The 115,343-nt window shown below is 34.1% G+C and carries 109 protein-coding genes, 2 tRNA genes, 1 other RNA gene and 1 pseudogene (2 of these 113 running past the window's edge); 58 read left to right on the top strand and 55 right to left on the bottom strand.

The genetic code is table 11. The features are described from left to right. The 10 genes from GQR94_RS15010 to GQR94_RS14965 all read left to right on the top strand — a co-directional run. A protein-coding gene (locus GQR94_RS15010; RefSeq protein WP_158976474.1) for a DsbA family protein crosses the window boundary here: on the top strand, window positions 1–425 show its 3' portion. It extends 91 nt beyond the left edge of the window; the window shows 425 of its 516 coding nt (coding positions 92–516); its start codon lies beyond the left edge, outside the window; its stop codon occupies window positions 423–425. A gap of 25 nt (window positions 426–450) precedes the next feature. Continuing rightward, window positions 451–2,187: a thiamine pyrophosphate-dependent enzyme gene (locus GQR94_RS15005; protein ID WP_158976472.1), complete on the top strand. Its 1,737-nt coding sequence runs from the start codon at window positions 451–453 to the stop codon at window positions 2,185–2,187. 47 nt (window positions 2,188–2,234) lie between these two features. After that, entirely contained in the window at window positions 2,235–2,870 is a 636-nt protein-coding gene (locus GQR94_RS15000) for a DUF2238 domain-containing protein (protein ID WP_158976470.1), read from the top strand. A 152-nt stretch (window positions 2,871–3,022) separates the two neighbouring features. After that, on the top strand, window positions 3,023–3,499 hold the full coding sequence (locus tag GQR94_RS14995) for a Dps family protein (RefSeq protein ID WP_158976468.1): 477 nt from the start codon (window positions 3,023–3,025) through the stop codon (window positions 3,497–3,499). 21 nt (window positions 3,500–3,520) lie between these two features. Next, complete coding sequence (locus tag GQR94_RS14990; RefSeq protein ID WP_158976466.1) at window positions 3,521–4,804, top strand: DUF1566 domain-containing protein; 1,284 nt, start codon at window positions 3,521–3,523, stop codon at window positions 4,802–4,804. A 183-nt stretch (window positions 4,805–4,987) separates the two neighbouring features. After that, a complete protein-coding gene (locus GQR94_RS14985) occupies window positions 4,988–6,592 on the top strand; it encodes a carbohydrate-binding domain-containing protein (protein WP_158976464.1) in 1,605 nt (534 codons plus the stop codon). A gap of 15 nt (window positions 6,593–6,607) precedes the next feature. Further along, complete coding sequence (locus GQR94_RS14980) at window positions 6,608–7,921, top strand: DUF1566 domain-containing protein (RefSeq protein WP_158976462.1); 1,314 nt, start codon at window positions 6,608–6,610, stop codon at window positions 7,919–7,921. A 39-nt stretch (window positions 7,922–7,960) separates the two neighbouring features. Continuing rightward, the gene (locus GQR94_RS14975; RefSeq protein ID WP_158976459.1) at window positions 7,961–8,170 is read left to right on the top strand and encodes a hypothetical protein; all 210 of its coding nucleotides are present in this window, start codon (window positions 7,961–7,963) and stop codon (window positions 8,168–8,170) included. Window positions 8,171–8,181: 11 nt separating this feature from the next. Beyond that, complete coding sequence (locus tag GQR94_RS14970; RefSeq protein ID WP_158976457.1) at window positions 8,182–8,319, top strand: hypothetical protein; 138 nt, start codon at window positions 8,182–8,184, stop codon at window positions 8,317–8,319. Between the two features lie 376 nt (window positions 8,320–8,695). Beyond that, window positions 8,696–9,259 carry a carboxymuconolactone decarboxylase family protein gene (locus tag GQR94_RS14965; RefSeq protein ID WP_158976453.1) on the top strand — a complete coding sequence of 188 codons (564 nt, stop codon included), beginning with the start codon at window positions 8,696–8,698 and terminating at the stop codon, window positions 9,257–9,259. Window positions 9,260–9,390: 131 nt separating this feature from the next. On the opposite strand, the gene gap is transcribed toward GQR94_RS14965, so the two are convergent. The 5 genes from gap to GQR94_RS14940 all read right to left on the bottom strand — a co-directional run bounded on the left by gap (window position 9,391) and on the right by GQR94_RS14940 (window position 13,099). Further along, window positions 9,391–10,380, bottom strand: a complete 990-nt coding sequence (gene gap, locus GQR94_RS14960; RefSeq protein ID WP_158976451.1) for a type I glyceraldehyde-3-phosphate dehydrogenase — start codon at window positions 10,378–10,380, stop codon at window positions 9,391–9,393. Between the two features lie 321 nt (window positions 10,381–10,701). Continuing rightward, on the bottom strand, window positions 10,702–11,064 hold the full coding sequence (locus tag GQR94_RS14955) for a hypothetical protein (RefSeq protein ID WP_158976449.1): 363 nt from the start codon (window positions 11,062–11,064) through the stop codon (window positions 10,702–10,704). Between the two features lie 167 nt (window positions 11,065–11,231). Continuing rightward, window positions 11,232–11,651, bottom strand: coding sequence for a hypothetical protein (locus GQR94_RS14950; RefSeq protein ID WP_158976447.1), 420 nt, complete (start codon window positions 11,649–11,651; stop codon window positions 11,232–11,234). 103 nt (window positions 11,652–11,754) lie between these two features. Next, window positions 11,755–12,522: a sigma-70 family RNA polymerase sigma factor gene (locus GQR94_RS14945; RefSeq protein WP_158976445.1), complete on the bottom strand. Its 768-nt coding sequence runs from the start codon at window positions 12,520–12,522 to the stop codon at window positions 11,755–11,757. 91 nt (window positions 12,523–12,613) lie between these two features. Beyond that, the gene (locus tag GQR94_RS14940; RefSeq protein WP_158976443.1) at window positions 12,614–13,099 is read right to left on the bottom strand and encodes a hypothetical protein; all 486 of its coding nucleotides are present in this window, start codon (window positions 13,097–13,099) and stop codon (window positions 12,614–12,616) included. A gap of 157 nt (window positions 13,100–13,256) precedes the next feature. Between GQR94_RS14940 and GQR94_RS14935 the strand changes: the two genes are divergently transcribed. From GQR94_RS14935 to GQR94_RS14925, 3 genes are read left to right on the top strand one after another with little or no spacing between them, the layout of a single operon-like run. Beyond that, complete coding sequence (locus tag GQR94_RS14935) at window positions 13,257–13,586, top strand: YtxH domain-containing protein (protein WP_158976441.1); 330 nt, start codon at window positions 13,257–13,259, stop codon at window positions 13,584–13,586. A gap of 6 nt (window positions 13,587–13,592) precedes the next feature. Then, window positions 13,593–13,943, top strand: coding sequence for a hypothetical protein (locus tag GQR94_RS14930; protein ID WP_158976438.1), 351 nt, complete (start codon window positions 13,593–13,595; stop codon window positions 13,941–13,943). After that, window positions 13,940–14,170 (top strand): DUF6327 family protein, encoded by a 231-nt coding sequence (locus tag GQR94_RS14925; RefSeq protein WP_158976436.1) that lies wholly within the window; start codon window positions 13,940–13,942, stop codon window positions 14,168–14,170. The genes GQR94_RS14930 and GQR94_RS14925 overlap by 4 nt, the downstream gene beginning before the upstream one ends. A gap of 18 nt (window positions 14,171–14,188) precedes the next feature. Here the strand turns inward: GQR94_RS14925 and GQR94_RS14920 are convergent, their stop codons facing one another. The 7 genes from GQR94_RS14920 to GQR94_RS14890 all read right to left on the bottom strand — a co-directional run bounded on the left by GQR94_RS14920 (window position 14,189) and on the right by GQR94_RS14890 (window position 25,715). Continuing rightward, entirely contained in the window at window positions 14,189–15,256 is a 1,068-nt protein-coding gene (locus GQR94_RS14920; RefSeq protein WP_158976434.1) for a response regulator, read from the bottom strand. Further along, window positions 15,234–18,512 (bottom strand): PAS domain S-box protein, encoded by a 3,279-nt coding sequence (locus tag GQR94_RS14915; protein WP_158976432.1) that lies wholly within the window; start codon window positions 18,510–18,512, stop codon window positions 15,234–15,236. The genes GQR94_RS14920 and GQR94_RS14915 overlap by 23 nt, the downstream gene beginning before the upstream one ends. A gap of 319 nt (window positions 18,513–18,831) precedes the next feature. Beyond that, window positions 18,832–21,498, bottom strand: coding sequence for a cation-translocating P-type ATPase (locus tag GQR94_RS14910; RefSeq protein ID WP_158976430.1), 2,667 nt, complete (start codon window positions 21,496–21,498; stop codon window positions 18,832–18,834). Between the two features lie 12 nt (window positions 21,499–21,510). Next, a complete protein-coding gene (locus GQR94_RS14905) occupies window positions 21,511–22,971 on the bottom strand; it encodes a pyruvate kinase (RefSeq protein ID WP_158976428.1) in 1,461 nt (486 codons plus the stop codon). Window positions 22,972–23,358: 387 nt separating this feature from the next. Then, window positions 23,359–23,436: transfer RNA gene (locus GQR94_RS14900), tRNA-Pro, on the bottom strand. A gap of 42 nt (window positions 23,437–23,478) precedes the next feature. Beyond that, a tRNA-Ser gene (locus GQR94_RS14895) sits at window positions 23,479–23,566 on the bottom strand. 100 nt (window positions 23,567–23,666) lie between these two features. Next, entirely contained in the window at window positions 23,667–25,715 is a 2,049-nt protein-coding gene (locus tag GQR94_RS14890) for an HD family phosphohydrolase (RefSeq protein WP_158976426.1), read from the bottom strand. Between the two features lie 203 nt (window positions 25,716–25,918). Here GQR94_RS14890 and GQR94_RS14885 point away from each other — a divergent pair, with 203 nt between their 5' ends. Both GQR94_RS14885 and GQR94_RS14880 read left to right on the top strand, forming a co-directional pair. Further along, window positions 25,919–27,094 carry an acetyl-CoA C-acyltransferase gene (locus GQR94_RS14885; RefSeq protein ID WP_158976424.1) on the top strand — a complete coding sequence of 392 codons (1,176 nt, stop codon included), beginning with the start codon at window positions 25,919–25,921 and terminating at the stop codon, window positions 27,092–27,094. Window positions 27,095–27,112: 18 nt separating this feature from the next. After that, the gene (locus GQR94_RS14880; RefSeq protein WP_158976422.1) at window positions 27,113–27,865 is read left to right on the top strand and encodes a C40 family peptidase; all 753 of its coding nucleotides are present in this window, start codon (window positions 27,113–27,115) and stop codon (window positions 27,863–27,865) included. Window positions 27,866–27,954: 89 nt separating this feature from the next. Here GQR94_RS14880 and GQR94_RS14875 read toward each other — a convergent pair whose 3' ends face one another. Both GQR94_RS14875 and gyrA read right to left on the bottom strand, forming a co-directional pair. Then, the gene (locus GQR94_RS14875) at window positions 27,955–29,217 is read right to left on the bottom strand and encodes a tetratricopeptide repeat protein (protein ID WP_158976420.1); all 1,263 of its coding nucleotides are present in this window, start codon (window positions 29,215–29,217) and stop codon (window positions 27,955–27,957) included. A gap of 25 nt (window positions 29,218–29,242) precedes the next feature. Then, window positions 29,243–31,777, bottom strand: a complete 2,535-nt coding sequence (gene gyrA / locus GQR94_RS14870; RefSeq protein ID WP_158976418.1) for a DNA gyrase subunit A — start codon at window positions 31,775–31,777, stop codon at window positions 29,243–29,245. 255 nt (window positions 31,778–32,032) lie between these two features. Here gyrA and GQR94_RS14865 point away from each other — a divergent pair, with 255 nt between their 5' ends. Together GQR94_RS14865 and GQR94_RS14860 are read left to right on the top strand one after the other, a co-directional pair. Then, window positions 32,033–34,582, top strand: a complete 2,550-nt coding sequence (locus GQR94_RS14865) for an ATP-dependent Clp protease ATP-binding subunit (RefSeq protein WP_158976416.1) — start codon at window positions 32,033–32,035, stop codon at window positions 34,580–34,582. A gap of 297 nt (window positions 34,583–34,879) precedes the next feature. After that, complete coding sequence (locus tag GQR94_RS14860; RefSeq protein ID WP_158976414.1) at window positions 34,880–35,281, top strand: STAS/SEC14 domain-containing protein; 402 nt, start codon at window positions 34,880–34,882, stop codon at window positions 35,279–35,281. Window positions 35,282–35,395: 114 nt separating this feature from the next. Here GQR94_RS14860 and GQR94_RS14855 read toward each other — a convergent pair whose 3' ends face one another. From GQR94_RS14855 to GQR94_RS14840, 4 genes are all read right to left on the bottom strand, one after another. After that, window positions 35,396–35,575 (bottom strand): hypothetical protein, encoded by a 180-nt coding sequence (locus GQR94_RS14855; RefSeq protein WP_158976412.1) that lies wholly within the window; start codon window positions 35,573–35,575, stop codon window positions 35,396–35,398. A 27-nt stretch (window positions 35,576–35,602) separates the two neighbouring features. Next, window positions 35,603–36,013, bottom strand: a complete 411-nt coding sequence (locus GQR94_RS14850) for a hypothetical protein (protein WP_158976410.1) — start codon at window positions 36,011–36,013, stop codon at window positions 35,603–35,605. Continuing rightward, entirely contained in the window at window positions 36,006–37,031 is a 1,026-nt protein-coding gene (locus GQR94_RS14845) for a hypothetical protein (RefSeq protein ID WP_158976408.1), read from the bottom strand. The genes GQR94_RS14850 and GQR94_RS14845 overlap by 8 nt, the downstream gene beginning before the upstream one ends. Window positions 37,032–37,199: 168 nt before the next feature. Further along, window positions 37,200–38,747: an NAD(P)H-hydrate dehydratase gene (locus tag GQR94_RS14840; RefSeq protein ID WP_158976406.1), complete on the bottom strand. Its 1,548-nt coding sequence runs from the start codon at window positions 38,745–38,747 to the stop codon at window positions 37,200–37,202. 272 nt (window positions 38,748–39,019) lie between these two features. Here GQR94_RS14840 and thrA point away from each other — a divergent pair, with 272 nt between their 5' ends. Genes thrA through thrC form a run of 5 tightly spaced genes read left to right on the top strand, consistent with a single transcriptional unit; the run spans window position 39,020 to window position 45,270 of the window. Then, window positions 39,020–41,464, top strand: coding sequence for a bifunctional aspartate kinase/homoserine dehydrogenase I (gene thrA / locus GQR94_RS14835; protein ID WP_158976404.1), 2,445 nt, complete (start codon window positions 39,020–39,022; stop codon window positions 41,462–41,464). Between the two features lie 10 nt (window positions 41,465–41,474). After that, complete coding sequence (locus GQR94_RS14830; protein WP_158976402.1) at window positions 41,475–42,401, top strand: homoserine kinase; 927 nt, start codon at window positions 41,475–41,477, stop codon at window positions 42,399–42,401. A gap of 34 nt (window positions 42,402–42,435) precedes the next feature. Beyond that, window positions 42,436–43,473 carry an acyltransferase gene (locus GQR94_RS14825; protein WP_158976400.1) on the top strand — a complete coding sequence of 346 codons (1,038 nt, stop codon included), beginning with the start codon at window positions 42,436–42,438 and terminating at the stop codon, window positions 43,471–43,473. Window positions 43,474–43,475: 2 nt separating this feature from the next. Continuing rightward, window positions 43,476–43,925, top strand: a complete 450-nt coding sequence (locus GQR94_RS14820) for a hypothetical protein (protein WP_158976398.1) — start codon at window positions 43,476–43,478, stop codon at window positions 43,923–43,925. Between the two features lie 52 nt (window positions 43,926–43,977). Continuing rightward, a complete protein-coding gene (thrC, locus tag GQR94_RS14815) occupies window positions 43,978–45,270 on the top strand; it encodes a threonine synthase (RefSeq protein WP_158976396.1) in 1,293 nt (430 codons plus the stop codon). A gap of 88 nt (window positions 45,271–45,358) precedes the next feature. On the opposite strand, the gene GQR94_RS14810 is transcribed toward thrC, so the two are convergent. Together GQR94_RS14810 and GQR94_RS22870 are read right to left on the bottom strand one after the other, a co-directional pair. Next, complete coding sequence (locus GQR94_RS14810; RefSeq protein ID WP_158976394.1) at window positions 45,359–46,306, bottom strand: polysaccharide lyase family 7 protein; 948 nt, start codon at window positions 46,304–46,306, stop codon at window positions 45,359–45,361. Window positions 46,307–46,517: 211 nt separating this feature from the next. Continuing rightward, window positions 46,518–48,254 (bottom strand): polysaccharide lyase family 7 protein, encoded by a 1,737-nt coding sequence (locus GQR94_RS22870; protein ID WP_158976392.1) that lies wholly within the window; start codon window positions 48,252–48,254, stop codon window positions 46,518–46,520. A 256-nt stretch (window positions 48,255–48,510) separates the two neighbouring features. Here GQR94_RS22870 and gcvT point away from each other — a divergent pair, with 256 nt between their 5' ends. The 5 genes from gcvT (at window position 48,511) to GQR94_RS14780 (ending at window position 52,435) form a co-directional block, all read left to right on the top strand. Continuing rightward, on the top strand, window positions 48,511–49,596 hold the full coding sequence (gene gcvT, locus GQR94_RS14800; RefSeq protein ID WP_158976390.1) for a glycine cleavage system aminomethyltransferase GcvT: 1,086 nt from the start codon (window positions 48,511–48,513) through the stop codon (window positions 49,594–49,596). Further along, entirely contained in the window at window positions 49,596–50,510 is a 915-nt protein-coding gene (locus GQR94_RS14795) for a glutaminase (protein ID WP_158976388.1), read from the top strand. The genes gcvT and GQR94_RS14795 overlap by 1 nt, the downstream gene beginning before the upstream one ends. Window positions 50,511–50,513: 3 nt before the next feature. After that, window positions 50,514–51,335: a sugar nucleotide-binding protein gene (locus tag GQR94_RS14790; RefSeq protein WP_158976386.1), complete on the top strand. Its 822-nt coding sequence runs from the start codon at window positions 50,514–50,516 to the stop codon at window positions 51,333–51,335. 24 nt (window positions 51,336–51,359) lie between these two features. After that, window positions 51,360–51,647, top strand: a complete 288-nt coding sequence (locus GQR94_RS14785) for a 4a-hydroxytetrahydrobiopterin dehydratase (protein ID WP_158976384.1) — start codon at window positions 51,360–51,362, stop codon at window positions 51,645–51,647. Window positions 51,648–51,724: 77 nt separating this feature from the next. After that, on the top strand, window positions 51,725–52,435 hold the full coding sequence (locus GQR94_RS14780; protein WP_158976382.1) for a YebC/PmpR family DNA-binding transcriptional regulator: 711 nt from the start codon (window positions 51,725–51,727) through the stop codon (window positions 52,433–52,435). 213 nt (window positions 52,436–52,648) lie between these two features. Here GQR94_RS14780 and GQR94_RS14775 read toward each other — a convergent pair whose 3' ends face one another. Genes GQR94_RS14775 through GQR94_RS14745 form a run of 7 tightly spaced genes read right to left on the bottom strand, consistent with a single transcriptional unit; the run spans window position 52,649 to window position 58,405 of the window. Further along, on the bottom strand, window positions 52,649–53,197 hold the full coding sequence (locus tag GQR94_RS14775) for a 1-acyl-sn-glycerol-3-phosphate acyltransferase (RefSeq protein ID WP_158979631.1): 549 nt from the start codon (window positions 53,195–53,197) through the stop codon (window positions 52,649–52,651). A gap of 22 nt (window positions 53,198–53,219) precedes the next feature. Then, a complete protein-coding gene (locus tag GQR94_RS14770; protein ID WP_158976380.1) occupies window positions 53,220–54,296 on the bottom strand; it encodes an iron-containing alcohol dehydrogenase family protein in 1,077 nt (358 codons plus the stop codon). Between the two features lie 3 nt (window positions 54,297–54,299). Further along, entirely contained in the window at window positions 54,300–54,926 is a 627-nt protein-coding gene (locus tag GQR94_RS14765; RefSeq protein WP_158976378.1) for a CatA-like O-acetyltransferase, read from the bottom strand. 2 nt (window positions 54,927–54,928) lie between these two features. Next, a complete protein-coding gene (locus tag GQR94_RS14760; protein WP_158976376.1) occupies window positions 54,929–55,630 on the bottom strand; it encodes an HAD family hydrolase in 702 nt (233 codons plus the stop codon). Continuing rightward, window positions 55,621–56,349, bottom strand: a complete 729-nt coding sequence (kdsB, locus tag GQR94_RS14755; RefSeq protein WP_158976374.1) for a 3-deoxy-manno-octulosonate cytidylyltransferase — start codon at window positions 56,347–56,349, stop codon at window positions 55,621–55,623. Before kdsB ends, GQR94_RS14760 begins: the two co-directional genes overlap by 10 nt. A 22-nt stretch (window positions 56,350–56,371) precedes the next feature. Further along, entirely contained in the window at window positions 56,372–56,938 is a 567-nt protein-coding gene (locus GQR94_RS14750) for a DUF4126 domain-containing protein (RefSeq protein ID WP_158976372.1), read from the bottom strand. Between the two features lie 27 nt (window positions 56,939–56,965). Continuing rightward, complete coding sequence (locus tag GQR94_RS14745) at window positions 56,966–58,405, bottom strand: ATP-dependent RecD-like DNA helicase (RefSeq protein WP_158976370.1); 1,440 nt, start codon at window positions 58,403–58,405, stop codon at window positions 56,966–56,968. 103 nt (window positions 58,406–58,508) lie between these two features. Here GQR94_RS14745 and GQR94_RS14740 point away from each other — a divergent pair, with 103 nt between their 5' ends. The 4 genes from GQR94_RS14740 (at window position 58,509) to GQR94_RS14725 (ending at window position 61,169) form a co-directional block, all read left to right on the top strand. Continuing rightward, window positions 58,509–59,159 carry a hypothetical protein gene (locus GQR94_RS14740; protein WP_158976368.1) on the top strand — a complete coding sequence of 217 codons (651 nt, stop codon included), beginning with the start codon at window positions 58,509–58,511 and terminating at the stop codon, window positions 59,157–59,159. Continuing rightward, a complete protein-coding gene (locus tag GQR94_RS14735) occupies window positions 59,137–59,967 on the top strand; it encodes a DUF3822 family protein (protein WP_233268332.1) in 831 nt (276 codons plus the stop codon). Before GQR94_RS14740 ends, GQR94_RS14735 begins: the two co-directional genes overlap by 23 nt. After that, window positions 59,967–60,509 carry an RsmD family RNA methyltransferase gene (locus GQR94_RS14730; RefSeq protein WP_158976364.1) on the top strand — a complete coding sequence of 181 codons (543 nt, stop codon included), beginning with the start codon at window positions 59,967–59,969 and terminating at the stop codon, window positions 60,507–60,509. The genes GQR94_RS14735 and GQR94_RS14730 overlap by 1 nt, the downstream gene beginning before the upstream one ends. Before the next feature lie 63 nt (window positions 60,510–60,572). Then, the gene (locus GQR94_RS14725) at window positions 60,573–61,169 is read left to right on the top strand and encodes a hypothetical protein (RefSeq protein WP_158976362.1); all 597 of its coding nucleotides are present in this window, start codon (window positions 60,573–60,575) and stop codon (window positions 61,167–61,169) included. Between the two features lie 10 nt (window positions 61,170–61,179). Here the strand turns inward: GQR94_RS14725 and GQR94_RS14720 are convergent, their stop codons facing one another. Together GQR94_RS14720 and rnpB are read right to left on the bottom strand one after the other, a co-directional pair. Next, complete coding sequence (locus GQR94_RS14720; RefSeq protein ID WP_158976360.1) at window positions 61,180–62,481, bottom strand: aryl-sulfate sulfotransferase; 1,302 nt, start codon at window positions 62,479–62,481, stop codon at window positions 61,180–61,182. A gap of 44 nt (window positions 62,482–62,525) precedes the next feature. Beyond that, window positions 62,526–62,847: RNase P RNA component class A (gene rnpB / locus GQR94_RS14715), an RNA gene on the bottom strand. A gap of 131 nt (window positions 62,848–62,978) precedes the next feature. Between rnpB and GQR94_RS22670 the strand changes: the two are divergent. Together GQR94_RS22670 and GQR94_RS14700 are read left to right on the top strand one after the other, a co-directional pair. Further along, window positions 62,979–64,843 (top strand): annotated as a pseudogene (locus GQR94_RS22670) (DNA polymerase III subunit gamma/tau). An 83-nt stretch (window positions 64,844–64,926) separates the two neighbouring features. After that, window positions 64,927–65,508: a tRNA-(ms[2]io[6]A)-hydroxylase gene (locus GQR94_RS14700; protein WP_158976354.1), complete on the top strand. Its 582-nt coding sequence runs from the start codon at window positions 64,927–64,929 to the stop codon at window positions 65,506–65,508. Here GQR94_RS14700 and GQR94_RS14695 read toward each other — a convergent pair. From GQR94_RS14695 to rpsA, 10 genes are all read right to left on the bottom strand, one after another. Continuing rightward, window positions 65,505–66,404 (bottom strand): Ppx/GppA phosphatase family protein, encoded by a 900-nt coding sequence (locus tag GQR94_RS14695; RefSeq protein WP_158976352.1) that lies wholly within the window; start codon window positions 66,402–66,404, stop codon window positions 65,505–65,507. The genes GQR94_RS14700 and GQR94_RS14695 overlap by 4 nt on opposite strands. Window positions 66,405–66,417: 13 nt before the next feature. After that, window positions 66,418–68,490 carry a polyphosphate kinase 1 gene (gene ppk1 / locus GQR94_RS14690; RefSeq protein WP_158976350.1) on the bottom strand — a complete coding sequence of 691 codons (2,073 nt, stop codon included), beginning with the start codon at window positions 68,488–68,490 and terminating at the stop codon, window positions 66,418–66,420. Then, window positions 68,487–68,975 (bottom strand): histidine phosphatase family protein, encoded by a 489-nt coding sequence (locus GQR94_RS14685; protein WP_158976348.1) that lies wholly within the window; start codon window positions 68,973–68,975, stop codon window positions 68,487–68,489. Before GQR94_RS14685 ends, ppk1 begins: the two co-directional genes overlap by 4 nt. 34 nt (window positions 68,976–69,009) lie before the next feature. Then, complete coding sequence (pdxH, locus tag GQR94_RS14680; RefSeq protein WP_158976346.1) at window positions 69,010–69,654, bottom strand: pyridoxamine 5'-phosphate oxidase; 645 nt, start codon at window positions 69,652–69,654, stop codon at window positions 69,010–69,012. Between the two features lie 95 nt (window positions 69,655–69,749). Beyond that, entirely contained in the window at window positions 69,750–70,655 is a 906-nt protein-coding gene (locus tag GQR94_RS14675) for a ribonuclease Z (RefSeq protein ID WP_158976343.1), read from the bottom strand. 15 nt (window positions 70,656–70,670) lie between these two features. After that, a complete protein-coding gene (locus tag GQR94_RS14670) occupies window positions 70,671–71,132 on the bottom strand; it encodes a DUF3291 domain-containing protein (RefSeq protein WP_158976341.1) in 462 nt (153 codons plus the stop codon). Beyond that, window positions 71,129–71,461 (bottom strand): ribonuclease Z, encoded by a 333-nt coding sequence (locus GQR94_RS14665; protein WP_158976339.1) that lies wholly within the window; start codon window positions 71,459–71,461, stop codon window positions 71,129–71,131. The genes GQR94_RS14670 and GQR94_RS14665 overlap by 4 nt, the downstream gene beginning before the upstream one ends. 5 nt (window positions 71,462–71,466) lie before the next feature. After that, window positions 71,467–72,393, bottom strand: coding sequence for an aspartate carbamoyltransferase catalytic subunit (locus GQR94_RS14660; RefSeq protein WP_158976337.1), 927 nt, complete (start codon window positions 72,391–72,393; stop codon window positions 71,467–71,469). A gap of 30 nt (window positions 72,394–72,423) precedes the next feature. Continuing rightward, complete coding sequence (gene pyrR, locus GQR94_RS14655) at window positions 72,424–72,969, bottom strand: bifunctional pyr operon transcriptional regulator/uracil phosphoribosyltransferase PyrR (RefSeq protein ID WP_158976335.1); 546 nt, start codon at window positions 72,967–72,969, stop codon at window positions 72,424–72,426. A 164-nt stretch (window positions 72,970–73,133) separates the two neighbouring features. Beyond that, entirely contained in the window at window positions 73,134–74,954 is a 1,821-nt protein-coding gene (rpsA, locus tag GQR94_RS14650) for a 30S ribosomal protein S1 (RefSeq protein WP_158976333.1), read from the bottom strand. 278 nt (window positions 74,955–75,232) lie between these two features. Between rpsA and GQR94_RS14645 the strand changes: the two genes are divergently transcribed. Next, window positions 75,233–75,613, top strand: a complete 381-nt coding sequence (locus tag GQR94_RS14645) for a LysM peptidoglycan-binding domain-containing protein (RefSeq protein WP_158976331.1) — start codon at window positions 75,233–75,235, stop codon at window positions 75,611–75,613. 46 nt (window positions 75,614–75,659) lie between these two features. Here the strand turns inward: GQR94_RS14645 and cmk are convergent, their stop codons facing one another. Both cmk and lon read right to left on the bottom strand, forming a co-directional pair. Then, window positions 75,660–76,352 carry a (d)CMP kinase gene (gene cmk / locus GQR94_RS14640; RefSeq protein ID WP_158976329.1) on the bottom strand — a complete coding sequence of 231 codons (693 nt, stop codon included), beginning with the start codon at window positions 76,350–76,352 and terminating at the stop codon, window positions 75,660–75,662. A 118-nt stretch (window positions 76,353–76,470) separates the two neighbouring features. Beyond that, a complete protein-coding gene (gene lon / locus GQR94_RS14635; protein WP_158976327.1) occupies window positions 76,471–78,921 on the bottom strand; it encodes an endopeptidase La in 2,451 nt (816 codons plus the stop codon). Window positions 78,922–79,138: 217 nt separating this feature from the next. Here lon and GQR94_RS14630 point away from each other — a divergent pair, with 217 nt between their 5' ends. From GQR94_RS14630 to GQR94_RS14615, 4 genes are read left to right on the top strand one after another with little or no spacing between them, the layout of a single operon-like run. Next, complete coding sequence (locus tag GQR94_RS14630; RefSeq protein WP_158976325.1) at window positions 79,139–79,690, top strand: RNA polymerase sigma factor; 552 nt, start codon at window positions 79,139–79,141, stop codon at window positions 79,688–79,690. Window position 79,691: 1 nt separating this feature from the next. Then, window positions 79,692–80,252 (top strand): hypothetical protein, encoded by a 561-nt coding sequence (locus GQR94_RS14625; protein ID WP_158976323.1) that lies wholly within the window; start codon window positions 79,692–79,694, stop codon window positions 80,250–80,252. Further along, a complete protein-coding gene (locus tag GQR94_RS14620) occupies window positions 80,233–81,321 on the top strand; it encodes a hypothetical protein (protein WP_158976321.1) in 1,089 nt (362 codons plus the stop codon). The genes GQR94_RS14625 and GQR94_RS14620 overlap by 20 nt, the downstream gene beginning before the upstream one ends. A 32-nt stretch (window positions 81,322–81,353) precedes the next feature. Continuing rightward, window positions 81,354–82,079, top strand: a complete 726-nt coding sequence (locus GQR94_RS14615) for a head GIN domain-containing protein (protein WP_158976319.1) — start codon at window positions 81,354–81,356, stop codon at window positions 82,077–82,079. Window positions 82,080–82,262: 183 nt separating this feature from the next. Here GQR94_RS14615 and GQR94_RS14610 read toward each other — a convergent pair whose 3' ends face one another. The 4 genes from GQR94_RS14610 to glgB all read right to left on the bottom strand — a co-directional run bounded on the left by GQR94_RS14610 (window position 82,263) and on the right by glgB (window position 88,999). Beyond that, window positions 82,263–83,591 carry an MFS transporter gene (locus tag GQR94_RS14610; RefSeq protein ID WP_158976317.1) on the bottom strand — a complete coding sequence of 443 codons (1,329 nt, stop codon included), beginning with the start codon at window positions 83,589–83,591 and terminating at the stop codon, window positions 82,263–82,265. A 98-nt stretch (window positions 83,592–83,689) separates the two neighbouring features. Beyond that, complete coding sequence (locus tag GQR94_RS14605) at window positions 83,690–84,499, bottom strand: M48 family metallopeptidase (protein WP_158976315.1); 810 nt, start codon at window positions 84,497–84,499, stop codon at window positions 83,690–83,692. Window positions 84,500–84,600: 101 nt separating this feature from the next. Beyond that, window positions 84,601–87,000, bottom strand: coding sequence for a glycoside hydrolase family 31 protein (locus GQR94_RS14600; protein ID WP_158976313.1), 2,400 nt, complete (start codon window positions 86,998–87,000; stop codon window positions 84,601–84,603). A 103-nt stretch (window positions 87,001–87,103) separates the two neighbouring features. Beyond that, on the bottom strand, window positions 87,104–88,999 hold the full coding sequence (glgB, locus tag GQR94_RS14595; RefSeq protein WP_158976311.1) for a 1,4-alpha-glucan branching protein GlgB: 1,896 nt from the start codon (window positions 88,997–88,999) through the stop codon (window positions 87,104–87,106). A 169-nt stretch (window positions 89,000–89,168) separates the two neighbouring features. On the opposite strand from glgB, the gene GQR94_RS14590 reads away from it, so the two are divergent. The 5 genes from GQR94_RS14590 (at window position 89,169) to GQR94_RS14570 (ending at window position 93,120) form a co-directional block, all read left to right on the top strand. Beyond that, window positions 89,169–89,741 (top strand): collagen-like protein, encoded by a 573-nt coding sequence (locus GQR94_RS14590; protein WP_158976309.1) that lies wholly within the window; start codon window positions 89,169–89,171, stop codon window positions 89,739–89,741. Between the two features lie 153 nt (window positions 89,742–89,894). Next, window positions 89,895–90,398 carry a peptide-methionine (R)-S-oxide reductase MsrB gene (gene msrB, locus GQR94_RS14585; RefSeq protein ID WP_158976307.1) on the top strand — a complete coding sequence of 168 codons (504 nt, stop codon included), beginning with the start codon at window positions 89,895–89,897 and terminating at the stop codon, window positions 90,396–90,398. Between the two features lie 178 nt (window positions 90,399–90,576). Continuing rightward, entirely contained in the window at window positions 90,577–91,968 is a 1,392-nt protein-coding gene (gene lpdA / locus GQR94_RS14580) for a dihydrolipoyl dehydrogenase (protein ID WP_158976305.1), read from the top strand. 73 nt (window positions 91,969–92,041) lie between these two features. Continuing rightward, a complete protein-coding gene (locus GQR94_RS14575) occupies window positions 92,042–92,326 on the top strand; it encodes a DUF3817 domain-containing protein (protein ID WP_158976303.1) in 285 nt (94 codons plus the stop codon). A gap of 110 nt (window positions 92,327–92,436) precedes the next feature. Then, the gene (locus GQR94_RS14570; RefSeq protein WP_158976301.1) at window positions 92,437–93,120 is read left to right on the top strand and encodes a hypothetical protein; all 684 of its coding nucleotides are present in this window, start codon (window positions 92,437–92,439) and stop codon (window positions 93,118–93,120) included. A 304-nt stretch (window positions 93,121–93,424) separates the two neighbouring features. Here the strand turns inward: GQR94_RS14570 and aroQ are convergent, their stop codons facing one another. Further along, window positions 93,425–93,838, bottom strand: coding sequence for a type II 3-dehydroquinate dehydratase (gene aroQ, locus GQR94_RS14565; RefSeq protein WP_158976299.1), 414 nt, complete (start codon window positions 93,836–93,838; stop codon window positions 93,425–93,427). A 172-nt stretch (window positions 93,839–94,010) separates the two neighbouring features. Continuing rightward, window positions 94,011–94,886 (bottom strand): hypothetical protein, encoded by an 876-nt coding sequence (locus tag GQR94_RS14560; RefSeq protein ID WP_158976297.1) that lies wholly within the window; start codon window positions 94,884–94,886, stop codon window positions 94,011–94,013. Between the two features lie 44 nt (window positions 94,887–94,930). Here GQR94_RS14560 and GQR94_RS14555 point away from each other — a divergent pair, with 44 nt between their 5' ends. Beyond that, the gene (locus tag GQR94_RS14555; RefSeq protein WP_158976295.1) at window positions 94,931–95,263 is read left to right on the top strand and encodes a TM2 domain-containing protein; all 333 of its coding nucleotides are present in this window, start codon (window positions 94,931–94,933) and stop codon (window positions 95,261–95,263) included. Window positions 95,264–95,328: 65 nt separating this feature from the next. On the opposite strand, the gene GQR94_RS14550 is transcribed toward GQR94_RS14555, so the two are convergent. Both GQR94_RS14550 and GQR94_RS14545 read right to left on the bottom strand, forming a co-directional pair. Further along, a complete protein-coding gene (locus tag GQR94_RS14550) occupies window positions 95,329–95,793 on the bottom strand; it encodes a hypothetical protein (RefSeq protein WP_158976293.1) in 465 nt (154 codons plus the stop codon). A gap of 127 nt (window positions 95,794–95,920) precedes the next feature. After that, on the bottom strand, window positions 95,921–96,451 hold the full coding sequence (locus tag GQR94_RS14545; RefSeq protein ID WP_158976291.1) for a hypothetical protein: 531 nt from the start codon (window positions 96,449–96,451) through the stop codon (window positions 95,921–95,923). Window positions 96,452–96,635: 184 nt separating this feature from the next. Here GQR94_RS14545 and xerD point away from each other — a divergent pair, with 184 nt between their 5' ends. Further along, window positions 96,636–97,532, top strand: a complete 897-nt coding sequence (gene xerD / locus GQR94_RS14540) for a site-specific tyrosine recombinase XerD (RefSeq protein ID WP_158976289.1) — start codon at window positions 96,636–96,638, stop codon at window positions 97,530–97,532. A gap of 2 nt (window positions 97,533–97,534) precedes the next feature. Here xerD and GQR94_RS14535 read toward each other — a convergent pair whose 3' ends face one another. Together GQR94_RS14535 and GQR94_RS14530 are read right to left on the bottom strand one after the other, a co-directional pair. Further along, a complete protein-coding gene (locus GQR94_RS14535; RefSeq protein WP_158976287.1) occupies window positions 97,535–98,020 on the bottom strand; it encodes a hypothetical protein in 486 nt (161 codons plus the stop codon). Between the two features lie 118 nt (window positions 98,021–98,138). Next, a complete protein-coding gene (locus tag GQR94_RS14530) occupies window positions 98,139–99,431 on the bottom strand; it encodes an NAD(P)/FAD-dependent oxidoreductase (protein WP_158979628.1) in 1,293 nt (430 codons plus the stop codon). Window positions 99,432–99,529: 98 nt separating this feature from the next. On the opposite strand from GQR94_RS14530, the gene GQR94_RS14525 reads away from it, so the two are divergent. The 3 genes from GQR94_RS14525 to GQR94_RS14515 all read left to right on the top strand — a co-directional run bounded on the left by GQR94_RS14525 (window position 99,530) and on the right by GQR94_RS14515 (window position 102,229). Beyond that, complete coding sequence (locus tag GQR94_RS14525) at window positions 99,530–100,954, top strand: amidohydrolase (RefSeq protein ID WP_158979626.1); 1,425 nt, start codon at window positions 99,530–99,532, stop codon at window positions 100,952–100,954. A 119-nt stretch (window positions 100,955–101,073) separates the two neighbouring features. Continuing rightward, window positions 101,074–101,568 (top strand): RNA polymerase sigma factor, encoded by a 495-nt coding sequence (locus tag GQR94_RS14520; protein ID WP_158976285.1) that lies wholly within the window; start codon window positions 101,074–101,076, stop codon window positions 101,566–101,568. A gap of 13 nt (window positions 101,569–101,581) precedes the next feature. After that, a complete protein-coding gene (locus GQR94_RS14515; RefSeq protein WP_158979624.1) occupies window positions 101,582–102,229 on the top strand; it encodes a hypothetical protein in 648 nt (215 codons plus the stop codon). On the opposite strand, the gene GQR94_RS14510 is transcribed toward GQR94_RS14515, so the two are convergent. Both GQR94_RS14510 and GQR94_RS14505 read right to left on the bottom strand, forming a co-directional pair. After that, entirely contained in the window at window positions 102,226–103,029 is an 804-nt protein-coding gene (locus GQR94_RS14510) for a 1-acyl-sn-glycerol-3-phosphate acyltransferase (protein WP_158976284.1), read from the bottom strand. The genes GQR94_RS14515 and GQR94_RS14510 overlap by 4 nt on opposite strands. Before the next feature lie 39 nt (window positions 103,030–103,068). Continuing rightward, window positions 103,069–103,707 carry a CoA pyrophosphatase gene (locus GQR94_RS14505; protein ID WP_158976282.1) on the bottom strand — a complete coding sequence of 213 codons (639 nt, stop codon included), beginning with the start codon at window positions 103,705–103,707 and terminating at the stop codon, window positions 103,069–103,071. On the opposite strand from GQR94_RS14505, the gene GQR94_RS14500 reads away from it, so the two are divergent. Beyond that, window positions 103,706–104,410: a peptidylprolyl isomerase gene (locus GQR94_RS14500; protein ID WP_233268324.1), complete on the top strand. Its 705-nt coding sequence runs from the start codon at window positions 103,706–103,708 to the stop codon at window positions 104,408–104,410. The two genes, GQR94_RS14505 and GQR94_RS14500, sit on opposite strands and share 2 nt — an antisense overlap. A 199-nt stretch (window positions 104,411–104,609) precedes the next feature. Here the strand turns inward: GQR94_RS14500 and GQR94_RS14495 are convergent, their stop codons facing one another. Continuing rightward, complete coding sequence (locus GQR94_RS14495; protein ID WP_158976280.1) at window positions 104,610–105,227, bottom strand: trimeric intracellular cation channel family protein; 618 nt, start codon at window positions 105,225–105,227, stop codon at window positions 104,610–104,612. A 3-nt stretch (window positions 105,228–105,230) separates the two neighbouring features. Then, the gene (locus GQR94_RS14490) at window positions 105,231–105,944 is read right to left on the bottom strand and encodes an RDD family protein (RefSeq protein ID WP_158976278.1); all 714 of its coding nucleotides are present in this window, start codon (window positions 105,942–105,944) and stop codon (window positions 105,231–105,233) included. A 33-nt stretch (window positions 105,945–105,977) separates the two neighbouring features. Here GQR94_RS14490 and GQR94_RS14485 point away from each other — a divergent pair, with 33 nt between their 5' ends. The 9 genes from GQR94_RS14485 to GQR94_RS14445 all read left to right on the top strand — a co-directional run. After that, the gene (locus GQR94_RS14485) at window positions 105,978–106,943 is read left to right on the top strand and encodes a stage II sporulation protein M (protein WP_158979620.1); all 966 of its coding nucleotides are present in this window, start codon (window positions 105,978–105,980) and stop codon (window positions 106,941–106,943) included. Then, window positions 106,936–107,832 carry a hypothetical protein gene (locus GQR94_RS14480; RefSeq protein ID WP_158976276.1) on the top strand — a complete coding sequence of 299 codons (897 nt, stop codon included), beginning with the start codon at window positions 106,936–106,938 and terminating at the stop codon, window positions 107,830–107,832. The genes GQR94_RS14485 and GQR94_RS14480 overlap by 8 nt, the downstream gene beginning before the upstream one ends. Before the next feature lie 5 nt (window positions 107,833–107,837). After that, entirely contained in the window at window positions 107,838–108,578 is a 741-nt protein-coding gene (locus tag GQR94_RS14475) for a DUF4129 domain-containing protein (RefSeq protein ID WP_158976274.1), read from the top strand. Beyond that, window positions 108,565–109,788, top strand: coding sequence for a DUF4350 domain-containing protein (locus tag GQR94_RS14470; protein ID WP_158976272.1), 1,224 nt, complete (start codon window positions 108,565–108,567; stop codon window positions 109,786–109,788). Before GQR94_RS14475 ends, GQR94_RS14470 begins: the two co-directional genes overlap by 14 nt. Further along, window positions 109,778–110,776 carry a MoxR family ATPase gene (locus GQR94_RS14465; protein WP_158976270.1) on the top strand — a complete coding sequence of 333 codons (999 nt, stop codon included), beginning with the start codon at window positions 109,778–109,780 and terminating at the stop codon, window positions 110,774–110,776. The genes GQR94_RS14470 and GQR94_RS14465 overlap by 11 nt, the downstream gene beginning before the upstream one ends. Before the next feature lie 167 nt (window positions 110,777–110,943). Then, window positions 110,944–112,275, top strand: a complete 1,332-nt coding sequence (locus GQR94_RS14460) for a DUF58 domain-containing protein (RefSeq protein WP_158976268.1) — start codon at window positions 110,944–110,946, stop codon at window positions 112,273–112,275. Window positions 112,276–112,419: 144 nt separating this feature from the next. Then, a complete protein-coding gene (locus GQR94_RS14455; RefSeq protein WP_158976266.1) occupies window positions 112,420–113,523 on the top strand; it encodes a toxin-antitoxin system YwqK family antitoxin in 1,104 nt (367 codons plus the stop codon). Between the two features lie 104 nt (window positions 113,524–113,627). Next, on the top strand, window positions 113,628–114,521 hold the full coding sequence (locus GQR94_RS14450; protein WP_158976264.1) for a hypothetical protein: 894 nt from the start codon (window positions 113,628–113,630) through the stop codon (window positions 114,519–114,521). Between the two features lie 62 nt (window positions 114,522–114,583). Next, window positions 114,584–115,343: the 5' portion of a hypothetical protein gene (locus GQR94_RS14445; protein WP_158976263.1), read on the top strand. 53 nt of this gene lie beyond the right edge of the window; 760 of the gene's 813 nt are visible here — the first part of the coding sequence; its start codon is at window positions 114,584–114,586; the stop codon falls past the right edge of the window.

Raw genomic sequence — 115,343 nt, 5'->3', positions numbered from 1 at the left:
GTGGCTACTGTGGTGCTGCACACCTAATTATAGAAACAATAATGAAAGAATTTGGTCACCAAATTAAATTTGTTTTTCGTAATTTCCCTTTATCAGAAATACACACAAACGCTCGTGAGGCTGCTAAAGCTACAGAAGCTGCTGCTTTACAAGGAAAATATTGGGAAATGCACAACAGTATTTTTGAAAATCAAGAATATTTACAACCCAACGATTTTGTCCAACGTGCAGAAAACTTAGGGTTGGATATTCAAAAGTTCAAAATGGATATGCGACAAAATAATATTGCAGAAAAAATTGATATTGATTTTGAAAGTGGCATTCGCAGCGGTGTTAATGGTACGCCTTCTTTTTTCGTAAACGGAAATAAATTTGACGGAGATGCCTCTAAATTACTAGAATTGATTCAGGAACGTGTAGCTTAACATCTTTCAACATAAAAAAACAATCATGGGAAAAAAAGTAGCAGACCAAATCGTAGAGATGCTGGTAAATAATAACGTAAAAAGAATTTATGCTGTAACGGGTGATAGTCTAAACGAACTGAATGATGCGGTAAGAAGAAGTGGAAAAATTAAATGGATTCATGTTCGCCATGAAGAAGTGGGTGCTTATGCTGCTGCTGCGGAAGCAGAATTGGACGGTCTAGCATGTTGTGCCGGAAGTAGCGGACCTGGTCATGTGCATTTAATAAATGGTCTGTACGATGCCAACCGTTCCGGAGTTCCCATTATCGCTATTGCCTCTACTATTAATACGCCAGAATTTGGTGTTGATTATTTTCAAGCTACAAATACCTATAAATTATTTGATGATTGTAGCGTTTACAATGAAGTGGCCAGTACTCCCAAACAAGTACCACGCATGTTGCAAGCTGCTATCCAAAATGCGGTTCATAAAAAAGGAGTTGCTGTATTTGGTTTGCCTGGTGATGTATCTGCCATGCCTGCTGAAGAAAGTGCAACGTCTATGTATAATTATCATAGCGAAACTATTTTACGCCCTGCAGATAATGAGATGCAAAAATTAGCCGACTTGGTGAATAAGCATCCAAAAATTTCTATTTACTGTGGTATTGGAGCAAGGGAAGCTCATGACGACATTATAAAATTAGCAGGATTACTAAAAGCACCCATTGGATATTCTTTCCGCGGCAAAATGGGGATGCAGCACAACAATCCATACGAAGTAGGAATGACAGGTTTACTCGGTGTTCCATCTGCTTTTCATGCCATGCACGAATCGGATGTCGTGATATTATTAGGAACTGATTTTCCTTACGAACATTTTATGCCCGTAAAAAATAAAATAATTCAGGTAGATGAAAAACCAGAACGCTTAGGGAGACGGGCAAAATTAGAAATGGGATTGACCGGAAGAATAACAGATACCATTGCGGCTCTCTTGCCATTAATCAACGAAAAAGAAGATGCCAGTTTCTTAGATGCTCAATTAGACTTTTATGAAAAAGTGAAAGAAAACTTGAATGTCTATGTAAAAGATGAGGGGTTTGAACATCATATTAGTCCCGAATATGTGGCATCTACCATTGATAAAATGGCTGATGATGATACCGTTTTCACAGTAGACACAGGTATGTGTTGTGTTTGGGGGGCAAGATATATTCACGGTACTGGAAAACGAATCATGTTAGGTTCTTTCAATCATGGTTCTATGGCAAATGCCATGCCTATGGCTATAGGAGCACAATTAGCCTATCCTGAAAGACAAGTTGTTGCATTTTGTGGTGATGGTGGTCTCTCTATGTTATTAGGAGACTTAGCAACGATCAAGCAATACAACCTTCCTATAAAACTAATTGTTTTTAACAACCGTTCTTTGGGAATGGTACAATTGGAAATGCAAGTAGAAGGTTTACCTAATAATGAAACGGAGATGGTGAACCCTAATTTTGAAATGATAGCACAAGCCATGGGATTCAAAGGAATTTCGGTTACAAAACCTGAAGATGTAAAACAATCTTTGGAAGAAGCGTTTGCACATGATGGTCCTGTTTTGGTGAGTGTATTTACCAACCCACAGGCATTAGCGATGCCACCAAAAATGGAATTTGACCAAATGAAAGGTTATGCCCTATCTATGAGTAAAATGATCTTGAGCGGAAGAATGGATGAGGTTTTAGAAATGGTAAAAACAAACTACAAACACATGAAAGAAGTGTTGTAAGTGCTATTTTTTATATTTCAAATAATATAGCACCAACGAGAGAATAAATGAATAAACGAACCGCTAGTCCTGCTAAAAGAAATAAGTTGATTGTTCTTTTTTGCCTTTTTTTTGTCATTGTATGGCTAAATTCTTTAATTGGAACAACAGATCTCTCTAATTGGTATATTGAAAATACCTTAACGGTGATTTCATTACTTTTTTTAATTTTCACTTTCAAAAGATACAGATTCAGCAACTTTAGTTATTTGCTCATCTGTATCTTTTTATGTCTACATGTCTATGGTTCTAAATACACCTATGCAGATAATACCTTCGGATATTGGTTGCAAGATCTCTTTCATTCTCCAAGAAATCAGTATGATAGGTTGGTACATTTTAGTTTTGGCTTTTTGCTCTATTATCCTATGCAGGAATGCTTTTCACAATGGTTAAAATATCCTAAGAGAATTGCATTGTTGTTCCCCATAATGACAACGCTTTCTGTCAGTTGCCTTTATGAAATTATTGAATGGTTGGTAGCCGATGTTTTCTTTGTGGAACAAGGCGTTTCCTATTTGGGCATACAAGGCGATGTTTGGGATCCCCAAAAAGATATGGCTCTTGCTTTTTTGGGTGCAGGTATCGCATTTTTATTTTTCTATGGATATCGCAAAAGCAAGAGTATGAATACTAAAATTTAAATGTAATAAAAGGAGGTTTTATAGTACTGTTTCCTTTTTTATTGGTCTTTTATTTTACGCTCATAATTAAAAGTAGCAACATGATTTAAATCAGCCTAATCACTACGCAATCATGATACCTTTGAGCTATAATTAATTGTAAAATACAAAACATGAAAACACCAAACATAGGTATTTCAGCAGAAAACAGACAAGCTATCGCTGACCAGTTATCAAAAATATTAGCAGATGAATTTGTGCTTTATTCAAAAACGTTGAATTTCCATTGGAATATTGAAGGTCCAGATTTTCATTCAGTACACCTATATCTAGAAACATTGTACGAAGAGCAGCAAGAGGTTGTTGATACGGTAGCTGAAAAAATACGTGCAATAGGTCATTATGTACCTGCAACTTTAGAACACTATTCAAAAATGACACATCTTACCGAAAAAATAAAAGGTAAAAATGATAGTCAAAGTATATTTTCAGAATTGTTGGAAGACCATGAAAGTATTATTATTTTTCTTAGAGAAGAAATAAAACCAATTTCAGACAAATGGCAGGCTGAAGGTATCAGCGACTATATTACTGGCTTAATGGAACAACACGAGAAAACTGCTTGGATGCTACGTTCACATTTAGCATAAGTTAAATTAAACAGAACCATTATGAAACGGATTGTAAAACCTAAAAAAAAGACATCAATCGTATTCGGGTTTTGTTGTGTTCTCATAGTCATTGTTTTGTTATTGAGCTCTGGTAAAAACTCAAGGCTTAATAGTATTGTACAAAATGACAAGAGTAATTTAGATTACCCTATTATTGGTACAAATCAGACTAAATTCTACGACAACAGTACTGAAATTAAAGCACCAGCTATTGGTGATGATTTTTATGGGCAAAATGCAAATTACCCTGGTAACACCCCTCAATACAAAGATAATGACGATGGTACGGTAACTGATCTAGTTACGGGTTTAATGTGGCAGCAGAGCCCCGACACAAATGGCGATGGAAAAATTACGGCAAGTGATAAAATGACTTATAAAGAGGCAGCAGCTGGTGCTGCTTCTTTCAAATTAGGTGGCTATACAGATTGGCGATTGCCTACCATTAAAGAACAATTTTCTTTGATAATTTTTAGTGGTGTTGACCCTAGCGGTTATAATTCAAAATCATTAGACGGATTAATTCCTTTTATAGATACCGATTATTTCAAATTCGCTTACGGAGACACTAATGCTAGAGAACGTATTATAGATTCTCAATACGCTAGCTCAACCATGTATGTAGCTGGAGAACTATTATTTGGTGTTAATTTTGCCGATGGTCGTATAAAAGGTTACGGATTAAAGATGCCATTTGGTCCTGGTGATAAAACGTTTTTTGTAACCTATGTAAGAGGGAACAAGAATTACGGTATCAATAATTTTGAAGATAACGGCGATGGCACCATCTCAGATATGGCCACAGGTCTTATGTGGATGCAAAACGACAACCAGAAAGGCGTATTATGGCAAGAAGCATTAAACTATGCCGAAAACTATGAATTTGCAGGGTATTCTGATTGGCGGTTGCCCGACGTAAAAGAGCTACAGAGTATCGTTGACTATTCCCGTTCCCCTAACACTTCAGAATCCGCCGCAATACACCCACTTTTTAATTGTTCTGAAATTGAAAATGAAGCTGATCAGAAAGACTATCCTTTTTATTGGTCTAGTACAACACATTCTAACTGGTCTACTGAGGCAAAAGGTAGAAACGCATCTTATGTTTCTTTTGGTAGGGCCATGGGATATATGGATGGTAAATGGATGGATGTACACGGAGCAGGTGCGCAGCGTAGTGACCCAAAAATTGGTGACCCTAAAGATTGGCCCAAAGGCCACGGCCCTCAAGGTGATGCGCAAAGAATCAATAATTATGTACGGTTGGTTAGAGATTTATACTAGCAACTCAACTAATGCAAGACATGATTATTCTATGTAATACATACCGGGACACAGTTTTCTAAAATTAATAAAAACAAAAATAGATTATAACATCTAGTTTACAGAGAACTAAAGGTCATTTATTGAAAACTAAAATTTACAGTTGAATTATTACTAATATTTATACTATAAAGATTAAGAACCATGAAAAATATAATAATTAAAAAGAATATCAATTTACTCCTTATTGCATTAGCATTTAGCGCTTCTATATTAACTTTTAGTTCATGTAGTGATGATGATGAAGATACTGTAACGGTAGCTGATGATGACACCGCTATTGCCATCACAAACATAAACACCTCTGGAACGGCTGAAGGAGATACCGATAATACAGGTGCGGATGAAGATGATTTAGTAGAAAATGCAACTTTTGAAAATACCGTACAAATTGTATTTTCCAATACATCGGCTACAATTACAAACCCAGTTCCTGATGATGTAGTCATTACGCAAGATGGTGCCGATATTACTATTAATTCCACTATTTCAGAAGTGGCTTACGAAATATCGGGCACAACAACAGATGGGATGCTAAAAATTTATAGTGAAAAGAAATTAAAATTATCGTTAAGTGATTTAAGTATCGCGAATACTGATGGTCCCGCGATTAACATCCAATCTTCTAAAACCATTTTTGTGATATTAGAGGGTACGAATAACTTGACCGATGCATCAACTTACAGTACTATTCCTGATGATGAAGATGCAAAAGCAACATTTTTTAGCGAAGGGCAATTGGTTTTTAGTGGTTCAGGAGCACTTAACGTTGCAGGAAACTACAAGCACGGTATCGCCAGTGATGATTATATTAGGATAATTAGTGGAACAATCACAGTTACCGAGGCAGCATCTGATGCCATACACACCAACGATTACATTATTGTAGACGGAGGTACACTTAATTTAACAGCAGATAGCGATGCAATGGATTGTGAAGAAGGCTATATTATTATCAACGACGGAACCTTTACTATTAATGCAATTGATGATGGAATTGCAGCGTCGTATGACATTGACGACGAGGAAGAACCAGATGATTCCATTACGCCTTATGTAACTATCAATGGAGGTAATTTTGAAATAACTACTTCAGAAGGCGAAGGCATAGAAGCAAAAGGAACAATGACCATTAATGACGGTACAATTAACATCAATTCATACGATGACGGTCTTAATGCGGGTGATAATATATATATTAATGGGGGAAATATTTATGTTTACGCCACGCTTAATGATGCCATTGATAGTAACGGAGGTATTACCATTACAGGTGGTATGACCATTGCCATAGCAGTTCGTACCGATGAACCCGATGGTAGTTTTGATTGTGATGATAATACATTTAAAATAACTGGAGGAACAATTTTAGGGTTAGCACTAAATACTTCATTCCCTACAGAGAGCGAAAGCACACAAAACTCAGTAATCTTTGATGGTGTAAATGCAAATCAGTTATTAAACATACAATCGGAAGATGGTACGGAAGCCCTTACTTATGAAGTACCCTATAACGTAAATACAATTATTTATTCCACTGCGAAATTAGAAACAGATCAAACGTATACTATCTATACCGGAGGAAGTGTAAGCAATGGCACTGAGGTTAATGGATTATACACCTCTGGAACTTATAGTGGAGGAACAGATTCAGGTGAATCGTTCACCATAAACAGCACTGTTACACAAATAGGAGGAGAATTGGGACCAACAGGAGAACCAGGTACTGGCGGTCCAGGAGGTAATTAACTTTAAAAAATAATCATGAAAAATTTAGCATCAATAAAAACGGCAAATTTGCTAAGTATGTTCATCCTATTGTTTTTAGCAATGGCATTTGTTTCTGGTTGTAAAAATAAGGAGACAAAAAAATCTGAAATCGCTATTTCTAAGGATAGTTTAAAAACTAACAACTATGTACAGATTGCAACAGGACAGTACACTTTGTATGACACCCAAGGAAAAATTCTTAAGGCAATCTCCAGAGAAGCTTCCCTTTACGGTCAAGATGCAAATTATTTGAAAGGCAAAAAAATGTCCTTCACCAAAAACGGGAATGGTACTATTACAGATAATAACTCAGGGCTTATATGGCAAGAAATCCCTAGTTCAGAAGGCTTTGATTGGCAAGATGCCAAAGATTATTGTGAAAATTTAGAACTTGGTGGTTATGATGATTGGCGAATGCCATCTGCAAAAGAATTATTTTCAATTAGTAATTTTGATTCTGGATGGCCGTATTTAGATACCAATTATTTTTCCCTTGTTAACAATGAAGAGGTAGACAAAAGTGAACAATACTGGTCTAGCAATACATATGTTGGTCACACAGAAGAAGGTGGTTACAATGCTGCTTTTGGTGTAAACCATGCGACAGGACATATAAAGGCCTACCCGGCAGCTGCGCCAGATAAGGAGAAAGACCATAAAGGTCCGCCACCAAATCGCCAACCTCCTCCAGGACAAGGGGCACCTCCTGAAAATGGAAGACCTCCCCAAAATGGAGAAAGACCCACAGGCAACCCACTACTGAAGCATGTGCGTGCAGTTAGAGGTACTGTTTATGGAATAAATAATTTTACCGATAATAAAGACGGAACTATTTCTGATATCGCTACAGGACTTATGTGGACACAAGGAGATAGCGGTAAAGGTCTAAATTGGAAAGATGCTTTGGTTTATGCCAAAAATACTAACATAGCTGACTATACCGATTGGCGTTTGCCCAATGTAAAAGAATTACAAGGTATTGTAGACTACTCTTTTGCACCTAATGCCAAAGACAGTAAAAATAAAGGTCCAGCTATTGACCCTATATTCACTTGTACACCGATTTCTAATGAAGCCGGCACTGATGATTTTGGTTATTATTGGACCGGCACTTCTGCGCATTTTAGAAGTGGAGAACCCTATTTTTACGCCTGGTATGTTGCTTTTGGTATGGCGGTCAACAACGAAGGAAAAGATTTTCATGGTGCCGGTGCCGTACGATTCGACACCAAATACGAAGGCGGCAATCTAGGTGAAGGCGGTGAACGTACATACAATTATGTACGTCTTGTTAGAGATATAAACTAGTATTTAAAATTAAAGCGTTCTTAAATAAAAAAGAACTGCATGAAAAAAGTAATTTTCATAATCATCCTTATTGGTTGTAGAAAGAAGGAGACCAAAAAATTGAAAATCGCTATTTCTAAGGATAGTTTGACAACTAACAACTATGTAAAGATTGCAACAGGACAGTACACGTTGTATGATACTGATATAATTTTTTTTCTGCAATCCTTAAAGATGATTCCCTTTGCGGTCAAGGCGCAAATTATCTGAAAGGCAAAAAAATGTCCTTTACCAAAAACGAGAATGGTACTATTACAGATAACAACTTAGGGCTTATGTGGCAAGAAACTTCTGATTTCGAACGTCACGATTATTATGATGTATTGAATTATATTGATGAGTTGGAAATAGGCCGTTAAACAGATTGATAATTATTTACTATAAGGAAGAGTATTCGTTAGTTATTTTAGCGGTATTGTCCCAAGTGGTTGCGAATCTACCACAGATGATCGTTTAGTTTCTTTTTATAAATACCAACTATTTCAAATTTGCATACGGTGACATAATGCTAGAGAGCGAATTATAGATTCTCAATACGCTAGCTCAACCATGTATATAGCTGGAGAACTATTGTTTGGAGTCACTTTTGCTGATGGCCGTGGCAAAGGCTAAGTTTTGTTCAAAAGCAAATTGATACTGCACGGAAGAATGGACAAGGTTTTAGAAAGGGTAGAAACTAATTATAAACACACGAAAGAGATCTTGTAAGATTTGATTTCACATAAAAAATTAAACATGAAAAAATTCACGAAACATACTATCGAAACGGCGCCTAAGGCATCCAAGGAAATACTTTCCAAAGTGAAGGAACAAAATGGAGCTATTTCCAATTTATTTAAATATATGGCAGGTTCTCCTGCTGCATTGGAAGGATATAGCAATCTAAGTAAAACCTTTTTCGCCAAAACATCATTCACTACGGGCGAACAAAATTTAATTTTATTGTCTTCAAGTGTGGTCAACCAATGTCAGTATTGTATAGCAGCACATACAAGAGGAGCAAAACAAAATGGAATATCCTCTAAAACCATCAATGAAATTCGTAAACAATTGCCAGTTACGGATACAAAGTTGAATGCGCTGGTAACACTTACAGAAAAAATTACGGTAAACAGAGGACATCTTGAAGCATCAGATTTAGATGCATTTTACAATGCAGGTTTTTCACCTGAGCAGGTAATGGATGTTATTGTTGGTATTTCTCTTAAAGTAATGAGCAATTACATAAACCACGTTACAGAAAATATTATTTCAGAAGATATGGAGCCGTTTGCAATGGGAAAAGAAATTGAAGACTAAATAACAACACGTGCGCACGTAATAATGGAGACCAAAAAGAAAAATGAGCGTAAAATAAAAACAGGTCAAACTATAAAAGCCTGACCTGTTTTTTTAAAATAAATATGCGTAATCCATCCGTTTTAAACGAGTTATAAACTTTGAATTTGACGGATCATTTGATTAGTGAATCCCCATTCGTTATCATACCATGCCAGCACCTTTAAAAGGTCTCCGTCTACAACTTTGGTTAATGAAAGATCAGCAATAGACCCGTAAGGGCTTTTTATAATGTCACTAGAAACTAGCGGAGCATAGGTAGTTTGCAATACCTTTTTATAACGATCCGTTTGTGCTTCTTCCTCTAGTATTTTATTTATTTCTTCTGCGGTTACCGTTTTTTCGGTTACAATAGTGATGTCTGAAATGGATCCAACCGCAACCGGAACACGTACAGCCATTCCGTCAAATTTACCCACATATTGAGGTAATGCCTTGGTGGTAGCTACTGCAGCCCCGGTTGTGGTAGGAATAAGGTTGTTTATACCAGAACGCCCCATTCTAAAGTTTCCTTTGTTGGGCGAATCTACCATAGCATTAGAACTTGTGTCCGCATGTATGGTGGTCATAATAGCCTTTTTGATTCCAACACGACGGCCGATAATTTCTATAATCGGGCTGATGTTGTTCGTGGTACAGCTTGCACAAGAGAAAATACTTGTTTTACCATCTTCGGAATTTACCCCGTGTACAACGGTAGGAATTTCTGGACTCTTAGCTGGTCCCGAAAGAACTACGGTTTTAGCTCCCGCTTTAATATGTCTGTCCGCATCATCATATTTGGTAAAAATACCAGTACTTTCAATGACAACGTCTATATCCAACGCTTTCCAAGGAAGGTCTTCTGGATTTCTTTCGTTAAAAAATTTTATGGTCTTACCGTCTACAATTAGTTTACCGTCTTCAAATTCAACCGTTTTCTCAAATTTTCCGTGAACACTGTCAAACTCCAATAAATAAGCAATGTTTTCGATACTTGCAATATCGTTCACTGCTACTACTTCTAATTCTGGTGTATCTAGTATTACTTTTAATGCGGTTCGGCCAATTCGGCCCATTCCGTTTATAGCTATTTTCTTCATAATATTAAGTATAAATTGTTTTTAAGTTTTAGAAAGCACTTTGCTTTTAATATTGTTTTCACACTAGCTTTGTCGAAAACACTACCACTAACGAACACATACATGAGTTAAAACATTGTTAAGTTCATTGTAATTAGTTAGGCTTCAATAGTACACAACTCATAGGTTCTTCTTTTGTGCTAAAGCAAAAGATATGAACGTTATCAAAATTATTTCAAAAAGTTTTTCTTATTTCGAAATAGGCAAATCATTAATACAGGGAACCTTTTTATTAGCCATCTATTTTTAGAAGATGTGAATAAATTAAAAAAGAGAATTACCTTAAGAAATTTTTCCTAAGAAATGCTCCAATACTTTAAGTTGCCACTCTCCCACCACTGAAAGTTTCGTTTCTGCATTTAATAGCACAAGGCCATATCCTAGACGAGATAACTTACAATCGCTAATAACCTCATTAGCCATACTACTAAATACAGGTCTAAAATGTTCTCGTAAATTCAGTTTAGAAGATTTGGCTATACTCATTGCCTTTGTTACCGCATCACTAATTTGCTTAGGTGATAGGCCTTGATATAATAGGTCACTTGCAAAAAAATGCATGCGCAAACCATAATAGAATTCCATAAAATTGTCAATGGTATCAGCGGTTCTGTTTTCTTGTTGATAAATAGAGATTTGCATCATAGAATTAGTTTTTAATGTGGTGAATGTTACAGCATATATAAATAAGTCTAAAAGATTTTTAAGCGCTCCTTTTTGTCCATGGCAAACTCAACTTCTTCGGCTAAATACTGTAGTATACCAACCTTGTAGTAGTGTTTATATACAAAATATTGATAACGCTAACTGGTCTAGTTTGAAGAATTAGCATTTTTTACATAGTTAAACACCAACATTTTAAACTGGCGAAAAGTGCTAATAAAACTTTCCATTCTGTTGTTTAGTTGTCTGTGTTTTTCTCTATAGTCCGCATCTGACAAACCACGTTCACCCAATTCCAAACGAGAGAGCAATCTTTCATGATTCGCAATATCATTTGATAAGGAATCAAACAATTCTTCATGTACTGCATCTAAATCTTTTAGAATCTGACTATAGGCTTCTTGGGCAGCATCAGTTGTCTTCGTTTTCTTCAGAAGATCTGCAAAAAAAGCAGTCTCTTCTTTATAAAAAGCAATGTTGCTTAACCATTCCTCACTTTCAAAATGAAGAACGTCTAACCCTGCTCCAATTAATATTTCGGATTTTGGGTTTACTGTTTTTGTTCTCATATCGCTATAATTTAAATAAACTTGTTTGTGTTATAGATTTCTCATAATCAGTGTGCTACGTTTAAATAGATTTTCATTATGATGACCCCTATAATTTTTGTCGCTACGCCAAATCGTATCTATTAAAAAGGCTAGCTTCAAGATTCTTACGTGCCTTTTCTAAAAGCGCTTTTACCTCTGCTATACTTTGATTTCGAATTATGGCTATTTCACGGATAGAAAATTGATATTCAGTAGCAAGTTCAAAAACATTTCGCATTGCCAGTGGCAGATAATGCAAGACCATATCGGTATGTCTTTTGAGGGCCTCTTCTCCCAATTCCTTATCAAGGGCATCCATGAGTTCTTTTTTATTATCTTCAACAAAAACATGATTTAACACATAATCATTCTTTGGATAAGAGATATCATCTAATTCATCAATCATCACATAATCTCCACCTCCATCGGTACTAAATTTCTCTTCCATTTCATCCCATTCTGGACGAGAATAATCATCAATATTCTTTATAAAATAATCTTCAAATTCTTCTTCAATAATGGTTTCCGTCAAAAGTTCATTCACTTTATTAAACAACCAGGAATGAAGATCTTCTTTGTTTTTTACCTCATCAAAATTATCATAGACCACTATAAAGAGCTGATCCATAAAATCATCTACCTTGTATTTCCCTTTTGGCAGACTCCCTTTGGTAAGTGCAGTTGCCAATCTTTTCGTGATATAGCGCTTAACTTGATACAGATCTTTTAGTAATAAGTTATTAAATAAGACTTGATTGTTTTGTTTTCTAAACTGGGTTAAGTCTAAAAATGTACTTGCAACAAATACATTAAATCCTTTTTTACTCCCATAATATTCTAGTGTGTCCATACTTTCTTTTATTTAATTAGAATACAGATTAAAAGAACTCCTAAATTGCCCTTGAAAATAGTATTGAGCATAATACAAGCCCCATTTTTTCTTAATTTCTTAATTTATTTTTCAACTTTTCAATATCCAAACGGTCTCCCCTAGCCACTATAAAATAAGTACCCTCATTTAACTTTTTAACACTAGCTCCTGCTTCTTCCTCACTTACCCCAAGCCCTCTTAATATTCCATAAGGTCCTCCAGACAAGACGCCAATAGCTCTTTTACCTACAGGGTTAAGGAATGTTGAAACTAAAAATCCGGCGACAAACAAACGCCCCATTTCGGGATTGTAAAAAGTATCAAAGTCAGTATTTTGTCCTAATAATTCTTTAAAAAAAAGACGTAGCTTATTCTCTATAAACTCTAAACCTTTAGGATCGTCTATATAGTTATCTCCTAAATTACCAATAACCGATAGGGTCATTTTATCAAATCCCATTTCACGAATCAATTTAAGAGCGTTTTCTAATTCTGAAATTTGAATGTATGCGTTTAGGAAAACTTGTTTATGTTCTGGTTTTGGGATGTTCATCATACAAAAAATTTAGAGATTTTGCGGCTGTAGGTCGGTGCATTCTCTTCCGCTAAGTTATAAGAAGATATTTTCAATATGCCTGACCTAAGTCATGATGTAAAAAAAATAACTAGGTTAACTTTGTTGTAGACATTTAATTCAATTAAAAATAAAAATCATGGCAAACGACAATGGAAATGTACTTCTAGCATTATTAACAGGAGCTGCAATTGGTGCAGGTATTGGAATATTATATGCACCTGAAAAAGGTATTGACACAAGACACAAAATTAAAGACAAAGCTTTGAATGCAAAACACGATTTAACGGATCGCGTATCACATGCCAAGGAAGAGCTTAACAAAACAGCAAACGAAAAGAAAGTAGAATTTGAACAAAAATTAGAGGAAGTTATTAGTTCTATGAGCTATAAGGCAGATGATATTATTGCTACTTTAGAGCACAAACTAGAAGATCTTAGAAAGAAAAACGCACAACTACAGAAATAATGTACTATGGCATTTGAAGCATTAAAAAAAGACCACGTTGATATAGAAATTGATATGAGGTCTTACATTGAAACCAGTGAAGAGTTTTACAAACTCAAAATTTTTAAAATCTTAATGGGCTCAGTTACTATGATAAGCCAATCCTTGGTTTTAGGCGCTATAGTTTTTCTTGCTCTGCTCATGGTATCCTTTGGAATTGCATTTGCGATTAACGAAGCAATGGGTAATTTCTATGCTGGATTTTTAATTTTAGGTGCTTTTTATATGTTAGTTGCTCTTGCATGCTATATTTTTAGAACCATACTCAACAGACCCATATTACGAAAATTCTCAAAATATTATTTCGATAGAACATGAAAAAAAAGTATAACTCGTTTTCTGAAATAGATGATGAATTAAAAATTTTGCGCCTTCGAAAAGAAATTGCAAAAGAAAGCTTAACATATAATTTAAAAAGCACCAGAAAAAACCTCAACCTAAAACAAATAATGGAAACCACCCGTTTTAATACGAAACAATTTGTAATAGATTTTGCGCTGAACAAAGGGCTAAACTGGCTCCATAAATTACGCCGAAAACCATAATACGCCCCTATCTATATCTTATCCAAAATCGGCAACCTGCTGTAGCAATTTTTTATCTTTAAGAATAATTCTACGAGATTGTCCCAATTGAATTAAACTTTGATCTTTAAAGCTAGAAAGTACCCGTATAGCCGTTTCTGTAGCAGTACCTATTAATCCTGCAAAATCTTCTCTAGAAATATTAATCCCTAAGTCATCATCTTTTATAAGCCCTTTATCATACAGTTCTAACAATGCAGTTGCCGCCCTTTTCCGAACGGAATCGAAAGCCATGCCCATTAATTGATTTTGCATATGTAAAACATTGTTGGATACCATCTCAATAAACTTGTTTGACACCTCTTTATTGTTAAACAAAAGTTGCGTAAAATCTTTCTTTGGAATACAACATACCTCACAATCATTAAGTGCTACGGCTGTTTCTGTATACACTCCTGAATTACCTAAGACACAAAGCTGCCCTATAAAATCACCAGCTTTAAACATCCCCGTCACATATTCTTTACCATTTTCATTGTGTTTATATGTTTTAACTTCTCCGCTCTGAATAAAATATAGATTTTGAGCAATTGCTCCTTCTGAATAAATTTCTTCTTTCACATGGTATACAACTAAATCTCTTTCTTCAGGTAGATCTTTTAGATTTTGATACTTTGAAGCTTCTTTGATAAATTCAGTAATGCCTTGAACATTTCTTGAAAATTCTTTACGTAAAAAAGAAGTTTTTTTAAGTCTTGCTTCTATAGCCTCAATTAGATCTTGCGCCTCAAAAGGTTTGGTTAAATAATCATCTGCCCCCATAGTCATTCCTCTACGAAAGTCTGATTTTTCAGATTTAGCTGTTAAGAAAATAAATGGAATACTAGCCGTCGTATGATCTTCACTGAGTTGCTTAAAGACTTCATAACCATCCATTATGGGCATCATGATATCACATAATATAAGATCTGGTGCAAATGATTTTGCTTCTTCTATACCAATCTTACCGTTTTCTGCAGTAGCCACATTATAATTCTCAAGTTCAAGAATTTCTGCGGTCATTTCGCGAACATCAAGATTGTCTTCAATAAGTAGTATTTTTTTCATATTTCGATAGATTTAAAGGGAGTTCTACAATAAAAGTTGTGCCATGATTAAGTTTACTTTGAAAGCTAATATCCCCCTCCATTAAGAGGACGTATTGTTTTACGATATTCAATCCTAAGCCAGTACCTTGAAAATTGGTCGCATTTTTTGCGCGATAAAAACGTTGAAATAAATAGCCTTGATCTTCATCAGGTATTCCGATACCCTGATCGGTAACTTCAATTAAAAGTTTTGTATCCTTAGTACTTATTTTTAGGAGTATTTTTGTATTCTCTTCAGAATATTTAATCGCGTTGGTTAATAAATTATAGACAATGTGTCTTAATAGTTTAGGGTCTAGCTGCACTTGTATACTATATGAACTATAGACAATGGCTATTTCCTGACCTATTTTCTTAATGCCTTGAAGTTCTTCTACTAAAGCATCTGAGAATTCAACAAAATCAAATAAAATAGGCTCCGCTATGACTTTTCCTTCTTCTAATTTACTCAGCGACAGAAAATCATTGAGTATACCCACTAAGTTTTTTATACTAGACTTTATCTTACTTATATATTTTATTCTTTTTTCTTCTTGACCTGCTTCATTTTGGCGTTCAATAAGATTCGTAGCAGAAAGTACAGTACTTAATGGCGTTCTAAATTCATGAGAGGCCATGGAAATAAAACGAGATTTGAGTTCGTTGAGCTCTTTTTCTTTTTGCAATGTATTACGGATTTCGACTTCTATTCTTTTTTGATCAGAAATATTATTGTAAACCAATAATGCCTGTATCACCTCACTTTTTTCATTAAACAAAGGCGTCGTGTTTACTAAATAAGAAATACCACGAACTTTAACATCAAAAGAACAATGTTCTCCATTCAATGTTTTCAGTACATTTTTTTTGACATTTTTCTTTAGCTCAATTGGGACCTTTCTTAATTCATCAATTTTGATCCCTACTTGAATCGCATCTCTAAAACCAACTACATCTAAATCTTCCCCTTCAATAAACACCACAGATAAGTCTAGATCTACCACACCAACAAACCCTCTTGGAAAATTTTTAAAAATCGTATCCAATAACTTTTGACTAGCAATGGCATTATTTTCAGCGGTCTTTGTAATCTGAATTTGATCTTCAAAATTTAAATTAGACTCTACCAATTTCTGAACGATATCCTTCAATTCTACAGTACGTTCTGCTACCTTATTTTCTAAAGCTGCAGCATAAATCGTTAATTCATCCCTACTATTTTTTAAAGCAACACCTTCATTATGTTGGTCAATAGCCACACTTATCGCCTGTGTTATGTTGTATATAATTTCTTTTTCAGTAGCAAGTGGGCTTCTACTAATAGGTAAATAAATAGCAAAGGTTCCCAATAATTCTTTATTTGATGAAAATATTGGAAAGGACCAACAAGCCTTAATATTATCTTTTAATGCCAATTCTCTAAAGGCATCCCATAAAGGATTATTAAGCGTATCTGAAATTATAAGCTCTTCTTTTAAATATGCTGTGGTGCCACTAGATCCACATTTAGGTCCAATAAACATCTTTTCTATAGCATGTGTATACGTTTCTGAGAGGCTTGGTGCTGCTAATTTCTGCAATTTACCCGTTTCATTATCCAACAAAAGAATAGAGCCTTGGCAATTTGGAATGGCCGTTTCTATCGTTTCTATAATCTTATACGCTATGCTTTTCAAAGGTTCATGCTGAATGATCATATCCATAACATGAGATTGTCCTATTTTAAAAAACTCTTCTATTTTTTGAGTGGTAACATCATTTTGCACCCCCACAAAGTGCGTTAGTATTTTCTTGTTATTATATATCGGTGTGATACTTACATCATTCCAAAATAAAGAACCATTTTTTCTATAGTTTCGCAATACCACACGGCAATCTTCTCCTTTTTGAATAGCCGCAGCCATGAGTTTAATTTCATTCTGATCTTCATCATCCCCCTGTAAAAAACGACAATTTTTACCCATAAAATCTATCTTTTCATACCCTGTCATTTTTATAAAGGCTTCATTACCATAGATAATGGGTAGATCTGGTAGACGAGCATCACAAATAACAATTCCACTGGCAGTTGCTCCCAAAGCACGGTTGCGAACATACAGAATATCCTCTATCGCCCGCTCTGCGGTTATATCTCTTATAATGGTTAAAAGTCGATTCTTAGCCATGGGAACAATTCTACCTTCATAAAATTGTCTACCCTTTTCATCCTCAAAATCATATTCTACAAACTGAAGCTCCTTACTCTCAATGGTTTTATCCATTCCTAGACGTACTGCTTCATAAATATGAGCAGGTAATAATTTATCTATATACCCGTCAATTAAAGTGGCAGAAGGGGCAAATAGCTTTTCTGGATCTGGAGTGTAACAATCTATAAATTTACCCTCATAATCTAAAATAAACATCATATCTGGTAATGCCTCTAACAACGCTTTGTTCTTTGCGGAATTTTCTTCAAGTTTTTGTGCTGTGGCTATTTGATCTGTAACATCTTGAATGGTTCCAAACCATTCTAAAGGCATACCATTAGCATCATAGGATGCTTTTCCATGAGCCAATATATGCCTTACCGAACCATCCGTTCTAATCAGTCTTTTCTTATTCGAATATGCAGTATGGCTTTTTATTGCAAAGTCTACAGCATCTATAGCACCCTGCTGGTCTTCTGGATGAATAAATTGATAAGCACTTTCATTGGTAAGTAACTCATCTCCCGGTTTTAAACCACATATTCTATAATACTCATCAGACCAATTTTTTTGATTAGTCTGCAGGTTCCATACCCAACTGCCAATATGTGCCAGACTTTGGGCTTCATCCATTTTTTCTGCATTCACAGCAGCTTTCTTCAGCGCCAATAAACGAGCCGTAATGTCTATTATAAAGGCTACAATTAAATCTTCATCATTTATTTTGGTAGGACTTAGACTTATTTCTAACGGTATTTGTGATCCATCTTTCTTAAGTCCCGACAGATTTTCTCTTTTACCCATGATTCTGGTTGCAGGACTATTTGCAAAATATTTTCTATGCTTCTCATGAGATTTTCCATACTGGTGCGGAATAAGATCTTCCACTTTTTTATCCACGAGTTCCCCTAGTTCGTAACCAAACATTTTTTCAACAGAAGGATTAGCCTTAATAATAAGACCTTGGGGATCTACTACCAAAATACCTTCTACAGAAGATTCAAATATCCCCTTAAAAAGCTCACTGTCTTTATAGTTATCTATCATAGATTCAAGGGTAAGTATCTAAATTTAAACAAAAAGCAAGGAACTCCTTCCCATATAAGAGTTAATAAAATTAAGCGGCTATAATTAGGCAAAAATGATGCGCAGATTATCTTTATGTTGAAAGGGTTCATATAAGGTTTCAACAAATATATAGTGGACTCCATTTCTAAGAAATGACTATTGTCATGTTTTTAGCTTTAGTCCCCGATAATAAGCTAATAATTATTCTTAAAATTAGATAAAGCGTCTCTTCCTGTACGAATTTTCTTTGTTTCCCGCTGTCCCAGTTTTAATATGGTATCGCTACTATTTTTTTATCTTAATCAATAATCTTAAAAATCCTTTTAAAAAGTTGAATTAAAATAACTGGCGTAATGCTCGTTAAAGTTATTATTAACCACGTGTCTATACTCAATTGCTGAAGCCCTATATAGCTGTTAAGCGGACTAACAAAATAAAACACAGCCATTATACTAATACAAAGTAATGAGGCTGCCCAGGTAAATTTATTACGGGTAATTTCATTGTTTAGAAATGATATTTTACGGGAAGGTAAATTTAGAACGTGCCATAATTGCGATAAAGCAAGACTAAAAAAGGTAATGTTGTTGCATAATTTTGCATCGTACTTTAAATAGTGACTACAATACCAAGTTACCAGTAGAATAGGCAATGCCAATAATACCGCATACACATTTATAGTAAACCAATCTCTTTTAATTATAATAGGCTGCTGCGGATTTCGTGGTGGTATTTTCATAATTAAATCATTGCCTTTACCAAGGCCCAAAGCCAGTGCCGGAAAAATATCTGTGACCAAATTAAGGAAGAGAATTTGTAGTGGAAGTACGGAGAACGGAAAATTTAATAATCCATAAAAAAACACAATAAATATTTCACTAAGGTTGCAAGAAAGCAGATACATTAGAAAGTTCTTTATGTTCTTAAAAATTACCCTACCCTGCATAATGGCTGCCACGATAGATGTAAAAGAATCATCTTTTAAAATCATTGCCGCGGTTTCTTTTGCTACCTGTGTACCCCGTATGCCCATAGCAATACCAATATCTGCTTTCTTTAGCGCAGGAGCATCATTTATCCCATCGCCCGTCATTGCCACAATACTACCATGTTTTTGATAAAAACTTACCATAGCTAACTTTTGCTTTGGCGTAACTCTTGCAAAAATAGTTGCAGCAAATAATTTCTTTTCTGATATTTTAGAATCTAATTCTTTACCATTGATAACAACATTATCTTTTTCTGATAGCTTTATTTTTTCAGCAATATTAAGAGCTGTTGCTGGATGATCTCCTGTTATCATAATAACCTTAATGCCCGCGTTCCTACATGATTGTAACGCATCCACAACTTCCATTCGGGGAGGGTCTAAAAACCCTATTAAACCAACAAGCGTTAAGCCAGATAAAAAATTAGTAGTAGGGATATTGGCAGCTTCCTTAAAAGCAAATGCCAATACTTTTGATCCCTGTGCCTCAATAGTTTCTGCTCTATTTAAAAAGTCTTTTTTTGCTGCCGCTGTTAAAGGGATTACCCTATCGCCTGCACTATAAAAACTACACGTATCTATTAATTTTTCTACAGCCCCTTTTGCTGCTACAAAGTTGCCGGCATCATTTTTATGTAAAGTTGCCATTAATTTTGTTTCAGAATTAAAGGGTTCTTCTGCTATACGGGGATATGTTTCGTTTATAGCTTCCACATTTACTTTGCTTGTATTTACAAATTGTAATAGTGCTATTTCAATAGGATCTCCTAAATATTTTTTCTTATTTTCTTTCTGTTCACTTGCAGCATTATTGCATAAAATAGAGATGAGTATTAACTTTTCATAGGCCTCTTTATTTTTGTTAATTGCAATGCTACTATCATCACCTTTTTTAGCTATCGGTATGTCTTCATCAAAAAACATCAACTTGTTTACATCAATTTTATTTTCTGTTAGCGTGCCCGTTTTATCCGTAAAAATAATATTAACGCCGCCAAGTGTTTCAACAGATGCCAGTCTTTTTATGAGTACATTCTTCTTTGCCAGGCGCAACATGCCATAAGTAAGTGCTATTATGCTTACCACAGGTAGTCCTTCCGGAATAGCTGCCACAGCCAATGCTAATGCCGTTTCTACAATAAGGTAAAACTGTTTACCCTGCAGCAATCCTGTTATTATAAATATACCTGCAAATACAGCCGTAACCACCATTAATATTTTTGTGATCCCTTGTATCTTCTTTTCTAGTGGAGTATTGTCCTGCTTTGCAGTAGCAACCATATGGGTTATTTTCCCTAATTCTGTATGCATACCTGTACCTGTAACAATGGCTCTGGCATTGCCTTTTACAACAGATGTACCTTTAAATATTAAATTAATTTTGTCTGCAAGAGGCACTTTATTTTTTATAACTTCAATCCTTTTTTCAACCGGTAATGATTCACCTGTAAGTGCCGATTCATCAATTTCAAATTGATTTACCTCTATTAATCTTGCATCAGCCATTACAATATCACCCGCTTCTAATACCAGCACATCTCCAGGTACAATTCTTTCTGCTTGGATTTCTTTAAGGGAATTATCTCGCCAAACTTTTGAAACCTTTACATCCATTTCCTTTAATGCCTTCATAGAATTACGGGCTTGTAATTCCATAATAAAACCCAACACTACAGTAATAAAAATTACAGCAATAATAGAAAACCCTTCTAACCAATCTTCAAAGAAAAAAGAGAAGCCAGCGGCTACTACCAATAATAAGATTATCGGACTTTTAAATTGCGCAAACAAAATGAGTAAAATACTTTTTTGCTTTTGCTCCGTATAACTGTTTAAGCCATATTTTGCAATCCTGCCATTAATACTTCTTTCTTGCAATCCTGTTTTTAGATTTACATCAAGCAGCTTTGCAATATCATCCACTTTTTTTGAATACGTATGTTCTATTATATCTAGGGTATCGTTGAATGTTGTCATATATGAGTGCTATTATTTCTCCTTTAAGATAAATTGCGCTGCAATAGACAACTTTCTAAAAAGTCGTCTATTTTTGAAATTATTTTTACGGCTTCTACTTAATATATTTTGTAATGTTTTAAGCACTTCTACGGTATGTCCGCCCTTGTTAATCATGACACAATCAGCTTCAGCAGCGTGTGCAGCATCTGTTATTTCGCTACGAGTAGCCAATCCATGCTTATTCATACTTTCCAATACTTGGGTAGCCCATATTACCGGTGTATGTGCTGCTTCACAAATCCATAGAATCTCATCTTGTACCTCACTCATTCTTTCAAAACCAATTTCCACAGCGAGGTCTCCCCTAGCAATCATAATGCCTATTAGATTATGCTGCATTCCCTGTAAAATAATAGCGGGAAGATTATTTACCCCTTGGTTGGTTTCAATTTTTGCCACGATGGGAAGTTCAGGTTTATTTAACCGACTCAACCGCTCTTGCAATTCCTTCATATCCGCTGCATTGTTTACAAATGAAAAGCCGATCATATCTGCATACTGAACAATGAAAGGCAGACACTTCTCATCATAATCGGTAATGGGGTTTATACGAAATATGGTATCTGGAAAATTTATACCTTTTTGACTTTTAATGACCGGTTTCTTTTTAGAAATACGAACAATTTCAAGAATAGCCTGCACACCAGAAACGCTCTGTACCACGGCTTCAAATAATCCGTCATCAAAATAAACACGCTGGTCTGGTTTTAATTGTTCTACAATACCCGGCAGCGTACATCGTATTATTTTTTCTCCCTTTACCCCTTTTTGCTTGGTATCAGTCAACGTAATTTTATCACCTAATTCTACTTTTAATTTGCCCTGTTTATTTTTTTTGTTAATAATTTGTGTCCGTATTTTAGGACCGGCCAGATCCATATAAAGTTTACACGGCAAATTCATTTTAGCCACTGCCTTTTTAAGATTTTCAATCATTTTTTTCCAGATCAATTCATCATCATGGGCACAATTAATTCGGGCTACCTGCATACCATTTTCCAACAGCTTGCACATCAATTGAAAGTCCTCTCCAAAATCCTTGCTAAACGTAACCATTATCGGCGGCGCATCACCTATTCTCCCTTTTCCTAACAGTGTGGTTATATTCTGATGTAATTGCTTAAACCCCGTAGTGGCATTTAGCTCATAAGATGTCGTTTTTTCGTAGCCAAGCCATTCCATAACATTAATAACTTGAGTCTTTATATGGCTCTCGCTGCTAGCAAGGGATGACAAGCCCATAGTATGAAGTTGTTTTTGAAGTAGCTCAATATTTTCTGAACGCAAAGCTAAATAATCAACCAAATTAATTGCGCTATTACGAAACTGTGCTTTTACTCCATTGATATGCACTTTTTTAAGATCCTCAGCTTTTAGCATCCGATTATGAATTTCTGACAATTTTTTAAGTACATTTTCTTTTGCTTTCATCTTATATAATTTTAGCACAGTTGTTTACTAAAATTATACTATAGTTTGATCATGTTAAATGATAAAGATCATGCTGTCTTCTTTCTATTAATTTGGTCTGTTTAAATGGGAAGAATACGGGTTAAATAATGGTCGATTTTCAAAAGTTTATAACGTATAAAATAATTGCGTATTTAAAATTGTATGCGCAATAAAACAGATGGACAGAAATCTACACACCAAAAAAACTTTTCGAAAGAAGGAAAACAATTAGGTTGCTTTTTGCGGATCAATTGATCATGAACCCTTAGCTCCTTGCTTATTAGAAAGTAGCATATATCTAAAAGCAAAAAAACACTGACAATCAAAAGATCATCAGTGTTTATACTAGGGCCTATTTCTAGGTTTTGGTCGGGGTGGCAGGATTCGAACCTGCGACCTCCGCGTCCCAAACGCGGCGCGATAACCGGGCTACGCTACACCCCGAGAATAGTTTTAACACTATCTCTATTCTTTATTTAAAAAAAGCGGAGAGACAGGGATTCGAACCCTGGGTACACTTTTGATGTACGACGATTTAGCAAACCGTTCCTTTCGGCCACTCAGGCACCTCTCCAATAATTTCAAATATCACACATTAAAAATGCGGTTGCAAATGTACTTTTTAGAATACGATATCGCAACTATTTTTTTACTTTTTTTTAAACTATTTTATACTACTCTGGATACTCGACTCTTAGATGATAAATATTTGTCAGTTTTTGCTTCATCACCTTCTTTATTGCTTCAATTTCCTTAAAAGTAATATTGGCATTCAAAAACTGTTTGGCATTCATTTGCCCACTTATAATTTTATCAACGAATTCATCAATAATTAAAAAAGTAGGGTTTTTTAAACTTTTGGAAGCAGCCTCTATAGAATCTGCCATCATCAAAATAGCGGTTTCTTTAGAGAATGGTGTAGGTCCAGGATACCTAAAGTCTTGCTCATTTACTTGATCGTCTATTTCTTGTTGTTTTTTGTAAAAATAATACACAAGTGTAGTTCCATGATGTACACGTATAAAATCTATTATACGGTCTGGAAGATTATTTTTTCTAGCAAGCTCAATACCACCAATAACATGATCTATAATAATTTTAGCACTATCTATAGGTGCTAATTCATCATGCGGATTAACATTGGTTATTTGATTTTCTGTAAAATACGTTGGGTTATTCATTTTCCCAATATCATGATATAATGCTCCTACCCTAACCAGCATTGCATTAGCACCTATTTCATTTGCCGCAGCTTCTGCTAAATTAGCAACCTGCAATGAATGATGAAATGTGCCTGGTGCTTTATTGGCAAGTTCTTTCAACAGCTTAGAGTTTGTATCTGATAATTCTAATAGAGAAACATCAGAAACTAGGCCAAATACTTTTTCATAGATATAAATTAAGGGTTGTACAAATAAAGTAATCATCCCATTCAATAAAAACAAGCCAAAAACCAACCATTGTACGTTATCTAAATTCCCCTCATGAATGATATGAAAAGCAAAATACCCAACCACATAAATTAATATAATTTGTCCTACGGAAATAAAAAGATTAGCTCTTTTATATAATTCTGAAACCGTTAAGATAGTGACGATACCTGTGATGATTTGTAAAAAAACATATTCAAAGCTATTGGGCACTACAAAACCTAAAATCAGCACCGCTAAGACATGCACGAATAACCCTAAACGGGCGTCAAAAAAGGTTTTTAATATTAAGGGTAAAATACATAGGGGAACTACAAACACGTAGGCTTCATTATACTTAACAACTAAAGTTGTTACGAACACCATGAATAGAATATTGAAAAAGATAAAAGTAACTTTGGTGTTGTTCCTATAGATATCTTTTCTATATTTTTTCAAGAAAAGCAACAGCATCATTAAAACCAATGCCACAAGAACTGAGTATCCAAATAATATAAAATAATAGTTATTTGAGGTCCATAAATCAGATTCGTATTCGCTCTTTAAAGAGGAAAGTATTTTATAATTTTCAGCCTCAACAACCTCCCCTTTAGCAATAATTAGTTTTCCTTGATCCACTGTTCCCCGTGTATAGGAAAGTTTAGAATAAGCGTCTTCTAATACTTTTTTTGATAATTCACTATCATAAAATACATTTGGCTCTACAATCTCATAGAACAATCTCTGGTATTCCTTATTTAAACTGGAGATTCTATTCTTTTTAAGAACAGTACTAATTAAACTGTCTAAATCTTCCTTTGTATAAAGCTGATTGCTATTAATCCTAATTTCTTCATTGTTTTTAATAAGGTTTAAACTGTTTGATGTTGACTTTATCGCTACATCACTTGCCACCCCCTTATTATACAAAACATTTAAAATATTCTCTCCAACAACATAAAGCTGATCCTTATTTTTAGGAACTTCAGACAGACCATCTATCAGCCTATTAAATTCTGAGGAGTAGGCATCATAAACCCCTTTAGCAACTTCTTTATCATAAGAATAATAGGGAATTTGTCTATTTTTTATCGCTGCTTTATCTTTTTCTATCTCATCATCTGATTTTTTTATAGAAAAATCTACGGGAGCATAATAGTTTTCATACTGCCATGGTTTTCCCTTCTGAAACTCATATTTAAACTTTCCACCTTTTGGAAAGAAGAAAACAATAAGTACTGTGGAGAGTATATAGATAAAATATTTATATACTAAAGATTGATTCTTATAGAGATTATCTAAAAATGTACTCATTAGGAATTGTTAACGTGTTTCAAAAATAGAAAATATAAGCTTAAAAAAAGATTTTAGCCGTATTCATAAACATCACATCGGCAAATAAAGCAAAATCATTGAAGAATAAGTAAAGATTAACAATATTCAAGTCCTTTTTTTAAAATCATCACAGCCCATTGCACTTAAATTTATTAATTTCGCACAACTAATTATTCGACAAAATGAAAAAGGTAGTAATCGTATCTGCAGTGAGAACTCCAATAGGAAGTTTTATGGGAAGTTTATCCACTGTAACAGCTCCAAAATTAGGCGCAACCGCCATAAAAGGGGCTTTGGACAAAATAAATTTAGATGCTTCATTAGTAGAGGAAGTTATAATGGGTAATGTTGTTTCTGCGGGAACAGGACAAGCTCCTGCAAGACAAGCGGCAATATATGCTGGGATACCAAATACAGTACCTTGTACGACGGTTAATAAGGTGTGTGCATCAGGAATGAAAGCTGTAATGTTAGCTGCACAAGCTATTGCATTAGGAGATGCTTCTATTATTGTAGCCGGTGGTATGGAAAACATGAGTTTAATACCTCATTATGTGCACATGCGTACTGGTCAAAAATTTGGCCCTACTACGTTAATAGATGGCATGCAAAAAGATGGTTTAGTAGATGCTTACGATGAACAAGCAATGGGTGTTTGTGCCGACGCATGTGCTACGAAATATGAATTTTCTAGAGAAGACCAAGATACTTTTGCTATCCAATCCTACAACAGAGCTTCTGAAGCATGGGACAAGGGTAGATTTGCTAATGAAATTGTTCCCGTAGAAGTTCCACAACGAAGAGGAGAACCCCTTGTAATTAATCAAGACGAAGAATATAAAAACGTAAGGATGGACAAAATTCCATCGCTTAGACCTGCTTTTTCAAAAGACGGAACAGTAACGGCTGCAAATGCTTCAACAATTAATGATGGTGCGGCTGCACTAGTATTAATGAGTGAAGAAAAAGCTAAAGAATTAAATTTAAAACCGCTAGCAACTATTGTAAGTTTTGCAGATGCCGCACATGAACCAGAATGGTTTACTACAGCACCTTCAAAAGCGCTTCCAAAAGCACTAGCTAAGGCAAATTTAAAAATAGATGATGTAGACTATTTTGAATTTAATGAAGCTTTCTCTATTGTTGGTTTAGCAAACATGAAATTACTAGGTCTTACAGATGCCAATGTAAATATTAATGGTGGAGCTGTTTCTTTAGGACATCCTTTAGGCTGTTCTGGAGCAAGAATACTTGTTACCTTAATCCATATACTAGAACAACAGAAAGGTACGATTGGAGCCGCTGCAATTTGCAACGGTGGTGGTGGTGCTTCTGCTATGGTACTTAAAAGAAATTAACTTTCAGCAAACAAAACCATGCAATACGGCATATGCCCTCTTAGTGTTGTTCCTGTTCGGTTAAATCCTGAAGATACCAGCGAATTAATAAGTCAATTACTTTATGGTGATCACTATAAAGTAATTGATACTCGTAAATTTTGGAGCAAAATAAGAATTGCTTATGATGGTTGCGAAGGCTGGGTGAGCAACTTGCAACTAAAATTGATTACCGAAGAAGAGTACAATGCGATTGTCACTACTAATGATCCAGCGTATTCTAATGATCTCGTCTCTTTTGTTGCATCCCCTGAAAACACGTTAATTCCTATAGTAATAGGCTCTACAGTAAGTAACGCCAGCCTACTACAACATACTTTTGAAGGGAGTGCTACCGTAAAATCTAATGAGAAGAATAAACTTATTGAAGTGGCGCTATTGTATTTAAATGCACCATATTTATGGGGCGGCATGACCCCATTTGGCATAGATAGTGCCGGCTTTACCCAATTGGTTTATAAAATTAATGGTCACAATTTACTACGCAGTCCTGGACAACAAGCAACACAAGGTGAAGCTTTAAGTTTTATTGAAGAAAGTGAACCCGGTGACTTGGCCTTTTTTGATACCAACGAAGGAATTATAAATCACGTAGGGCTCATCATGCAAAACAACTACGTAATTCACGTTAGCGGAACGGTACGAATAGACCGAATAGACCACACAGGTATTTTCAATACAACATCTAAAACATACACTCACAAGTTACGTGTGATCAAGAAAATATTTTAAAGTAGCATTTTTAATTTCTTTAAATTACACCAACAAAAAAGCCTTTACAAAAATGTAAAGGCTTTTTTTATACTATTTGATAGCGTGAATTATTCTCCTATCAACTTCTTTAATCTCATGAAGTTATCATTATCACCTAATGCTCCGTAGATATTTTTTAATTGCTCTAAAATACCTTGATTATCAGGATTTAATTTTAATGCTTGCTCTAAAATATCTGCTCCTTTTTGAAACAAACCATCTTTCTTCTTTTTAAGCTCGTCATATTTTGCAATATCTGATCTAGAATTCCCTAAAGCATTCATAGCGTCTATTAAACCATTTCCTTCATTAACATATGTTGTAGAAAGGTTTAATTGTGCGTTAACATAACCAGGGTTAATCTCTAAAGCTCTTGTATATGCCGCTCTAGCATCTTCAATATTACCTTGCTCCATATTAACAACACCTATATTATAAAACAAATCTGCGTTATCTGGTTGCAATGCTGTAGCTTCTGCCATTAAAGACTTAAACTTATCTTTATCTCCTAATTTGAAATAAAGGTTAGCTTCATTTAAAATTAAGTTTACATCTTCAGGATCATTTGCACGTGCATCTTTATAAGCACCTAAAGCTTTATCATCTTGACCTAATTGCGTGTAAATTAACGCGATGTTTTTAATAATTTCTGAACTCTTAGAAGGACTTTTTTCTTCTTTAGGATCCTTATACGTCTTAGATTTAACCATAAGATCTCTTTGAGTCTTATCCATTTCTTCCGTTTCACCAGAAGCAACATTAACTGCCGTATACTTCACTTCAGAGCCGTCATATCCTAAATCTTTAAGTTCGTTGTAGTAACTTAAAGCTTGTTCATATTCACCACCATTCACAGCACTACTTGCTGCATAATATAAATAAACGGTATCTTTTGGACTCAATTTGTAGCCCATATACAATTTATCTGCTGCTGGCTTATATTTCTTATTGTTGTTATCTTCAACCGCAGCATTAATTAAATCAGCAGTCATTGCTGATAATTTCTGCTTCGCTTCTGGAGTATACTTTACTTTCCCTGAAGTTTCCTCTGTTGCAATAGCCTCGTTGTAAGATTCAATTGCTGTATTAAATGCACTTGCATCTCCTTTTTTAGCAAGCATTGCAAAAGTTTCTCCTTTTAAGAAGTGAAACTGTGCTTTCATCTTTGCATCTGCACCATCTATTAGAGAAGATGCACTGTCTAATGCTGTTTTAGCTTCTGTAGCACTACCTGCTTTTAATGCTTTCTCCGCACTTTTCAATTCGTTCTTCTGTGAGAACGCTACCATTGTGCAAGACATTGCCGCTGCTATAAATAATCTAGTTTTCATTTTTATTATAATTTTAATTTAGTGTTTATTCTTCTGTTTCAGTATCTGTAGTATCAATTGCCGTGCCATTCTCTGGATCCACAGTCAAGTCACTACCCTCTTCCAACTCATCTACAGCGTCTTCGTCTTTCATAACTTTTGCTACAGCTGCGATAGAATCTTTACCTTTTATATTAATTAAACGAACCCCTTGAGTAGCTCTACCCATAACACGTAGATCTTCAACACTCATACGGATTGCTATACCAGATTTATTAATAATCATTAAATCATCAGAATCCGATACGTTTTTAATAGCGACCAAACCTCCAGTTTTATCGGTAATAGAAATTGTCTTAACGCCTTTACCTCCTCTGTTCGTTATTCTATAGTCTTCAATACTTGAACGCTTACCATATCCTTTTTCAGAAACTACTAAAATTTCTTCTTCAAGATTATGAACAGAAACCATTCCAATGACCTCATCATCATCATTCGCTAAAGTAATACCTCTAACCCCTGAAGCATTTCTACCCATTGGTCTTGTTTTACTTTCTTCAAAACGAATTGCTTTACCAGATTTAAGACCTAGGAATATTTCACTAGTACCTGTGGTAAGTTTTGCTTCTAACAACTCATCATCTTCTCTAATACCAATAGCATTAATACCGTTTTGACGTGGTCTAGAATATTGTTCTAGCGATGTTTTCTTAACGATACCCTTTTTAGTCGCCATAATCACATAGTGACTATTCACATATTCTTCATCTTTTAAATCTTGTGTACAGATGAATGCCTTTACTTTATCATCACTTTCTATACTAATCAAGTTTTGAATAGCTCTACCTTTAGAAGATTTACTTCCTTCTGGAATCTCGTAAACACGCATCCAGAAACATTTTCCTTTTTGAGTAAAGAATAACATGTATTGGTGGTTGGTACCTACAAATAAATGTTCTAAGAAATCTTCATTACGTGTAGATGATGCTTTTTGACCAACTCCTCCTCTATTTTGGGTTTTATATTCTGAAAGTGCTGTTCTCTTAATATATCCAGCATGAGAAATAGTAATCACTACTTGCTCATCAGGAATCATATCTTCCATACTAAGATCTCCACCAGCAAAGTTAATTTCAGAACGTCTTTCATCACCATATTTAGCTTTTACTTCTGCTAATTCTTCTTTGATGATTTCCATTCTACGTTCTTTACGCGCAAGAATATCTTTTAAATCTTCGATGAATTTTAATATTTCATCGTACTCTGTACGTAATTTATCTTGCTCTAATCCTGTTAACTGACGCAAACGCATCTCAACAATTGCCTTAGCCTGAATTTCTGACAGCTTAAAGCGCTCCATTAAGTTTGCACGAGCTTCATCTGCATTAGAAGATGCTCTAATAATTGCAATAACCTCATCAATATTATCCGAAGCTATAATAAGTCCTTCTAAAATATGTGCTCTATCTTCAGCTTTCTTTAACTCAAATTCCGTTCTACGAACAACAACCTCATGTCTATGCTCAACGAAATAATGAATCATTTCTTTCACATTCAACATTTGAGGTCTTCCATTGACCAATGCAATGTTATTTACACTGAAAGAAGTTTGAAGAGATGTATACTTATATAAGGTGTTTAAAACAATATTAGGAATGGCGTCTCTTTTAATAATATAAACGATACGCATACCGTTTCTATCAGATTCATCTCTAATCGTAGAAATACCTTCTATTTTCTTTTCGTTAACAAGATCAGCAGTCTTTTTAATCATGTCTGCCTTATTCACTTGATACGGAATTTCGGTAACGATGATACATTCACGACCTTGAACTTCTTCAAAAGAAGCCTTAGCACGCATAACCACACGACCTCTACCCGTATGAAAAGCTTCTTTAACACCATCATATCCGTAGATAATTCCTCCTGTAGGGAAATCTGGCGCTTTAATATGGGTAATTAACTCATCTATCTCAATATCATTATTCTCAATATATGCAATGGTACCATCTACAACTTCAGATAAGTTATGAGGCGGCATGTTCGTTGCCATACCTACTGCAATACCAGACGCTCCATTTACCAATAAGTTAGGTATTCTGGTTGGCAATACTTTAGGTTCTTTTAATGTATCATCAAAATTCAGCTGATGATCTACAGTATCCTTATCTATATCTGCCAACATGTCGTCTGCAATTTTACGCATACGTGCTTCAGTATAACGCATTGCTGCAGGGCTATCGCCGTCAATAGAACCAAAGTTACCTTGGCCATCTACAAGCATATAACGCAAACTCCATTCTTGTGCCATACGCACCATAGAGTCATATACAGAGGTATCTCCGTGCGGGTGATACTTACCTAAAACCTCACCCACAATACGAGCAGATTTCTTATGAGCACTTGTTGAACGAACACCTAATTCGTACATTCCAAATAAAACTCTTCTATGTACTGGTTTTAAACCATCCCTAACATCAGGTAATGCACGTGACACAATGACCGACATTGAATAATCAATGTAAGCGGATTTCATTTCATCATCTATGTTGATAGGAATTAATTTTTCTCCTTCTGCCATTTTAAAATCTTATATTATTTACTAGGTTAAAAAACATGCCAATATACAGAAAATCGAAGCTTTCCAGACAATTCTTTCATAGTTTATTTAAGAATTTATCAACATTAAAAAGTATATCGTTATTCATAAAACGAATTGGCTTAAGTGGATTATCTTTGTTTTTTACGTCAATTAGGTATTATTTATCGAATATAGGAACAGTATTTGTTATTGTTTGAGATAGATTTACTATTTTTAATGTTGAAAGGAATATATATGGATGATAATTTTTCACCTAGAGTAAAGGATGTAATTGCTTATAGTAAAGAAGAAGCTTTACGACTTGGTCACGATTTTATCGGTACCGAGCATTTAATGCTTGGGCTATTGCGTGATGGAAGTGGAAAAGCAATTAGCATTCTTGACGCTTTAGATGTTGACTTAAATCACCTTCGTAGAAAGGTCGAAATTTTAAGTCCCGCAAACCCCAATGCGACTCCAATGCAAAAAGATAAAAAGAATTTGCACCTGACTAGGCAGGCGGAACGCGCACTAAAAACAACTTTTTTAGAAGCAAAGCTTTTTCAAAGCTCTTCTATTAATACAGCACATTTATTGTTATGCATTCTTAGAAATGAGAATGACCCAACGACTAAATTGCTACATAAATTGAAAGTAGACTATGATGGAGTTAAAGAGCAATTCAAATCTATGATTACAAGTGATGATGATTATGTAGATTCGCCAACGTCAGAATCTTTCCCTAATGATGCAGATGATGCAGCAGAAGGTAAGGAAGGAAATTTCGGAGGAACAACGGGTCAGAAAGGAAATAAAAAATCTAAAACTCCTGTTTTAGATAATTTTGGTCGCGATTTAACGCAAATGGCCGAAGAGGATAAATTAGACCCTGTTGTAGGTAGAGAGAAAGAAATTGAACGGGTTTCTCAAATTTTAAGTAGAAGAAAGAAAAACAATCCTTTACTTATAGGTGAGCCTGGAGTTGGTAAAAGTGCTATCGCAGAAGGATTAGCACTCCGTATTATTAACAAAAAGGTTTCTAGAATACTTTACAACAAACGGGTAGTAACCCTTGATTTAGCTTCTTTAGTAGCGGGCACAAAATACCGTGGGCAGTTTGAAGAGCGTATGAAAGCGGTCATGAACGAACTTGAAAAGAATGATGATATTATTCTTTTTATTGATGAAATTCATACCATTGTTGGTGCAGGTGGCGCAACAGGAAGTTTAGATGCTTCAAACATGTTTAAACCAGCATTAGCCAGAGGAGAAATACAATGTATTGGTGCTACAACCTTAGATGAATACAGACAGTATATTGAAAAAGATGGTGCTTTAGAGCGTCGTTTTCAAAAAGTAATTGTAGAACCTACTACGGTAGATGAAACTATTGAAATACTAAAAAACATCAAAGGAAAATACGAAGACCATCACAATGTAATTTATACGGATGAGTCGATTATTGCTTGCGTAAAGTTAACCAATAGATACATGACAGATCGTTTCCTTCCAGATAAAGCTATTGATGCTTTGGATGAAGCCGGTTCTCGTGTTCATATTGTAAACATGGATGTACCTAAGCAAATTCTAGAGCTAGAAAAACAGCTCGAAGATGTTCGTGAACTTAAAAATACCGTAGTTAAAAAACAACGCTATGAGGAAGCTGCGAAATTACGAGATGACGAAAAGAAAATTGAAAAAGACTTAGCAATAGCCCAAGAAAAATGGGAAGAAGACAGCAAATTGCACCGAGAAACGGTAACCGAAGAAAATGTTGCTGATGTAGTTTCTATGATGAGCGGTATTCCTGTAAATAGAATTGCGCAAACGGAGATTACTAAATTATTTGAGCTACCTAACCTTATTAAAGCCAATGTAATCGGTCAAGATGAAGCGGTTGCTAAAGTAGCGAAAGCGATACAAAGAAATAGAGCAGGTTTAAAAGACCCTAATAAGCCTATTGGATCCTTTATTTTCTTAGGCCAAACAGGGGTTGGTAAAACACAATTGGCTAAAGTTTTGGCTAAAGAATTATTCGATTCTGAAGATGCATTGATTCGTATTGACATGAGTGAATACATGGAGAAATTTGCTATCTCCCGTTTGGTAGGAGCACCTCCAGGATATGTTGGTTATGAAGAAGGTGGTCAGTTGACTGAAAAAGTTCGTCGTAAGCCTTATGCTGTAGTTCTTCTAGATGAAGTAGAAAAAGCGCATCCAGATGTGTTTAATATGATGCTTCAAGTATTAGATGATGGCTTCCTAACAGATAGCTTAGGCCGTAAAATCGATTTTAGAAATACCATTATCATCATGACCTCCAATATTGGAGCACGTCAATTAAAAGATTTTGGTCAAGGTGTTGGTTTTGGTACTTCAGCAATGAAATCGCAAACAGACAGCCACCAAAAAAGTGTGATAGAAAATGCCTTGAAAAAAGCATTCGCACCAGAATTCTTAAATAGAATTGACGATGTCGTTGTTTTTAATCCGTTAGAAAAAGAAGATATTCATAAAATTATTGATATTGAATTGCGTAAATTATTGTTACGTATTAAGGATATAGGATATGAATTAAACTTATCTGATAAAGCTAAAGACTATATTGCTGAAAAAGGATTTGACAAACAATACGGAGCTAGACCATTAAAACGTGCTATTCAAAAGTACATTGAAGATGCATTAGCAGAAGAGATTGTTAGTTCTAAATTACAAGAAGGTGATACTATTTTTATGGATCTTGATGAAGAGAAAGATGAATTAACTATAAAGATTGATAAAGCTAAAAAAGAATCTGAAGCATAACAACTTCTAAAATTCAATTAAAAAGAGAGCCAAATGGCTCTCTTTTTTTGTTTTCACTAGAGATAGAAAAATATGAAAGGTATTTAGGACAATAAGGCTATAATCAAACACTTAAAAAGTACTACAACAATACAATTAGCAACTAAAAAAAATGTAATCGTTTTCATTCAATAACATTTCCATATTCATAAACTTTAGTTACTTAAGCGATATATAAGCGCTTTATCTATTATTTTTTAACAGTTTTAAGCTTAGTAGTATTTTCGTCCGCGAGACACACTATTTAAAATACGAAGAATGAGTATTGAACAATCGAAGAAAACCGTCATCGTTCAAGAGTATCATCTTGAGACAGGCATGGTTCAAGTATACGATGACTACATGGTTGCTATTTTCACCGAAGGAGCAACCATCACCTTAGAAAGAGCGTATCAAATCATAGGAATTGCAGAAATACACTTTAGGGAAAAAAACTTCGGATACATAAGTTTACGAAAAAATTCTTACGCTTTAGACCCTACCGTTTACAGCTACATTCGTGAAATTGAGAATTTAAAAGCATTTGCTGTTGTTTCTGTTAAAGAGATTGATATGCATAATTTCAAAATAGAAAAGCTATTCTACAAAAATTCCATGAAATTTTTCATTGAATTTGATAACGCACTCGCTTGGATCAAAAGACGTGTAAAAGCTAAATAAAACAGAAGAGCCTTTCATTTACATGAAAGGCTCTTTTTTTATCGAATCTATTAGTATACCAGAAAGAGCTAAACTGATTATTCGTTATGTAAATCAGTATTTTTTTTCATTGGCTTAATCTTTCCACTTCTGTTTTAAGTATTGCCCTAGCATACTCCCCACTACCCCTAAAAGAATAACTATCACCAGCTCTACCCAGTTAAAACCGCTATTCGGAACGTTAGTGGCTCTTGAGTAGATAATATACCCAACTACAGGACCGTATGCCACTAAATTAATTACCAACTTTTTCATAGTTATTCCTTATTAAAATTACTTTAATTAATCTCGAAACTGATTGCGTTTTTCTTTCTTCTCCTGAACCTTAATTACAAAACCAGCTTTTTTAATACGCACAGTATCATAAACTGGTTTATCTAAAAGAATTTCATTAATCTCTGGATCTTTGCTAGAGTATTGCACTTTAAAATGCTTGCCCACCCAACCTGGATAGACTATACTTCCTAATTGAATTGAGCCATTAATTCTTTTACCATCAACATAAAACTTATAAGCAGCATAAGTATTTGTATTTTGGATTTCAATTTCAGTACACTCCGCTATTCCATATACAGTATAAAGATTGAAATGATAATATTCTTTGCCATTAGTATAAATAGCATAGATAATAGCAAATAACAATATATACTTTAAAGGAGTTTTAGAGTTAAGAAAACTTTCAAAGTTATTCATGCGACTTACGATTTGTATCTACTTCCCTTTTAACCTTTTTGGCAGTAGCTGTTTTAGTGGAGTTAACGCCTAATCTCATGGTGTGCGTCAAAAAACCACCCATACTATTATTAAACTCTATAAGTCCAGAGCTTCCTATAGTTTTATTTACACTTCCACCCAACATTCCAAAAGTAAAATCAACAGCAGCTGCATTAGGATTACTGAATCTTAATATATAATTCTCATCGCTTCTGGAATAAATAGAAGACCTTAATAAAACTGAGCTCGGATTGAACTTAAATACTCCAGTTACTGCTGCTTTATATGGATCAACCTTGGTATAATCAAAACCATTACCCACATACTGAGCTGCAGCATCACCAAAACCAAAAGCTAAACTCGTTTGAAGACTAGAATTCAATGTTAATCCCATATTATAGGTAGAAAACATATTTTTTATATAAGATACAGAAGAAGCTATTAATTCACCCTCTGCTACTAGCGCAGGAAAAAGTTCCACACCTCCGATTATAGCTAGAGGAATACCAATAGTAACCATAATTATTTTTGATTCATCAACGGTATCGTAAGCTTTCCAAATTTTAGCATCTTCTTTTTCACTAACAGTAACTTCAAGCATTTTTGCGAAAATTGCAGCAGAACTAGATATTCGTTTTTTTATTTCTTCATCTGAAATAGGTAATTCTCTTTTGCGCTCTAGACTAACAAAAGTCGCCAAACCATCTAAATTAACATTTACATAATCAACTATAAAATATCTATTTTTATTTAAGTCATTTCTATAACAACGCAAACTACCTATAGTATCAAAAAAATACCAATCATATGTTTTTACTGAAACTTTTTTAACTTCTTGATTTATAAAATTATTTAGTGTTAGGGCTAATTCTGTTTTAATAGCTCTCTCTAAGCCCAATCTTGAAGCACGTTTATTCTTACTAACAACTTTATTAGCATTAATTTGCAATTGCTTTTTTAGGTTCTTTAATCGCACATTATCTACAAATTTTTCCATTTAGCCTAAGTATAAAAAGTATATTTTCTATACAATTTAGATAAAAAAAAACTTAAAACTAAATTTAATCGTTAACTTGATCTTAATTTAATTATAGAAGCTGATTCAAAAATCAATTATAGCTACTGATTTTTTAAAGTTAAAAAAATCTTTTAACTTATCCATTCCCTATTGCTGTTGTTGTTCTTCCACTTGCGGAGGCTGTTCTGGCTGCTTAAATAAATCAATATAGGCATTACCCAAACTATCTATGAGCGCACTAGCGGTTAGTGATTGATAGCCATAACGCTCCACCGCAATATCTCCAGAGCTACCATGTAAATACACCCCGAAAATTGAAGCCGTTAAGGCTTCATAGCCTTGAGCAATTAATCCTGTAATAATTCCGGTTAACACATCACCGCTTCCCGCAGTAGCCATACCAGGATTTCCTGTAGTATTTATATACCCTTTGCCATCATATACCGTTATGGTATGCGCCCCTTTGATCACTAAAATACAATCATACTTTTTAGAAAATGCTTTTGCTTTTTTTAATTTATCAAAATCGTCCTTCCACTTTCCTAACAAACGTTCCAATTCTTTAGGATGTGGCGTTAAAACCGTTTGCGCAGGCAAATTCTTTAAAAAAGCTTCATTTAGTGCTAAAATATTGATAGCATCAGCATCTAAGACTAATGGTTTTTCATTGCTTTTAAGAAATTCCCCTAAAGCTTTCTGCGTTTCTTTTGCTGTACCTAAACCTATTCCTATTCCGATAACCGTTGGAGTAATCTCAAATTTTATTTTAGTGATAAATTCTTCATGTGCATCTGTAAGCACCATGACTTCTGGCAATGCAGTTTGCAAAGGCAGATATCCGCATTTAGGCAAATAAGCAGTCACTAAACCAGCTCCAGAGCGTAAACAAGATTTAGAGGCTAATTGAACTGATCCTATTTTACCGTAACTGCCTCCTATAATTAAAGCGTGACCATAAGTACCTTTATGTGCGAATTTCTCTCGAGGAATATAAGAAGGTAGTACTTCTAATTTGCTTATCAATTCATAGTCGACTTCCGTATTAGCTATAAATTCAGCATCAATACCAATATCCATAACCTCCCACTGATTGACATAAATACCCGTTTCTGGGAGAAAAAAGACCAATTTTGGCGTTTGAAAGGTTAAAATATGATTTGCTTTCACCACTCCATCCTCCTTCTTTACCGTTTTATTTGTGAATAGACCAGAAGGTAAATCTACTGCTAAAACAAAAGCATCAGAAGCATTTATTTTTTGCATCAATTTAATAACCCAAGCATCTGGATTTCTATTTAATCCAATACCGAAAATAGCATCTATAACAATATCTTCTTTGCTAATTTCAGGAAAATCCGAATCGCTATTAATAAAGTTAGGCCAAATTTTGCGCTCTTTTAATCGATTTAAATTCAGCAAAAAATCATCAGAACGTTTCTCACTATAGTTTACAATATGCACTTCTATAGCATAGCCATGTTCTTGTAAATGTCTTGCAACAGCAACACCATCTCCTCCATTATTACCAATACCACAAAATAGTTGAATTTTTACAGGAGCACCTTGAAGTCTAAGATGTAACCAATTAAAAATTTGAATCGCAACGCGCTCCATAAGTTCGTCACTTTTTATTTGCTGTTTTTCTATTGTATATTTATCAGCTTGGTAGATTTGTTTTGCGCTAAAAATCTTCATTTAATAATAATATTTAACATTAATTGCTGATTCCGTAATAATTTCGGAAATCGTTTGATAAGGAAATCAAAAATACTACATTTGACTATATCTTTAAAAGATATAAAGATCAAATAATGGATAGTCAATTTAACCTTTCTACATTTTATATTGCGCGTGATACTACTATCACTTTCAGCACCACTACCCCATTGGGGTAATCTGCTATTAACTCGTCCGTTTTCGCATATTCATGCATTTTTATTTTTATTACCACAAAACTATTTCTCATAATGAAAGTTCTAAAATTTGGAGGCACTTCTGTTGCTAACGCAAAAAATATAGCCCTTGTTAAAAACATCGTGGCTAATTCTAAAGCAAATAAAACTATTGTCGTAGTTTCCGCCTTAGGCGGGGTAACAGATTTACTGTTAAACACGGCTACACTAGCTTCTGCTCAAGATAACAGCTATAAAAATAGCCTTAAAGAGATTGAAGAAAGACACTTAAATACGATTAAGGAACTAATTCCTGTTTTACAACAAAGCAAAGTTTTAAGCAAAGTAAAAAGCGAACTTAACACCTTAGAAACACTGTTAGAAGGTGCTTATTTAATTGGAGAAATCACACCAAAACTATCTGATAAAATTGTTAGTTATGGCGAACTTTTATCGTCATACATTATAAGTGAATATTTCAGGGCTGAAAAGCTTAACTGCACCTATAAAGACAGTAGAGAGCTCATAAAAACAAATTCTAATTTTGGTAAAGCTATTGTTGATTTTAAAGTTACGAACCACAATTGCAAAGAATTTTTTACCGCTGTTCCTGAACAAATTACTGTAATGGCCGGTTTTATAGCCTCCTCTATTTCTGGAGACTCTACAACTTTAGGTAGAGGTGGGTCTGATTATACGGCAGCCATTATAGCTAGTGCCATTGATGCTGAACTATTAGAAATTTGGACTGATGTTAGTGGAATGTATACCGCTAATCCTAGAATCGTAAAACAAGCGATGCCTATTCCACATATTTCTTATGAGGAAGCTATGGAACTATCACATTTTGGAGCCAAAGTATTATACCCTCCAACAATACAACCCGTACTTGCTAAAGGAATTTCTATTGTCATCAAAAATACTTTTGATGCTGAAAACGAAGGAACATTAATTACAAAAAATAAAAACGAACAAGGAAAAACTGTTCGCGGTATTAGTCATGTTGAACATATTGCACTGCTGTCTTTAGAAGGGCCCGGCATGGTAGGTATCCCTGGAATTTCCAAACGTTTTTTTGAAGTATTATCACAAGCAAATATTAGTGTTGTTTTAATCACCCAAGCTTCTTCTGAACATTCTATCTGTGTGGGCGTTTCTGATAATGATGCTTCCAAAGCGGTGGCTATTGTAAATGAAGCTTTTGAATATGAAATATCCTTAGGTAAAATAAAACCTGTCATCGCAGAAGAAGATTTAGCTATTATAGCCCTTGTGGGCGATAATATGAAGCGTCATCAAGGATTAAGCGGTAAAATGTTTAGCACCTTAGGGAAGAATAATGTTAATATTAGAGCAATTGCGCAAGGTGCTTCTGAACGTAATATTTCTGCCGTTATCGTAAAAGATGATGTAAAGAAAGCTTTAAATACGCTACATGAGGAATTTTTTGAAGACAACACGAAACAATTAAACCTATTTGTAATGGGTGTTGGTAATGTGGGTACAAAATTCTTAAATCAAATACAGCAACAACGTAAATTTTTAAAAGAGAACCTAAAATTAAATATCCGTGTTATCGGAGTTTCTAATTCTAGAACTATGGTTTTTGATGAAGACGGCATCAGCCTAAAAAGTTGGGAAGAAAAGCTTAAAGACGGGGAAAAAGCTGACAAACAGAAATTCTTTGAGAATATCCAAAAACTAAACTATAGAAATAGCATTTTTGTAGACAACACCGCCAGTGCAGCAGTATCTGAAACCTATGCTTCTTATTTAAAAAACAGCATTTCTGTGGTTACTTGCAATAAGATTGCATGTTCTTCTGAATACAACAACTACAAACATCTTAAAGATCTAGCCCGTCAATACAATGCACCATTCTTATTTGAGACCAATGTAGGAGCGGGATTACCGATCATAGATACACTTAAAAATTTAATAGCATCGGGAGATAAAATATTAAAAATACAAGCAGTACTTTCAGGTAGTTTAAACTTTTTGTTTAATAACTTTAATGACCAATCTACCTTCCACGATATCGTAAAACAAGCGCAAGAACAAGGTTATACTGAACCAGATCCAAAAATAGATTTGAGTGGTATTGATGTGATGCGTAAAATTTTAATATTAGCCCGTGAAAGCGGTAACAAAATAGATATAGAAGAAATTGCCAACAAACCTTTCTTACCAGAAGAAAGCCTTGCTACTACAAACAATGAAGACTTTTTTGCTTCCCTAATTAAGCACGAAGCTGGTTTTCAAAAAATGTATAAAGAGGCCAATGATACAGGAAGTAAGCTAAAATACGTAGCGCAATATGAAGATGGTAAAGCTAGTGTAGGTTTACAACATATTCCTAAAGGGCATGACTTTTATAATTTAGAAGGCAGTGATAATATTGTATTATTTTATACCGAAAGATACCCTAACCAACCAATGATTATTAAAGGTGCTGGTGCTGGTGCAGATGTTACCGCTTCTGGTATATTTGCTGATATTATAAGAATAGGTAACTTTTAATCTGTAGGCTATGAATGCAAATGAAATTAGGGTTTTCTGTCCAGCGACTATTGCTAACGTTTCTTGTGGTTTTGATGTTTTAGGACTAGCATTAGATGCTGTGGGTGATGAAATGGTGGTTAGAAAAACAACCCAAAAAGGCATAAGAATCACCAAGCTTACAGGCCAAGACTTACCTACAGAAACCTTACAAAATGTAGCTGGAGTTGCCGGTTTAGCACTATTAGCACAAAGTGATTACGATGGTGGTTTTGATATTGAAATTTATAAAAAAATAAAAGCAGGAAGTGGAATTGGTAGCAGTGCTGCCAGTTCTACCGGTGCTGTATGGGCAATGAATGCTCTGCTAGGCAATCCTTTTTCTCCATTAGAACTCGTGAAATTTGCCATGGAAGGCGAGCGTTTAGCAAGTGGCGTTGCCCATGCAGATAATGTTGCCCCTGCCCTATTTGGTGGTTTCACTTTAGTACGAAGCTATAATCCGTTGGATGTCATTAAAATTAATACACCCAAAGAATTATATGCCACCGTTATCCACCCGCAAATTGAAGTAAAAACATCAGATTCTAGGCGTATTCTAAAAACTACGATCTCTCTAGAAGATGGCATCAAACAATGGGGAAATGTTGGCGGATTAATTGCCGGTTTATTTACGGAAGATTATGAGCTGATTGGCAGGTCATTGGAAGACCACATTATAGAACCTATACGTTCTATATTAATACCAGGCTTTGATGCGGTAAAACAACAAGCGCTAGAATCAGGAGCACTTGGTTGTGGAATCTCAGGTTCAGGTCCTTCTGTATTTGCGTTAAGCAAAGGCATAGAAACTGCAAAAAATGTAGCTAAAGCGATGTCTGATGTGTATGACAAAATAGGAATAGATTATGATATTCACGTATCAAAAGTAAATACTGAAGGAATTAAAATTATATAAAAAAGTGTTTCATGTATTGTTAAAGTAAAGGATTTTGAGATTAGATCAATTAACATTTTCTAGATTCATAGCTGCAATAGCAGTTGTAATATATCATTACGGCCTAGAAGTGTACCCTTTTAATTTAACACCAATACAAGGTTTATTTAAACAAGGAAACATTGCGGTAAGCTACTTTTTTATCCTTTCCGGATTTATCATGATTATAGCCTATCATAAGTATAAAAAAATAGCCTTTTTAGCATATATAAAAAAACGTTTTGCGAGAATTTATCCCGTATATTTCTTAGCCCTAATCATCGTATTGGCGTTTAAAATATACTACCATAAAGACAGCCAACTCGGGGATCTGCTTTTGAACCTAACGATGATTCAAAGTTGGATACCCGGAAAAGCCTTGTCTTTTAATTATCCTGCTTGGTCCTTATCTGTAGAATTATTTTTTTATGTATTATTTCCATTCTTATATAATACATTTTATTCCAAAATAGCTTTTAGTAAATTGGTAGTCCCTATTCTAAGCATCTTTGCAATTAGTCAGTTACTCTTTCATTGGGGAATATATTCAGCATCTTACGAAGGGTTTCCTTCTAAATTTCATGACTTTTTATTCTATTTTCCACCGATGCATTTGGCAGAATTTTTAATCGGAAATTTAGCGGGAATATATTTTATTAAAAAACTTTCAAGCAGCGAGAAAAACTATGACCTTATCATTTTTATACTCTTTGGACTAATTCCTTTCGTTTTGTTTTATAATACTGATTTTATTTTTCACAATGGATTATTAGCCGTTTTATTCCTTCCTATAATTATATTAATGAGCGCTAATAAAGGATTACTTACGACCCTCTCAAAGTACAAACCTTTGGTGTTTTTAGGAGAAATAAGTTATGGGATTTATATTTTACAGAGTCCAATATTTGCATGGACTAAAGCATTCTTAAAAGACAACCAGTTTACAAACGAGACAAGTAAATTTTATATCGCAACAGCAGTATTAATTCTAAGTTCTGCACTTTGTTTTATTTATATTGAAACACCATTGCGTAAAATTCTTAAAAAAATATAACCATGAAGAAATTAATACTACTTTTTGCACTAATTTTATTTTCTAATATAGCTCTTGGACAAGAAATACGAAAGGAAAGTTTGTTTGAGGGGACTTATAACAATGAGCCTATCCAAATTTATATTCAATCTTTTATGCAAGAATGCACAGGAGTTATTTATTACAAGAGTATTGTTCGTTTTCTTGATGCCGATAGAGATGAAACGAAATGGAGAAAATTTGTAGTCTATGCCAATGACAATAATGGTTTTTTATTAGTAGATGATTACTGGAATTCTGGCAGGTATACCAACTACCTTTTTATTGAACAGCATGGATCTGAATTTAAAGGATATATTAAAAATGAAAAAATTCCAAAAAAAGAAGTTTCCCTATATAGAAATACAACACTATTAGATTTTTCTGAACTAAGAGAAGAGGTTCAAAACTTTGAAGATACAGATGATTGCTAATCAACATGACAACACACTATAAAACAACTCAAAAACTCCAAATTAAAAGAAAATGAATTTTTACAGCCTCAACAAAAAAGCCCCAAACGTAAGTTTTAAAGACGCGGTAATTAAAGGAATTGCACCAGATCGCGGCTTGTATTTCCCCGAAAAAATTACCCCGTTACCACATGATTTTTTTGAACACATAGAAGATGTATCACCTATAGAAATTGCACAAAAAGCTATAAAACAATTTGTCTCTGATGATATTGATGATGAAAAACTAAAATCTATTTTAGAAGATGTTTTAAATTTTGATTTTCCTGTAGTAGAAATCAATAAAAATATTGGAACCCTAGAGTTATTCCATGGTCCTACATTAGCATTTAAAGATGTTGGCGCAGGATTTATGGCAAGATGTTTAGGACATTTCTCTGAAGGAAGTAAGACTGAGGTAACAGTACTTGTGGCCACCTCAGGAGATACCGGTGGCGCAGTTGCTAATGGCTTCTTAGGAGTAGAGGGCGTAAAAGTCGTGATCCTATATCCTACAGGAAAAGTTAGTGATATTCAAGAAAAACAATTGACTACTCTTGGAAAAAACATTACAGCCTTAGAAGTAGAGGGCACTTTTGATGATTGCCAGACGATGGTAAAAACGGCATTTTTGGATGAAGAAATTACTTCAACAAAGCAATTAACATCAGCAAATTCTATTAATGTAGCCCGTTGGTTGCCACAGCTTTTCTATTTCTTATTTGCATACAAACAAGCTAAATCTCAGGGTAAAGAAATTGTATTTTCTATTCCTAGTGGAAATTTTGGTAATATTTGTGCTGGTATTGTAGCACAACAATTAGGGATGCCTGTAAAGCATTTTATAGCATCCACGAACGTAAATGATGTTGTTCCTCGTTTTATGACCACTAAAAGTTATGATCCAAAACCATCTATAGCGACCATATCTAACGCTATGGATGTTGGTGACCCTAGCAATTTTATTAGAATAAGACACATCTATAACGATGATTTTAATACCATTGCTAAAAACATATCTTCTTATTCATTTACAGACGAACAGACGAAAGAAGCCATGTTAGAGCTGTACAACGAGTATAATTATATTGCAGATCCACATGGAGCAGTTGGATATTTAGGTCTTAAAAAGTATCAAGAAACACACCCTGACACCTACGGTATTTTCCTAGAAACTGCACATCCTGTTAAATTTTTAGATATTGTAGAAGATACTATCAAAGAGAATTTAGATATCCCTAAAAAGATTATCAAACAGATGAATAAAAAGAAAAAATCTATTAAAATTTCAAGCTATGAGGAGTTGAAAAAATTTCTAATAGATTAATTCACAAAAATTTCAATAAAAAAGGGTATTCATACGACATGAATACCCTTTACTGTTATCAACTAAATAACAAAAAATTATCGTTTTTCTAAAAGTGTTTTACAAAGAAGTCATAAACAACAACTTCACCATAATTTAAAGGATCATCAGTATCGCTTCCCTCTTTCTCAGAGTTACTTTGGGTATAATTACCAACTTTAAAATAAGATTGATCATAATTTTTATCCATTAAAATAGTACTACTACCATCCAAAACTAGGTATTCTGAAGCTGTACCATTTTCATAACTAGCTTTTAAATCTCCATCTTCACTGTAGTAGCAATAATGCTTACCATCTACCACTTCAAAAATTACTTCATGGTTAGTTCCTAAATTATAGTCTGTTTTAATCGTTAAGTTACTTCTAAGTACTCCTCCATTAAAACTTAAAAATAAATGTGAACCTTCTAATCTTAAGACCATAGCATCATCAATCCCAGCTTCTTTATCGCCATGAATTTGCGTTCCTACTATATGACTCTTATTTATTGGCAAATGTGTAAAGGCTTGTTTTACGTAAATTACATGAGTCCCTTCGGTAGTCCAGTAAATATCAGCGGTACCATCTTCTGTTCGCTCTCTTAATTCAGATCGGATATAGGTAGAATTGGTAGTTGTATTATTTGTACTTCTAATAGGTGCTTTAAATACAATTCCGTTTTTAGCTTCATTCACATAGAAATATTCGTTGTTATCTTCATCACAAAGGGTCTTATCTTCTTCCCCATCAGGATACGTAATTTTCCATTGTGCACAATTAGCCATCAAATCTGCCGGAATTTTAGCGGTGCCACTCGTTTCCTCAGGGGTAGTGTTATCTTCTGGGACTGTTGGATCCTCTGGTTCAGCTACCTCTTCTACCGGAGTCTCCATTTCTTCAGATGCATTAGGATCTTCTTCTAGTGAACTTCCTTTATCTGAGCAATTTAAAGTTGCACCTAGGATTGCAACAACTATGAAAAATTTAAAAAAAGTACTACAGATAGTTTTTAACATGCTATGAAATTAGAGTTTATTCGTTTGTTTTTGGTAAACCAAATTGGTTGACCAATTACAAATATCGTAAATTAATAGCACTTAATTATGCTATAAACTAACTATTTCGTTGAATGGTTTCATTTTTACAAAAATTAGCACCAATAAAAAAGGGCATTCACATTTCTGCAAATACCCTTTAATCTTAACTAACTCAAAAAAAAACTATTATTTAATCATGATCTACGAAAAAGTCATAAACCACTACTTCACCATAATTATTAGAATTTCCGGTAGAACTACCTTCTTCTTCTGCATTACTTTGTGTATAATTACCAATCTTGAAATAGGATTGATCATAATCAATATCCATTAATACACTATTACTACCATCTTTTACTAAGTAAGAGGAAGCTGTACCATTAAGATATTTACTTCTTAGATCACCATCTTCACTATAGTAACAATAATGCTTACCATCTTTAACTTCGAAGATTACTTCATGAACTGTCCCCAAGCTATAGTTAGATTTTACCGTTACATCACTTCTAAGTTTATTACCATTAAAACTTAAAAATAAATTAGAACCTTCTAAACGCAATACCATTGCATCATCAATACCTGCTTCTTTATCTCCATGTATTTGTGTTGCTACTAAATGATCTTTTTCAATTGGTAAATGTGTAATTGCTTGTTTTACATATACTACGTGTGTACCATCCGTTGTCCAGTAAATATCAGATTTACCATCTTCTGTTCTTTCTCTAAGTTCAGATCTTACATAATCAGAATTAGGAGTAGTCCCATTATTACTACGAATTGGAGCTCTAAACACTAAACCGTTCTTTGCGCTATTCACATAGAAATATTCGTTATTATCTTCCCCACAAAGTGTTTTATCTTCTTCTCCGTCAGGATATGTAATTTTCCATTGGTTACAGTTGCTCATTAAATCTGAAGGGATAGAAGCATTACCTGTTGGTGGGTCTACTGTACCTCCACCATCACTTTCTCCACTAAACACCTGAACTTCTGCTAATGATAACGCATTTGTTCCTTTTAATTTAATACGAACTCTAGATCCTGTTACCCCACCTGTACTAATGGTTACTGAAGGACTAGGTGTGCTAGTTATTGTTGTTTTATAAACCTGAGTTCCTGCATCATTATATACAAAAACATCAAAATCATTTAATCGTGAAGAACAACAGCTATCTGTTCTGTTCCAAATAACAATATCACCAATGGTGTAATCATCACCTAAACGAACTTGCCACCAAGGAGAAGAACTATTTGATGTATGTGTTACACTACCTTGACTCCAAGCTCCTGAAGTATTCCCATCTACAGCAAGACCAGGAAGACCTGCATTAGAAGAGTAATTAGAAGATTGTTCTGCCGTTTTACCTAAGGCAAGGTTATCACTTACGCTAATCTGGCCTACACTTACCGGAGTAATTTTAATCCAGTTAATGTTCCATCCACCACCTGTTGCAAGCAATTTTAAAGTACTAGTTCCCGCAGATAAATCAACTGTTTTAGAAGTGGTTACCCAACTTTGGTATCCACCAGTAGCCGTTTTGTTAACATTAGATAATTTTGTATTACCTTGATAAAAATCAAATTTAGAAGTATTAGACTTAGAGGCCACTCTAAATTCAAATTTATAACTTCCTGATGCTGGTACGGTAAGATCATACTCTAGATAATCTCCTGCATCTATCCAACCAACATTACTTCCTCCTCCACTATCTGAAGTAGATTCTGTATTGATTCCGCTCATACCATCAAAATTTTCTGCTTGAATGGTCTGTGCGCTCGTTGAAGAAATAGTCACATTAGGCGACACTAATAAATTGTCGTTTTCTGTAAGATCGTTCTCTGCGCAATTAAAAGCCAAAGCTAAAATTGGCACTGTTAAAAGTCTCAAAACTGTTTTTGATTTCATCATTTTTTGTGTGTTTTTCATAATACTAAAAGTTGAGTGTTTCAATTGGTACTCCAATTTGGATTACCAATTTGGTTGACCAATTATAGAGCTGTATTATTTAAATTCCTAATTAATTGTCACTTAATCGATGAAATCCACCTTTTTGTCTGATTTTATTAAAGAATTGATAATCTCGAGGAGAAAATATGTGTTGTTCCTATATAAATATTCTCTGCTATTAAGGGGACGTATCTAACATATTTTCAATAATTTTGAACGACTAAATAAATTAGAAATGAAAAACACCGCATTAACAGAAATACACAAAGAATTAGGCGCAAAACTTGTTCCTTTTGCAGGATATAATATGCCTGTATCTTATGAAGGCGTAACTATTGAACATGAAACCGTAAGGACTGGTGTAGGTGTTTTTGATGTGTCTCATATGGGCGAGTTTTTAATTAGTGGACCAAATGCACTTTCCTTAATCCAAAAAGTAAGTTCTAATGACGCATCTAAGCTTACCATAGGTAAGGCTCAATATAGTTGCATGCCTAATGAAACAAGTGGTATTGTTGATGATTTAATCATTTACCAAATTAAAGATGCCCAATATTTATTGGTAGTAAATGCTTCTAATATTGAAAAAGATTGGAACCATATCTCTAAATACAATCAAGATATAAATGCAGATATGCGTAATCTTTCAGAAGATTATTCACTTTTAGCCATCCAAGGGCCAAAAGCTGTTGAAGCAATGCAGTCTCTTACCGATGTAGATTTAGCTACTATTAAATTTTACACTTTTGAGGTGGCACCGTTTGCAGGTATTGACAATGTTATAATTTCTGCTACAGGTTATACTGGTTCTGGAGGTTTTGAAATTTATTGTAAAAATACTGAAGCAGCACAAATTTGGAATAAGGTATTTGAAGCGGGTAAAGCTTTCGGAATTAAACCTATTGGATTAGCCGCGAGAGATACCTTACGTTTAGAAATGGGGTATTGTTTATATGGTAATGATATTAACGATACGACCTCTCCTATTGAAGCTGGTTTAGGTTGGGTAACTAAGTTCACAAAAGACTTTGTGAATAGTGAAAACTTAGCCAAAGAAAAAGCAGAAGGTTCTACAAGGAAACTTATTGCTTTTGAGTTAGATGAAAGAGGAATCCCCCGTCATGATTATGACATTGTAAATACAAATGGAGAAAAAATTGGTATTGTTACTTCTGGAACTATGTCGCCCTCTTTAGGTAAAGGAATAGGATTAGGGTATGTTCCTAAAACACTTAGTGCTGTAGGTGAAAAAATTTACATCCAAATTAGAAAAAAAGCTGTTCCTGCAACTATAGTTAAATTACCTTTTTATAAAAATTAATGATCAAGTACCCAGAAATACTTCAACACATACAACAAGAAATTAAAAAAGTTTCTGATCGAGGGCAAGTAGCTCGTTATATTCCGGAGCTCTCAAAAATAGATCCTAAAAAATTTGGCATGCACATTATTGATGCAAACCGAAATGAATTTTCTGTGGGCGATTCTCAAGAAGCTTTTTCTATTCAAAGTATTTCTAAAGTATTGTCCCTTAGCCAAGCTATTGGGCTTATTGGAGAAGACCTTTGGAAGCGTGTTGATGTAGAACCCTCTGGCGATCCGTTCAATCATTTATCCTTATTAGAATTAGAAAATGGTATTCCAAGAAATCCATTGATTAATGCTGGAGCCATTGTTGTCGCAGATGTTTTAGTATCAAAATTAAAAAACCCGAAAGAAGACTTTTTAACATATATACAAGACATATCAGGAGATAAAAGTATTAAATTTGACCCTGAAGTTGCAAAATCTGAAAAGGAAACAGGATTTAGAAACTATGCAGCTGCCAATCTTTTAAAATCTTATGGAAATTTACACAACGATGTAGATACCGTACTTGATTTTTATTTTCACCAATGTTCTTTATCCTTAAACTGCAATCAGCTTACCAAGTTATTTTTCGTTTTTATGAATCGAGGAAAATGTTTGCAAAACAAAACCTATTTAACCACTAGCCAAGTAAAACGAATTAATGCATTAATGCTTACCTGTGGCTTCTATGATGAAGCCGGGGAATTTGCTTTTGAAGTAGGCTTACCTGGAAAAAGTGGTGTTGGTGGTGGCATTATTGCGCTATTGCCTGATAATTACTGCGTTGCAACTTGGTCTCCCGGTCTAAACAAAAAAGGAAATTCTAAATTAGGCATGCTAGCATTAGAAATGCTAACTACTGCTACAAAGCAGTCAATTTTTTAATAAGTGGACAAAAAGAAAATTCTTATTCTTGGAGCCAGTGGCTTTATAGGTAATGCTATATATAAGGAGTTATGTAACTACTTTAATACGTATGGCACCTATTTTACCGCGCGCAAAGGGTTTGATAAAAACAAGCAATTTTACAGTTATAATTTAGAAGAAGATGATATTCATGAGATTTTAGAAGCAGTGCAACCAGATATCATCGTGTCTGCCCTACGCGGTAATTTCCCAGCCCAAATTATTGCGCACGAACACTTAGTAGAGTATGTTATGCAAAACAACTGTAAACTCTATTTCATTTCTTCTGCAAATGTCTTTGACTCCTATAGCAAGTACCCTTCTTATGAATACGACAAAACTTTATCTGAAAGTATCTATGGTCGCTTAAAGATTAAAATAGAAAATATGTTGCTACGTATTCCAAAAGAAAAAATGGCGATTTTGAGAGTACCTATGGTATTTGGGAATGGTTCCCCAAGAATAAAAGAGATGAAAGCAAGCATTTTGAACAACGAACCTGTAGAGGTTTTCCCTAATCTTGTTTTAAACGTTACCCATGATTTAAAGCTAACACAGCAAATACACTATTTAATCAGTAAGGATAAAAGTGGAATTTATCATTTGGGGAGTAATGATTTAGTACACCACGATGAGTTTGTACAAGAAATCTTAAAACGCGTCGGCAATTTTACGCCATTATTTAAAAGTGTATATACCACCAATGAAGAACGGTATCTGGCTGTTTTACCTAAGGATAATAAACTCCCGAAAAATTATCAAACAACCTACGAAGAAATCATAAATGATCATGTCATAGGCTAAAATATAATTATAAAAAAAATAGATATGGAAGCATTAAGTTTACTAGAAATAGAACGAATTTTAGAACAATTAGAGGGTTGGGAATACATTGATGGAGCGATTGAAACCTCTTTTCAATTTGAAAATTTTAAAGAAGCCTTTACCATCATGACGCGTATAGCTTTTGAATGTGAAGCACAAGGGCACCACCCAGATTGGAGCAACGTATACAATTCACTACATATTCGTTTAAACACACACGATGTAGAGGGTGTCACAGAAAAAGACTTTCGATTAGCAAGGGCTATTGAGAGTATTATTGATAGTGAATAACGTAACTTTAACTTTCACTTGTTAAAAATGCAAATTGTGTTAAATTTGTAAGTACTAATATTATAATCAGATTAGAAATGGGAAGAGCTTTTGAGTTTAGAAAGGCACGTAAAATGAAAAGATGGTCCGCAATGTCTAAGGCGTTTACACGTATTGGAAAAGATATTGTAATGGCCGTAAAAGAAGGTGGTCCTGATCCCGATACCAATTCAAGATTAAGAGCTATAATACAGAATGCAAAGGCAATTAATATGCCTAAGGATAATGTGGAGCGTGCCATCAAAAGAGCTAGCGACAAAAGTTTAGGCGATTTTAAAGAAGTCCTTTTTGAAGGCTATGCACCTCACGGAATAGCAATTTTAGTAGAAACCGCTACCGATAACAACACTAGAACGGTTGCAAATGTTCGTAGCTATTTTAACAAATGCAATGGAAGCATGGGTACTTCTGGTTCCGTAGAGTTTATGTTTGACCATACCTGTAATTTTAGAATTCCTGCAGACGGCATTGATCCTGAAGAACTAGAATTAGAAATGATTGATTTTGGTGCGGAAGAGGTTTTTGCGGATGAAGATGGTATTTTAATCTATGCCCCCTTTGGAAGTTTTGGTGCAATTCAAAAAGAATTGGAAACTAGAGAACTAGAAATTTTATCTTCAGGTTTTGAAAGAATTCCTCAGGTTACCAAAGAACTCAATGAAGAAGAAGCTGCTGATGTTGAGAAGCTTTTAGAAAAATTAGAAGAAGATGATGATGTACAAAACGTATATCACACAATGCAAGAATAGTCTTAATTTGATTTTACGTCTTATAAAAAAACCTGTTGACACCAATCAACAGGTTTTTTATTATCAGAATAAAACTATAATGATGAAGCTCTAACCGCGGCGTTGGTCATAGTCATTGCCATAAAATTTATATAAACAACCAGTTCAGCATTTTTTTCTAGTTTTCCATACTTCCGAGAAATCTATATAGAGGGGTGTTAAAAAATAAAAACACTATTCATCTATATAACTTTTCTTAGGAATTCTACCCAATACGCCTTTAAAAAAAGACTTATACAGTTTAAAATCAGCTTCTTGATCATCAGTAGTAAAATATGCTTTTGATATTCTAATTTGCTTTTTACCGTAATCAAAAGCCACCATAACTACAGGTACTTTTGCAGCTTTTGCAATAAAATAAAATCCTGTTTTCCATTCCGTCACTTTATTTCGCGTTCCTTCTGGCGACAGAGACAATCTAAATTTTTCTTTTGAATTAAAGATATCTACGATAGCTGAGACGGTATCGCTATTTTTATTTCGAATAATTGGTGCTCCCCCTACTTTTTTTAGGTACCAACCAATGGGCCCTACGAACAAACTTTTTTTACCTATAAAATTAATTTCTTCATTCCATATTCTCCGCACTAAGAGTCCTAAGAAAAAATCAGTATAACTGGTATGTGACACTACAATCATGACACACTTTTTAACATCGGGAAAATCACCAACAAGTGTCCACCCCATTAGTTTAAAATAAATAAATTTTGCAATAGCCTGAATCATATGGCAAATTGTTTTTAAATTATATCTTTTTAAAAAGTTGTAATAGACGATCGTACGTCATAATTTCTTTCCAATTATCTCCTAATGCATTTTCCCAAAGCGGAACCAACCCGAATGAGACATGTATCATAATATCAAATTGTTCTTCAGTAAGATTTGCACAAATACCCGTAGGCATTTTAATCTGGTGCTTTTCTTGCATCTGTTTAAAAACCTTTACACCCTCAGGATAAAATTCTTCTAAATATTGAAAAACCAAACAGTTTCCAATACCGTGCTTCACACCAAGTAAGTATGATAAGCCATAGCTCATCGCATGAGCAATACCCACCTGGGAATATGCAATACTCATACCGCCATGCCAAGAAGCCATCATTAATTTATCACGAGAGTGTTCTTTAGAAATATCCGTCAGATATACTTCGTGACACAATTCTAAAGCTTTCTCCCCATAACTTTGACTGAACGCATTTAAATATGTGCCATTTAACGACTCTATACAGTGAATATAACAATCCATTCCAGTATAGAACCATTGTTCTTTTGACACTCCTTGGGTAAGTTTAGGATCTAAAAGTACCTGATCAAAAGGCGTATGATCAGAATTAATTCCTAATTTCTTTTCTGGCCCCATTAATACGGTGGTTCTAGACACTTCTGCACCAGTACCGCTAATGGTTGGTATTCCTACGTGATAAATAGCAGGCTTTTTTATTAGGTCCCAACCTTGGTATTCTTTTGCACCACCCTCGTTGGTAAGCATTAAAGCCACCGCTTTGGCTAAATCTAATAATGTACCACCTCCAATACCGATAATACCGGAAGGCATTTCAGAAAAGCTTTCTTTTATTTTTGCGACCAAAACATCTACCTGCTCTGTTTTAGGTTCTTCTTCTGATGAAATAAATATTATTTGATCGTTAAAAAGTAAGGGGACTTCTGCTATCAAGGCTTGCCCCTCAAAAATATCATCTATAAGAAATATAAATGGCGCTTCAGAATTCTTACGTTTTGGCATTAAAATCTCTCCCAATTGAAGAAAACTTCCATTGCCAAATATCACTCTAGGTACCATCGGAAAATTCCTGTATCTCATTACCTATTTTTTATATGAATTTAAAAATTCTTGAAATTTATCAAAAAAGCAACTTAGATGGTACCCATCTATTAAGGCGTGATTTACACTTGCTGCAATGGTCATTTCAAAGACACCATTCGTTGCTACGGCTTTCCCAAATGCAAATTTAGGAACGGACTCTTTAACCCCCTTCAATGGCTCTTTATGGCCCTCTATAGGGATCCAAGGCATGGAAGAACAATAGATACAATCTAGCGTATTTTGTGGCGGAAATAAAGCATCACTATTAAAAATACGTTCTTTTTCTCTGTTTAAGTTATTGGTGAACGTCAAGAGGTCTTCACTAAAATGAATAAAAGAAAAACCAAAAGTTTTATTAGGTCTTAATATTGTTGCAGACGCATGTATGGTATCATGTACGACTACCTTATCTCCTTCTATTCTATATTTAAAATTCTCTACGGAATTTATTGCGCGCATACACGCATGTAAATAAATAGCAAAAAAAGAAAAACTATACTCCTTAGCATAGGCTTTAGCTGCCGTCACATCTACTTTTGTAGTTACTGAAAAATAAGGATCTAAAAAGGTATTAAAGAAATGAAAATGTTCTTTTCTTTCCCAATTGTCTATATCTAAAAACTTCATAGCTATACTAATTTCAATAAGTCTTTAAGTCCGCTTATCGTTTGATATTCTTTTCCATTTGTCTCGTGATCTTCTACTTGTTCGTGTTGCCACGTAGTATGAAAAGGCACATGTATTGCTTTCGCGCCAAGCGTAATTAATGGCAACACATCTGACTTTAAAGAATTGCCTATCATTAGAAATTCATGCACATCAATCTCTAAATGATCTAAAAGATGCTGATAATTAGACTCTTTTTTATCACTTAAAACTTCTACATGATGAAAGTATTCTGATAAATTAGAACGTTCTAATTTACGTTCTTGATCCAGCAAATCTCCTTTAGTTAATACAATTAATCGGTATTTTTTGGATAATTGCTTCAAAACTTCTTCTACACCAGGCAGTAATTCTACAGGGTGCGAAATCATTTCTTTTCCTATATCTAAAATCTTATGCAAGGTTTCATGCGACACTTTATTATTGGATAATTCAAGTGCAGATTCTACCATAGAAAGCACAAAACCTTTTATTCCGTAACCATACAATTCAAGATTTTTAATTTCCATTTTAAAAAGGTCCTGATCAATGGTGTTCTTTGTTTCATACCCTTCTAAAAGACTTGCAAACTTCTCTTCTGCTTCTCTAAAATAAGTTTCATTTACCCACAAAGTATCATCAGCATCAAAACCAATAACTTTTATTTCGTCGTACTTTACTTCCATGCTTTTTTTGCTCTTTCTAGATCCTCTGGCGTATCTATTTCTATTCCTGAAACGGTAGTTTCTACCATTTTCAATTTTTTACCATATTCTAAATACCGAATAGCTTCTATTTTTTCGGTCGCTTCTAACTGTAACATAGGTAGGCGTTGAAAATCCATTAAAGCTCTTTTTCTAAAGGCATAAATACCTTTATGCTTATAATAAATACTGTTTACATCTTTCGCTCTTGGATAAGGTATTGGGGAGCGAGAAAAATACAATGCAAAATTATTAGTATCTACAATTACTTTCACCGTATTAGGGTTGCTAATTTCATCCCAATCGGTAATTTTCACCATTAAAGATGCTAGATCTATTTCTTCATTGGGATCATTATCAAAAACATCGAGCACACTCGCTAAGCTTTCCTTTTCGGTAAAAGGTTCGTCTCCCTGAACGTTTACAATAATATCAACATCCATATTTTCTACTGCCTCTGCAATACGATCACTCCCACATTCATGATCCTTGATGCTCATGATTGCTTTTCCTCCAGCAGCTTCAATAACTTTAAAAATGACCTCACTATCGGTTACGACAAACACATCATCAAACAAATGTGTATTGACAGCCGCTTCATACGTACGTAAGATTACAGGTTTCCCTTGTAAATCTTGCATTAATTTAGCAGGAAAACGAGATGCTGCAAAACGTGCAGGTATCATTGCAATTCTTTTCATGTATTAAATATAAAATTTTTAATTAGGCTCTTCTTGGTCGAATTTTCCTGTAAATCCAGAAAATTACAGCTAAGATAATCACGACTAAAACACCCGCAACTATTGGAAAAAAAATTGATGCTGTAGTCACGACGATTGCGGTACTGGTTTCAACACTAGAAACGATTGGATTTGCGAGTCCGCCTGTCGTTGATGTAGATGCTAATCTTGTGGTTGCCGAAGCCCCTTTAATAGCTGTAGCGGTACCCCCACCAGCTATAATTGCTAATGACCAAGTAACAACAGGATCTAGATTGGCCACGGTAGAGACCATAACAGCAGTACCTGCAATTGCGGCTAATGGCACCGCAACACTATCTAAAATATTATCTACCCAAGGAATAAAGTAAGCAAATATCTCTACCACAGTGGCGACTCCTAGCGCTATCACTGCGGCTAAACTGCCTATCCACTGCCAACTATCATTTAATTCCCAAAGGTTAAAATAGGAGGCTAAACTCAATGCAAATAAGGGAAGAAAGACTCTAAACCCTACAGAAGCTGCGAGACCTATACCTAGAAAGATACTTAAGATTGTTTCGGTTGTCATAGTGCGAAATTAGGAATCTAAATTAACCTATTCTGAATCAAGAAAAAAATCCTTCTTAAATCCGATTAAATACAACTTATTTTTTGCCCTTGTAACTGCGGTATACAACCAACGCATATTTTCTTTATCCATACCATTAGGCATATAGGGTTGTTCAACAAATACAGTATCCCACTGGCCACCTTGAGATTTATGACAGGTAATTGCATAAGAGAATTTTACTTGTAATGCATTAAAAAATGGGTTGTTTTTTACTGCTAAAAACTTTTTATATTTTGAGGTTTCGTTTTCATAATCTAAAAGTACTTCTTGATACAAGCGGTTCCCATCTTCATAAGGCAATGACGGTGCTTCTGCTTTTATAGTATCTAAAAGCAATACGGTATCAAATGGTTTTTGATTGGGATAATCGACCATTTTCACACTAACTTCAGCAAATTTGAACGAATACAGCTCCTTTATAGAATAAATTTCTAATATCTCAATAATATCTCCATTCGCTATAAATCCAGCTTCGGTTTCTGGTTTCAACCAAAAATAATTATTCTTAACCACCATCATATAATCCCCTACTGAAATTTCATTTTCTAAATATAAAATACGTTGGCGGATGTTTTCATTATATAAATTGGCACGTTTATTAGAGCGCACAATAAAAGCCGTTTCCTCTTTTCCGTTCTTAGTATAAGAATCTTCTATGGCTTCCAAGATTTCATTTCCTTCTATCAGTCGGACAATATCTTTATAGGGAGCAACATCAAATTTAAAATCATCATAATACTCGCTTTGCAATTGCTCACGTAAATTAGTCGCATTATATAAGATACCAGAATCTCCCGCTTGCCTTACCACTTCATCTAATTCTAAAACAGAAACTTCCTTATTATAGTTTAAGCCTAACTTTCCGGCATCTAAAGCCGGACTAATATCTAAACGCACTGGAGGCAACTGCGCGGTATCTCCAATTAATATAAGCTTACAGCCGTGGCCAGAATACACATATTGCATTAAATCATCTAACAGAGAACCATTTTCAAATAATTTAGAATCTGCAGGAACATCAGGAATCATAGAGGCTTCATCAACAATAAAAATAGTATTTCTATGCTTATTAGGTGCTAAAACAAATTTAACACCTCCACCACTTTCCTTTTTGGGAAAATAAATTTTTCTATGAATGGTTAATGCTTGTGTCTTAGAATAATTAGACATGACTTTTGCCGCTCTACCTGTAGGGGCCATCATTACCGTTTTCATATTGGTATTCCAAAGGTTCGTAACAATGGTACCAATTATGGTGGTTTTTCCAGTCCCAGCAAACCCTTTTAGGAGATAAACGCAGTCCTTTTCCTTAGAAAGAACAAAGTCTGACAAATCTTTTAATGCATGACTTTGAGCATTTGTAGGAACATGCGGAAATTTTTCTCTTAAAATCTTGTAAAAAGAAGCAGAATCGATAGCTTTCATATATGCTCAAAGATAATGATGATTTTTAAGCCCAAATACTTTTGTGATTAAAAAAAAATTGTAGATTTGTCGTAACCACTTAAATTAATTAACACGAAAAAAAATGAAGATCGTTTTACAAATTATACTTTGGATTGCATGTATTGGCCTTGGGTATTTAATTTACAGTTCTGTAAATGCTCCTATCGAATTCGCTAATGTTAAACAAGAGCGTTACCAAAAAGTAATTAATAGCTTAAAAGATATTAGAAATTCTCAAGAAGCATATAAAAGTGCTACCGGAAAATACGCTAAAGATTTCCCTGCGCTTATTAATTTTGTTGAAAACGGAAAATATACAATTACCCAACAAAGAGATACTTCTTTCTTAGAATTCAATAAGCAATTTGGTATTGACATGCTTACGGAAAAGAAGATTATTGATACTTTAGGATTTGTTTCTGTAAAAGATTCATTATTCAAAAAAGATAATCGCTACAAATCTCTGATGAATGTACCTGCTTCTGAAGCTAACACTAAGTTCACCATGACAGCTGGAACTGTAGACAAAAGCGGATTTAAAGCAGCGGTTTACGAAGTTTTTGTTGAAAAAGAAAAAGTTTTATTCGACCAACCAAAAGATTTAGTTGCTAGAGAAAAAACGTACGTAAACGTTGAAGAAGTAAATGGCCCAACAATAAAAGTAGGTTCAATGCAAGAGGTAAGTACCAATGGTAACTGGCCACCGATATATGACAAAAAAGACAGAAATTAATAGTACAGACTCTGAATTGAGTTATAAAAAATTGTCCATTCAGATTAGTTTGAATGGACTTTCTTTTTGTGTCTTAGATTCCGTTGAAAATAGTATTATAAAACAAGAACAAGTTTCCTTCAAGGAAGAAGTTATTCCTTTTCAACTGTTAAAAAACCTGAAAGAAGCACTTGAGAAATTTGACATTACTAAAATGTCTTTTTCTCATATTACCGTAGTTCATAGAAATCCGCTTTTTACACTTGTTCCTAAAGCGCTTTTCAATGCTGATGAATTACCGAACTACCTAAAGTTCAATGCTAAAATTTTAGCGAATGACCATATTGCTTACGACGAAATTAAAAACTATGACATTGTAAACATTTATGTTCCTTTTACCAATATCAATAATTATATCTACGAACTTTTTGGAGAGTTTGAATATAAACATAGCGGAACAATACACATTGAAAGTTTACTTAACAACTTTACAGGTGGGAAAGAAACTATTTGTTATGCTCACATAACAGCGCAACAAGTAGACATTACCGTTATTTCCAATAAAAATTTAGTATTCTATAATAGCTTTACTTTTAATACTAAAGAAGATTTTATTTATTACCTCTTATTTACTATTGAACAATTAAAGCTAGATGTTGAAACTATTAAACTTAGGTTATTCGGCGCTATAGAAGAAGGAGACGACCTTTATAATTTAATCTATAACTACGTTCGGAATGTGGATGTCTTCATCCCATCAAACCTCTCTCAACATATAGATACGCAACATACAAAAACAATTGATTTCACCACACTAAGCGCTTTTTAATGCGAATAATTTCAGGAAAACACCGAGGAAGAAGATTAACAGCACCATCTAAATTACCTGTCCGACCAACTACGGATATGGCAAAAGAAGGCTTGTTCAATATTTTAAATAACACGTATTACTTACCAGATATCTCTGTATTAGACCTCTTTTCAGGAACAGGAAATATCGCTTTTGAATTCGGCTCTAGAGGATGTAATTCAATTACCGCAGTTGACGCAGATCAAGGTTGCGTAAAATTTATAACCGAAACTACGACGAAATTAGAATTGTCTATTTCTGCTATAAAAAGCGATGTATTTAACTATTTAGAAAAGACAAATACGAAACACGATATTGTTTTTGCCGATCCACCTTATGATTTACCCATGGAAGAATTTGAAAAAATTCCTGAATTAGTGTTTTCTAAAGGTTTACTTCTGGAAGATGGGCTACTAATTGTAGAGCATTCTAAGCATACCGATTTATCAAAATTACCCAACTTTAGCAAACAAAGAAAATACGGAGGTAGCGTATTTAGTTTTTTTGAAGCAGTTTCTTAAAAAAGAAATACCATTTTTAAGATAATTCCGTTTGTCTATAAAGTATAATAAAAAAACCAACCAATGAAAGACCTTAATTTTCCAATTAAATTTGTTTTCAAAATATCTTCTTTTGCAAATGATTTTACCGCTACAGATGCCTCTGGACAAACTGTAGCTTATGTAAAACAGAAAATGTTTAAGTTAAAAGAAGCTATTTCTATTTATGAAGATGAATCAAAAGCCAAAGTCAACTTTAAAATTAATGCTGATAAGTGGATAGATTTTTCTACAGCTTATAGCTTTACGGATGCTGAAGGGAAAGAATTAGGTAAAATAGCAAGAAAAGGTTGGGCTTCTATTTGGAAAGCAAAATATGAATTGATAGACCAACAACAAAAATTACAATACCATATTCGTGAAGAAAATGGCTGGGTAAAAGTATTTGATAGTATGCTTGGCGAAGTTCCTGTTCTTGGAATGTTTACAGGATACTTATTTAACCCATCCTACATCGTAACAGATTTAGATGGAACTAAAGTGGCTCGCTTAAAGAAAGAAGCCTCATTCTTTGGTAGAAAATTTGAAGTTTCAAAATTAACAGATATTGATACGGACGATGAGCAACGTATAACTTTAGGATTAATGATGATGATTCTTCTAGAAAGAAGAAGAGGATAAAAAAATAATTTTAAATACCCAGGATAGGTAGTATTGGATTGTTAGTTTCAAAACTATAGCCCCTCCAAAAACTACCTTCCTCCTTATATTTCCAAACAATTTCGCCCTCTACTGTTACCTCCCAAAAACCATAATCACCTTCACAAATTAAAGTATTACCATTCAACAAACGAACGGCTCCAGAAACTCTTTCGCTAAATAAATCTGCATCTGTAAAACCCCAAACTATTATAGGCTCATTATCAGTATTCGCCTGAAGATTAAAAACTTCCGGCATTTCCAACTCATAAACAGTAGATTGACCTGATGTTCTTCCATTATTATAAATCATTAAGTTTCCTTCTCCTGGTAAGCCTTCAGCTATTATATTAGGAAAATGATTACGATCAAGAATCGTATTTCCATTTAAATTATCGTAGGCCTCTGGATTTCCAAAACGATATACTAGATCACCTCCTAAATTATAATTTCCACCCACAGCACCAGAAGCCTCAGAAGTCGTAGTACTATGATCTAAAACCCAAACCTCATTATAATAATTTACACTTAAATAAATTATATCTTTAGATGCATCATACTCAATAGCATTCGCATGCATTATATCTCCATTAGGTTCATCATAATAGTTAATATCTATTTTATTTGGATGCTCTGAAATAGCTGCAAATGAATCAAAACCCGTATTTACATCCTGAATTATATGATCCCAAGCACGCCATTGCCAAACGATATCTTTCGTTTCAAAATCAACTTCAATTAATTTTTCAGGATATAAATCATGATCTACAAAAACTCCGAATGAAGCCGCAGTTTCCATTGAAATTCTTTCCCAAGCCAATATTAATATATTCCCATTAGGTAAAATCTCAATATCATGATGCGCTATATAATCTTCTGAAGAATAAATAAACTCCCACGCAATAGAAGAGTCTGGATTGATTATCTGAATAACACCCCCATAACCACCAAAAGTAAATGATGGTGCCTCTGATTTAAAAATACCTAAAATTTGCCCAGTGGGTAAAAGTTGCAAATCATTGCCTAGATTAAGCTCAAAATCCCAAGTATACAATTTAACTCCTTCTTTATTCAAAAAATAGGCACTTTTCGCTCCATTTTCTATGACTAAGACAAGGTTATCAGAGACTAATTCAGCATCATAAACCTCGATATTTTCCGATAATTCTAATACAATATCCGTATCTACATCTTCAATCTCCTCTACCGGAACAATAGGTTCCATTTCTGTATCTTTCTTACAACCAACTAGTAACAAAAGAATGAGTATTGAAAAAGTAAAAATATATTTCATGATCACAAAAAGATTAAATCCAAAAAAAAACTTAGGAATGAGGATAAAAAAGCAGGTCGTAAGCCGGATTCTGTGCCCCTTAATAATCATCAAGGGTTTCTTATCATTTATCTAGACTCTTAGTTACCTAAAAGCTCAAACCGCCTACCCTTCAGCACGAGCGTGCAGCCCTTAAAGCTGATATACATGACGTTTCACCGTATAGAGTTTACCTGGTTTCACTACAGCATTACCTGTACATTCTTTCTGTTGCACTTGTCCTCCTCTAGCGAACTAGAGTGACGGGCATTACCCGCTATACTGCACTATGGTGTCCGGACTTTCCTCGTTTTGCATAAAACAAACCGCGATAAGATGACCTGCTGCCGGCAAAGATAATTTAATTGTTGATAAATTAACTGCTAATAAAATATAAATAGTACTTATTCTCCTAAGCTATTTTTATATTTGTAACTACTGTGCTAAACAGTAGCATAATTTATAAAAAGCAATACGTATTGGAACCTTTTGTAGTATCGGCACGAAAATATAGACCCCAAACATTTAAAGATGTAGTTGGGCAACAAGCCATTACCAATACGTTATTAAACGCTATTGAGAACAATCATTTAGCACAAGCATTATTATTCTGTGGACCTAGAGGTGTAGGTAAAACTACTTGTGCTCGTATTTTAGCAAAAAAGATTAACGAAAGTAGTACTCAAAACGCAGACGAAGACTTTGCCTTTAATATTTTTGAGCTAGATGCTGCTTCCAATAACTCGGTAGATGACATTCGTAGCTTAACAGATCAAGTACGTATCCCTCCTCAAGTTGGAAAATACAAGGTGTATATCATAGATGAGGTTCACATGCTTTCACAATCAGCATTTAATGCTTTTTTGAAAACATTAGAAGAGCCTCCTAAGCATGCCATTTTCATATTAGCCACAACAGAGAAACATAAAATTATTCCAACAATTTTATCGCGTTGTCAAATTTTTGATTTTAAAAGAATTACGGTTAAAGACGCTGCTAATTACTTAAAATACATCGCTGAAAATCAAGGAATTGAAGCCGAGGATGATGCATTGCATATCATTGCCCAAAAAGCAGATGGCGCCATGCGAGATGCTTTATCCATTTTTGATAGAGTCGTTAGTTTTGCTGGTAAAAAACTTACTAGAAAAGCGGTTACTGAAAACTTAAACGTTTTAGATTACGATACCTATTTTGGAGCTACAGATTTAATTCTTGAACATAATATTCCCGGATTATTAGTCCTTTTTAACGATACCCTTGCTAAAGGTTTTGATGGACACCATTTTATTACAGGCTTGGCGTCACATTTTAGAGATTTAATGGTATGCCAACACGCATCAACTATCGAATTATTAGAAGTCGGTGAAGATGCCAAAAAATTATATCTAGAACAATCCAAGAAGACCTCTAGTAGTTTTCTAATGAAAGCTATAGACATTGCTAATGATTGTGATATAAAATACAAGTCCAGCAAAAACCAACGCCTCTTAGTAGAACTTTCATTAATGAAGTTATCCTCTATCGATTACGATGGAGAAAAAAAAAACCTAATTCCCTAGCGAACGCAGATTACATTATTCCTGCTTCTTTTTTTAAAAGTGAAAACTTTAAAAAAGGCAACACAAGTGTACCCAACAAAAATACAGAGGCATTATTAAGCTCACAGGAATTACCCGAAATAGTTACTGAAAAAATTGACGCCACCAACACTTCGGCAACACCCACTGAGCTAGAAAAAAAGAATACAATTCAAGAGCCTGCCAAACATTCTGAACTTAAATTAGAAGAACCTACACCAGACAAACTTGGAAATAACACTCCTGATGCTTCACAAGAACAAAAGCAAGAACCTGAAAAACCAGCTATAAACATCCCAAGTAAGCGTGTTTCTGGCTTATCATTATCTAGTCTGCGTTTAAAAAAAGAGCATCAACTAAACAAAAAGGAAACAGTTATTGATGAAAGCAAACTGCCAAGGTCGCCTTTTACTGAGGAGGAAATGCAAAAACATTGGGCAGATTTTGTCCATCAGATTGATGTTGATGGACGAAAAATATTAGCTTCTAATTTAAATAGCGATACCCCTAAATTAAGAGATAATTTTACTATTTGGATTGAGCTTCCTAATGGTACCATGAAAAAAGAAATTGAACGCGAACAGTTTGATTTAATGGAGTACTTGCGTTTGAAATTAAATAACCATTTCGTTAAATTACAAATCACTGTAAACGAAACTACTTCTACAAAATTTGCATTTACTCCTGAAGAGAAATATGAAAAATTGAGAAATAAAAATCCCGCTATTGATCTTTTGAGACGCGAGTTTGATTTAGATTTATAGCCGTTCGCTGAAATAAAAAAAATACTTCAAGCATATAGAGTTCTTTTGATGTTCACTATAGCTTCTACTTAATACTTAAAAAAATGCTAGGATTAAAATTACCAACGGACCCGAGATGGGTAAATATTGTTGAAAAAAATATTGATGAAATTTTAATTGACCATGCCTACTGCGAGCAAAAGGCTGCTGCAACAGCAATATCCTTAATTGTTTCTTTTCCTGAGTATACAGCCTTGGTACAAGAAATGATAGCCTTAGTACGGGAAGAAATGGGACATTTTAAAATGGTTCACGATAGGATTATTGATCGCGGTCAAATTCTTGGGCGCGACCGAAAGGATGAATACGTACTTCAGCTACTGAAATTTTTCCCTAAAGGAGGTAGCAGAACCACTCAATTAGTACATAGGCTACTCTATGCCGGACTTATTGAAGCTAGAAGCTGTGAAAGATTCCGATTACTCTCTGAAGCGTTAGAAGACAAGGAATTAGCCGACTTCTACCACAAATTAATGATTAGCGAAGCAGGCCATTATACCATGTTCTTAAAATTTGCTCGACAATATGGAGACCGAACAGAAGTTGACCAAAAATGGGAAGATTTATTGGTTTACGAAGCAAGTATCATGAAAGATTTAAGCAAAAGTGAAAGTATTCACGGTTAAGGTTTTTTCACATTAGTATCATAATACAAGGTTTTAATAATACCATCCGACAACCCAATTTTAGGAACGTGTATTTTTTTAGCACCACTCCATTTTGCTGCAGATAAAAATATCTTTGTGGCAGGAATAATAACATCTGCCCTATCTGGATTTAATCCAAGTTCAGAAATACGTTCGTCATACGTAAGACTTTCTAAAAAGCTATACTGCGCCTTTAACCAAATTGAAGACAAAGGCTCTCCTTCTTTTCTACCTGAAATTTTATGCAACTTGTTAATGTTACCTCCAGAACCAATAATAGATACATCTGGAATATTTTTAACATGTTCTTTTATCCAATCTTCTAGTTTTTGCCATGTAGCTTCGCCCACCATATTATTAAGTAGACGCACAGTTCCTAGCTTAAAAGATTTTGAAACTTGAATTTTGTTTTCAGTGAATACCGTAAACTCTGTACTCCCTCCTCCTACATCAATATATAAATAAGATTTATCTTTTTGCATTAATTGCTTAAGATCGGTAGACGCAATAATTGCTGCTTCTCGTTTCCCATCAATAAGCTCAATGCTTATATCTGCCTCATCTTTTACTCGCTTAATGATTTCCAAACCGTTGTTTGCTTCACGCATTGCAGAAGTAGCACAAGCCATATAATTTTCTACACCCGCAACTTCCATTAATAACTTAAAAGCTTTCATCGTATTAACAATCCGGTCTGCATTGCGATCAGTAATCTCTCCAACAGTAAAAGAGTCTTCCCCTAAACGTACTGGAACCCTTACCAAAGCACTTTTGCGAAAAAGCGTAGGCTTATTCTTTTCTTCAATAATATTATGCGTTAGCAATCGGATTGCGTTTGACCCAATATCTATTGCTGCAAATTTTCTTACTTTCAATAGTTCTAGTATTTTAAGATTCTAGTTTTGCTTTGTAATAATCATATAGCGCAAATTGAGAACGCACTTCTGGACCTTTTATTTTTTTATACGCGTTATCCTGCTTCTCTGAAAATACTCTTGCTTTTAAATTGTCACTCCAAGAAATTTCAAAAGTATCCATAAGCTCTTGCTTAATATCTTCATCATAAATAGGGCAACCCACTTCTACTCTATAATCTAAATTTCTAGTCATCCAATCTGCAGAAGTAATAAATATCTTAGGATCTCCATTATTGGCAAAGATGAAAGATCTTGGATGCTCTAAAAATTTATCTACGACACTTATCGCTTCAATATTTTCGCTCATCCCTTTTACTCCTGGAATTAAGCAACAAATACCACGGATGATCAATTTAATTTTAACACCTGCATTACTTGCTTCGTACAGTTTATCTACCATCTTATACGATGTAAAACTGTTCATTTTTATTTTGATATATGCCTCTTTTCCTGCCTTTGCATTTGCTATTTCTGTATCAATAAGCTTTTTAAATACGTTTTTAGTATAATGCGGAGAAACAATTAAATGCTTGTATTTATTTATTTTATAGGTTGTTTCAAAAAAGTCGAACACTTTATTTAATTCCTTTAAAATTTCATCATTAGCCGTAAACAAGGTATAATCTGTATAGATGCGAGAGGTTGCTTCATTAAAATTACCCGTACTCACAAAACCATATCTTTTAATAACATCATTTTCTTCACGTTCAATTAGGCATATTTTACTATGCACTTTTAAACCTGGAACGCCAAAAATTAACTTTACCCCTTCTGCCTGTAATTGTTCGGCATATTCAATATTCGCTTGCTCATCAAAACGCGCTTGTAGCTCTATTTGTACCGTAACTTGTTTTCCGTTTTTCACAGCATTTATTAACGATGCTGCTACTTGAGAATTATTCGCCAAACGATAAACCGTTATTTTAATCGTTTTTACTTTTGGATCTAGCGCCGCTTCTCGTAAAAATTTAATGATATAGGAGAAGGTGTGATAAGGTGTGTATTGTAAAAAATCTTTAGTAGCGATAGGCTCAAACAAACTGCCCTCCATACTTAAACCTTTTATTGGCAAGGGTTTTATTTTATCATATAATAAATCTTGTCTGCCCAAACTAGGGAAGCCCATATAGTCTCTACGATTATGATACCTACCGCCCGGAATGACACTATCCGTGCCCTCAATATTCATTTTCTCCTTTAAAAAGTTAAGCGTGTCTTTAGCGATACTTTTATCATATACAAAACGAACAGGATCACTTGTTTTACGGTGTTCTACACTGCTAGATATTTTTTCGATAAAACTCTTACTCAAATCATTATCCATATCTAGCTCTGCATCACGCGTAATTTTTATCATGTGTGCAGAAATAGATTTGTATTCAAACATATTAAATATGCTCCCTAAGCAATAACGAATAAGGTCATCTAAAATAATAATATAATTTTTCCCATCCTCCTTAGGCAAAACCACAAAACGATCTATCCCTTTTGGAATTTCTATTAAAGCGTATCTATTTTCTGAATTTTTATGATCTGTCTCGGGCTTTAAAACCATTTTTATGGCTAAATACGCCGCTGTATCTTTTAAAACAGGGAACTCTCGCAAATCATTTAAAATGATTGTCATCAAGACTGGACTTACTTGATTGGCAAAATAGGTTTTTATAAATTCGGATTGTTTCTCTGAAATTTCCTTTTCATTGATGATATAAATATCTTTAGTTTCAAGCTCTTTTTCTATTTCACCTAAAATTTTTAAACTTTCCGTTTGTTGTTTAATAACAATATTGGTAATCTGCTCTAATAAATCTTTCGCGATCTCGCCCCCTAAAACACTTTTACCTGTTTTACCAGCCTCAACAATACGTTTAACAGTTGCATAACGTACCTTAAAAAATTCATCTAAATTATTAGAGAAAATACCCAAAAAACGCAACCGCTCTATTAAGGGCACTTTTTTATCTGCACTTTCTTGTAATACACGCTTATTAAATTGCAACCAACTAATTTCACGATTTATATATTGATTCTTACTTTTTATCATTTTCTAAGATATTTTGGAAATAAGGTCTTTTCAGTCTTCCCTTTTGTAATGGCTTCCCAATTTTTTGCATCAAAACTTAACTGAACAAAACCTGCTGTTGGCACATTTTCTATAAACTGACTCCCCAATGAATTTGCAATTTCGGTAAAGGCGTGATTATGACCAAAAATAAAAACACTATTCAGGTCATTATTTAATTCTTTTATAAATTGAAGTACAGATTCTCCTGAAAAATCATATAAATCGTTTGAAATTTCAACTTTATGCAATGGAAAATTCAAATCATTTAAAACAATCATCGCTGTATGCAAAGCACGATTTGCTGGACTTGAAAAAGCAGCATCTATCTTCAAATTTAATTTATGTAAAGCTTCTGCTACCATATGCGCATCTTGAATTCCACGCTCTTTTAAAGGTCTATCTCTATCCGAAACTGCGTAATCCCAAGTAGATTTACCGTGGCGCATTAAATATATAGTTTTCAATTTTTCATCAAATTTAGTCGGTTAAAATTGTGATTTAAGGCGCGAGTCTATCAATTTTCCAATCAATATCTTCTAAAGAGAACCTGATGCGATCATGCAACCTATTTGGTCTCCCTTGCCAAAACTCCATCGAAACAGGTTTAACAATATAGCCTCCCCAATTTTTAGGTCGCAAAATTTCTTTGGTTTCGTATTCTTTTTCCAGCTCTTTGAGTCTTTCTTCCAAGACTTCTCTTGAATCAATCACAGCACTCTGTTCTGAAACAATAGCTCCAAGCTTACTGCCATCAGGTCGTGATTCAAAATAGCCATCTGATAAATTTTCTGGAATCTTCTCTGCTATCCCTTTTATAATAATTTGACGCTCCATAAAGGGCCAAAAAAATGAAATACAAACATTAGGATTATTCGCAATAGCTTTACCTTTTTCACTGTCGTAATTCGTATAAAAAATAAAACCTTCATGGGTGTACTTCTTTAACAATACCACCCTACTCTTTGGAAAACCATCTTCGCCAATTGTAGCTACCGTCATGGCATTTGGCTCATCTACACCCTCAGATGCTTCAGTTTCATAAAACCATTTTTGAAAAAGCTCCATCGGGTTGTCTGAAATACTACTTTCAGTAAGTTCACTTTTTGCGTATGTTTTTCTATAATCTCCTAAATCTTTTTGCATCTTGTTCTACCTAATTTCAACGAATACAAAGTTCTGAAAAAGATACTAAAAGATAAAGATTCTCCAGCTTATTTATACACTAAATATTCAGGGTATTAGAAATTAAATACCTTGCCATCATCTGCCAACAAAACATGATCAAAAACCTCCAGAGCTTCTTCCTGAAACAAGTCTATTGATTTGTATCGTGTAGAGTAGTGCCCAAGAATCAATTGACCTACATTGGCCTGCTTCGCTATTAACGCAGCTTCTTTAGCCGTTGAGTGTTTGGTCTTAGGTGCAAGCGCTGCTTGTGCTTCTAAAAAAGTAGATTCATGATACAGAACATCTACATTCTTAATCAAAGGTACAATATCTGGTTTGTAGGCTGTATCACTACAAAAGGCATAACTTTTGGGTTTTGGAGGATCAAAAGTCAACTCATCATTTGGTATTACTCGGCCATCATCTAAGGTGATATCGCGCCCGTTTTTAATATTCTGGTAATAACAAACCTCAATATCGTAGCTTTCTGCAGCTTCAACATCTAAGGTTCTAGCTGCTAATTTCTCTTGAAAGAGAAAACCATTTGTATACACTCGGTGATTTAAAGGGATTGTTTTAACCGTTACTTTATCATCCTCATAAATTAGTTCAGATTCTTTTGACGTCAATTCATGGAAAATAAGCTTATAATTTGTCCACGAGTTCCCTAACTTAAGGAGAAGATGTATTGCTTCTTCAATTCCTTTAGGTCCGTAAATATGCAACTCGGCATCCCTTCCTAACAAACGAAACGTTGACACTAAACCTGGTAAACCAAAAAAATGATCTCCATGCAAATGTGAAATAAAAATATGGTTGATTTTAGAAAATCTAATTTTATGCTTTCTTAATTGCACTTGAGTGCCCTCACCACAATCTATTAAAAACATGTGGTTTTTTATTTCAAGAACTTGAGACGTAGGATTCGTCATCGTTCTAGGTGTAGCTGCGTAACAACCAAGTATGGTTAATTTCATGAAATGCGCTCTAATTTATAGAATATACTTTTTAGCTTCTTCTGCCGTAAATTTGCTCTTAAACGTAAAAGCATACGGCGTCTCTCCGTGCTTTTGAAGGTATAGCAAGCGTTCTTTTGCTTGTTCTGGCGTTGGTAATGTATCTTCCTGCATGTACCAAAATGCCATATGCATTTCTTTCATCTTATGAAACCACTCTTTTTTTCGCTTAAAAATCTCAACGTGTTCTGATGAATAGGTAAATTTAAAAAGTGCCTCCATATTTTGCCAGACAGACATATTTACGATGATAAAACGATCATCAAAAACTTGAATAGACGTAGCGTTATTTTCGCCCTCAATTAAACGCCAAACAAAACCTTTACTACGTTCTGCTAGTGCATTTATTTTATCTAAATTACCAACAAAATCGGCCATTATAGGGCTATCAATTTCGTCAATCATCTTCGCTATGTTTATTTGAGCGAGATAGCTCATATACCTAAATCCCGCTCTATTTCTTCCATTTCAATGATATCCTTTGCCTCCTGTATAGTGGGCGCTATTGAAATAGTATTAGGCACATCATTATACGAAACAGCATCTGTAACCAAAACAAAAGATTTCTTTGCTTTCTTATGTGTATTTGAAAGGTCTAAAAATTCCAATAAATCATTTTTAGTGATTTTAGAAAAAGAGAAAAGATTAATAATGATGTGATCATTCTTTATCTTTTCATATCCATTTGAAAGGTTCTCTAAAAAGATTTTTAAAGTGGCCTTTTCCTGAAAAACAATCGTTATATTTTCATCTTTATCAAAAATCATACGTTCTATTTTATTTTTGAAGCTAGTAAATAAATCACTGCCATACGAATAGCTACACCATTTTCTACTTGGTTTAATATTATAGACTGGTTAGAATCTGCCACATCACTAGTAATTTCTACTCCTCGATTTATAGGTCCAGGGTGCATAATGACAATCTCTTTATCTAAGCCATCTAACAACTTTTTATTTACTCCAAATTGTTGTGTGTACTCTCTTGTTGTTGGAAAATAACTGATATCTAAACGTTCATTCTGTATCCGAAGCATATTGGCAACGTCACACCATTCTAAGGCTTTCTTCAGGTTTGTTTCTACTTCAACCCCCAATGAGGCTATATGTTTTGGAATTAATGTTTTAGGACCACAAACTTTTACGTTAGCACCCTGTAATTTTAGCGCAAAAATATTAGAAAGCGCTACTCTGGAATGCAAAATATCACCGACTATAACCACATTTTTACCAGCAACATCTCCTAATTTTTCTCTAATTGAATAAGAATCAAGTAGTGCTTGCGTAGGATGTTCATGCGCACCATCACCCGCATTTACAATAGCTGCCTTTACATGTTTAGATAAAAATATTCCTGCTCCGGGATTGGGATGACGCATCACCACCATATCTACCTTCATGGCTAGAATATTGTTCACCGTATCGATCAAGGTTTCCCCTTTTTTAACAGAAGATTGCCCTGCCGAAAAGTTAATTACATCTGCAGACAAACGTTTTTCTGCAAGTTCAAAAGATAGTTTTGTACGGGTACTATTTTCAAAAAAAACATTAGCAATGGTAATATCTCGTAAAGAAGGTACTTTTTTAATAGATCTATTGATCACCTCTTTAAAATGATCTGCAGTTTCAAAAATAAGCTGAATATCTTGTTCTTTAAGATATTTAATTCCTAATAAGTGATTTACACTCAACTCGCTCATATGCTTATTTTTGCTATTCTATATTAAACTTTATGCTGTAGTATTGATTAAATAGACTGCATCTTCGCCTTCATTTTCTTTCCACTTGACCTTTACCTTTTCATTATTGATAGCATCTACCTGTCTGCCTCTATAATTGGGCTGTATTGGCAAATGGCGACTAAATCTTCTATCTATTAATGCCAGTAACTCTACCCCTATAGGTCTTCCAAAAGATTGTAAAGCCGTTAATGCTGCATTTATACTTCTTCCTGTATACAATACATCATCAATAAGTACAACATTTTTATCTTCTATCAAGAAATTGATGTTTGTTTTATTCGCTTCTAAGGTTTTATCTCCTCTACGGAAATCATCACGATAAAAAGTAATGTCTAAAAATCCTAGGTTTATATTTTTTACCCCATATTCATTTTGAAGAATATCTGTAAGCCGTTGTGCTAAAAATATTCCTCGAGGCTGAATACCTATAAGTACAGTATTCTCAAAATCTAAATGATTTTCTAAAAGCTGACAAGCCAAGCGATGCAGGATAATATTTATCTCTTTTGAAGAAAGCAATACTTTTTGACTCATGCTAAAATTTGTGTGAATACAAAAGTATCAAATTATCTTTAAAAATTTGATTCAAACGGAATAATCATTTTATACATATTCAAAATTAAGCATAAAAAAAGCCCGAACAAATGTCCGGGCTCTTTTAAACCTACTATTGCAGGTTAAGATTATGGTGAAAAAGACTATTTAGTCTTACCTTCCATTTTATCTTTTAACGCTTGTAACGCTTCGTTAGCATCTCCTAAAGTAGGTTTTGCTTCATCAGCTTGAGCAGCAGCTTTCTTAACAGCAGCTTTTACATTACGTTGTTCTTCAGCTTTGAATATAGCAGTATGACTTGCTACAACTCTCTTGAATTCTTTATTGAACTCAATGATTTTGAATTCAGCAGAATCACCTTTACCTAATTTAGAACCATCTTCTTTTTCTAAATGACGTGTTGGTACGAATGCTTGAATATCCTCGTTGAAATCAATAGTTGCTCCTTTATCAACAACCTCACCGATAGTACCAGTATGTGTTGTATTTAAAGCAAATTCAGTTTCGTATTTATCCCAAGGATTATCCGTAGTTTGTTTGTGACCTAAAGATAATTTACGTCCTTCAACATCTAATTCTAATACTTCAACTTCTAATTTATCACCTACAGTTACAAATTCTGATGGGTGCTTAATTTTCTTAGTCCAAGATAAATCAGAGATATAGATTAAACCATCGATACCTTCTTCTAATTCAACAAAAACACCAAAGTTTGTAAAGTTTCTTACGATACCTGTGTGCTTAGAAGCAACTGGGTATTTCGTCGTAATATCAGTCCAAGGGTCTGGAGTCATTTGCTTGATACCAAGAGACATCTTACGATCATCACGATCCATAGTTAATACTACAGCTTCAACCTCATCACCAACTTTTACGAAATCTTGAGCAGAACGTAAGTGAGTAGACCATGACATTTCAGAAACGTGAATTAATCCTTCAACACCTTCAGCAACTTCAATAAATGCACCGTAATCAGCAATAACGACTACTTTACCTTTAACTTTGTCACCAATTTTGATCTCATCAGATAAAGCTTCCCAAGGATGCTTCTCTAATTGCTTAAGACCTAATTGAATTCTTGATTTGTTATCATCAAAATCAAGGATTACAACGTTTAATTTCTGATCTAATTCAACAACCTCGTTCGGGTGGTTAATTCTAGACCAAGAAAGGTCAGTAATGTGTACTAAACCATCAACGCCACCTAAATCAATAAACACACCATAAGAAGTAATGTTTTTAACAACACCTTCTAATACTTGTCCTTTTTCTAATTGACCAATGATTTCTTTTTTCTGTTCTTCGATATCAGCTTCAATAAGCGCTTTATGAGAAACAACAACGTTTTTAAATTCGTGGTTAATTTTCACTACTTTGAATTCCATAGTTTTACCTACGTACTGATCGTAATCTCTAATTGGCTTCACGTCAATTTGAGAACCTGGTAAGAATGCTTCGATTCCGAAAACATCTACAATCATACCACCTTTAGTTCTACACTTAACAAAACCATTAACGATTTCTTCTTTATCGTGAGCAGCATTAACTCTATCCCAAGCCATGATAGTTCTGGCTTTTCTGTGAGATAATACTAATTGACCACTTTTATCTTCACGAATGTCGATAAGAACCTCAACTTTATCACCAACTTTTAAATCTGGATTGTAACGAAATTCATTCAGTGAAATAACACCTTCTGATTTTGCGTTAATGTCGATAATAGCTTCACGATCTGTAATGTAAACTACAGTACCTTGAACTACTTCTTCATCCATAGTATCTACAAAGTTTTCAGCTACTAATGTTTCAAACTCTTTAAGTTTTTCATCATCAACTTGCTCAATACCTTGCTCGTACTTTGTCCAATTAAAGTTTTCTAAAAATTCTTGAGGGTCTTGTACAGGTGCCTGTACTTTTGCTTCAACAGCTTCCACTGCTTCAGCTTGTTTTTTTTCTTCAGCCATTGCTGATTAATAATTTGTATTCTATAGTACTTCCTAAGAGTTAAAACGTGTACTACAAAAGATTATACATTGTTTTTTTTAAACATTCCTTTTTCCTCTTAATATCACTAGCTTAAAAAAGGTGTGCAAAATTAATCATTTTTTCAAAAATACGCAAGCTAATCCGCTAACATAAAATACGATAGCCTAAAACAATATTTTTAATGGGCAATTTTGATGTTTTTTATACTAATTTTTGTATATTTAAGTTATTACATTAACTATTAAAATAAATAAACATGAGCGTAAAAGCTAAATACCAAGGAGTTTTAAATCTTGGAGAAGAATTAGGAATTAAAAATGGTGACGTTTCTGAAGAAGGTGGCGTTTTAATGATAAAAGGAGAAGCAAATACTCCTTACGAAAAAAACCTTATTTGGGATAAAATCAAGGAAATTGGTGGTGAAAATGCTGCTGATGTAAAAGCAAATATTTCTGTTGCTGATAGTTCTGTATTTCACAAACACACTGTTAAAAGTGGAGAATCTTTAAGTAAGATTTCAAAACAATATTATGGTGATGCTATGAAATACACGAAGATTTTTGAAGCAAACACTGGTATTTTAAAGAGTCCAGATGTTATACAACCAGGTCAAGTATTAGTTATTCCTAACTTATAGTAGGAAACTATTTTATTAAAAAAAAGGCGCTCAATGAGCGCCTTTTTTATTGCTTATCAATCACCCTTTTTGAGTAATTTAAAATTCGTTCAAATTGCTCTTCAAGCCCCATATCACTATTATCAAATTCAATAGCATCATCGGCTAATTTCAAAGGAGAGAATTCTCTATGAGAGTCTATATAATCTCTTTGCTCCACATTTTTAAGCACTTCTTCAAAAGTAACTTTATCCCCTTTATCTAATAACTCCTTATATCTTCTTGTTGCTCTTTTCTCTGCTGACGCCGTCATAAACAGTTTTAATTCTGCATCTGGAAAAACCACAGTACCAATATCACGACCATCCATCACGATACCTTTCTCCTCCCCCATTTTCTTTTGCATATCTACCAATTTGTAACGCACCTCTTCAATGGTTGCAATTTGGCTCACATTTCTAGAAACTTCTAGGGTTCTAATTTCGTTTTCTACATTTTCATTATTCAAATACATCTCTGCAAAACCTAAGGCTTCATTGTAGACAAATTTCAAATTTATTTTAGGAAGTAATTTTACCAGCGCACCAATATTACTTTCTTCAGTACCAATAAACTTATTGCGCATTGCAAATAAAGTTACTGCTCTGTACATAGCCCCAGTATCTACATAAATATACCCCAGAGCTTTTGCTAATTGTTTCGCTATAGTACTTTTCCCTGTAGATGAAAACCCATCTATTGCTATTGTGATTTTTCGCATGGAATAAAATTAAAAAGAAATGTTTAGTTCTCTCGTTATGTTATGAATTATTTTAGAAAAAAAAGGATGGTTATTTTTTACATAACCATCCTTTATACTTTAATAGCTACAAATACCTTTATAGCTTTTTAGCATTTTTCACTTTCTGATTTGTGATGGCTAACTCTACTACTTCATGCATTTCTGTAACATAATGAAAAGTCAGACCCTTTAAATATTCTTCTTTAATCTCTAGAATATCTTTTTTATTTTCTTCACAAAGAATAAGTTCTTTAATACGTGCACGTTTTGCTGCTAAGATTTTTTCTTTGATTCCACCTACAGGTAACACCTTTCCTCTTAGTGTAATCTCCCCAGTCATCGCTAAACTTTTCTTTACTTTCTTTTGTGTAAATAAAGAAACAAGAGAAGTTAACATCGTAACACCTGCACTTGGTCCGTCTTTAGGTGTTGCCCCTTCTGGTACGTGAATATGCACATTGTATTTTTCAAAAACGTCTGCATCAATACCAAATAGCTCACAATTAGATTTAATATACTCCATGGCAATGGTCGCCGATTCTTTCATCACTTTACCAAGGTTTCCAGTAATCGTTAAAAGCCCTTTACCTTTAGTTAAGATAGATTCTATAAATAAAATATCTCCCCCAACGCTGGTCCAAGCCAATCCTGTAACAACTCCCGCAACATCATTATTTTCATATTTATCGCGCTCCATACGGGCAGGACCTAATATTTTAACAATGTCTTCATTGGTAAGTTTTAGATCATGATCTAGTTCCATCGCTATATTCTTAGCGGTATTACGCACCACCTTAGCTATTTGCTTCTCTAAACCACGAACTCCAGATTCTCTAGTATATCCTTCTACAATTTTTTCAAGTTGCGGTTTCCCTACTTTAAGATCTTTATCAGAAAGGCCGTGCTCTTTCAGTTGCTTTGGCAATAGGTGTCTTTTTGCTATTTCAACCTTTTCCTCAATAGTATACCCACTTACAGGAATCATCTCCATACGGTCACGCAATGCAGGTTGTATATTACCAATATTATTTGCTGTAGCTACGAACATTACTTTAGAAAGGTCATACCCCATTTCTAAGAAATTGTCATGAAACTCACTATTCTGTTCTGGATCTAAAACCTCAAGCATTGCTGATGAAGGATCGCCTTGATGGCTGTTTGATAACTTATCTATCTCATCAAGAATAAAAACAGGATTAGATTTTCCTGCCTTTTTTAAGCTTTGAATAATACGTCCTGGCATGGCCCCTATATACGTTTTTCTATGTCCGCGAATTTCAGCCTCATCACGAAGGCCACCTAAAGACATACGTACATATTCTCTTCCTAAAGCCTCTGCTATAGACTTCCCTAAAGAAGTCTTACCCACTCCAGGAGGTCCATAAAAACATAAAATTGGAGATTTCATATCATTTCGCAATTTTAATACTGCCAGATACTCTATGATTCTACGTTTTACATCTTCTAATCCGTAATGATCTCTATCTAATATTTTTTGTGCTCTTTTTAAATCAAATTTATCCTTTGAAAAATCATTCCATGGTAATTCTAAAAACAGCTCTAAATAGTTACGTTGAATACTGTATTCCGCTACTTGCGGATTCATGCGTTGAATTTTAGAAAGCTCTTTTAAGAAATGTTCATTAATTTTTTTGCCCCATTTCTTCTTTTTCGCCTTATTACGCATTTCTTCAACCTCCTCTTCATACGAACCACCACCCAATTCTTCCTGAATAGTTTTCATCTGTTGGTTTAAGAAATACTCCCGTTGTTGCTGATCTAGATCGGTTCGAACCTTGGACTGAATATCATTTTTCAGTTCTAACTTCTGAAGCTCCACATTCATATACTTTAGCATTGCTAAAGCACGTTCTTGTAAACTTGGAATCTCCAACAATTCTTGTTTTTTCTCTACATCTACACTTAAATTAGAGGAAACAAAATTTACAAGAAAAGAATTACTTTGTATGTTTTTAATTGCAAAAGAAGCATCGCTAGGGATATTAGGATTATCCTTAATTATCCTCAAGGCCAATTCTTTTACCGATTCGATGATAGCCAAAAATTCTGGATTCATTGGATCAGGACGTTCTTCTTCCGCTTCGCGAACGGTAGCGGTCATATAAGGCTTTTCTGTAAGCACTTCTGCTACTTCAAAACGTTTTTTACCCTGAATAATTACAGTAGTATTACCATCTGGCATCTGTAGTACCCGTAAAATTCTAGCTACAGTTCCTAAAGTATTAATATCCTTTACGCCCGGATTTTCTACATTCTCATCTTTCTGAGAAACAACCCCAATAACTTTGGAGCCATTATTTGCGTCTTTTATTAACGCTATTGAAGAGTCTCTACCAGCAGTAATAGGAATTACAACCCCTGGAAACAATACCGTATTACGCAAAGGTAAAATTGGCAATGTTTCTGGCAGTTTTTCGCTACTCATCTCTTCTTCGTCTTCCGGCGTTAAAAGAGGTATTAACTCAGAATCTTCATCGATACCTTGTAACGACATATTGTCAAAATTTGAAAATTTAGAATTTCCCATAGTTATATTTCAGTCATTCTGTCACCATAGTGCAGAAATCTGTTTAGTATTTAATTTTTAAAATAGCCTAAAAACCTCAATAACTTCACGAGTTATTAAGGATAGCAACTTTTTTTCAACTATAAAAAGCAATTCTTATGCCAACAAATAAAAAATAATTTAAAAAAAGTGTAACATTACACAAAGAGAAACATCATTACTACAAAACAACCATTTTTTGAGCCACAAAAAAGAACATATTGATACATTGTTGCAATTGTGTTTAAACGGAAAACAAAGTGCACAACTAGAAGTTTACAATAGATATTACAAGGCAATGTTTAACACTGCGGTAAGAATTGTAAAAGATAGTGCCCTTGCAGAAGACGTCATGCAAGAATCGTTTTTAAGCGCATTTACCAAACTAGAGTCCTTTAAAGGAGAGGTAGCTTTTGGCGCCTGGTTAAAACGAATTGTAATAAACAACAGTATCTATCAGTACAGAAAACAACTAAAGAAAAATGAAGTTGCTCTGGACGATGTACTATATAAGGTCGAGGATAACGACGGAATTGCCTCTGATTATGTGTTTACAGAACAAAAGGCTCAAAAAGTGATGGAAACCATGAAACAGTTAAAAGACAATTACAGAATTTCTTTGACCTTACATTTAATAGAAGGGTTTGATTATGAAGAAATAAGTGCGATTATGGATTTAAGTTATGCGAATTGCAGAACAACCATATCAAGGGCAAAAGAAAACTTACGAAAAAAATTAATGGCTAATTAAGATGAAGAAGGACAATATAGACGATTTATTTGAGCACCTCAAAGGTGGCTGGGATACAGAAGAGCCAAAAAATGGACATGAACTACGGTTTCTAGAAAAACTAAATACAATTAACGATGTAAAAAGCCTACCGGTTAAAAAAGGAAACAGCTTTAAGTTTCTTTTTATTGCAGCAAGCTTACTGCTCGTCTTTGGACTGGGTTTTCTATTTGTAAACCAAAGTTATTCTATCAATGAACAGGTAGTAGCACTATCACCAGAAATATCAAACACAGAATTTTATTTTGCCAATGTTATTGAACAAGAAGTAAAAAAATTGCAAAATGAAAATTCACCAGAAACAAAAAAAATAGTTGATGACACCATGATTCAACTATCCAAATTAGAAAAAAATTATAAAAGCATAGAAAGAGACTTAATCAATGGCGGCAATAGTAAATTAATACTAAGCGCAATGATTGTCAACTTTCAAACAAGAATAGATTTATTAGACGATGTTTTACAGCAAATCGAAGAAATTAAAAATATCAAAAAAAATAAACATGAAAATACAATTATATAAATACACCCTAGTACTAATGTTTCTATTGCCTTTTAGCCTCTTAGCTAACAATGGCATTAAAGGCAAACACACCAGAGAAAAGACGATTAAAAAAGAGTTTACTGTTAATAGCGATGCCTTATTGAAAGTATCTAATAGTTATGGGAATTTAAACATTACTTCATGGAATGAGAACAGGGTGGTTATTGAAGTACATATCACCGTAAATGGCAATAATGAAGAAAAGGTTTCTAATAAATTAGATGAAATCACAATAGATTTTGACGGCAGCAGTAGCCTCGTATCTGCTAAAACCATATTTAACGAAAATAAAAGTGGTTGGAACTGGGGATGGGGAAACAACAGTAGTGTAAATATGCAGATAGACTACAACATAAAAGTTCCGATTAAAAATAGCGTACACTTAAGTAACGATTATGGCAGTATAACCTTAGATAGGATAGATGGTTATGCAAAAATATCTTGTGACTATGGTCGCTTAGAAATTGGAGAATTACACGGAAGAAATAACGAATTAAATTTTGATTACACTTCTAAATCTACTATTGGGTACATTAAAAGCGGAAGAATTAAAGCAGATTACTCAGGGTTTACTATTGATAAAGCTGAAGATTTAGATATTAATTCTGACTACACAAACGGCACCATTACTAAAATGCAAAATTTAACCTATCATAATAATTACGGTAAAATTGAGGTCAACGAAGTAAACAACGTAGAAGGCAATGGAGATTACATTAATGTAAAATTAGGAACAGTACATGGCAACGTAAATATCACCTCTGATTACGGGGGCATACAAATAGCAAATATGGCTGCAGATGCAAATAATTTAAATATCCGTTCTGATTATACGGGTGTAAAAATTGGCTATAGTCCAGAATATCATTTCATTTTTGAAATAAATACAGACTATGCAGGCGTAAGCGGAAAGGATGATTTTGAAATTAATGTCAGCAGAGAAGAATCAAGCGAAAAATTTTATAAAGGATATTATGGGAGTTCATCTAGTCCCAATAGAATGAATATTACCAGTGATTACGGAGGAATTTCATTTACCAAAAATTAATATACAATCAATCATAAAAAAGAACAAAAATCATGAAAAACTTATTAATTGCAGTCTTATCACTATTAACGATTACCTCCTGTTCTGCGCAATGGGGAAAAAAAATTAAAGGAAATGGTGTTTTTAAAACCATAGAGAGAACTACTGATGATTATGATTCTGTATCCATATCTGGATGGTTTGATGTAGATCTAGTAGATGGAAATGAAGGTAAAATAACAATTACAGGAGAAGAAAATCTTTTAGAATATATCATCACAGAAATAAAAGATGGGCAACTTGTGATTAAAGTTGAAGATAATAAAAACCTACAGCCTTCTAAATGGAAGAATAGTATAAAAATCATTATCCCAGTAGAAGAGATTGAAGCCCTTTCTCTTTCTGGCTCAGGAGATGTTGTTGGTAAAAAAATATTAAAAACAAATCGATTTGCAATGACTATGTCTGGATCAGGAGATATCTCATTAAGCCTAGATGCCAATACCATTTCAGCAACGATGTCTGGCTCTGGAGACATGGAATTAAAGGGGAGTACGGATGATTTTAAAGCTACGATTTCTGGTTCGGGAAATATAAAAGCGTATGAATTGAAAGCAGATAATGTTAAAGCAACTATTTCTGGTTCTGCAGATATGCAAGTGGTAGCCAATAGAAGTCTTAAAGCACAGGTTTCTGGTTCTGGAGATATAAGCTATCGCGGTAATCCTGACAAAATAAACACCAAAATATCTGGTTCTGGCAGTATTTCTAAAAGATAAGCATCAATCAAAAATCGAATCGTCTAAAACCTCTTTTAACTAAGAGGTTTTTTTTATTTTATCCCCGTCTGTACATTTGTTTTCCATTTATTCCAATCGTCTAAAATAATGGAACAATCTGAGGTGTTAATTTTTATATCATTGACATGAATTACTCAAATGCATGTAAAATATAGTTTTATATTATTTTTTTTCCACTCTAAACAAGAGAAAAATCCCTGCCAAGAAGAAGACAAATAAGAAAAGAATAGCGTAACGCATATTACTTACTTGATCTACAACTGCAAAAATGACCATCCCGATAACAATACCAATTTTTTCCGCAACATCATAAAAACTAAAATAGGAGGTCGTATCTTCTGTCTCTGGTAAAAATTTAGAATAGGTAGATCTTCCCAAAGACTGCACCCCTCCCATCACTAATCCCACGAGTCCTGCAGCAATATAAAATTGCATAGGAGTAACCATGAAAAATGCGTAAAAACACAAACAGAGCCAGATAAAATTGACGAAAATTAATGTTTTTATATTTCCAAATTTAGCAGAGGCTTTTGAAGTTACATAAGCACCAAGCACAGCGACCAACTGAATTACTAAAATACTAATAATAAGACCAGTTGTTTTCTCTGAATCTGTAGCCCAGCTTATCTCTTTTTCCCCAAAATAAACCGCCATTAACATAATGGTCTGTACTGCCATACTAAAAACAAAAAATGCTTCTAAATACCGCTTAAGCCTTCTGTCAAGTTTTAAATTATGCCAAACTTGTTTCAGCTCTTTTAATCCATTAAATACTACATTTCTAGTGATTTTATGTCCTGTTGATACTCCTTTTGGAAGTACATAAAATGTATATTGACTAAAGAGCGCCCACCAAACACCAACAGTAATAAAAGAAATTTTCATGGCTTCAAATTTTGCAAGGTTTAGAGATTCTTCTGTTTCACCAACATCAAATCCAAACAATTCTGGCATCATGACCATAGCCAAATTTAAAACCAATAAAAGCACACTTCCTATATACCCCAAAGAAAACCCTTTGGCACTAATACTATCTTGTTGATGCTCAAAAGCAATATCTGGCAGGTAAGAATTATAGAACACCAAACTACCCCAGTACCCTATCAATCCCATAAAATAAAAAAACATACTTAGATGAATATATTCTAAGCTAAACCAATACAAGCCCATGCAACCTATACTGCCCACATAACAGAAAAACTTCATGAACATTTTCTTATTTCCTACATAATCTGCTACTCCCGATAATATTGGCGACAATATTGCTACCGTTAGAAAAGTAAAAGCCGTGACTATTGAAATTAGCACAGTTGGCTTCATATCATATCCAAATGCGGTAACCAGTTGATCTGAAGAAGCAAAAAGAGCTGAATAAAAAATAGGAAAGATAGAAGAGGCGATTGTTAAGGTATATACTGAATTTGCCCAATCATAAAATGCCCAAGCATTTAATAATTTTTTACTGCCTTTAACTGCTTGAATTTTTGCCATGGTTGTAGTGGTGGTTGTTTTATTTTTTTTACATAAAAAAAGCTGTCCTTTTAAAAGAACAGCTTAATATATTACTTAATAATTAAAATTCACTACTATTATTTAAAACTAGTAACACCAAATTTAGCCGCTTCAGCTTTTGCCTCTGGCGCCCAAACTGTTAGATTATTAATTCGCGTGTCATTAGAAGGGTGTGTACTCATGAATTCTGGAGTAGATGATGCACCACTATTTGCTTTCATTCTCTTCCAAAGCTCTGCAGCTTCGTCTGGGTTGTAGCCTGCAATAGCCATAATCTGCAATCCAATTTTATCAGCTTCTGTTTCATGTCCTCTACTAAAAGGCAGCATTCCTAAAACATTAGAACCCACACCGTAATATTGATTAAACAGCCCTAAAGATTTTTCATCCTTAAGAGCCACATTACCAACTACGGACCCAATTTGCTGACCATAACTAGCGGTCATACGTTGCGCTCCATGATCTGCTAGTGCGTGAGCAACTTCGTGCCCCATAACCACAGCTACTCCTGTTTCGCCTTGGCAAATAGGGAGTATTCCGGTGTAAAAAACAATTTTACCTCCGGGCATACACCAAGCATTTACTGTTTCATCTTGTACTAAATGATATTCCCATTTGTAATCATCTAGATATCCAGGGTATCCATTTGCAGTTAACCAACGTTCTGCTGCAGATGCAATACGTTGCCCTACCGTTGTAATCATTCTTGCATCAGCTGTGTTTTCTACTGTTTTATTTTCAGTCAAAAATTGATCGTACTGAGCGAAAGCTGTCGGAAAAATTTGACTGTTTGGAAATGCATTTAGCATTTTCTTACCTGTAAAAGGATTTGTTTTACATGCAGATACCCCTATGAATATCGCAAGAATTAAAATAATTTTTTTCATAATTAATAATTTCAATAGCTTAAAGAACTAATTCTTAAATATTTACAAATAAGGTATATTCTTTAATATAGTTAATGTTTAGAGGTTAAAATTACGAAAAATTAACTCCCTAATAATTGTAATGTTGTAAATTCTTTATTGACCTCAATACAATTATTTTCTAGAAGTTTTACATCATCTAGACTTACTTTTTCACTATCAATTAAAACTGATTTAATGGTAAAAGGCAAACCATGTAATTGCATTTTTATAGTTTCATAAGAGGTCGTAAAAGTACCGTCTTTAAATTGCTGGATGATCAATTCATTCTCCTTACCATTTAATTTAAAGTTTCGCAGACTATACCTTCCTTTTTTATAGTCAAAACCATCTTGAGCATCTTCATACACTGTAGAATTTTCTACCCCTAATTTATAATATACATCAACCAGTAATTCTAAAACTTTTAGTTCACCAACATACTGTTGTACAGGATACTTAGGGATCATGGCGCCTTCTTTTATAAACATAGGAATCTTGTCTATATCTGCCACTACCCATTTTTCCATTCCTCCGGTAATCATTTCACCAGTCCAATAATTATACCAGTTTCCCCTTGGCACGTACATTCTACGCCCCTTAGAATTAGGCTCTTGTATTGGACAAACTAAAATTTGTTCTCCAAATATAAACTCATCTGTTCTAAAATGTGTTTGAGGATCTTCTTGATCGTACATCACTAAAGCGCGAAGCATTGGCAAGCCTTCTTTAGAATATTTATAAAACATGGTATATAAATAAGGCAGCAATTGATACCTTAATTCTATATATTTCCGAACGATATCTGTAATTTCTTCTCCAAATGACCAAGGCTCCTGATCGCCGTGATCGCCACTAGAATGTACTCTACAGAAGGGATGGAAAATACCAAGTTGTACCCATCGCGCAAATAATTCGCCATCTGGTTGTTCTGCAAATCCACCAATATCAGAGCCTACAAATGAATAACCACTTATACACATGCGTTGCATTTGTACGTTTGCTAGCCATAGATGTTCCCATGTCGCAACATTATCTCCTGTCCAGGTACACGCATAACGCTGTGTCCCGGCATAGGCCGCTCTTGTTATTACAAAAGGACGCTTTGGATACACATGCTTTTTAACGCCATTATAGGTAGCCCTAACCATTTGCATACCATACACATTATGTGCCTTTCTATGGGTGCTTGGGTGGCCATCATAATCATGACGGGTATCTAAAGGAGCAGTTTTAGAAGGCACCTCCATTACTGCAGGTTCATTCATATCATTCCACACCGCATGTACTCCCATATCTGCCATAAACTCTTTATATAGCTCTGCCCACCATTTTCTTACCTCAGGATTTGTAAAATCGGGAAAATTACATTCCCCTGGCCAAACTTTACCATGCATATATGGGCCATCACCTCTTTTACAGAAGTAATCATTTTCCATCGCTTCTTGATAAATCCAATAGTCTCTATCAATTTTAATTCCCGGATCAATCATAACCACTGTTTTGAAGCCATCTTCGGCTAAATCAGCAATCATTTTTTTAGGATCTGGAAATAGTTTTTTATCCCATGTAAAACACCTAAAACCATCCATATAATCAATATCGAGGTATAAGCCGTCACAGGGAATTCTAAGATCTCGGAATTTTTTTGCTATTTCTTTTACTCTGCTTTCTGGAAAATAACTCCATTTAGATTGCTGAAAACCTAAGGCCCATAGGGGAGGTAATTCTGGCGTACCTGTTAAATCGGTATACAAACGCACCACTTTCTCCATCGTTGGTCCATAGATAAAATAGTAGTTCATCTCACCACCATCTGCCCAAAAACTAGTCACATGTTTCTTTTCGTGCGCAAAATCAAAATGCGTTTTAAAAGTGTTATCAAAGAAAATACCGTAGGCCTTATTATCTGTTAGTCCTACATAAAAAGGAATAGCCTTATATAGTGGGTCTTGATCTTTACCATAAGCATATTGATCGGTAACCCAATTTTCTACACGCTTGCCTTTTAAATTTGAGTGCGTAGCTTTATCACCCATACCATAATAACTTTCGCCAGTACGGGTTATTTTACTCATTTTCACAATATTACCCCCATATTCATAATTCTCTTCCCAATGAAAACCCAACTCATCTTCACAGATGATATTTCCTTCAGGATCGGATATTTGAGTACGTAGCGTTTTTTTATCAACCAGAATATTCATTCTTACTGTTGAAACTATATATTCCGTAGGCGTTTCACGAACATCCAGTTCATTATAGCCCTTTAACGCATTTTTATTTAAAGCATAGGAGAAATCTGGTTCAAAATTATGATCTGTTGCATACCTAAAACGGACCATACTATTTCTTAGAACTGTAATCTGAAGGATCACTCCATTTGCAGTTGTAAAATATATTTTATCTGTATCCTGGTTGAAATCTACAATTTCATTCGGATATAAATTTCCTTTATATTCAAGCTCCGTATTCGTAATCATAGCTGATCGAAATTATTTATACTGGCAAAAAAAAGATATTATACGCGAATAATAAAACTATACTTTATCCAATTTCAAACTATTACGTTATAGTTATGTTTTTTTATTGTAAAATAACAATACCGAGAGGAGGTAATGTTATTTCTATGGAATTCTTATAGGTATGACTCGCTATTTTTTCTGTTTTAATTTTAGAATTTAATACTCCTGAACCCCCATATTTTTTAGCATCACTATTAAAAACTTCTTTCAATTGGGTTGATTTTGGAACACCCACTCTGTAATTATCTCTTTGTACTGGAGTAAAGTTACAAAGTACAAGCAAATCATTTTTAGCATCATGCCCTTTTCGAATATAAGCAAGTACAGAGTTTTCACCATCTCCATAATCTATCCACTGAAAGCCTTCCGGACTAAATTGCTTTTCATACAAAGCTGGATAATTTTTATAAAACATATTTAAATCTTTTACGGTCTCCTGTATTCCCGCATGAAAATTATATTGGGTTAAATGCCAATCTAAGCTTTTTTGAAAATCCCATTCTGATGATTGCCCAAATTCTCCTCCCATAAAGATAAGATTTGCTCCTGGATGTGTAAACATGTACCCAAATAACAAACGTAAATTTGCAAAACGCTGCCACTCATCTCCAGGCATTCTATTTAAAAGTGATTGTTTGCCATACACCACTTCATCATGAGAAAAAGGAAGCATAAAATTCTCAGAAAACGCGTAGGTAAGACTAAACGTAATATCATTCTGATGGTGTTTTCTGTAGATTGATTCCTTTTTAAAATATTCCAAGGTATCGTGCATCCAACCCATCATCCATTTCATCCCAAAACCTAAGCCCCCTAAATCTACTGGGCGGGATACCCCTGAAAAAGCAGTAGATTCTTCTGCGATGGTTTGTATCCCATCAAAACTGGCATATAATTGCTGATTCATTTCTTTTAAAAATGAAATCGCATCTAAATTTTCATTATTTCCGTAAATATTTGGTTCCCATTCTCCTTCTTCCCTAGAATAATCCAGATAAATCATAGAGGCTACAGCATCTACACGTAAGGCATCTACATGAAACTGATCCATCCAAAACATGGCATTGCTAATTAGAAAAGCACGTACCTCGTTTCTTCCATAATTAAATATTAAACTTTTCCAATCGGGATGATACCCTTTTCGCCTATCTGGGTGCTCATATAAATGAGAACCATCAAAAAATCCTAGACCATGTGCATCTTCTGGAAAATGTGAAGGAACCCAATCTAAAATAACTCCAATATCATTCTGATGTAATTTATCTACTAAAACCTTAAACTCTTCAGGATTTCCAAATCTAGAAGTGGGCGCAAAAAAGCCTGTTAATTGGTACCCCCAAGAAGGATCATATGGGTATTCCATAATCGGCATAAATTCTACATGCGTAAAATTCATTTCTTTTACATACCGAACTAATTCTTCGGCTAATTCTAAATAACTTAAAAACTGATTATCTTCTTTACGTCTCCAAGATCCTAAATGCACTTCATAAACAGAATATGGTTTATCTAAACCATTTTTATCTTTTCGATACCCCATCCACGCATTGTCCTGCCACGAATAATCGCCATCCCAAACAACAGAACCCGTTTTGGGTGGTTTTTCACAGTAACGTGCAAAAGGATCTGCTTTCTCTGTTCTTATTCCGTAATTATTAGATCTAATATTATATTTGTACAGCGCTCCCTTTTCTATCTCTGGAATAAATCCTTCCCAGATCCCACTATCGTCCCAACGTACATTAAGCTCATGCTCCCCTACTTGCCAGGAATTAAAATCGCCAATAACACTAACAGAATTTGCTGTTGGAGCCCAAACAGCAAAGTAGGTGCCTTTTATACCATTTAAGCTTATTAGGTGCGATCCTAATTTCTCATATAATTTAAAGTGTTTACCCGCTTTAAATAGATTTATATCAAATTCTGTAAATAGGCTATGTACTTCTACGTTTGGCATGAGGATATTTTATTTACTGCAATATAATCAAGTTTGAATAATAGTTCATTTAATAAAACGTTACTTTTTAAACAGTTTCTATTATATTTATAAAAATAATTAAAATGGAATACTTTTTGATTCTATCGTTTCACGTGAAAAACAATATTTAAAACTTAAATAAAATAAAATGAAAAAAGCAATACAATTACTAGGAATGTTTTCAATAATACTATTTGTTTCTTGCTCTGGGAATGATGGATTTGATGGAAGAGATGGTGTAGATGGAAGAGATGGCTCAGACGGTTTAGATGGTATAAGTGCTCAAGTTTTTGAAGTTGATGGTGTAAATTTTGATTTTGAAGCGGACAATAACTGGTTTGCGACAAGATTAACATTTAATGATTTTACAAATTTTGAAATTCTGGAATCTGATGCTATTCTTGTTTATAGATTTGATGGTGAAGTAGAGTTGTCTGACGGCCCTGCAAACAATTGGAGCTTAATTCCTCAAAATTTCTTTGTAAGTCAAGGTACATTACAATACACTTTTGCACACAATTTCGTAGATATGGATTTATTTATTGATGGAAATTTTGATATGGCTACATTAAGTGATGATTTTACACAAAATCAATTTTTTAGAATAGTAATATTACCTGGTGATTTTCTAAGTTCTAAACTAGATAAGTCCAATATGGCTGCTGTATTAAGTGCAATCAATGTTGACGAAGAAAGTATTGCGCGTATTTCTATGAAATAGTTGCTCTTTAAAATTTTTATAAGCTCCATTAGAATATGATCTAATGGAGCTTTTTATTTATAAGTACTTGTACATTTATCAAAATTTTAACGACCAATTAATTCTGAGCTACGTAAATTAGAGTGAAAAGAAAATTTAATTAAAAAAAAAGCTATGATTAAGAATATCCTATTAGGTGTATTATTTATCGTCACCGGATGCAATGGTGTTTCTCAAGAGAAAAAAGTTGCGATGGACGATAATACCAAACAAGAAGAAAATTTTGAAGTAAGCCTTTCAAAAGATGAATGGCGTAAAAAATTAACGGCTACAGAATATTACATTCTTAGAGAGGAAGGAACGGAGCGCGCTTTTTCTAGTGAGCTTCTAAAGATTAAAGAAGCTGGTATTTACTCTTGTGCTGCTTGCGGAACGCCCGTTTTTAAAAGTGAAAACAAATTTGATTCAGGAACAGGATGGCCTAGTTTTGATGAAGAGATTAAAGGAAATGTTGCTTTTGATGTAGACTACAAAATTGGTTACGAACGCACCGAAGAACATTGCGCTGTTTGTGGCGGACATTTAGGGCATGTCTTTAATGACGGTCCTAGAAAAACCACAGGCAAAAGACATTGCATTAATGGCGCCGCACTAAATTTTACACCCACAAAAAAATAAGTGTAAGGCATTTTATAAACACCATTATTTTAAAAAATTAAAAGGCTATTTAAAAAAATAAATAGCCTTTTTCTATTTGTAACAAATCTATCTTGTAATTTTCAAAAACTAGTTACCCCTTTGCTTTCGATTTTGTAACTTTGCAACTTCAAATTAAAACATCAAAAAAAATATATACATGAGCAATTTTGATATTATTGTTTTAGGAAGTGGCCCAGGAGGCTATGTAACTGCGATTAGAGCGTCTCAATTAGGATTTAAAGTGGCTATCGTTGAGAAGGAATCTCTTGGTGGGGTTTGTTTAAATTGGGGGTGTATACCTACTAAAGCATTGATAAAGTCTGCTCAAGTTTTTAATTATTTACTGCATGCCGAAGATTACGGTTTAAAAGTAAGTGATGTAGATAAAGATTTCAGTGCGGTCGTAAAAAGAAGCCGTAATGTTGCTGAGGGTATGAGCAAAGGTGTTCAATTTCTTATGAAAAAGAACAAAATTGAAGTTATCAATGGTTTCGGTACTTTAAAAGCTGGGAAAAAAGTTTCTGTAAAAGACGCAGAAGGCAAAGTAACAGAATATAGTGCTACTAATATTATCATAGCAACTGGTGCTCGCAGTAGAGAATTGCCTAGTTTACCTCAAGATGGTAAAAAAATAATTGGCTACAGACAAGCAATGACTTTAGAACATCAGCCTAAAAAAATGATTGTTGTAGGTAGTGGTGCTATCGGAATTGAGTTTGCTTATTTTTACAATGCAATGGGTACGGAAGTTACTGTTGTAGAATACTTACCAAATGTTGTTCCTGTTGAAGATGAAGATATCTCAAAACAATTAGAACGTAGTTTCAAGAAAGCAGGAGTTAAAATTATGACTTCTTCTGAAGTGACTAAGGTTGATACTTCTGGTGAAGGCGTTAAAGTAACGGTGAAAACTGCAAAAGGTGAAGAGCATTTAGAAGCTGATATTGTACTATCTGCTGTAGGTATAAAAACAAACATTGAAAACATTGGTTTAGAAGATGTTGGTATTATTACCGATCGTGATAAAATTTTAGTAAATGATTTCTACCAAACTAACATCCCTGGTTATTATGCTATTGGTGATGTTACTCCTGGACCTGCTTTAGCACACGTTGCTTCTGCAGAGGGAATTCTTTGTGTAGAAAAATTAGCGAACCTACATGTAGAACCGCTAGATTACGGTAATATCCCTGGCTGTACGTACAGTACTCCAGAAATTGCTTCTGTTGGTTTAACAGAAAAACAAGCGAAAGAAAAAGGATTAGATATTAAAGTTGGTAAATTTCCATTCTCAGCGAGTGGTAAAGCAAAAGCTTCTGGAACTCCTGATGGTTTTGTAAAAGTTATTTTTGATGCTAAATATGGCGAATGGTTAGGTTGTCATATGATTGGTGCTGGAGTAACAGATATGATTGCTGAAGCGGTTGTAGCTCGTAAATTAGAAACTACAGGTCATGAAATATTAAAAGCAATTCACCCACACCCAACAATGAGTGAAGCGGTTATGGAAGCCGTAGCTGATGCTTATGATGAAGTAATACATTTATAATATAATTCCAAAAAGTAAATAAATAAATGCTGTGTTAACCCACGGCATTTTTTATACTATACACTATAAAAATATGCTGAAACTATTTAGTCTTACCGCAATTTTAGAGGGAATATCTTACTTGCTCTTATTTGGAGTAGGAATGCCCTTAAAATATTTAGCAGACATACCAGAACCTAATATTTATATAGGTTACGCACATGGCTTCTTATTTATCGCTTATTGTGTGTTAGCGGTATTGTTTTGCTATGAAAGGAAATGGGGATTTAAAAGGTTACTCATTTTACTGGTTGCCTCACTACTCCCATTTGCTACGTTTTATATTGACAAAAAATACTTAAAGCCATTGGAAGCTTAAAAAAAAAAGCAGCATATCACCCTAAACCTTATTTTAAAACCCCTGTTATCAGGGGTTTTCTCTTTTAATAAATACAACATCTTTGTTACAATGAATTAAAAGAACACGTTATGTATTATAAGGTTACAGAGTACCACGATCCGGTTGGAAAAAAACAAATACCGAGTAAATGTCCTGGTTGTGGAACTTCTAATTGCTTAGAACTCCTTTTTTATCAGAAAAGAATAGAAACTTCATTTTCAAAAAAAATAACCACTAAAGTTAGTGGCATACTTTTCTGCGATAATACACAATCAGAAATTGCTCCCGTACTATGGACCGATGAAATTGATCAGTATTACCTCACCGAAAAAAGCAACCTAAAACTAGAGCCTAAAAAGCTAAGCTTCAATAAATGGTTCTATTCTTTAATAATTCTACCCCTTATACTTATCTCTGCTGCCATAAGTTATAACTTGTATGAAGAGGAGAGCTATATTGACGAAACAAATGCTATTGAAAAAGTACATGTAGGGGAAAAAGTAATGGTCTTATACACCACTACAGACAGCAATAATGTTATCGATAATGGTACCACTTGGTTTTTAGTCAAAAAAATTGAAGCTGATTCTATTTGGGTACAACGTCATGAAATTTTTGCTACAGAAGGCGATGCTAATTTTGATTTAGCAGCATCTAAGTTTACCCGAGAAACGTTAAAAGCATCTCTAAAACAATTTAAAACCAGAGGATTATTTGCACACGATTACCCTTCTCAGAAATTTTCAGGATACATAACAGAAATTAAAAAATAGCTCTGAAAAATATGTACAGCGCTAAAACCTCTAGACACTCCTATACCTTTTTACATAAAGCCTTCGTATAAGGAATCGGCTTTATTGCCTTTGGTCACTATTAATAAGTTGATTTAACCGTTTGGGAGAATTTTACTAAAGAAATAAACCTACATGCATTATTGTAGTTTATTTAGGACTACGCTGCTAAAATAGGTGCTACAGGATTCTATTCTACTATAGGGTTTATTATTATTTTTTCTGGCTATAAAAAAAAACTAGTGACTACAAAAGGCTCATCAAAGCTACTAAAAACAAAGGTGATCTATAAAAAACTCTGTATGGCTAAATCATAGCTCTGTAAACCAAAACCTAAGATAACACCTTTGGCAACCGGTGATATATAAGAAACATGTCTAAATTTCTCTCGCTTATGCGTATTAGAGATATGTACTTCTATAACAGGTGTGGTTACTGCTTTTATAGCATCGCCAATTCCTATAGACGTATGGGTATAAGCAGCAGCGTTTAATACGATACCGTCGTATGAAAAACCTACTTCTTGGATTTTTCCGATAAGTTCGCCCTCAATATTCGATTGAAAATATTCTAACTCTATATCCTTAAACTTAAACTGAAGCTTAACAAAATAATCTTCAAAAGTATCCGAACCATATATTTCTGGTTCACGTTTGCCTAAGAGGTTTAAATTTGGACCGTTAAGTATTAGTATTTTCATCAGGTAGTTGTTAGTTGTTTTTTTATTGGTCTGAGGTAATTCGCCAATCAACAATAAAGCTGCTAGTGCTTTTTGCCTAGGTTCATTTCATTCTGCTAAAATAATAATTAAAAAGGCATAAAAAAAGCAGAAGAGTATCTTCTGCTTGTTAATGCATATATAGGGTCATATTCTAATGAACTACGATCACCGAAGTATATTCGTCTTTTTTTAAATTGCTCAAAAGATCAATTGTTTTATCCCCTAAAGTAATTTCAATTTTTGCAGTATTAGGTGCTATTTGCCCTACATTATCTGCTCTAAACTTTAGTAAGTTTTCTCCTTTTTGTAATTTTAAGGTAATGACCTTTTTGTTCTTCTGTATGGCATGGTTATTAATGATATTCTTTCCATTGTAGAATATAGAAATTTTATCTCCGTCTAACTTTCCCGCATCCCAAATAGTTACTTTCATTGATGCGTCTTTAGAAAACATGGTGGTTTTTTCATCTGCCTTTAAAACATTCAAACCATTTAAATCAATAAGATTCATGACATCAATCTTTTGCTTTATGCTATCTGCTATTTTATTGGAGCGCTGAATTTTTTTATCTGCTTTTTTTGCAATTTTTTCAATCTTCTCCATGTTTTTTACCATAATATCCCCATTAATGCAGGCTACACCATCACTATACTTCCCTAAAAAAGGCCCTTCTAACATTTGCTGCCCATTAGAATTCTTAAGTTTTCCTGTAAAATGAACATAACAAAAATCATACGTTGTAATATCAGATTTTGTGTATTCAATTCCTGTTTCATTAAAAGTTAATACTTTTTCTTTAGCATCATATAAGCCTTCTACATAAGATTTAGTTTCGTGCGCACCTCCCATATTTGTCACTGAATAGCCTTTTACCGTATTATCTTTTAGGATTTCAAAATTTAATCTATAGGATATAAAAGAACTATCATTCAGTTTAAGAACGCCTAAATACTCTTGTTCGTCTTGGGCTACGAGCAAACTTATAGAAAAAAGATTCAAAAAAATTGTAAGAAAATATTTATACATCTTTTAAAATATTATATTTGAGGAAACCAAAAATATACTTAAATATGAGATTAAAATTATTTTTACCAGTTTTCTTTTTCTTAATCGCATTTTCTACAGTTGAAGCATCTTTTCCTGTAAAAAGAGCTGCTACTACAGAACAAAGCACGACGATTAATAATGATTCTGAATCAGAATTATTTACTCCTGCAGCCGCTGCAGCAGGTTATGACAAATGGGTAGCAGTAGCATTTTGGTTCTTTTTAGGAATTTTTGCTGCACACCGTTGGTATGCAAAGAAACCAGCTGGTTGGAACATCCTATTTATCCTAACATTAGGTGGATTAGGAATTTGGGCTATTGTTGATTTAATTAATATCCTTACAGATAATTTTTAATCACAATATAAAGCATAAAAAAGCCGAGGGTATTTCTACTCTCGGCTTTTTTTGTTTAATCAATTTTAGTCTAAAACGTATCTAAATCCTAGACCGAATCTAGCAGCTTCAAATTCACTACCATCTCCGTTAAAGCCTAAAGCAGGCCTCCAATCAAAGGTAAGCGCTAAAGGAACTGTATTAAATTTAAGATCTAAACCTACCATCGGGCGTACTAAAAAATTAGATCCTCCGTCATATAAAGTAATCCCTGGTCCTACTCCTGCATACCATTTTAAACCATCGGCACCTTCTATAGGTCCATGATATTCATAGAATGCCTGAATCAATGTAGAGCCACTTGCGAATAATACATCAGCTTCAATAGCCGTATCGGGAGCTAAGAAATATTTAGCACTAGGACCAACATAAGTTTGCCCTGAACCAAAATCTATTCCTAAGCCTACCGCCGTTTTATAATCCGATTGTGCATGTAATTGCGACCATCCGAATACACATACTACAAGTACAAATGTTGCTATTCTTTTCATTATCTCTAGTTTTCCATTAAGAAATCAAAGCTATTTTTTTTAGCCAACACTGCAAAATTTATCCTTCAGTTTTATGTAAAAAAAAGGAAGCCAATTGGCTTCCTTTACTATTTAAACTCGTGTATTCTTAAAAATGTAATGCAAAACCAACGTTGAATTGTAATGCATCTTCATAAAAATCATTCAAAGCAACGTTGTAACGTAGACCTGGCTCGATGCTAACATTCTGACCTAAAAAGATAGCATAACCACCTTGTAAACCAATATAACTAGGGTTTTCATCAGCATCTTTAATACTTGAACCTGCATAATCAACCTGAACAGGAATCATACTTGAGATATAGTATTTAGCGCCAATTTTGTAATTAAAAGAACTATAATCTAAAAGGCCAATAGTAGTATCTGAATAACCAAGACCAACTTTTACCGCTAGATCATCTGCAACAAAATAACCACCTTCAGCACCAATAGACCATGAGGTATCTCCATCAACTGAAGTTAAAGAGAATGCGGTATTTGATCCTGCAGCTGCTCCGAAACCAGTATTCGCTTCAATTAACCAACTACCCATGTCTGTTTGACCGCCACCATTTTCATCTTGTGCCTGAACACCAAATCCAAATAAAGCCATAGCAGCAATTAAAAACACTTTTTTCATAATTTTAAGTTTTTGTTTATGTTATATTTAAAAGTAAAAACGATGAGAATTACATTTTATTTTAAAGTATTTTCTACGAAATAGACAAAATATCTAAATTATTTTATCAAAATACACAAAATCAAGTCATTAGATGCTAAAAAAAAGTTTGTTTTTAACCCAATTTTTCAGGTACATTTAACGTATGAAATGGAACAATGCATTGAATGATTATCAAAACTATTTAAAAATAGAGCGTGGCCTTTCTGAAAATTCTATCAGTAGCTATTCTTTAGACCTACAAAAACTACTTTTATTTTTAGAAACGAATAAGATTGTTACTTCTCCTATTAAAATAGACAAGCACATTGTTCAGCAATTTGTTTATGAAATTTCTAAAGATGTAAATCCACGTTCTCAAGCTCGGATAATTTCGGGCTTGAAAAGCTTTTTTAACTACTTAGTTTTTGAGGACTATAGAACAGACAACCCGTTAGAGCTGATAGAGTCTCCTAAAACGGGCAGAAAATTACCAGACACCCTTTCTGAAGATGAAATTAATGATTTGATAGCAGCTATAAATCTGTCTACCCCTGAAGGAGAGCGGAACAGAGCTATTCTAGAAACCCTGTATGGTTGCGGCGTTAGGGTATCAGAACTCATCAACCTTAAAATTTCTGATTTGTTTTTTGAAGAAGACTTTATCAAGGTTACGGGTAAAGGTGATAAGCAGCGTTTTGTACCCATTAGCGACATCAACAAAAAATACATCTCCTTATATAAAAATGAAATTAGAGTCCACTTAAACATTCAAAAAGGATTTGAAGATATCTTGTTTCTTAATAGAAGAGGAAAACAATTGACTAGGGCCATGATTTTTACCATCATAAAACAACTAGCTGTAAAAATAGATTTAAAGAAAACCATTAGTCCGCATACCTTTAGACATTCATTTGCTACACATTTATTAGAAAATGGAGCAGATTTGAGAGCTATTCAACAAATGTTAGGACACGAAAGTATTACGACTACGGAAGTTTACATGCATGTAGACCGGTCTCATTTGGCTCAAGTACTTAATGAGTTTCATCCAAGAAAGTAACTTTAAAATTTTAAGGTTGTTCCTAGCTTTATTAAACTGCTATTGTAATTATTATTAAAATTCTGCTTCCCTATTATAGTTTCGCTCATGAGTTCTATCAATAAATTTTCCTGTACCTCATAACTTAGGCCATTCATAGCACTAAAGTTCATGGTGCTGTTTGCGCCACCCACAATATTACGCTCCATAATCATTTCCGCCCCTGTTAATATACTAAGCTTTCCTAGAATAGGCTTACGAAATAGCAATTGAGGTTTAAAAACGTCTCCCATCGCATTGGTATCATAATACCCTCTTAACATCAATGCATTTTTTTCATTAATCTTCCAGTCCATAATAAAACTAGAGTGCTGTTCATCATTGGCGAAATTAGCATACCCGATAGAAGAAATAGAAAAACTGCCTAAACTATTGGGTATTGTTTCTTCCTGAGCATGTGCCCAAATTACACCTAACAGAAAGGTAAGAGGTAGTAATAATTTAATCATTGTAGTAGTTTTAGGAAACATAACGCAAGAAAAGTAACTAAAAACCACTAATAATCATAGAGCTATAGAGAATATTACCCTAACATTAACATAGTATATCGAAAAAAACCAATCAACCTTAGTCTTTAAACATGGTATAATCTCTCTTGTAAGGCCTAATTATTAAACGTGCTTCCCGATCAAAACGCACATAATTGTATACCCAATTGATAAATACTACCATACGGTTTCTAAAACCTATTAAAAAGAATAAGTGAACAAACATCCAAACAAACCAGGCAAAGACACCTTGAAACTTATATGCATCTAAATCTACCACTGCTTTATTTCTGCCAATAGTAGCCATACTTCCTTTGTCCTTATAGACAAAGGGCTTTAAAGGTTTATTCTCTAACAAATATGTTAAGTTTTTACCTAAATTTTTACCTTGCTGCATTGCAGGTTGCGCCATCATGGGATGCCCACAAGGATAATCGGGTAATTCCATTCCTGCAACATCCCCTACAGCAAATATATTGCTGTGTCCAATGACTTGATTAAATTCATTCACTTTAATACGATTGCCGCGCATTAACAAATCTTCTGCATCGAGGCCTTTTATGGCTGCCCCTTTTACGCCAGCCGCCCAAACAAGTGTTGCAGCTTCAAAAGACAAATCAGTTTGAGTAGTCGCTAATTTTCCGTCGTAACTTTTTACACGAGTATTCTTCCATACTTGCACGCCTAATTCTTCTAAAAAATCTTCTGCCTTCTTAGAGGCTTTCGCACTCATCTCTTTTAGAATTCGGTCTCCAGATTGCACTAAATTTATCTGCACTCTTCGCGTATCTAAATCTGGATAATCTTTTGGTAAAATGCCTTTTTTAATTTCTGCCAATGCTCCTGCTAACTCCACACCCGTTGGACCACCACCTACAATCACAAAATTCATGAGTGCATCTCTTAGATGAAGGTCATCGGTAAGCAAGGCTTGCTCAAAGTTTTCTAAAATTAAACTCCTAAGATTCAAAGATTCCGGGATGGACTTCATCACCATTCCGTTTTTTTCAATCTCTTTATTCCCAAAAAAATTAGTTTCAGAACCTGTAGCCATGACCAAATAATCATAATTAATGGCTCCAATATTGGTAATCAACTCATTCTTCTCTGGAATCACTTCTTCTACATTTGCCAAACGAAAGAAGAAATTTGGATAATCTTTTAAAACTTTACGAATAGGATATGCGATGGAATCTGGTTCTAAACCACCTGTAGATACTTGATATAATAAAGGTTGAAAAGTGTGGTAGTTATTTTTATCTAAAAGTAACACTTGCACTTCTTTCTTACTTAGCTCTTTAGCTAAAGAAATACCTGCAAAACCTCCTCCTATAATTATGATACGGGGGAAACTACTTTTTGGAATGTTCATTGCGCTCATAAAAGTAAAAATAAACAATCGGTGGTAGCTAGCATAAAAGAAAATGCTATTTTTATAGGGATCTTTAATAGAAAAATTATTTTCCCATGATGAAACAATTACTCCCTGCCTTTATTAGTCTTTTTTGTGTGTCCTTTTTAATGGCCCAAGAAACGAAAGAAGATGTTCTAAAGGAATTGGAATCTAAAAATGACGAATATACTGCTATAGCGCAAAACATATGGAATTATGCAGAGATGGGGTACCAAGAAGAACAAAGTAGTGCACTTCTGCAAAAGACACTTAAGAAGAATGGGTTTACCATTAATAAAGGAGTCGCAGGAATCCCTACCGCTTTTATAGCTGAATATGGCAGTGGTTCTCCTGTAATTGCTATTCTTGGTGAATATGACGCATTACCGGGACTTTCACAAAAAGCGATCTCAAAAAAAGAATCTTTAGGAAAAGTTGCTGGGCATGCATGCGGACATCATTTATTTGGCACTGCTTCTACTGCTGCTGCTATTTCAGTAAAAGAATGGATGCAGTCTAATGCCATAAAGGGTACTATTCGTTTTTACGGTTGCCCTGCAGAAGAAGGCGGATCCGGAAAAGTATATATGGTAAGAGAAGGTTTATTTAATGATGTAGACATTGCTTTACATTGGCATCCAGGAAGTCAGAATGCAGCTAGCGCTGGTGCAGCCTTAGCCAACAAATCTGCGAAATTTAGATTTTATGGTATTTCGGCACATGCTGCAGCATCTCCTGAAAAAGGACGTTCTGCATTAGATGGCGTAGAAAGCATGAATGCTATGGTAAATATGATGCGGGAACATATTCCTCAGGAAGCTAGAATACATTATGTTATTACTGATGGAGGAAAAGCCCCTAATGTAGTTCCAGATTATGCTGAAGTTTATTATTACGTTAGACATAACAATAGAGACGTTGTTATTGATCTGTTTGAACGCCTTAAAAATGCCGCAGAAGGAGCTGCATTGGGTACTGGAACCACAATGAAATATGAAATGATAGGTGGTACACACGAATTATTGCCAAATTTAACTATTCAAAAAATTATGTATGATAATTTGACCGAAGTAGGTGGATTCACGTATACTCCTAAAGAGCAACAATTTGCAGATGAAATATCGCTTACCTTAGGATTTGATAAGACGGATATGAGTAAAGTAAACACGATAGCACCTTATACTACAGAAGGAAGAGCTTTTGGTTCTACCGATGTTGGTGATGTTAGTTTTACTGTGCCTACTGCAGGCTTAAGCACCGCTACTTGGGTTCCCGGAACAGCGGCTCATAGTTGGCAAGCTGTTGCCGCTGGAGGTACATCTATTGGGTATAAAGGGATGATGAATGCAGCGAAAACATTGGCATTAACCGCTATTGATATTTTTAATACTCCCGATTTAATTGTAAAAGCAAAAGCAGAATTAGAAGAAAAGAGAGGTGAAGATTTTAAATATATTCCTCTTTTAGGAGATAGAAAACCCGCTTTGGACTACAGAAATTAATGATTTTCAACATATTAACACATGCTATAAAAAACCGATATATTATTTATCGGTTTTTTTAGTTTTAAGTGTAACAAATTTATAGTTTACGCTACTAATAAGCATCAACCAACCACAACGTGAGTAAAGAATTAGAGCATTCATTTGTAACTGAACTTGAGAACAATCAGAATATTGTTCACAAGGTTTGTACGCTGTACACAAATGATAGGGATGCTCATAATGATTTATTCCAAGAGATTACCATTCAACTCTGGAAAGCATATCCAAAATTTAGAGGTGATGCCAAATTTAGTACATGGATGTATCGTGTTGCTTTAAATACAGCGATAACGCTATATCGAAAGTCAAAAAAGAGTGTAAGAACAATTGATTATGATTCGGTAATATTTAAAATAAAAGCCGACGAATATGATGCAACGGAAGAACAGCAATTAAAACTAATGTATAAAGCGGTAAAGCAATTGAATGATATTGACAAAGCTTTAGTTTTTCTGTATTTAGAAGATAAAAATTATACAGAAATTTCTGAAACATTGGGGATTTCTGAAGTAAATGCAAGAGTGAAGATGAACAGGATCAAAACAAAATTAAGAACCATACTTAATCCATAAGATTATATTTATGATGGATGAACTAGAATTATTAAAAAGAGATTGGCAAAAGAAGGAAGTAGCACACCCTAAATTGACCTATGACGAGATATATAAAATGCTTTGGAAGAAATCCTCTTCTATTGTAAAGTGGATTTTTGTGATTAGTATTTTAGAATTTGTTTTACCGCACCTACTCTACTTATTGCCTTCAACAAGGAACAATATAGACCTTTTTGGAACCACTGGTTTTGATAACTACTTTGTAGGGTTTTCTGTGTTTTACTATACGGTAGTTTGTTATTTTATCTACCAATTTTACAGTCGCTATAGAGAAATTTCCGCCCTTGATAATGCCAAACACTTGATGTCTAAAATATTAAAAACAAGGAGAACAGTTAAACACTATATCATCTTTTCTTTATCTATGGTTTTTGTAATGATTTTGATGTTTATGTTGGGTATTTACTTGAACAATGACTTTTCTTCTCTCATTACAGATATGAGTGCTAATGCAGAAAATATAAACCCTATTGAATTAAAAACAACCTTAATTATTACCATTGGAGTCTTTGGTCTAATTATGATTGCTGTAATGGGTGTTGTGTATTTTTTACTTTATGGATTACTTTTAAGAAAACTAAATAAGAATTATGCTGAACTTAAAAAATTAGAAATTTAAATACGCCATTTACGTTGTTTATTTTCTTCTTCTAAAGCCACTAAATCTTTCTCAGAAAGTACTTTTAAGAAAGATGGGTGTTGCTCAATAGCATATTCAAGTTTTTCTATGATAGCGTCAAAAGATTCGTTCTCATAATCTATATCTAAAGGTTCTTTAATCACCATAGATTGAAGGATTCCTTTTTTCTTAACGCGTAATCCTTTTTTATCAAAAGAACGTCTAAAACCATCGATAACTACAGGAACTACTATAGGTTTGTATTTTTTAATAATATGAGCTGTACCTTTTCTTAGTGGTTTCCAAGGAGTTGTTGTTCCTTGTGGAAAAGTTATTACCCAACCATCATCAAGCGCTTTACCAATATTGGATATATCGCTCATTTTAACTTGTCTATTTACATCTTTACCTTCTGCTCTCCAGGTACGTTCTACACTAATAGATCCTGCATAAGCCAAAATCTTAGTCAGTAAACTTTTCTTCATAGTCTCTGCTGCTGCAACATAATACATGTTCAGCTTAGGATTCCAGATATAGCCAATATTTTTAATATTATTATCTCGCCCACTCAAACTAGCATTGAATACGTGAAACATAGCAACCACATCTGCAAAATAGGTCTGATGATTACTAACAAACAATACATTAGTCTCTGGTAAGCTGCGCAGAATATCTGCGCCTTCTATCTCTAAGGTATTAAATCCTTTATACCTTCTATGAGAAAGTATGGCTAAAATACGAATCAACCATTTCTTTATAAATAAAATATGTCCAAAAGGATTTTTCTTAAATAGGGGCATCGTAGTTAATTTTGTAGCTACAAAATTACGAAATAACCGTTATAGTACTTGCTTTAATAACTCTTTTACTTCACTCAGCATCATTGCGGTAGCTCCCCAAACCGTGTAACCGTTTAATTTAAAGGCAGGTACCTCAACATTTTCAGCGTAAGATGTTGTTAAATTTTCATTAAAAACAGCGTGGTCGTCCATAAAATCTCTTAATGATACTTCAACTAGAGCTGCAACTTCTCTCTCTTGAAGAATAAACGGACTTGGATTTTTGTACAATCCAATATATGGTTGAACTTCAAAATTACTAGGTGGGATATATAATTCTGTAAGTGATTTTATAACTTCTACTTGCTCTGGAGGAACACCTACCTCCTCATGTGTTTCTCTTAAAGCAGTATGCAATAAGTCTTCATCAAATTTTTCTGCCTTCCCCCCAGGGAATCCAATTTGGTTAGAATGAACACCTTTATATGTTTTCCTTAGAATTAATAATAGGGTAGTTTCTTCTTTTCTAGGATAGAAAAGAGACATCACTGCTGCCTTACGGGCATTTTTCAATGTCTTCTCTATGTTTCGTAATTCTTCTATACGAATATCCGGCGCCATTTTATAGTGCGAATCTACGCCTGGAAGCGGTAGATTTTTTATTTTTGAAATCCGTTTAGAAAAATCATCAAAATTCATGGTACAAAAACAGTTCTATTTTTTAGCCTTTATCACTCTTATTATGGCTTCTTCTTGTAAAGATACGCCAACGAAAATAACTCCGAATAATTCTGCCACGGAGATTAAAAAAGATACGACTATTAAAGTCCCTAAAAAAGAGGAAGCTGAGAAATTTGTTTTAGATGAAGAAAATGTAATTCCGTTTTTCTTTGAATATTCAAAAACCCTGAAAGAGGATAAAGTAAAAATTACAACTAATCTAGGTAGTTTTACCATTCAACTTTATGATGATGTTCCTTATCATAAAGCCAATTTTATCTACCTCACTAAAAAAGGGTATTTTAATTCCACTTATTTTCATCGTGTGGTGAAGAATTTTATAATTCAAGGGGGGAATTCTGACAATGCAGAGACAGGTAGAAAGCGTGGGGAAATAGGCAGGTATTTATTACCTCCAGATACCAAAAAAGGGTATAAACACCATCGGGGAACTATCTCTATGCCCAGCAGTGAACTAGACAACCCACATAAACTAGCATCGCCTTTCGAATTTTTTATCGTAGTTACCAAGCCAGGCTCCTATCATTTAGATGATACCTACACCCCTTTTGGTAAAGTTATAGAAGGTATGGATGTGGTAGATTTAATCAATAGCCAACCTGTAGAGGAAGGTGATTGGCCCGTGCAAAACATTCGTATTCTTAATGCAGAGGCCTTTTAAAGTTAAACACAAAAAAAGTATAAGAATCAATATTCTAAAAAATAGCCCAAATCAATTTTACAACGATTAATCTTTATCTAGAGTCGTAATACCTTAGATCAATGCACGCTGTTTTCTAGACACATCTCTTACCCTCAAAGCACCTGAACCGACACTCTTTTCAGTACTACTTATAAATATGTGCTTAACAATTAAAGTTTTACGCTTCTTTTGGAGCCTTATAGATATTAGGCAACGTAATCTTAAATAGAACGGCTAGCAAGCGAACTGTAATTACAATAATAATACCTCCAACATAAGGGTAAGCATCTTTTAGGGGTAACTTTTCTAGTAAAAAATAACCAATTCCCCCTAAAATACAAGCGGTAGCATACACTTCTTTTCTAAAAATAACCGGAATTTCATTACACAAAATATCACGTATAACCCCTCCAAAACTTGCAGTGATGGTTCCTAAACCAACGCACATAATGGGGTGAAGCCCTATCGCTATTCCTTTTTGGATACCCACCATAGTGTATAGGCCTATCCCAATAGTATCAAATAAAAACAAAGACTTCCGAAGGTATTTCAATTGACTTCTAAAAACAACCGCTACAAATACAGTTGCTAAAATAGTCGCCAGATAAACAATATCTTCCAACCAGATTACAGGAGTACTCCCAATAAGGATATCACGTAAAGTACCCCCGCCAACCGCAGTAACAAAAGCAATAATAAAAACACCAAAAATATCTAGCCTTTTATCCATAGCCATCATAACGCCAGAAATAGAAAAGGCAATAATCCCTAAAATATCAATTGTAAAATAAAACATATGCTAATCCTGTGTGTAATAACTATAATCTTTAATAACGATATCTACAAATTCAATAGCCATAAGATCTGTTGTAATTACGGCTACTCCTTTAATTTTTTTACTTAACTCTACAATTACATTATGATCTCCTTTTCTACGCGCATCATCATACATTTGCTTAATCGTTTGCATCTCACGGTCACTAAAAACGGTTACTTGCGGAAATCTTGGCACATAATCCTCGGGTAATTCTCTTAAAACAGTATCGCTAATACTTATCCTTTTTTTCTCACTAATCACAGTTGTTCCTGCTGCCATATCTCCTACCCGTTGTCCGTTTCCTCTAAGTAAAATTGTCAATACAGCGACTCCGCCAGAACTTAATGATATATCCAAAATCCGCAATATCCATCGCACAAAATAATTTGCAAATGTAGGGTTTGATCCGTCAAGTTTCACCACTCTAATTTTCAAAGCACTTTTTCCTACCGTTTTACCATTATTAAAGGTTTCTAATAATAAATAATATAAAAAAGGAGGCAATGAAAATAACATATACATCGTCCAAGAATCTCCTCCATCTAAATTTAAGGAGACCATAAGGATGATGACAAGAATATAATATGCGACAATTATAAGGGTGTCGATTAAAAACGCCAACATACGATCACCTAAATGTGCCGTATTTTGACTAATACTAATATTTTGAGCGGTTTCTATTTGAAATTGTTCCATATTTTACTTTCTTTGGATAAATACCCAAGGTTAATGCGCGAGGCTGCTTTCGTTAAACAAAATAAAGACAAATGGACAACTTTTGAAAATGTCCTTGCAAAGAAAACAGAAATAAATCCTGATGAGCTTTCTGACCTTTATATTGAAATTACCGATCATTTAAGTTACGCCAAGACCTTCTACCCACAAAGCAATACTGAGTTTTTTCTAAACGCACTCGCTGCCCAAGCCCATAGGCAAATCTATAAAACAAAACGAGAATCTAAGAACCGTATTGTACGCTTTTGGAAAACAGAATTTCCTACCATGTTTTATCACCATCAAAGAGAACTTTTAATTGCTTTTCTTGTGTTTGGTTTTTTCGTGGCCGTTGGTGTTTTTTCTGCCGCAAACGAAGGAGATTTTGTCCGTTCTATTTTAGGCGATGGCTATGTAAATATGACTTTGGATAATATTGAAAATAACGACCCCATGAAGGTGTACAAAGAACAGGGAGAATTTAATATGTTCCTTGGTATTACCATCAACAATATTCGTGTAGCACTAATGGCCTTTGTTTACGGAGTTTTACTAGGAATAGGCACCTTGTATATATTACTCAGCAATGGGTTGATGTTAGGGTCTTTTCAGTATTTCTTTTTTGAAAAAGGTTTGGGATGGGAATCTGTAAGAACCATTTGGATTCATGGTACTATAGAAATTTCTGTAATCATCATTGCTGGATGCGCCGGCTTAGTTTTAGCCAATGGCATGCTATTTCCCGGAACCTATCCCAGAATAGAGTCTTTTAAAATGGGAGTCCTTAATGGTTTAAAAATTGTAGTAAGTACCATTCCATTTTTTGTCATTGCAGGTTTTCTAGAAGGTTTTGTTACCCGGCATACCGAAATGCCAGATTGGTTAGCTATTTTTATCATCTTAGCCTCATTATCATTAATTGTTTTTTATTATATTATTTACCCCATTCAACTCCACAAGAAAAACCAACCACATGAATAACCAATACATAGAATTTAAGAAAAAACGTGAGCTAGGCGATATTTTAACAGATACTTTTGCTTTTTTGCGGACCCAGTTTAAACCATTTTTCATCACGTTCTTTAAGATTGTAGGTCCCTATTTAGCAGTTTTTTTAATTAGCTATGGCTTTTATTTTTCCAGTTTCTCATCAATACTAGATTTTGATCCTAATGCTAATTTTGAATCCAGCCCTTTCGCTGTTTTTTCTAGTATTTCTTTTGTCCTTGCGGCAATTGCTTTACTACTTTCGGGAATAGCCACCTATGTACTTTCGCAAGCAACCACCCTATATTATATTCAATCCTACACGGAGAATAACGGAATTGTTAATATGGCTGAAATCAGAAAAAATACCTATAAAAACTTTTGGAGTTTTATTGGCTTAGGTATTTTAGTTATGCTGTCTGTGGGAATCGCTTTTATATTTTGCTGTATTCCTGGAATATTTTTATATGTACCACTTTCCCTGAGTTTTGCGATTATGGTATATAGTAAACGAAGTGCTACTGATTCCTTTGGCTATAGTTTTGATTTGGTTAAAGACCATTGGTGGATGACTTTTGCTACTATTTTCGTAGTAGGGCTCATCGTTACTTTTGCCTCCTACGCCTTTAGCATTCCAGCTGCCATATACCAATATTTTAAGATGGGTGTTTTTTCGGGAGAACTTGATGCGGAAAATATGAGTGTAAATTTTATAGACCCCATTTATATTATACTTAATTTAATTTCTACGCTTGCACAATTCTTATTTAATATTATATCGCTCGTTGCCATTGCACTTATTTATTTTAACCTAAATGAAATTAAAAATAATGAAGGAACTATGGAGCGTATTCAAAAATTAGGAGGAGATTTAGACTCATAAATTCTATGAAGCAACTTCTATTCATTTTTTTCTTTTTATCTCGTCTCCTGATGCCTTTACAGGCACAGCGGGACACTCTTGTGGTGCGCTATGATGATTCACAATTAAGTACTCAAGAGATTACTGAAGACGACTTGAGTACTTATAAGGATGATGCCGCCTTTAATTACGAAGAGAAAGTGAAAGAACCTACTTGGCTCGACGAAGTGTGGGCATGGTTCCAGAATATTATTACCCGAATATTTGAGTGGATTTTTGGTATTGATGCTGCTGTAGGGCCATTATCCTTTTTTCTAAAATTACTCCCCTATTTACTAATCGTTTTTCTACTATTTATACTCATTCGCTTTTTTATAAATGTAAACTTACGCAACCAGAAAAATACCGCTACAAACGGGAATATTGTTGGGTTATCTGATGAAGAAAACATTATTAAAAATGAGAATATTGATGATCTTATCGCAAATGCTGTTGCTAATAAAGACTACCGCTTAGCCATTCGATATTCCTATTTAATGATTTTAAAACTGCTAAGTGAAAAAGATATTATAGCATGGGAGTTGCAAAAAACAAATTCTGATTATCTCAATGAAATAAATAAAGAACAATTAAAAATACCTTTTAAAGCAAGTACACGCCTCTATGAATATATATGGTATGGTGATTTTACGATAGATGAAACCAAGTATCAAAAAGCAGCAATTGCTTTTTCTACGCTTAAAAATAACATCCATGAGAATTCGTAAAAATAATATTTTTTATATCATCCTAGGGCTACTTACCTTCGCGCTAATATTGTATTTAGAATACAATAAAAAAGAAGAACTTAATTGGTTTCCGTCTTATGTCGCACAGCACAAAATTCCCTATGGAACGAAAGTCTTAAATGATATTTTTGAAAAGAAATTTTCAACGACTGAAGCCGTTACTGTGCCTCCATTCGAGTTTCTAAATTCAAATGATAATATAGAAGAAAGCACCTATATTTTTATCAATAATTCCGTTTCATTTTCAAAAGCAGAATTGGAAACACTTCTGGATTGGACCACTAAAGGAAATACACTTTTTATTGCATCTTCTAATTTTGAAAAAGAGTTATTAGATACGCTACATTTAAAAACCAAGAGCCTATTTGGTGATGAAGGTTTAGAACATCAATTTCAGCATCGTTTAGTAAACCCTCAATTAAATTCAAAAATAAAATACACCTTTAATAAAAGTTATAGCACTATGTATTTTAGCCAATTAGATACGCTAAATACTATTGTAATTGGTGAAGTTTCTAATGCATCTGGCAATGCTACAGATTTTGAAACACACCCAAATGTCATCCAACAAAAATTTGGTGAGGGCAATATAATTCTAACCACCTTTCCCATAGCATTTACCAATTACTTTATTTTAAAAAACAAAAACAGCACATACACCGCAGGATTATTATCCTATTTAAATAACGAAAAGCCCATATATATTGATGCCTATTATAAGAGCGGTAAAAAATTCTACTCCTCTCCTATGTATATCTTTTTAAATACAAAAGAACTAAAATGGGCATATTATATGATTCTTATAGGCGCCTTCGTATACGTATTGTTTGAAGGCAAGCGTAAACAAAGAGCGGTGCCTATTGTAAAACCATTACAAAATCAAACCTTAGCATTTACGAGAACCATAGCAGAAATGTATTATGAAAAAGGCGACCGTAAGTCTATTGCACATCATAAAATAGCTTTCTTTTTAGACTACATTAGGTCGCACTTTTATTTAAATACTTCAGAGATTAATGAAGATTTTTTTCAAAATCTTGCCGCAAGAACACATCATGAAACGCATGAAATTAAAGACTTATTTTTAATATTCAGCAGTCTAAAGCATAAACAACATATAACCGACGTAGAATTAATAAAACTTAATACTGCGATAGAAAATTTTAAAGCAAAAGCCCATGGAAAATAACGAAACAGATCTGAACGATTTAAATTTTGATAATAGAATACCATTAGACGATTTAAAGAATGCGGTAGATGCCATAAAAGCAGAATTAGCCAAAGTAATCATTGGCCAAGAAAATTTTATAGAACTACTTATTGTTTCTCTTTTGGTAGACGGCCATGTGTTAATTGAAGGTGTTCCTGGAATTGCAAAAACAGTTACGGCAAAACTTTTTGCTAAAACCTTAAAAACCAATTTTAGCCGTATCCAATTTACACCAGATTTAATGCCTAGTGATATTTTGGGCACGTCTATCTTCAATGTAAAAACATCTGAATTTGAGTTTAAAAAAGGGCCTATTTTTTCTAATATTGTTTTGATTGACGAGATAAACCGTGCTCCTGCTAAAACACAAGCCGCCATGTTTGAAATCATGGAAGAAATACAAGTGACTATGGATGGTACCACCTATAAAATAGATGCTCCGTTTATGGTTTTAGCGACTCAAAATCCTATTGAACAAGAAGGCACATATGCACTACCAGAAGCACAATTAGACCGCTTCTTATTCAAAATTAAGGTAGAATACCCTACGCTAGAAGAAGAAGTGAAAATTATACAAACACATCATGAACGTAAGGGTAGCAAACCACAAGGGTTAATTGATGCGGTGATTTCTCCTGAAAAACTAGTAGACTACAAGCAAAAAATTCAAGAGATTGTAGTGGAAGAAAAAATTATTAAATACATCGCTGAAGTAATTTCTAAGACTCGTAACCACCCACATTTATATTTAGGAGGTTCTCCTAGAGCTAGTATTGCTACATTAAATGCAGCAAAGGCTTTTGCAGCTATTGATGGGCGTGATTTTGTAATCCCGAATGATATTAAAAGAGCATTAGTTCCTGTATTAAATCATCGTGTGATCCTAACACCCGAACGAGAAATGGAAGGTATGAGTACGGATAGTGTGATAAAGATGATCATGGAATCTGTAGAGATACCGAGATAATTGATGGTTGACAGTTGATGGTAAGATTGAATTAAAACCAAGTACACATCTAAATATAAAATAGCACCTTGCCTGTTTTTCAATTGGAAAATGTATAGAGAATTATCTGATTAAATAGGTTGAGTTTAAACCTTATCATACGAAAGAACAAAGCTAATTAAGCGCAAATGAATTTTTTAAAATCGTTTTACATACATAATTCCTTTTTTAGGTATATCGCGGTATTGGCTGCGCTGTTCATTGTATCGTATTGGATGAAATGGATTTATCCTATTGCTTGGATTACAACATTCTTACTGCTAGCTACATTTTTCTTAGATCTCTTTTTGTTGTACAGGACAAAAAATGGTATAGATGCTAGCCGAATAACACCTCAAAAATTATCCAATAGTGATCATAATACCATCACGCTATATTTCAGAAGTTTTTATCCCTTTAAACTTCTCATTTCAATTATTGATGAGCTCCCCGTTCAATTTCAAAAGCGTGATTTTGAATACACGACAACTCTTGTAAAAGGAGAAAAAAAACAATATGAGTATACCGTGCGCCCCGTGGATCGCGGAGAATATGTATTTGGAAATTTAAATATTTTTGTTTCTTCCAATCTTAAAATGGTAAAGCGCAGGTATATATTTCAAAAAGATGAAATGGTGCCTGTCTACCCAAGTATTATTCAAATGCAACAATATGATTTTCTTGCAATGAGTAATAACCTTACGGAGTTTGGACTTAAAAAAATCCGCAGAATTGGCCATACCCAAGAGTTTGAACAGATTAAAGATTATATCCCTGGAGACGATTTTAGAACTATAAACTGGAAAGCTACCGCGAAAAGAAGTCAGCTTATGGTAAACCAATACCAAGATGAAAAATCGCAGCCTATTTATTCCATTATAGATACTGGAAGAGTCATGAAAATGCCTTTCAATGAGCTTAAATTATTGGATTATGCTATAAATTCTACCTTAGCATTTTCTAATGTTGCTTTAAAAAAGAACGATAAGACAGGTATGATTTCTTTCTCTAAAAAGATTGAAATTTTTCTACCTGCTATACAAAAAATCACCTACCTAAATACGATCTTAGAGAAACTCTATAATATTACCACGGCGTATACAGATTCTGATTTTGGCTTGTTGTATGCACATATTAAAAGAAAAGTAAACCATAGGAGTCTCTTACTTTTATACACCAATTTTGAGCATATTTCTGCCATGCGCAGACAGCTTCCATTTTTGACGGCTATTGCCAAAAAACATGTCTTGGTGGTTATCTTTTTTGAGAATACAGAACTTAAAGAACTTATAGATACTAATGCTGAAGACATCCAAAGTATTTACCACAAAACTATTGCAGAAAAATTCTCTTTAGAAAAACGATTAATGCAAAAGGAGTTACAACAGTATGGCATACAAACCATACTAACAAAACCAGAACACTTAACCATTAATACCATTAATAAATATTTAGAAATTAAAGCTAGAGGTCTGTTATAGCCTCCATTCTTATTGCTACAAGGAACGATTATCTATTCATTAGAAGAGTTTAAAATCTACTTTATCGATAGAAAATAGTATTAAAATTGAGGATATTAATTATTTAGCTTTATTTTTAGAACTTACTAATGAATACCTACCACCATGAAAAACACCCTTTTAATCCTATTACTTTTAATTGCATCTACCCTACAAGCACAAGAGACGTATTTGATGTGGAACGATGTAGACACCCAAAGATTTGGAAAAGAAACTATTTTTAAAACAGATGACAAACCGCTAGAGGGCGCTTATAAAATTGCAGAAAATAGTGGTGCCTATACCCAAGCTACTTTTAAAAATGGTAAAATGATAGGTACTAAGAAAGATTTTGATTTCACTGGAAAATTAGAACAAGAAATTACCTTCAATGAAAATGGGCAAGCAGATGGCAAAAGCACTTCTTACTACTCCAATGGTAAAGTATATGAAGATTTTACGTATAAAAATGGCCTCAAAGAAGGTGAATGGAAAACATACACTAATAAAGGCATTCTTCAAAAAGTAGAATCTTATAGTAGTGATTTAAAGAATGGTAAATGGGTAGCACATCTTAAAGATGCAAGTATCGGAACAAAACTTGTAGAAACATCTTATTATAAAGATAATGAAGCTACGGGCAAATGGAATCAAAAAACAGAAGACGGCCGTTTAATCTGGGAAAAAAATTACTCCGATGCTAAAGATTATTCTAAAAAGGAATATTTCTCTAATGGGAAATTAAAATCAGAAGAACTTTACAAAGACAATAAATTAGATGGTATTTGTAAATATTACAGCTCTGCAGGAATCATCCTCAGCGAGAAAAAATATGAAGCTAGTTACTTAAAAAATCTAGTTAATTTTTATGCTAACGGTACCAAAAAAGAAGTGGCAGATTCTAAAGATGGACACCGTAATGGTCCTTACCAACTCTATTCTGAAGATGGAATACTTGTTCTTGAAGGACAGTTTACCATGGGCTACAAATCTGGTGAATGGAAAAGTTATGCAGATGATAAAATGCTAAAAGACATGTACACTTTTGAGGACAGTAGAAAAAAAGGTCCGGCTAAGACGTATAATGCTGCAGGTAAAGTTGAAAGTGAAGGTGAGTATCTAAACCATGAAAAAACCGGTCTATGGAAGTACTATAAGCTTAACGGAAAGGTTTCTAAAGAAACAGAATACAAAAATGGAAATGTTGTTTCCGAGAAAAAATACAATTAATACAAAAAAAGCAACCACTAAGTGAAACAATAAGAACACTTAGTGGTTTTTTTTTGCTTTAAAAATACTAAAGCAGGCGAATTGTAAGTTATCTGAAAACAGCTATGGAATATTTAGAAAAAATAGATTGGCCTTTTATTTGGAGTATCGTAAGAGATACCGTAATTCCACATTCGGGCACTTTAATTTTTAACACCCTCTTATTTCTATTCCTAGGCTTCGCTATTTCACTCACCTACGTGATCCTTATTGCCAAAAAAAAGCTCCTAAAAAGAAAACCTAAATATTATAATTGGGCCGTAAAATTATACATCCCTATTGTCATACTGTCTTTCTTATATATTTTTGGACAGATAGGTCTTATCCGTGGCATTTATAAATGCTTAGAAAAGGAGAAAACAAACATTGTTTCTGGAATCTACACCAACACCCTAGGATTTGCTTTTGAAACCGAAGAAGCTAAAAACAATTTCATCGGCAAAATACAAGCCACTGCCATAGATACCAAAGACCGGTCTGATGAGTTTATCTTTCAATTGAGAAAAGAAGCAAAAAATCACAACTCTGGCTATTCGCTCATAGATTCAGGAAAAAATAAAATAGCGGGTTATTTAATTACAAAATATGGCACAGATATTTATAAAGCGGGAGTGTATGCCATGCTTAATCTTGCCGTTGCAAAAGCTGCTCATACCAATTTAGATGATATGATCGCGTACGATGATTTTAGTGCAGGAATGGATTTTCTTATCTCTGTAGGTCATAAAGATATTGAAGTAGCTGTTTTAGAAAAATTAGATACTTGGTTTACTTCTTTGCTCAGTAATCAATATTGGGCTATGGTAAAGTCATTATGTATTTTGGCAGTTCTGGTGTTACTTTTTCCTATTGCTGAATTTTTTATTTACAAGAAGTGGATAGCCCCTAAACTCCTTGAAAAAGAACGTGTTGCAGCACAGGTAATTAATTCTAATATTGCAAGCACATCAGCAGAATAAATTATTGTCTATTTTCCATATTAACTAAAGAGTTAAGATGAGCTCTAATTTCAATAAAAAAAATGGCCATTGACCCTATCTATTCCGTCGCTTTTATTCTAGCTACCTCCATATTTACTATTCTTGTTGTAAAGAGACTCGGTTCCCAAAGTGGTTGTATTACCTATGGCTATATAGGCTTAATTTTATTTAGTATTAATATTTTTTTTATCTTCTCAGGGAGCATTTTCATAAGCACGGTTAAAGACACCTTTACTATATTAATATCTGGCGAAAATTATACAGCAACTGTTAGTAGTTACACCAGCGAAGAGGTTTATGATTCTGACTCGGATGAATATGAAACAATGTACACTCCAACAGTAAGCTTTCTTACCCAATACGGTCAGACTATTGAAAGAGAGCTAGAATTCTCCACAACAGATGTAAAACTTGGAGATACCTATAAAATTAATTACAATAAATTAAATGACAAGGTTATTACTTTAGGATTTACATTATTTATTAAACTTGCAGGAACTTTTATTTTCTGCTTTATTTTTACTTTTCTATTTGTTGGCGAATTACTTTATGCATTTAACAAAAACATGGATAAGTACTATTCAATGGTAAAAAAAGCTGGCTTCTATTTCTTTATTCCTTTTTTAATGATTGGTTTTGATGCGCTGCTCATTTATGGCCTTTTAAATGGAAATGAGGTTCCTATTTGGGTATCCCTAGTATTAGTATTTTTTATTGTTGTACTAACTTTAGCCATAGTAGGGTACTTAAAAACGACGTACGCAAAAGGGATTCCTGTTATGGAACAGGTAGCTCCCAATC

It is taken from the genome of Cellulophaga sp. L1A9 (assembly GCF_009797025.1).
GTDB lineage: Bacteria > Bacteroidota > Bacteroidia > Flavobacteriales > Flavobacteriaceae > Cellulophaga.
The sequence above is the reverse complement of the archived record's forward strand: the minus strand, read 5'-3'. Positions and strand labels throughout refer to the sequence as shown.

Coding starts and splice junctions, on each gene's coding strand:
- cmk (WP_158976329.1), bottom strand. CDS start 76,352: ATGCGAAAAATCACAATAGCAATAGATGGGTTTTCATCTACAGGGAAA.
- GQR94_RS14845 (WP_158976408.1), bottom strand. CDS start 37,031: ATGGAAAAATTTGTAGATAATGTGCGATTAAAGAACCTAAAAAAGCAA.
- GQR94_RS14495 (WP_158976280.1), bottom strand. CDS start 105,227: ATGTTTTATTTTACAATTGATATTTTAGGGATTATTGCCTTTTCTATT.
- GQR94_RS14940 (WP_158976443.1), bottom strand. CDS start 13,099: ATGATGAACATCCCAAAACCAGAACATAAACAAGTTTTCCTAAACGCA.
- GQR94_RS14515 (WP_158979624.1), top strand. CDS start 101,582: ATGGATGAACTAGAATTATTAAAAAGAGATTGGCAAAAGAAGGAAGTA.
- GQR94_RS14750 (WP_158976372.1), bottom strand. CDS start 56,938: ATGACAACCGAAACAATCTTAAGTATCTTTCTAGGTATAGGTCTCGCA.
- GQR94_RS14470 (WP_158976272.1), top strand. CDS start 108,565: ATGAGAATTCGTAAAAATAATATTTTTTATATCATCCTAGGGCTACTT.
- GQR94_RS14965 (WP_158976453.1), top strand. CDS start 8,696: ATGAAAAAATTCACGAAACATACTATCGAAACGGCGCCTAAGGCATCC.
- GQR94_RS14475 (WP_158976274.1), top strand. CDS start 107,838: ATGAAGCAACTTCTATTCATTTTTTTCTTTTTATCTCGTCTCCTGATG.
- GQR94_RS14550 (WP_158976293.1), bottom strand. CDS start 95,793: ATGAAAAGAATAGCAACATTTGTACTTGTAGTATGTGTATTCGGATGG.
- GQR94_RS14830 (WP_158976402.1), top strand. CDS start 41,475: ATGAATGCAAATGAAATTAGGGTTTTCTGTCCAGCGACTATTGCTAAC.
- GQR94_RS14725 (WP_158976362.1), top strand. CDS start 60,573: ATGAAAGACCTTAATTTTCCAATTAAATTTGTTTTCAAAATATCTTCT.
- GQR94_RS14570 (WP_158976301.1), top strand. CDS start 92,437: ATGTATTATAAGGTTACAGAGTACCACGATCCGGTTGGAAAAAAACAA.
- GQR94_RS14500 (WP_233268324.1), top strand. CDS start 103,706: ATGGTACAAAAACAGTTCTATTTTTTAGCCTTTATCACTCTTATTATG.
- GQR94_RS14555 (WP_158976295.1), top strand. CDS start 94,931: ATGAGATTAAAATTATTTTTACCAGTTTTCTTTTTCTTAATCGCATTT.
- GQR94_RS14860 (WP_158976414.1), top strand. CDS start 34,880: ATGAGTATTGAACAATCGAAGAAAACCGTCATCGTTCAAGAGTATCAT.
- GQR94_RS14955 (WP_158976449.1), bottom strand. CDS start 11,064: ATGATGCAAATCTCTATTTATCAACAAGAAAACAGAACCGCTGATACC.
- GQR94_RS14485 (WP_158979620.1), top strand. CDS start 105,978: ATGCGCGAGGCTGCTTTCGTTAAACAAAATAAAGACAAATGGACAACT.
- pyrR (WP_158976335.1), bottom strand. CDS start 72,969: ATGAGTCAAAAAGTATTGCTTTCTTCAAAAGAGATAAATATTATCCTG.
- GQR94_RS14795 (WP_158976388.1), top strand. CDS start 49,596: ATGATCAAGTACCCAGAAATACTTCAACACATACAACAAGAAATTAAA.
- GQR94_RS14610 (WP_158976317.1), bottom strand. CDS start 83,591: ATGGCAAAAATTCAAGCAGTTAAAGGCAGTAAAAAATTATTAAATGCT.
- GQR94_RS14930 (WP_158976438.1), top strand. CDS start 13,593: ATGGCATTTGAAGCATTAAAAAAAGACCACGTTGATATAGAAATTGAT.
- GQR94_RS14760 (WP_158976376.1), bottom strand. CDS start 55,630: ATGGAAGTAAAGTACGACGAAATAAAAGTTATTGGTTTTGATGCTGAT.
- GQR94_RS14765 (WP_158976378.1), bottom strand. CDS start 54,926: ATGAAGTTTTTAGATATAGACAATTGGGAAAGAAAAGAACATTTTCAT.
- GQR94_RS14810 (WP_158976394.1), bottom strand. CDS start 46,306: ATGTTAAAAACTATCTGTAGTACTTTTTTTAAATTTTTCATAGTTGTT.
- pdxH (WP_158976346.1), bottom strand. CDS start 69,654: ATGCAAAAAGATTTAGGAGATTATAGAAAAACATACGCAAAAAGTGAA.
- GQR94_RS14465 (WP_158976270.1), top strand. CDS start 109,778: ATGGAAAATAACGAAACAGATCTGAACGATTTAAATTTTGATAATAGA.
- thrC (WP_158976396.1), top strand. CDS start 43,978: ATGAATTTTTACAGCCTCAACAAAAAAGCCCCAAACGTAAGTTTTAAA.
- GQR94_RS14545 (WP_158976291.1), bottom strand. CDS start 96,451: ATGAAAAAAGTGTTTTTAATTGCTGCTATGGCTTTATTTGGATTTGGT.
- GQR94_RS14915 (WP_158976432.1), bottom strand. CDS start 18,512: ATGATAGATAACTATAAAGACAGTGAGCTTTTTAAGGGGATATTTGAA.
- GQR94_RS14890 (WP_158976426.1), bottom strand. CDS start 25,715: ATGAGTACATTTTTAGATAATCTCTATAAGAATCAATCTTTAGTATAT.
- GQR94_RS14625 (WP_158976323.1), top strand. CDS start 79,692: ATGAAGAAGGACAATATAGACGATTTATTTGAGCACCTCAAAGGTGGC.
- gyrA (WP_158976418.1), bottom strand. CDS start 31,777: ATGGCAGAAGGAGAAAAATTAATTCCTATCAACATAGATGATGAAATG.
- GQR94_RS14855 (WP_158976412.1), bottom strand. CDS start 35,575: ATGAAAAAGTTGGTAATTAATTTAGTGGCATACGGTCCTGTAGTTGGG.
- GQR94_RS14615 (WP_158976319.1), top strand. CDS start 81,354: ATGAAAAACTTATTAATTGCAGTCTTATCACTATTAACGATTACCTCC.
- GQR94_RS14840 (WP_158976406.1), bottom strand. CDS start 38,747: ATGAAGATTTTTAGCGCAAAACAAATCTACCAAGCTGATAAATATACA.
- GQR94_RS14505 (WP_158976282.1), bottom strand. CDS start 103,707: ATGAATTTTGATGATTTTTCTAAACGGATTTCAAAAATAAAAAATCTA.
- GQR94_RS14920 (WP_158976434.1), bottom strand. CDS start 15,256: ATGAAAAAAATACTACTTATTGAAGACAATCTTGATGTTCGCGAAATG.
- rpsA (WP_158976333.1), bottom strand. CDS start 74,954: ATGGCTGAAGAAAAAAAACAAGCTGAAGCAGTGGAAGCTGTTGAAGCA.
- msrB (WP_158976307.1), top strand. CDS start 89,895: ATGATTAAGAATATCCTATTAGGTGTATTATTTATCGTCACCGGATGC.
- GQR94_RS14660 (WP_158976337.1), bottom strand. CDS start 72,393: ATGAGCGAGTTGAGTGTAAATCACTTATTAGGAATTAAATATCTTAAA.
- ppk1 (WP_158976350.1), bottom strand. CDS start 68,490: ATGATAAAAAGTAAGAATCAATATATAAATCGTGAAATTAGTTGGTTG.
- glgB (WP_158976311.1), bottom strand. CDS start 88,999: ATGCCAAACGTAGAAGTACATAGCCTATTTACAGAATTTGATATAAAT.
- GQR94_RS14935 (WP_158976441.1), top strand. CDS start 13,257: ATGGCAAACGACAATGGAAATGTACTTCTAGCATTATTAACAGGAGCT.
- lon (WP_158976327.1), bottom strand. CDS start 78,921: ATGGGAAATTCTAAATTTTCAAATTTTGACAATATGTCGTTACAAGGT.
- GQR94_RS14455 (WP_158976266.1), top strand. CDS start 112,420: ATGAAAAACACCCTTTTAATCCTATTACTTTTAATTGCATCTACCCTA.
- GQR94_RS14780 (WP_158976382.1), top strand. CDS start 51,725: ATGGGAAGAGCTTTTGAGTTTAGAAAGGCACGTAAAATGAAAAGATGG.
- GQR94_RS14670 (WP_158976341.1), bottom strand. CDS start 71,132: ATGAGCTATCTCGCTCAAATAAACATAGCGAAGATGATTGACGAAATT.
- GQR94_RS14480 (WP_158976276.1), top strand. CDS start 106,936: ATGAATAACCAATACATAGAATTTAAGAAAAAACGTGAGCTAGGCGAT.
- kdsB (WP_158976374.1), bottom strand. CDS start 56,349: ATGAAAAGAATTGCAATGATACCTGCACGTTTTGCAGCATCTCGTTTT.
- GQR94_RS14560 (WP_158976297.1), bottom strand. CDS start 94,886: ATGTATAAATATTTTCTTACAATTTTTTTGAATCTTTTTTCTATAAGT.
- GQR94_RS14600 (WP_158976313.1), bottom strand. CDS start 87,000: ATGATTACGAATACGGAGCTTGAATATAAAGGAAATTTATATCCGAAT.
- GQR94_RS14970 (WP_158976457.1), top strand. CDS start 8,182: ATGTCCTTTACCAAAAACGAGAATGGTACTATTACAGATAACAACTTA.
- GQR94_RS14905 (WP_158976428.1), bottom strand. CDS start 22,971: ATGAAAGCAAAAGAAAATGTACTTAAAAAATTGTCAGAAATTCATAAT.
- GQR94_RS15000 (WP_158976470.1), top strand. CDS start 2,235: ATGAATAAACGAACCGCTAGTCCTGCTAAAAGAAATAAGTTGATTGTT.
- GQR94_RS14735 (WP_233268332.1), top strand. CDS start 59,137: ATGACAAAAAAGACAGAAATTAATAGTACAGACTCTGAATTGAGTTAT.
- GQR94_RS14990 (WP_158976466.1), top strand. CDS start 3,521: ATGAAACGGATTGTAAAACCTAAAAAAAAGACATCAATCGTATTCGGG.
- GQR94_RS14675 (WP_158976343.1), bottom strand. CDS start 70,655: ATGAAATTAACCATACTTGGTTGTTACGCAGCTACACCTAGAACGATG.
- GQR94_RS14925 (WP_158976436.1), top strand. CDS start 13,940: ATGAAAAAAAAGTATAACTCGTTTTCTGAAATAGATGATGAATTAAAA.
- GQR94_RS14450 (WP_158976264.1), top strand. CDS start 113,628: ATGGAATATTTAGAAAAAATAGATTGGCCTTTTATTTGGAGTATCGTA.
- GQR94_RS14645 (WP_158976331.1), top strand. CDS start 75,233: ATGAGCGTAAAAGCTAAATACCAAGGAGTTTTAAATCTTGGAGAAGAA.
- GQR94_RS14820 (WP_158976398.1), top strand. CDS start 43,476: ATGAAGAAATTAATACTACTTTTTGCACTAATTTTATTTTCTAATATA.
- GQR94_RS14975 (WP_158976459.1), top strand. CDS start 7,961: ATGAAAAAAGTAATTTTCATAATCATCCTTATTGGTTGTAGAAAGAAG.
- GQR94_RS14490 (WP_158976278.1), bottom strand. CDS start 105,944: ATGGAACAATTTCAAATAGAAACCGCTCAAAATATTAGTATTAGTCAA.
- GQR94_RS14985 (WP_158976464.1), top strand. CDS start 4,988: ATGAAAAATATAATAATTAAAAAGAATATCAATTTACTCCTTATTGCA.
- GQR94_RS14605 (WP_158976315.1), bottom strand. CDS start 84,499: ATGAAAAAAATTATTTTAATTCTTGCGATATTCATAGGGGTATCTGCA.
- GQR94_RS14785 (WP_158976384.1), top strand. CDS start 51,360: ATGGAAGCATTAAGTTTACTAGAAATAGAACGAATTTTAGAACAATTA.
- lpdA (WP_158976305.1), top strand. CDS start 90,577: ATGAGCAATTTTGATATTATTGTTTTAGGAAGTGGCCCAGGAGGCTAT.
- GQR94_RS14910 (WP_158976430.1), bottom strand. CDS start 21,498: ATGACAACATTCAACGATACCCTAGATATAATAGAACATACGTATTCA.
- GQR94_RS14530 (WP_158979628.1), bottom strand. CDS start 99,431: ATGAACATTCCAAAAAGTAGTTTCCCCCGTATCATAATTATAGGAGGA.
- gcvT (WP_158976390.1), top strand. CDS start 48,511: ATGAAAAACACCGCATTAACAGAAATACACAAAGAATTAGGCGCAAAA.
- GQR94_RS14730 (WP_158976364.1), top strand. CDS start 59,967: ATGCGAATAATTTCAGGAAAACACCGAGGAAGAAGATTAACAGCACCA.
- thrA (WP_158976404.1), top strand. CDS start 39,020: ATGAAAGTTCTAAAATTTGGAGGCACTTCTGTTGCTAACGCAAAAAAT.
- GQR94_RS14590 (WP_158976309.1), top strand. CDS start 89,169: ATGAAAAAAGCAATACAATTACTAGGAATGTTTTCAATAATACTATTT.
- GQR94_RS14740 (WP_158976368.1), top strand. CDS start 58,509: ATGAAGATCGTTTTACAAATTATACTTTGGATTGCATGTATTGGCCTT.
- GQR94_RS14995 (WP_158976468.1), top strand. CDS start 3,023: ATGAAAACACCAAACATAGGTATTTCAGCAGAAAACAGACAAGCTATC.
- GQR94_RS14720 (WP_158976360.1), bottom strand. CDS start 62,481: ATGAAATATATTTTTACTTTTTCAATACTCATTCTTTTGTTACTAGTT.
- GQR94_RS14665 (WP_158976339.1), bottom strand. CDS start 71,461: ATGATTTTTGATAAAGATGAAAATATAACGATTGTTTTTCAGGAAAAG.
- GQR94_RS14950 (WP_158976447.1), bottom strand. CDS start 11,651: ATGAGAACAAAAACAGTAAACCCAAAATCCGAAATATTAATTGGAGCA.
- GQR94_RS14880 (WP_158976422.1), top strand. CDS start 27,113: ATGCAATACGGCATATGCCCTCTTAGTGTTGTTCCTGTTCGGTTAAAT.
- GQR94_RS22870 (WP_158976392.1), bottom strand. CDS start 48,254: ATGAAAAACACACAAAAAATGATGAAATCAAAAACAGTTTTGAGACTT.
- GQR94_RS14980 (WP_158976462.1), top strand. CDS start 6,608: ATGAAAAATTTAGCATCAATAAAAACGGCAAATTTGCTAAGTATGTTC.
- GQR94_RS14745 (WP_158976370.1), bottom strand. CDS start 58,405: ATGAAAGCTATCGATTCTGCTTCTTTTTACAAGATTTTAAGAGAAAAA.
- GQR94_RS14875 (WP_158976420.1), bottom strand. CDS start 29,217: ATGAAAACTAGATTATTTATAGCAGCGGCAATGTCTTGCACAATGGTA.
- GQR94_RS14620 (WP_158976321.1), top strand. CDS start 80,233: ATGAAAATACAATTATATAAATACACCCTAGTACTAATGTTTCTATTG.
- aroQ (WP_158976299.1), bottom strand. CDS start 93,838: ATGAAAATACTAATACTTAACGGTCCAAATTTAAACCTCTTAGGCAAA.
- gap (WP_158976451.1), bottom strand. CDS start 10,380: ATGAAGAAAATAGCTATAAACGGAATGGGCCGAATTGGCCGAACCGCA.
- GQR94_RS14535 (WP_158976287.1), bottom strand. CDS start 98,020: ATGATTAAATTATTACTACCTCTTACCTTTCTGTTAGGTGTAATTTGG.
- GQR94_RS14865 (WP_158976416.1), top strand. CDS start 32,033: ATGGATGATAATTTTTCACCTAGAGTAAAGGATGTAATTGCTTATAGT.
- GQR94_RS14525 (WP_158979626.1), top strand. CDS start 99,530: ATGAAACAATTACTCCCTGCCTTTATTAGTCTTTTTTGTGTGTCCTTT.
- GQR94_RS14575 (WP_158976303.1), top strand. CDS start 92,042: ATGCTGAAACTATTTAGTCTTACCGCAATTTTAGAGGGAATATCTTAC.
- GQR94_RS15005 (WP_158976472.1), top strand. CDS start 451: ATGGGAAAAAAAGTAGCAGACCAAATCGTAGAGATGCTGGTAAATAAT.
- GQR94_RS14510 (WP_158976284.1), bottom strand. CDS start 103,029: ATGCCCCTATTTAAGAAAAATCCTTTTGGACATATTTTATTTATAAAG.
- GQR94_RS14945 (WP_158976445.1), bottom strand. CDS start 12,522: ATGGACACACTAGAATATTATGGGAGTAAAAAAGGATTTAATGTATTT.
- GQR94_RS14850 (WP_158976410.1), bottom strand. CDS start 36,013: ATGAATAACTTTGAAAGTTTTCTTAACTCTAAAACTCCTTTAAAGTAT.
- GQR94_RS14700 (WP_158976354.1), top strand. CDS start 64,927: ATGCTAGGATTAAAATTACCAACGGACCCGAGATGGGTAAATATTGTT.
- GQR94_RS14770 (WP_158976380.1), bottom strand. CDS start 54,296: ATGAGATACAGGAATTTTCCGATGGTACCTAGAGTGATATTTGGCAAT.
- GQR94_RS14460 (WP_158976268.1), top strand. CDS start 110,944: ATGAATTTTTTAAAATCGTTTTACATACATAATTCCTTTTTTAGGTAT.
- GQR94_RS14885 (WP_158976424.1), top strand. CDS start 25,919: ATGAAAAAGGTAGTAATCGTATCTGCAGTGAGAACTCCAATAGGAAGT.
- xerD (WP_158976289.1), top strand. CDS start 96,636: ATGAAATGGAACAATGCATTGAATGATTATCAAAACTATTTAAAAATA.